This window comes from Kitasatospora sp. NPDC058162 (assembly GCF_042884005.1).
GTDB lineage: Bacteria > Actinomycetota > Actinomycetes > Streptomycetales > Streptomycetaceae > Kitasatospora.
Window position 1 is genome coordinate 171,400 of record NZ_JBHVUS010000007.1, and the last position, 91,738, is coordinate 263,137.

At 72.0% G+C, this 91,738-nt stretch carries 75 protein-coding genes and 1 tRNA gene (1 of these 76 cut by a window edge); 55 read left to right on the forward strand and 21 right to left on the reverse strand.

Going from position 1 to position 91,738, the window contains the following annotated elements:
• The 3 genes from ACFVXG_RS16450 to ACFVXG_RS16460 form a co-directional block, all read left to right on the forward strand.
• Positions 1-5,826, forward strand: the 3' portion of a protein-coding gene (locus tag ACFVXG_RS16450; protein WP_387928096.1) for an amino acid adenylation domain-containing protein. 1,299 nt of this gene lie to the left of the window's left edge; 5,826 of the gene's 7,125 nt are visible here — the last part of the coding sequence; its start codon lies off the left edge, out of view; it ends in the stop codon at positions 5,824-5,826.
• Complete coding sequence (locus tag ACFVXG_RS16455) at positions 5,823-6,593, forward strand: GNAT family N-acetyltransferase (RefSeq protein WP_387928098.1); 771 nt, start codon at positions 5,823-5,825, stop codon at positions 6,591-6,593. The genes ACFVXG_RS16450 and ACFVXG_RS16455 overlap by 4 nt, the downstream gene beginning before the upstream one ends.
• An 81-nt stretch (positions 6,594-6,674) precedes the next feature.
• Positions 6,675-8,126 carry a phytoene desaturase family protein gene (locus ACFVXG_RS16460; RefSeq protein ID WP_387928100.1) on the forward strand — a complete coding sequence of 484 codons (1,452 nt, stop codon included), beginning with the start codon at positions 6,675-6,677 and terminating at the stop codon, positions 8,124-8,126.
• A 30-nt stretch (positions 8,127-8,156) separates the two neighbouring features.
• On the opposite strand, the gene ACFVXG_RS16465 is transcribed toward ACFVXG_RS16460, so the two are convergent.
• The 3 genes from ACFVXG_RS16465 to ACFVXG_RS16475 all read right to left on the reverse strand — a co-directional run bounded on the left by ACFVXG_RS16465 (position 8,157) and on the right by ACFVXG_RS16475 (position 10,602).
• Positions 8,157-9,179 carry a helix-turn-helix domain-containing protein gene (locus ACFVXG_RS16465; protein ID WP_387928102.1) on the reverse strand — a complete coding sequence of 341 codons (1,023 nt, stop codon included), beginning with the start codon at positions 9,177-9,179 and terminating at the stop codon, positions 8,157-8,159.
• Positions 9,180-9,249: 70 nt separating this feature from the next.
• Positions 9,250-9,435 carry a hypothetical protein gene (locus ACFVXG_RS16470; protein WP_387928104.1) on the reverse strand — a complete coding sequence of 62 codons (186 nt, stop codon included), beginning with the start codon at positions 9,433-9,435 and terminating at the stop codon, positions 9,250-9,252.
• A gap of 171 nt (positions 9,436-9,606) precedes the next feature.
• The gene (locus ACFVXG_RS16475) at positions 9,607-10,602 is read right to left on the reverse strand and encodes a LuxR C-terminal-related transcriptional regulator (RefSeq protein WP_387928105.1); all 996 of its coding nucleotides are present in this window, start codon (positions 10,600-10,602) and stop codon (positions 9,607-9,609) included.
• A 194-nt stretch (positions 10,603-10,796) separates the two neighbouring features.
• Between ACFVXG_RS16475 and ACFVXG_RS16480 the strand changes: the two genes are divergently transcribed.
• From ACFVXG_RS16480 to ACFVXG_RS16530, 11 genes are all read left to right on the forward strand, one after another.
• Complete coding sequence (locus tag ACFVXG_RS16480; RefSeq protein WP_387928107.1) at positions 10,797-11,111, forward strand: hypothetical protein; 315 nt, start codon at positions 10,797-10,799, stop codon at positions 11,109-11,111.
• A gap of 177 nt (positions 11,112-11,288) precedes the next feature.
• Entirely contained in the window at positions 11,289-12,254 is a 966-nt protein-coding gene (locus ACFVXG_RS16485; protein ID WP_387928109.1) for a Gfo/Idh/MocA family protein, read from the forward strand.
• A gap of 47 nt (positions 12,255-12,301) precedes the next feature.
• Complete coding sequence (locus ACFVXG_RS16490; protein ID WP_387928111.1) at positions 12,302-13,531, forward strand: PLP-dependent aminotransferase family protein; 1,230 nt, start codon at positions 12,302-12,304, stop codon at positions 13,529-13,531.
• 52 nt (positions 13,532-13,583) lie between these two features.
• The gene (locus tag ACFVXG_RS16495; protein WP_387928112.1) at positions 13,584-15,368 is read left to right on the forward strand and encodes an amino acid adenylation domain-containing protein; all 1,785 of its coding nucleotides are present in this window, start codon (positions 13,584-13,586) and stop codon (positions 15,366-15,368) included.
• Between the two features lie 7 nt (positions 15,369-15,375).
• The gene (locus ACFVXG_RS16500; protein ID WP_387928114.1) at positions 15,376-19,155 is read left to right on the forward strand and encodes a beta-ketoacyl synthase N-terminal-like domain-containing protein; all 3,780 of its coding nucleotides are present in this window, start codon (positions 15,376-15,378) and stop codon (positions 19,153-19,155) included.
• Positions 19,156-19,472: 317 nt separating this feature from the next.
• On the forward strand, positions 19,473-24,212 hold the full coding sequence (locus tag ACFVXG_RS16505) for an amino acid adenylation domain-containing protein (RefSeq protein ID WP_387928421.1): 4,740 nt from the start codon (positions 19,473-19,475) through the stop codon (positions 24,210-24,212).
• Between the two features lie 52 nt (positions 24,213-24,264).
• Positions 24,265-27,393 carry an amino acid adenylation domain-containing protein gene (locus ACFVXG_RS16510; protein ID WP_387928116.1) on the forward strand — a complete coding sequence of 1,043 codons (3,129 nt, stop codon included), beginning with the start codon at positions 24,265-24,267 and terminating at the stop codon, positions 27,391-27,393.
• Between the two features lie 11 nt (positions 27,394-27,404).
• Complete coding sequence (locus ACFVXG_RS16515; protein WP_387928117.1) at positions 27,405-28,634, forward strand: ATP-grasp domain-containing protein; 1,230 nt, start codon at positions 27,405-27,407, stop codon at positions 28,632-28,634.
• A 517-nt stretch (positions 28,635-29,151) separates the two neighbouring features.
• Complete coding sequence (locus ACFVXG_RS16520; protein WP_387928118.1) at positions 29,152-30,669, forward strand: PIN domain-containing protein; 1,518 nt, start codon at positions 29,152-29,154, stop codon at positions 30,667-30,669.
• Positions 30,670-30,848: 179 nt separating this feature from the next.
• Positions 30,849-31,283 carry a GntR family transcriptional regulator gene (locus tag ACFVXG_RS16525; RefSeq protein WP_387928120.1) on the forward strand — a complete coding sequence of 145 codons (435 nt, stop codon included), beginning with the start codon at positions 30,849-30,851 and terminating at the stop codon, positions 31,281-31,283.
• A 28-nt stretch (positions 31,284-31,311) separates the two neighbouring features.
• Positions 31,312-31,857: an HD domain-containing protein gene (locus tag ACFVXG_RS16530; protein ID WP_387928122.1), complete on the forward strand. Its 546-nt coding sequence runs from the start codon at positions 31,312-31,314 to the stop codon at positions 31,855-31,857.
• Here ACFVXG_RS16530 and ACFVXG_RS16535 read toward each other — a convergent pair.
• Complete coding sequence (locus tag ACFVXG_RS16535; RefSeq protein ID WP_387928124.1) at positions 31,854-32,327, reverse strand: NUDIX hydrolase; 474 nt, start codon at positions 32,325-32,327, stop codon at positions 31,854-31,856. The genes ACFVXG_RS16530 and ACFVXG_RS16535 overlap by 4 nt on opposite strands.
• Complete coding sequence (locus ACFVXG_RS16540; protein ID WP_387928126.1) at positions 32,324-33,094, reverse strand: helix-turn-helix domain-containing protein; 771 nt, start codon at positions 33,092-33,094, stop codon at positions 32,324-32,326. The genes ACFVXG_RS16535 and ACFVXG_RS16540 overlap by 4 nt, the downstream gene beginning before the upstream one ends.
• Positions 33,095-33,798: 704 nt before the next feature.
• Between ACFVXG_RS16540 and ACFVXG_RS16545 the strand changes: the two genes are divergently transcribed.
• The 14 genes from ACFVXG_RS16545 (at position 33,799) to ACFVXG_RS16610 (ending at position 43,319) form a co-directional block, all read left to right on the forward strand.
• Entirely contained in the window at positions 33,799-34,047 is a 249-nt protein-coding gene (locus ACFVXG_RS16545) for a hypothetical protein (protein ID WP_387928127.1), read from the forward strand.
• A complete protein-coding gene (locus ACFVXG_RS16550) occupies positions 34,047-34,442 on the forward strand; it encodes a WhiB family transcriptional regulator (RefSeq protein ID WP_387928129.1) in 396 nt (131 codons plus the stop codon). Before ACFVXG_RS16545 ends, ACFVXG_RS16550 begins: the two co-directional genes overlap by 1 nt.
• Positions 34,443-34,543: 101 nt before the next feature.
• A complete protein-coding gene (locus ACFVXG_RS16555) occupies positions 34,544-36,043 on the forward strand; it encodes a DUF2637 domain-containing protein (protein WP_387928131.1) in 1,500 nt (499 codons plus the stop codon).
• Positions 36,044-36,060: 17 nt separating this feature from the next.
• Entirely contained in the window at positions 36,061-36,270 is a 210-nt protein-coding gene (locus ACFVXG_RS16560; RefSeq protein WP_387928132.1) for a hypothetical protein, read from the forward strand.
• Positions 36,271-36,287: 17 nt separating this feature from the next.
• A complete protein-coding gene (locus ACFVXG_RS16565; protein ID WP_387928134.1) occupies positions 36,288-36,716 on the forward strand; it encodes a hypothetical protein in 429 nt (142 codons plus the stop codon).
• An 18-nt stretch (positions 36,717-36,734) separates the two neighbouring features.
• Positions 36,735-37,277, forward strand: coding sequence for a hypothetical protein (locus ACFVXG_RS16570; protein ID WP_387928135.1), 543 nt, complete (start codon positions 36,735-36,737; stop codon positions 37,275-37,277).
• A 22-nt stretch (positions 37,278-37,299) separates the two neighbouring features.
• Positions 37,300-37,935: a plasmid transfer protein TraA gene (gene traA, locus ACFVXG_RS16575; RefSeq protein WP_387928136.1), complete on the forward strand. Its 636-nt coding sequence runs from the start codon at positions 37,300-37,302 to the stop codon at positions 37,933-37,935.
• Positions 37,936-38,068: 133 nt separating this feature from the next.
• Positions 38,069-40,123, forward strand: coding sequence for a plasmid transfer protein TraB (traB, locus tag ACFVXG_RS16580; RefSeq protein ID WP_387928138.1), 2,055 nt, complete (start codon positions 38,069-38,071; stop codon positions 40,121-40,123).
• Positions 40,124-40,325: 202 nt separating this feature from the next.
• Positions 40,326-40,517 (forward strand): hypothetical protein, encoded by a 192-nt coding sequence (locus ACFVXG_RS16585; RefSeq protein ID WP_380550861.1) that lies wholly within the window; start codon positions 40,326-40,328, stop codon positions 40,515-40,517.
• Positions 40,518-40,549: 32 nt separating this feature from the next.
• Complete coding sequence (locus tag ACFVXG_RS16590; RefSeq protein WP_387928140.1) at positions 40,550-40,987, forward strand: hypothetical protein; 438 nt, start codon at positions 40,550-40,552, stop codon at positions 40,985-40,987.
• A 15-nt stretch (positions 40,988-41,002) separates the two neighbouring features.
• Complete coding sequence (locus tag ACFVXG_RS16595) at positions 41,003-41,176, forward strand: hypothetical protein (protein WP_387928142.1); 174 nt, start codon at positions 41,003-41,005, stop codon at positions 41,174-41,176.
• A gap of 119 nt (positions 41,177-41,295) precedes the next feature.
• Entirely contained in the window at positions 41,296-41,781 is a 486-nt protein-coding gene (locus ACFVXG_RS16600) for a single-stranded DNA-binding protein (protein ID WP_387928144.1), read from the forward strand.
• Between the two features lie 117 nt (positions 41,782-41,898).
• Positions 41,899-42,489 (forward strand): hypothetical protein, encoded by a 591-nt coding sequence (locus ACFVXG_RS16605; RefSeq protein ID WP_387928146.1) that lies wholly within the window; start codon positions 41,899-41,901, stop codon positions 42,487-42,489.
• Positions 42,486-43,319 (forward strand): DNA methylase, encoded by an 834-nt coding sequence (locus tag ACFVXG_RS16610; RefSeq protein ID WP_387928147.1) that lies wholly within the window; start codon positions 42,486-42,488, stop codon positions 43,317-43,319. The genes ACFVXG_RS16605 and ACFVXG_RS16610 overlap by 4 nt, the downstream gene beginning before the upstream one ends.
• Here ACFVXG_RS16610 and ACFVXG_RS16615 read toward each other — a convergent pair.
• Complete coding sequence (locus ACFVXG_RS16615) at positions 43,251-44,183, reverse strand: HNH endonuclease (RefSeq protein ID WP_387928149.1); 933 nt, start codon at positions 44,181-44,183, stop codon at positions 43,251-43,253. The two genes, ACFVXG_RS16610 and ACFVXG_RS16615, sit on opposite strands and share 69 nt — an antisense overlap.
• A gap of 134 nt (positions 44,184-44,317) precedes the next feature.
• On the opposite strand from ACFVXG_RS16615, the gene ACFVXG_RS16620 reads away from it, so the two are divergent.
• The 6 genes from ACFVXG_RS16620 to xerC all read left to right on the forward strand — a co-directional run bounded on the left by ACFVXG_RS16620 (position 44,318) and on the right by xerC (position 49,113).
• Positions 44,318-44,959 carry a DNA cytosine methyltransferase gene (locus ACFVXG_RS16620; protein ID WP_387928150.1) on the forward strand — a complete coding sequence of 214 codons (642 nt, stop codon included), beginning with the start codon at positions 44,318-44,320 and terminating at the stop codon, positions 44,957-44,959.
• Positions 44,956-45,312 carry a hypothetical protein gene (locus ACFVXG_RS16625; RefSeq protein ID WP_387928152.1) on the forward strand — a complete coding sequence of 119 codons (357 nt, stop codon included), beginning with the start codon at positions 44,956-44,958 and terminating at the stop codon, positions 45,310-45,312. The genes ACFVXG_RS16620 and ACFVXG_RS16625 overlap by 4 nt, the downstream gene beginning before the upstream one ends.
• Before the next feature lie 68 nt (positions 45,313-45,380).
• Positions 45,381-46,319, forward strand: coding sequence for a bifunctional DNA primase/polymerase (locus tag ACFVXG_RS16630; protein WP_387928154.1), 939 nt, complete (start codon positions 45,381-45,383; stop codon positions 46,317-46,319).
• Positions 46,316-47,587 carry a DUF3631 domain-containing protein gene (locus ACFVXG_RS16635; protein ID WP_387928156.1) on the forward strand — a complete coding sequence of 424 codons (1,272 nt, stop codon included), beginning with the start codon at positions 46,316-46,318 and terminating at the stop codon, positions 47,585-47,587. Before ACFVXG_RS16630 ends, ACFVXG_RS16635 begins: the two co-directional genes overlap by 4 nt.
• 192 nt (positions 47,588-47,779) lie before the next feature.
• Entirely contained in the window at positions 47,780-47,971 is a 192-nt protein-coding gene (locus tag ACFVXG_RS16640; RefSeq protein ID WP_387928158.1) for a helix-turn-helix domain-containing protein, read from the forward strand.
• Positions 47,971-49,113 (forward strand): tyrosine recombinase XerC, encoded by a 1,143-nt coding sequence (xerC, locus tag ACFVXG_RS16645; RefSeq protein WP_387928160.1) that lies wholly within the window; start codon positions 47,971-47,973, stop codon positions 49,111-49,113. The genes ACFVXG_RS16640 and xerC overlap by 1 nt, the downstream gene beginning before the upstream one ends.
• Positions 49,114-49,181: 68 nt before the next feature.
• Here the strand turns inward: xerC and ACFVXG_RS16650 are convergent.
• Positions 49,182-49,256, reverse strand: a tRNA-Val gene (locus ACFVXG_RS16650).
• Between the two features lie 122 nt (positions 49,257-49,378).
• On the opposite strand from ACFVXG_RS16650, the gene ACFVXG_RS16655 reads away from it, so the two are divergent.
• On the forward strand, positions 49,379-50,791 hold the full coding sequence (locus tag ACFVXG_RS16655) for a hypothetical protein (RefSeq protein ID WP_387928161.1): 1,413 nt from the start codon (positions 49,379-49,381) through the stop codon (positions 50,789-50,791).
• 22 nt (positions 50,792-50,813) lie between these two features.
• A complete protein-coding gene (locus tag ACFVXG_RS16660; RefSeq protein ID WP_387928163.1) occupies positions 50,814-51,032 on the forward strand; it encodes a zinc ribbon domain-containing protein in 219 nt (72 codons plus the stop codon).
• A gap of 7 nt (positions 51,033-51,039) precedes the next feature.
• Here the strand turns inward: ACFVXG_RS16660 and ACFVXG_RS16665 are convergent, their stop codons facing one another.
• The 3 genes from ACFVXG_RS16665 to ACFVXG_RS16675 form a co-directional block, all read right to left on the reverse strand.
• A complete protein-coding gene (locus tag ACFVXG_RS16665) occupies positions 51,040-51,951 on the reverse strand; it encodes an HAD family hydrolase (RefSeq protein WP_387928165.1) in 912 nt (303 codons plus the stop codon).
• On the reverse strand, positions 51,951-54,353 hold the full coding sequence (locus ACFVXG_RS16670) for a phosphoribosyltransferase (protein ID WP_387928423.1): 2,403 nt from the start codon (positions 54,351-54,353) through the stop codon (positions 51,951-51,953). The genes ACFVXG_RS16665 and ACFVXG_RS16670 overlap by 1 nt, the downstream gene beginning before the upstream one ends.
• Positions 54,354-54,608: 255 nt before the next feature.
• Positions 54,609-55,802 carry an HpcH/HpaI aldolase/citrate lyase family protein gene (locus ACFVXG_RS16675; protein WP_387928167.1) on the reverse strand — a complete coding sequence of 398 codons (1,194 nt, stop codon included), beginning with the start codon at positions 55,800-55,802 and terminating at the stop codon, positions 54,609-54,611.
• Between the two features lie 375 nt (positions 55,803-56,177).
• Here ACFVXG_RS16675 and ACFVXG_RS16680 point away from each other — a divergent pair, with 375 nt between their 5' ends.
• Positions 56,178-57,374, forward strand: coding sequence for a TerD family protein (locus tag ACFVXG_RS16680; RefSeq protein ID WP_387928168.1), 1,197 nt, complete (start codon positions 56,178-56,180; stop codon positions 57,372-57,374).
• Positions 57,375-57,477: 103 nt separating this feature from the next.
• On the opposite strand, the gene ACFVXG_RS16685 is transcribed toward ACFVXG_RS16680, so the two are convergent.
• Positions 57,478-58,233 (reverse strand): Tellurium resistance, encoded by a 756-nt coding sequence (locus ACFVXG_RS16685; RefSeq protein ID WP_387928170.1) that lies wholly within the window; start codon positions 58,231-58,233, stop codon positions 57,478-57,480.
• 362 nt (positions 58,234-58,595) lie between these two features.
• On the opposite strand from ACFVXG_RS16685, the gene ACFVXG_RS16690 reads away from it, so the two are divergent.
• Positions 58,596-59,783, forward strand: a complete 1,188-nt coding sequence (locus tag ACFVXG_RS16690) for a DUF2637 domain-containing protein (protein ID WP_387928172.1) — start codon at positions 58,596-58,598, stop codon at positions 59,781-59,783.
• Between the two features lie 151 nt (positions 59,784-59,934).
• Here ACFVXG_RS16690 and ACFVXG_RS16695 read toward each other — a convergent pair whose 3' ends face one another.
• The 5 genes from ACFVXG_RS16695 to ACFVXG_RS16715 all read right to left on the reverse strand — a co-directional run bounded on the left by ACFVXG_RS16695 (position 59,935) and on the right by ACFVXG_RS16715 (position 64,071).
• Positions 59,935-61,029, reverse strand: coding sequence for a DUF475 domain-containing protein (locus ACFVXG_RS16695; protein WP_387928173.1), 1,095 nt, complete (start codon positions 61,027-61,029; stop codon positions 59,935-59,937).
• A 176-nt stretch (positions 61,030-61,205) separates the two neighbouring features.
• Complete coding sequence (locus ACFVXG_RS16700; RefSeq protein WP_387928174.1) at positions 61,206-61,784, reverse strand: TerD family protein; 579 nt, start codon at positions 61,782-61,784, stop codon at positions 61,206-61,208.
• A gap of 307 nt (positions 61,785-62,091) precedes the next feature.
• On the reverse strand, positions 62,092-62,667 hold the full coding sequence (locus ACFVXG_RS16705; protein WP_387928175.1) for a TerD family protein: 576 nt from the start codon (positions 62,665-62,667) through the stop codon (positions 62,092-62,094).
• A gap of 246 nt (positions 62,668-62,913) precedes the next feature.
• Positions 62,914-63,372, reverse strand: coding sequence for a peroxiredoxin (locus tag ACFVXG_RS16710; RefSeq protein WP_387928177.1), 459 nt, complete (start codon positions 63,370-63,372; stop codon positions 62,914-62,916).
• 258 nt (positions 63,373-63,630) lie between these two features.
• Positions 63,631-64,071, reverse strand: a complete 441-nt coding sequence (locus ACFVXG_RS16715) for a DUF3052 domain-containing protein (protein WP_387928179.1) — start codon at positions 64,069-64,071, stop codon at positions 63,631-63,633.
• A 518-nt stretch (positions 64,072-64,589) separates the two neighbouring features.
• On the opposite strand from ACFVXG_RS16715, the gene aceE reads away from it, so the two are divergent.
• Positions 64,590-67,340, forward strand: coding sequence for a pyruvate dehydrogenase (acetyl-transferring), homodimeric type (aceE, locus tag ACFVXG_RS16720; RefSeq protein ID WP_350509374.1), 2,751 nt, complete (start codon positions 64,590-64,592; stop codon positions 67,338-67,340).
• A gap of 144 nt (positions 67,341-67,484) precedes the next feature.
• Here the strand turns inward: aceE and ACFVXG_RS16725 are convergent, their stop codons facing one another.
• Positions 67,485-69,089 (reverse strand): MFS transporter, encoded by a 1,605-nt coding sequence (locus ACFVXG_RS16725; protein WP_387928181.1) that lies wholly within the window; start codon positions 69,087-69,089, stop codon positions 67,485-67,487.
• 216 nt (positions 69,090-69,305) lie between these two features.
• Here ACFVXG_RS16725 and ACFVXG_RS16730 point away from each other — a divergent pair, with 216 nt between their 5' ends.
• The 9 genes from ACFVXG_RS16730 (at position 69,306) to ACFVXG_RS16770 (ending at position 81,207) form a co-directional block, all read left to right on the forward strand.
• The gene (locus tag ACFVXG_RS16730) at positions 69,306-69,986 is read left to right on the forward strand and encodes a TetR/AcrR family transcriptional regulator (RefSeq protein ID WP_387928183.1); all 681 of its coding nucleotides are present in this window, start codon (positions 69,306-69,308) and stop codon (positions 69,984-69,986) included.
• A 121-nt stretch (positions 69,987-70,107) separates the two neighbouring features.
• A complete protein-coding gene (locus ACFVXG_RS16735) occupies positions 70,108-71,430 on the forward strand; it encodes a sensor histidine kinase (RefSeq protein ID WP_387928185.1) in 1,323 nt (440 codons plus the stop codon).
• A complete protein-coding gene (locus ACFVXG_RS16740; protein ID WP_350509378.1) occupies positions 71,427-72,101 on the forward strand; it encodes a response regulator transcription factor in 675 nt (224 codons plus the stop codon). Before ACFVXG_RS16735 ends, ACFVXG_RS16740 begins: the two co-directional genes overlap by 4 nt.
• A 152-nt stretch (positions 72,102-72,253) precedes the next feature.
• Positions 72,254-73,381, forward strand: coding sequence for an alpha/beta hydrolase (locus ACFVXG_RS16745; RefSeq protein ID WP_387928187.1), 1,128 nt, complete (start codon positions 72,254-72,256; stop codon positions 73,379-73,381).
• A 34-nt stretch (positions 73,382-73,415) separates the two neighbouring features.
• Positions 73,416-74,645, forward strand: a complete 1,230-nt coding sequence (locus ACFVXG_RS16750; RefSeq protein WP_387928189.1) for an acyltransferase — start codon at positions 73,416-73,418, stop codon at positions 74,643-74,645.
• Positions 74,646-74,877: 232 nt separating this feature from the next.
• Positions 74,878-76,791: a galactose oxidase-like domain-containing protein gene (locus ACFVXG_RS16755; protein WP_387928190.1), complete on the forward strand. Its 1,914-nt coding sequence runs from the start codon at positions 74,878-74,880 to the stop codon at positions 76,789-76,791.
• 31 nt (positions 76,792-76,822) lie between these two features.
• The gene (locus ACFVXG_RS16760; protein ID WP_387928191.1) at positions 76,823-79,231 is read left to right on the forward strand and encodes a Dyp-type peroxidase; all 2,409 of its coding nucleotides are present in this window, start codon (positions 76,823-76,825) and stop codon (positions 79,229-79,231) included.
• Positions 79,232-79,459: 228 nt separating this feature from the next.
• Positions 79,460-79,807 (forward strand): MmcQ/YjbR family DNA-binding protein, encoded by a 348-nt coding sequence (locus tag ACFVXG_RS16765; RefSeq protein ID WP_387928193.1) that lies wholly within the window; start codon positions 79,460-79,462, stop codon positions 79,805-79,807.
• 185 nt (positions 79,808-79,992) lie between these two features.
• Positions 79,993-81,207, forward strand: a complete 1,215-nt coding sequence (locus ACFVXG_RS16770) for an alpha/beta hydrolase (RefSeq protein ID WP_387928195.1) — start codon at positions 79,993-79,995, stop codon at positions 81,205-81,207.
• Between the two features lie 30 nt (positions 81,208-81,237).
• On the opposite strand, the gene ACFVXG_RS16775 is transcribed toward ACFVXG_RS16770, so the two are convergent.
• Entirely contained in the window at positions 81,238-82,221 is a 984-nt protein-coding gene (locus tag ACFVXG_RS16775; protein ID WP_387928196.1) for a helix-turn-helix transcriptional regulator, read from the reverse strand.
• A gap of 133 nt (positions 82,222-82,354) precedes the next feature.
• On the opposite strand from ACFVXG_RS16775, the gene ACFVXG_RS16780 reads away from it, so the two are divergent.
• A complete protein-coding gene (locus tag ACFVXG_RS16780; protein ID WP_387928198.1) occupies positions 82,355-82,933 on the forward strand; it encodes a TIGR03086 family metal-binding protein in 579 nt (192 codons plus the stop codon).
• Positions 82,934-83,049: 116 nt separating this feature from the next.
• On the opposite strand, the gene ACFVXG_RS16785 is transcribed toward ACFVXG_RS16780, so the two are convergent.
• Together ACFVXG_RS16785 and ACFVXG_RS16790 are read right to left on the reverse strand one after the other, a co-directional pair.
• Positions 83,050-84,063: an aldo/keto reductase gene (locus ACFVXG_RS16785; RefSeq protein ID WP_387928199.1), complete on the reverse strand. Its 1,014-nt coding sequence runs from the start codon at positions 84,061-84,063 to the stop codon at positions 83,050-83,052.
• Positions 84,060-84,563, reverse strand: coding sequence for a MerR family transcriptional regulator (locus ACFVXG_RS16790; protein ID WP_387928201.1), 504 nt, complete (start codon positions 84,561-84,563; stop codon positions 84,060-84,062). The genes ACFVXG_RS16785 and ACFVXG_RS16790 overlap by 4 nt, the downstream gene beginning before the upstream one ends.
• A 115-nt stretch (positions 84,564-84,678) precedes the next feature.
• On the opposite strand from ACFVXG_RS16790, the gene ACFVXG_RS16795 reads away from it, so the two are divergent.
• On the forward strand, positions 84,679-85,515 hold the full coding sequence (locus tag ACFVXG_RS16795; protein ID WP_387928202.1) for a serine hydrolase domain-containing protein: 837 nt from the start codon (positions 84,679-84,681) through the stop codon (positions 85,513-85,515).
• A gap of 4 nt (positions 85,516-85,519) precedes the next feature.
• Here the strand turns inward: ACFVXG_RS16795 and ACFVXG_RS16800 are convergent, their stop codons facing one another.
• Positions 85,520-86,296, reverse strand: a complete 777-nt coding sequence (locus ACFVXG_RS16800) for a pirin family protein (RefSeq protein WP_387928204.1) — start codon at positions 86,294-86,296, stop codon at positions 85,520-85,522.
• 253 nt (positions 86,297-86,549) lie between these two features.
• On the opposite strand from ACFVXG_RS16800, the gene ACFVXG_RS16805 reads away from it, so the two are divergent.
• The 5 genes from ACFVXG_RS16805 to fabF all read left to right on the forward strand — a co-directional run bounded on the left by ACFVXG_RS16805 (position 86,550) and on the right by fabF (position 91,612).
• On the forward strand, positions 86,550-87,746 hold the full coding sequence (locus tag ACFVXG_RS16805; RefSeq protein ID WP_387928425.1) for a PucR family transcriptional regulator: 1,197 nt from the start codon (positions 86,550-86,552) through the stop codon (positions 87,744-87,746).
• Positions 87,747-87,837: 91 nt separating this feature from the next.
• Positions 87,838-88,806 carry an ACP S-malonyltransferase gene (locus ACFVXG_RS16810; protein WP_387928206.1) on the forward strand — a complete coding sequence of 323 codons (969 nt, stop codon included), beginning with the start codon at positions 87,838-87,840 and terminating at the stop codon, positions 88,804-88,806.
• On the forward strand, positions 88,803-89,840 hold the full coding sequence (locus tag ACFVXG_RS16815; protein ID WP_387928207.1) for a beta-ketoacyl-ACP synthase III: 1,038 nt from the start codon (positions 88,803-88,805) through the stop codon (positions 89,838-89,840). The genes ACFVXG_RS16810 and ACFVXG_RS16815 overlap by 4 nt, the downstream gene beginning before the upstream one ends.
• Positions 89,841-89,920: 80 nt before the next feature.
• Entirely contained in the window at positions 89,921-90,166 is a 246-nt protein-coding gene (locus ACFVXG_RS16820) for an acyl carrier protein (RefSeq protein WP_350509391.1), read from the forward strand.
• A 183-nt stretch (positions 90,167-90,349) separates the two neighbouring features.
• Positions 90,350-91,612, forward strand: a complete 1,263-nt coding sequence (gene fabF, locus ACFVXG_RS16825; protein ID WP_350509392.1) for a beta-ketoacyl-ACP synthase II — start codon at positions 90,350-90,352, stop codon at positions 91,610-91,612.
• Positions 91,613-91,738 lie beyond the last annotated feature (126 nt).

Sequence of the window (91,738 nt, forward strand, 5' to 3'; positions counted from 1 at the left end):
GCCCCGGCCCGTCCGGCCGCCGAGACCGGCAGCGTCGACGGCCACTGGTTCCCGGTCTCGGCCAAGAGCGCCACCGCCCTCCGGGCGAACCTCGCCGCGCTGCGGCAGTGGATCGCCGAGCGGCCCGAGCTGACGGCCGCGGACGTCCAGGCGACCCTCGTCGCGGGCCGCGGCCACCACCCGCACCGGGCCTGCGTCATCGCTGGCGACCTCACCGAACTGTCCGACGCGCTCGCCGCACCCGCCGTCACCGGGCCCGACACGGCGGGCGCCGTCACCGTCCTGCTGGTGTCCGGCCGGTGCACGGCCGACGCCGCCCTGACGGCCGCCTTCCGCCGCGCCCACCCCCACTTCGAGGAGCTCCACACCCGGGCCGAGCGGGCCGCCGGGGAGGCCGCCGCCGACCCGCGCGCCGCCCGATTCGCCTTCCAGTACGCGCTGTACGGGCTGCTGCGCCACCTCGGCCTGGAGTTCCGCCACGTCGTGGGCGAGGGCGCGGGCAAGCACGTGATCGACGCCGGCGCGGAGCGGATCACCCTGGACGAGGCACTGCGCCGGACCCTCGCCGAGACCCCGGGCGAGGCCACCGACCTCGACGCCCGCGCCGAGCGCCTGCTGGCCAAGCTGTCGGGCGAGGGCCGGGTCCTCTTCGTCGAGGCGGGCCCGCTGTCCACCGTCTCCGGCGCCCTGGCCGCGCGCGGCGGCTCCGGGCACGGTGTGGTGTCCGTCCCCGCCACCGCGGACGCCTACGCGGGCTTCCTGCGCGAGCTCTACCTCGGCGGCGCGCACTGGAGCTGGGAGCACACCGCGGGCGCGGGCCGCCGGATCGAGCTGCCCTCCTACCAGTTCGACCGCGTCCGGTGCTGGCTGGACGAGTCCAACGTGGTGACGGCCCACGACCCGGCGGTCCCGGCCGCCGCGGACGGGGAGACCGCCGCCGACAGCGGCCCGGTCGACGTGTACGACTCCGTCGTCGCGGTCTGGCGGGAGGTGCTGGGCCTGGACGCCCTCGACCCCGACGACTCCTTCTTCGAACTCGGCGGCGACTCGATCAGCGGCCTCCAGGTCCTCAACCGGCTGCAGACCCTGCACGGGGTCGAGCTCGACGACTTCGCGATCTTCGACTACGAGACCCCGCGCACCCTCGCCGACCACGTCGAGGAGACCGTGCGGGAGCAGTACCCGGAGCGGGCCGCGGTCGCCGAGGCTGCCGGAGCCGCCGAGCAGCCGGTACCCGCCGAGCAGCCCGTGCCGACCCAGGAGCCCGTGCCCGCCCAGGAGCCGGCGGCGGCCGAGGAGCCGGCGGCGGAGCCCTTCCCGGCCTCGCCCGCCCAGCTGCACATCTGGCTGGCGTCCCAGTTCGAGGGCGGCTCGGTCGCCTTCAACCTCACGCGCTCCTTCCAGCTGACCGGGGCGGTGGACCGGGCGGCGCTGCAGCGCGCCCTGGACGCGCTGGCGGACCGGCACGACGGCCTGCGGGCCACCTTCGCCTTCGCCGGGGAGCAGCTGACCCAGCGGATCACCCCGCGGGCGGGCTTCACCGTGCCGCTCGAACTCGCCACCGCGGCCGGGGATCCGGCGAACCAGGCCGGCCCGGTCGAGTCGGCGCGGGCGTTCGCCGCCCGGCCCTTCGACCTGGAGAACGGCCCGCTGCTGCGGGCGCAGCTGCTCTCCTTCGACGGGGACCGGCACCTGCTGACCCTGAACACCCACCACATCGTCGCCGACGGCTGGTCCCTGCAACTGCTCGTCCGCGACCTGGGCGCGCTCTACGCCGCGTTCACCCAGGGCACCGCGCCCGGTCTGCCCGAGGTCGGCGCCGACTACCGGACGCACCACGTCGCCGAGGCGCAGAGCACCGCGGCCAAGCGCGAGGAGGCCGCCGCGTACTGGCACACCGCCTTCGCCGGCGAGGTGCCCGTCCTCGACCTGCCGGTGCGCTCCGACGCCGGAGGCACCGCCTTCGGCGGCGCCTACCGCAACTACGAGCTGCCCGAGGCGCTCTGGCAGCGGCTCAAGCGGTTCAGCCAGGCCGAGGGCAGCACCGTGTTCACCTCGGTGCTGAGCGCCTTCGCGGCCGTCCTCGCCCGCTACAGCGAGCGGGGCGAGCTGGTGCTCGGCACCTCCCTGGCCGGCCGCGGCCGCCAGTCCCTGGAGCAGTTCGTCGGCATGCTGGTGCGGACCCTCCCGCTGCGGCTGGCGGTCGACTCCGAGCGCGGTTTCGCCGAGCTGTGCCGGCAGGTGCGCGGGGTCTTCGGCGACGCGGTGCGCCATCTCGACCACCCGTACGAGGAGTTGGCGCAGGAGCTGCACCGCAGCGGCCGGTCGCACGGCCCGGACCTGTTCGACGTGCTGATCGAGTTCGAGCAGTTCGGCGGCTCCGACGAGGCGCCGCTGGGCGCGATGGCGACCCCCGCGCTCCGGGTGGCCCCGGTCGAGCTGACCCTGGAGACCAGCGTCTTCCCGCTCAACATCATGCTGGCCGAGCAGGCCGCCACCCTGGAGGCGGCCGTCCGCTTCGACACCCGGCTCTTCGACGAGCACACCGTCGACCGGCTCTGGGAGGCCTTCGAGGGCCTGCTGGAGGCGGTGCTCGACAGCCCGTCCGCGGCCCTGGACGGACTCCCGCTGCTCTCCGCCGAGGAACAGCGGCGGGTGCGCACCCACGGCCACCACGAGCTCGACTTCGACCGCTCGCTGCAGATCCACCGGGCCGTCGAGCGGTTCGCGCGCACCGCACCGGACCGGGTCTGCCTGTCCTGCGGCCCCGAGCGGCGCACCTACGCCCAGCTCAACGCCCGCGCCAACCAGCTCGCCCGGTACTTCCGCGGTGAACTCGGCGTCCGCCCCGGCGAGGTGGTGGCGCTGGTGATGGACCGGTCCCTGCTGATGGTCGAGTCGATCCTCGCGCTGTGGAAGTGCGGCGCGGCCTACCTGCCGGTCGACCCGGGGTACCCGCCGGCCTTCGTCCGCCGGATGTTCGAGTCCTCCGAGGTCCGGGTCGTCGCCTTCGACCCGGAGCGGGCCACACCGGAGCTGCGGGCTCAGACCGTGGACGGCTGCCGTGCTGTCGACGTCACCGACGCCACCGGCGCCGGGGAGGACACCGCCGACCTCGGCCTGCCCGTCGACGAGTCGGGGCTCTCGTACGTCATCTACACCTCGGGTTCCACCGGCGTGCCCAAGGGTGTGATGGTCGAGCACCTGGGGATGCTCAACCACCTGCACGCCAAGATCGCCGACCTCTCGCTCACCGAGCGCAGCGTGGTGGTGCAGAACGCCTCGAACAGCTTCGACATCTCGCTGTGGCAGATGTTCGCCGCCCCCTACGCCGGCGGGCGCACCGTCATCATCGACGAGGCGCTCCAGCTCGACCCGCTCCGCTTCGCCGACCGGGTCGAGGACGAGCGGGTCACCGTCCTGGAGGTGGTGCCCTCGTACCTGGACGCGATGCTCGACACCTGGCAGCGCTCCGGCCGCCGCGTCGCCCTGGCGGACCTGGAGTACCTCATGGTCACCGGTGAGGCGGTGCTGCCGCGGCAGGTCAACCGGTGGCTCGCCGAGTACCCCGCGATCCCCGTCGTCAACGCCTACGGCCCCACCGAGGCCTCCGACGACGTGACCCACCACCTCATGTCCGAGCCGGTCACCAGCGAGATCGTGCCGTTGGGCCGGCCGATCGCCAACACCCTCGTCTACGTCCTCGACGAGCACCTGAGGGTCTGCCCGCAGGGCGCGCGCGGCGAGATCTACGTGTCCGGCATCTGCGTGAGCCGCGGCTACCTGAACGCGCCCGAGCAGACCGAACGGGCCTTCATGGCCGACCCGTTCGAGCCCGGCCGGCGGATGTACCGGACCGGTGACAACGGCCGCTGGACTGCGGACGGCGCCCTCGAGTACCTGGGGCGCACCGACAGCCAGGTGAAGGTGCGCGGCTTCCGCGTCGACCTCGGCGAGATCGAGCGCCGCGTCGACGAGTGCCCCGAGGTGAAGTCGGCCGCCGTCGTCACCAAGGGCGCGGGCCGGGACAAGCAGCTGTACGCGTACGTCGTCCTGGAGCCCGGTGCCTCGTCGGCCGGGCTGCGCGAGCGCCTCCACCAGGCGCTGCCGCAGCACATGGTGCCCGCCGAGTTCATCGAGGTGGACCGGCTGCCGCTGACCTCCAACGGCAAGGTCGACCGCAAGGCCCTCGCGGCGCGCGAGGTCCTCCGGGCCGGCGGTGACGCGGTGGTGGCGCCCAGGACCGAGGACGAGCGGGTGCTCGCGGAGATCTGGGCGGAGGTGCTCGGCACCGAGGGGATCGGGGTGACCGACCGGTTCTTCGAGGTGGGCGGCAACTCGCTGCGCGCCATCCAGGTGCTCGCCCGGATCCGGGGCCGGATGGGCGTCGAGATCGGCCTGGAGACCCTGTTCGCCCGGCCGACCGTCGCCGGACTGGCCGACGCGGTGGCCACCGCGCAGGCCCCGGTGCTCGACCCGATCACCAGCCTCGGCGGACCGGGTGACCACGCCGCGGCCCCGGCCCAGGAACTGCTGCTCGACATCGAGCGGACCTCCCCGCAGCCGGGCGCCTTCCACCGCAACGACCGGCACGCCCTGCACGGCCCGGTGCGGCCGGCCCTGCTGGAGGAGGCCTTCGCCCTCCTCACGGAGCGGCACGAGAGCCTGCGCACGACGTACGCCGTCGTCGAGGGCCGCGCCGTGCAGACCGTGCACGCGCCCGGCGAACTGCCGCTGCCGTTCCGGGTCCACGACCTGTCGGACCGCACGGAGGAGGAGGTGGACGCGTTCGTCGCGGCCCGGATCCGCGAGCCGTTCGCCATCGACCGCGAGCCGCTGGTCAGGGCGGATCTGATGCGTACCGGCGAGGACAGCCACGTACTCCTGACGTCGATGCACCAGTTGGTGTCCGACGGCACCTCCGCCCTGGTGTTCAAGGAGGACTGGCACGAGCTGTACGAGGCCCTGGTGGCCGGGCGTGCGCCCGCTCTCGCCGAACTCGCCGTCCAGTACAAGGACGTGGCGGCCTGGCGCGCGGCCCGGCTCGCGGGCGAGGAGGGCGCTCGGCACCGGGAGTTCTGGCTGCGCGAGCTGGACGGTGCCTCACCGTTCGTGCCGCTGCCCGCCGATCTGCCCAGGCCCGCGGTCACGGCGCTGGCCGGCGCCCGGCTGCGGCTGCCACTGCCGGGGGACCTCACCGAGGGGTTCGCCGCCCTGGCGAGCCGCCACGCGGTCACCGAGTTCGTGGTCGCGCGGTGCGCGGTGGGCCTGCTGCTGTGCGCGGAGACCGGCCTGACCGACATCACGGTCGGCACCTACACCCAGGGCCGCCGTCGTCTGGATCTGGAGGGCCAGATCGGGTTCCACATCAACACCGTCCCGCTGCGGCTCCGGCTGTGGCCCGACGACGACGTGAGCTCGGTCCTCACCCGGACCCAGGGCGACGTCCTGCGGGCGTTCCAGCACGAGGAGTACCCCTACGGGCGGACCATGCGCGACCTCGGCTGGGAGCGCGGCACCGACCGGAGCCCGCTGTTCGACGTGATGGTCGCGATCGACCAGCTGAGCGCCGTCCCGGCGGAGCGGACCGGCCTCAGCGTCACCTTCGAGGCGAAGGAGTTGCCGCGCCGGTCGAAGGAGGCCGACCTGCAGTTCGTCTTCATCCGGTCTGCCGATAGCCTCGAACTCGCGTTGACGTACAACAGCGAGGTCTTCTCCCCCGAGCGGGCCGAGGCCTACCTCGTCCGCCTGCGTGCGGTCGTCGGGGCCATGGCGGCCGGCCGTCCCATCGTCGAGATCCTCAAGCAGGAGGAATGGACAGCATGAGCGAGACTCAGAACGCCGAGATCCTGGCGGAGCTGGATGCCGCCCGCCGTTCGGCCGGGGTGGCCGCCGAGCACGGCGAGGTCGTGCGCGAGTTCACGGCCGACGGCTCGGAGTGCCGCATCGTCTACTCGCGCCTGGCCGAGGGCGAGGCCGAGGAGGTCGTCCGCGCGGAGCAGGCGCTGGCCCGGGAGGGCGGCTACACCCTGGAGTGGAAGGTCTACGGCCACGACGTGCCGTCCGGCCTGGGCGCGCTCCTGGTGGCCGCGGGCTTCGAGCCCGACGACGAGGAGCAGGTCCTGGTGCTCCCGGTCGACGAGGCCGCCCTGGCCGCGTTCGACACCGACGGGTACGACGTCCGTCGCGTGCAGGACGAGTCGGGGCTCGACGACTACGCCGAGATCGCCCGGGAGATCGGCCGGAAGAACCCGGAGGGGGAGCGGCAGCAGCTGGCGCTCCTCCTGCGGGAGGCACCCGAGGCGATGAGCGTCCACATCGCCTACGTGGACGGCGAACCGGTGTCCTGCGGTCGGGTCTACTTCCAGGACGGCACCCCCTTCGCGGAGCTGGCGGGCGGCCGGACCAAGACGACCCACCGGGAGCGGGGGCTGTTCTCGGCGGTCGTGGGCGCCAGGCTGAAGGAGGCCCGGGAGCGGGGCCGGTCGGTGCTGGTCACCGACGCGCTCCCGACCTCGGAGCCCATCCTCCGCAAGCGCGGCTTCCGGGTGGTCACCTCGACCACTCCGTACGTGTACGAGCCCGAGGCCTGAGCCGGGTCACCCGCGGGCGCGTCGGACGCGCCCGCGGGTGACCCGGCCGGCCGGACAACACCCAGCAGATGAGGAGGCACGGTGGCAGCGGATGTCGTCGTGGTGGGCAGCGGCCCCAATGGCCTTGCCGCCGCGGTCACGATGGCCAGGGCGGGACTCGCCGTCGAGGTGTACGAGGCGGCCGACGACCCGGGCGGCGGAATGCGTTCGAAGCCGCTGTTCCGCCCGGACGTGGTGCACGACATCTGCTCCGCGGTGCAGCCGATGGCGGCCGCGTCCGCGTTCTTCCGGGAGTTCGACCTCGCCGCCCGGGGCGTCGAACTGCTCCACCCGGAGATCAGCTACGCGCACCCGCTGGACGGCGGCCGGGCCGCCCTCGCGTACCGCAGCCTCGCGGCGACCTGCGAGGGTCTGGGCCGGGACGGGCGGGCCTGGCAGGCGCTGATGGGCCCGCTGCTCGACCACAGCCGGGGCCTGGTGGACTTCCTGCTCTCGGGCCAGCGGAGCCTGCCGGACGACCTGGCCGCGCCCTTCCTGCTGGCCCGGCGGATGCTCGGCCACGGCACGCCACTGGCCACCCGGCAGTTCGCCGGGCCCGAGGCGGGTGCGCTGCTCGCGGGGGTCGCGGCCCACGTGGTGGGCGTGATGCCCACCCCCGCCTCGGCCGCGGTGGCCCTGATGCTCGGGCACCTCGCGCACGGCACCGGCTGGCCGGTGCCCCGCGGCGGGAGCGTCCGGATCGCCGAGGCCATGGCCGCCGACCTGACCGCACACGGTGGGAAGCTCTTCACCGGGCACCGGGTCACCGACCTGGCGGAGTTCCGGGGTGCGAAGGCCGTCCTGCTCGACGTCGGTCCCAAGGAGTTCCTGGCGATCGGCGGCCGCCACCTGCCGGCCGGTTACCGCCGGGGGCTGCGGTCCTTCCGGTACGGGCCGGGCGCGGCCAAGGTCGACTTCCTGGTCTCCGAGCCGATCCCCTGGGCCGACCCCGACGTCGGCCGGGCCGGGACCGTGCACCTCGGCGGCACCCAGCGCGAGGTGTTCCGGCAGGAGACGCTGGTGGCGAAGGGCTCGCGCGGCGGTGCGCCGTTCGTCCTGGTGGTCGACCCGTGCGTGGCGGATCCGGGCCGCGCGGCCGGCGGGCAGCGCCCGGTGTGGGCGTACGCCCATGTCCCCAACGGCGACACCACCGATCCGGTGGAGCTGGTGACCGCCCGGATCGAGCAGTACGCACCCGGGTTCGCCGACACCGTGGTGGCGCGGCGCGGAATCAGCGCGGCGGCCCTGGAGCAGTACAACCCGAACTACGTCGGGGGCGACATCGCCGCGGGGGCCATGACGCTGAGGCAGACCCTGTTCCGGCCGACCCCCCGCTGGGACCCGTACCGGACACCGCTGCGGCGGGTCTACCTGTGCTCGGCATCGACCCCGCCCGGGCCCGGCGTGCACGGCATGTCCGGCTACCTGGCGGCGCGCTCGGCGCTGCGACGGGAGTTCGGGGTGCGTGACGCGCCGTCGCTGGCACCGCGCTAGGCGCTCCGTCCGGTAGGACGCTCTGGCCGCTCAGGCCGCGCGGGGCGTGGTCACCGGGTCCGCCAGGCGGCCGCGCCGGTGCAGCTCCAGGGCGGCCTGGAAGCGGGTCTGCACGCCGAGCCGCTCCAGCAGGGCGGAGATCATGCGGCTGAGGGTACGGGTGGAGACCCCCAGGCGCCGGGCGATGGCGTCGTCCTTGACGCCCTCGGCGAGCAGCCGGACCAGGACGTCCTCCACCGGTGACGCGGTGGTGTCGGGCGCCGCGCCGTCGGCCTGCCGGGCGAACGGCGTCGCCAGCGTCCAGCAGTGTTCGTGGATCGCACGCAGGGTGGGAATCAGCTCGGTGCCGTGCACCGCCCAGGCGCCCCGCCCGGGGTCGGCGGGATCGGCGGGCACCAGGGCGAGGTCCTGGTCGACGACGAGCATCTGCTGCGGGAGATGGGTGGCGATCCGGACCTCGGCGCCCGCGTGGACCAGGTCCCGGAGGTACCCCGCCATGACGGGGTCACCGGCATGGCGGTGCAGGAACAGGGCGCGCACGGCGATCCCCGCACCGAGCATCCCGAGGTTCCGCAGCAGCATCTCGTCGAGCGCCTCGACGGACGGGATGCCCCCCGCGTGCATCCACCAGGCCTCCCGGCGGGCCAGGCCGGCCGCGCCGTCCAGGAACTCGGCCACCAGCCCCTCGGTGGGCAGCGGCTCGACCTGCAGGGTCCGGCGCCGGGTCGTGCGCAGGTCCAGGAAGTCCCGCATGACGGAGGTGATGGCCTCCCGGGTCTCCGCCAGCTTCGCCAGCTGCTGGGTGAGCTGGCGCTCTTCCTGGCCGAAGAGCCGGGTGAGCGCCACCTCGGGGGCCACCGCCGCGTAGCCGCCGGGCGCGGCCGGCGCCGGGCGGACCAGACCGACCGAGGCGAGCCGTGCCAGCGCCTCTTCCACGGCCGCCTCGGCCGCACCGAGCTGTTGGCTCATCGAGGCCACCGTCCAGGTGGTGGCCGAGGACGCGATCTCGTAGACGCGCTGGTCAAGCGCGTAGGGGACGCCTCTCCCGCTCATCGTTGCTACTCCGATGTCCAAGTACCGAACCGAGAAGACCGGCGTGGCAGCCCGGGGGCCGCCTGTCCGGTCAGCTCCCCCAGGTGAGGTCGTCCAGGGTGGCGACGGCCTTCGGGCGCACCTGGCCGGCGGCGTCCGAGGCGGCGGCCGGGTCCGCACTCGCGGCGAAGGCGGCGGCGGGGACGGCGAGGGCGGCGGCCAGTACGACGCGGACGGCGAACTTACCGGCGGAGGTACGAAGGAACGAGCGGATCATTGTGCTTCCCCGAAAGTGGTGTCTGCCCGGCTGCCGATTGTTCAGCCGGGTACGCACCACTCTGCGGATGCCGCGGGCCCACGGGAAGGGATCCGGAATGGCCGCAACGGGTCGTGACCTGTTTCGGCCTGCGGCAAATAGGTCATAAGGACGACTTCCGACCGGAGCGTCTCACCGGGAGGACGGCAACCAGTTGTCCTGGACCGCATGCACCCCGGCCTGGAACCGACTACGGGCGTCGAGCCGCTCCATCAGGCCCGCTGTGATCCGCCGGGCGGTGCGCGGGGAGATCCCGAGCCGCTTGGCGATGGCCTCGTCCGTCAGCCCCGCGGCCAGCATCCGCAGCGTCTCCGCCTCCTGTGGCGTCAGACCGTGCTGGTCCAGCGGCGGCGCGTCCCCCAGTGGCGTCGCGTTCGCCCACACGCTCTCGAAGAGCGCGCACAGCGCCGACACCACGCCGGGCCCGGTCAGCACCACCGCACCGGCCTTCGCATCACTGGTGTCCAGCGGCAGCACCGCGAGCCGCCGGTCGATGATGATCATGCGGACCGGCAGGCTGGGCACGGTACGCACCTGTCCGCCTCGGCTGTTCAGCCAGGCCACGTGCTCCAGGGAGGGCCGGTCGTTGCGGATGCTGTCCAGGTACACGGTGCGCATTTCCACACCGCGTTCGAACAGCGCCTCGTTGGGGCCGCGGCTGGCGCGCAGATCGCTCTCGCTGTGCGCACCGCCGGGCGCGAACGTCATCACCACCGACTCCGCGCTCCGGCCGAGCTGGGCGAGCCGCTCCCGGATCGCCTGCTCTCCCACCAGGCATTCCGATTCCTCCGTGGCCTGCGGGCCGCCGTAGATCGAGCACTCGGCGATCAGCTGGGCGGCGGCCGCCCGGGACTCCTCCAGGCGCTGCTGCCGGGCGGCGAGGTCGGCCTGCTGCCGCGCGAGCAGCAGCTCCATCGCGACCTCCGGGCTGACCGTGTGGAACCCCGGCTGCGGGTCGTCCCGGTGCCGCACGAGCGCCAGTTCGCTGAGCCGGTCGAGCGCGGCACGCAGCTGCGGCTCCGGGATGCCCAGGCGGAGCGAGAGCTCGGCGACCCCTTCCGAGGGGCGGGCGAGCATCGCGCGGTAAAGCTGTTCGGACATGGCGTCCAGGCCCAGCGTTTCCAGCACCGGAGCCCCCCCTCGATCCCATACACAAAAAATGACGCCCCCGTGCCCGGGGCCGCCGGGCACGGGGAAACGGCCCTGGTGCGGCCCCCGGTGGGGCGGGCACGGCGATATCGCCATGGCCGCATCCTGCAGTGACATAAACCGTCCGAGTCGGGACTCTATGCATAGATCAGGCCTGCCTCAACCATGGAGCCATGTACCTGGTCCATGCCCGACTCCGGTTGGCCGCCGAAATCCCGCTGTCCGACGCGCTGATCGTTGCGCGCCTGCGCCGGGCAGGCCGGGACCGTGGGCTCGAACACGTCAGCGTGCACCCGGCCACCGGCTTCGGCCCCGTCCTCGGACTGTTCCTGGCGGCGGACTCCCTCGACGCGGCCGAACGGGCCGCCCGCGCCGTCTGTCTCGACGTCCTCGCCACCGCGCCCGAACTCCGCGGCCTCACCCTGGCGAGCTGCGAGGCGGTGGCGCCCCCCGGGTACTACGAGCAGCTGGCCTCCGGGCCCGACTGACCCCGCTCGTCCTGTCCGGATAGTGAGACCGGCAGCGGGTCTGGCGGGCGGCGGCCATGGCTGCCGCCCGCAGCCGTGAGAGCTGGTCACCGCCCCGGACAGACCACAGGATGAAGCCGTCCCGTCACCTCCCCACCAGCGGGAAGGTGACGAAAGCTTCGACACCGCGGAGGAAACATGCGCACGTGGGCAACGAGGCCCGACGTGGGGCGCGTCGGCGTCGCCCTGGTCGGTTTCGGGGCCGCCGGGCGGCAGCACGCGGCAACCCTGGCCGCCATCGACGGCGCCGAACTACGGGGTGTCCTGGACCTCGACCCGGCCGCCCGGATTCCGGCCGGCACGGCCAGGTACGCCTCCTGGGAGCAGCTGCTCGACGACCCCTCGGTGCGCCTCGTCTCCCTGTGCACACCACCGGGCGGTCGCACCGCCGCGGCCCGGGCGGTCCTGGAGAGCGGTCGAGCCGTACTCGTCGAGATGCCGGCTGCCACCACGACCGCCGAGCTCGACTCCCTCGCAGCGGTGTCGCACCGCACCGGACAGCCGGCCGGAGTCATGTTCCAGCACCGCTTCCGGCTACCCGACGACGTCCTCGACTGGACCTGGCAACCCAGCACGACCGCCGTACTCGAAGTCTCCGGTTACCGTCCGGCCGACTACTTCCGGCGCACGGACTGGCGCAAGGACCCGGCCCGCGCACTGGGCGGCGTCACCGCCCACCTCGGCGCCCACTACCTGGACCTCGCCTGCCAGCTCCTCGGCGAACCGGCCGAGATCCACCTCGCCCGTACCCGCGAAGTGGTCCCCGGCATCGAGAGTCGCGCGGCCGGAGTGGTGGGCTTCATGGGCGGCGCCACCCTGAGCTTCGCGGTGACCTCCGAGTCGGCCACCCGTACCGAGCGGCTCACCGTCATGGACGTCAACCAGAGCCTGCTCATCGAAGACGGCCGCATCCGGAGCGACCGCGACGGCGTCCTCACCGACCATCCGGCCGCTCCGGCGGAACGGCTCCACACCGAGGTGTACGAGGAGATGCTCCGGGCCGTCACCACCGGCCGGGCCCTTCGCCGCTGCCATCTGACCGGCGCCCGCGCCGTGACGATGATCCTGGAGTCCGTCAGCGGACGACTGGAACCCGGCCCGTGACACGCCCGCCGTATCCGAAGCCTCGCCGTCCTGAGAAAGCAACCGTCATGTCACTTGCCACATCGCCGTTCTCCGACCTGCTCACCCGGCGCGGCCCGGCCGCGCGGTCGGACGCGATCCGGGACATCCTCGCGGCCGGTGCCGCGCCCGGCGTACTCTCCCTGGCCGGCGGCCTGCCCGCACCGGAGACCTTCCCCACGGCGGAGCTGACTGCCGTGACGGAGCGGGTCCTCGCCGAATCCGCTGCCGCGGCACTCCAGTACGCGCCCACCGAAGGCACGCCGGCCATGCGCGAGGTGCTCGCGAGGCTGGCGACCGCGACGGGTGCCCCCGCCACCGCCGAGCAGCTGCTCGTCACCAGCGGCAGCCAGCAGGGCCTGGACCTGGTGGCCGGCACCCTGCTGCAGGAGGGCGACACCGTCGCGCTCGACGACCCGAGCTACCTCGGCGCCGTGCAGAGCTTCCGCCGGGCGGGAGCCGCACTGCTACCGGTGCCCAGCGACGAGGACGGCATGGACACCGACGCCCTCGAGGCCCGGCTGGCGGCCGGTGCGCGCTGCAAGCTGGTCTACGTGGTACCGCACTTCCACAACCCCTCAGGTGCGGTGCTCTCCGCCGCACGCCGCCGTCATCTCGCGTCGCTGGCCGATGAGTTCGGCTTCGTCGTACTGGAGGACGACCCGTACGCGGACCTGGGCTTCGCCGCAGCGCGACAGCCTTCCATGGATGTGCACACCGAGCGGGTGATCAGGCTCATGAGCCTGTCCAAGACCCTCTGCCCCGGGTTGCGGGTGAGCGGCCTCAAGGCCCCCGCCGAGCTCGTCCACGAACTGGCCGCCGCCAAACAATCCGCGGATCTGCAGACCAACACCCTGGGCCAGCACATCCTGGCCCGACTGCTCGCCGACCCGGAGTTCCTGCCCCGCCACGTCACCCGGCTGCAGACCTTCTACCGGACCAAAGCGGGCGAGCTCTCGGAGCTGATCGAAACCAAGCTGCCCTGGCTGGAGTTCGAGCAGCCGAGTGGCGGGCTCTTCCTCTGGTGCACCATCGCGGACCCGGACGTCACCTCGGACGACCTGTCACGTGCAGCCCTGGCCGAGGGAGTCGCCATCGTCCCCGGCACACCGTTCTGCATCGAACGGGACGGATCCCGCAACGTCCGGATGTCCTTCGCGACCTTGTCCCGCCCCGAACTGGCGACGGCCGTGGAACGCCTGTCGACGGCCTTCGACAAGTGCCGTACAGGGCATTCGTCGAACGTCCACCAGACGTGACGCACCCTCGGCCTCGGACTTCAAGACCACCCACCCCTGACGGGAATACACCATGGGAACCTCGGACAACCGCACAGGTGCCGACCTCTTCGCGGCCGTAGCGGCGAACCACCCGACAGCGCCCGCGGTACGGCACGGATCGCACCTGCTGACCTATGCCGAACTCGCCGGCCGGGCCGGTGCGCTGGCCGAAGAGCTGCGGGCGCGCGGCATCGGGCCCGGCGACGTCGTGGCCACCCTCCTGGAGCGGTCGGTATCCGGACCGGTGGCGATGCTCGGGACGTGGGCGGTCGGCGCCGCCTACGTCCACCTCGATGCCTCGGAGTCGCAGGAACGCGTGGACAGGATGCTGTCCGCGGCGGGCGGCAAGGTGGTGCTGGTGGACTCCCGCACCGAGGAGCGGCTCGCGGGCGGGTCTGTCGAACTGCTGCGCGTGGCCGAGCTCGGCACGGCCGACTTCCGTCTCGCACCCGGTCGGTCCGGCTCCGATCTGGCCTACCTCGTGTTCACCTCCGGGTCGACCGGTCTCCCCAAGGCCGTGGCCGTCGAGCACCGGAACGTACTGGGCTACGCTGCCGCTTTCCGGACGAGAATCGCCCCGTTGACGCCGAACAGCTTCGGGACCGCCACGACGTTCGCCTCGGACCTGGGCAACACCTCGGTGTTCGGGGCCTTGCTCCACGGCGCCCGGCTCGACGTCTACGACCGCGAGGTGGTCCTCGATCCGGCGGCCTTCGCCGCGGAGCTCGGCCGACACCCGGTGGATTGCCTGAAGTCGACGCCGTCGCAGATCGAGGCCCTCGCCCGCATCGGTGAGCTCGGGAAGCTCCTCCCCGGGGAGCTGCTCGTCCTCGGCGGCGAGGCACTCCCGCCGCGGCTGGCTCGGTCCATCGTGGACACCAGGCCCGACCTGACCGTCTTCAACCACTACGGCCCGTCCGAAACCACCGTCGGGGTGCTCATGCACCGGGTGACCCCGGCCACGGCCGTGCGGTCGCGCGTGCCCGTCGGCACTCCGCTCGCGGGGACGACCGTGACGATCCTCGGCGACGACGGCGAACCGGTCACCGACGGCACCCCTGGCCAGCTGCACCTCGCCGGGGCCGGCGTCGGCCGCGGCTACCACGGTGACGCGGCGCTGACCGCCGAGAAGTTCCACCGGCACGCCTGGGGCCGCTGTTACGCCAGCGGTGACCTGGCCGTTCTCAACGCGGACGGGGACATCGAGATCCTCGGCCGGATGGATCGACAGATCAAGATCCGCGGGTACCGCGTGGAGCCGGCCGAAGTCGAGCACGCGCTCAACGCCCATCCCGGTGTGCGGGGCCAGCTCGTCGTCGGCGAGGAGTCGGCCGTCGGCGGGCCGATGGAACTCGTGGCCTACGTGATCGCCTCGGCGGACCCGGCCGACCTCATGCGTCATCTGTCGGCGCGACTTCCCTCCTGGTGCGTCCCCGGCCGGATCCATGTCGTGGACGCCATCCCGGTCACCGTCAACGGCAAGGCCGACCTGGCCGCCCTCCGCGAACTGGCCATCGCGCAGGCGGAGTCCGCCCCGGAAGCACCCGCGGCCGACGGTCCTCGCAATGACGTCGAGCGGTTCATCGCCGAGATCTGGGGCGACGTACTCGGCCGCGAGAGCATCGGCGTCCACGCCAAGTTCCTCGAGCTCGGTGGCAACTCGTTCAAGAGCCTCACCGTCTTCGGCAAGCTGCGGCGCCGCTTTCCGGAACTGACCGTATCCACACTGTTCGCCCATCCGACGGTCGCGGAGCTGGCCCGAGCGCTCACGGACGCGCCGCTCCCCGCCGTCGCGACCACCGCCGTGGAGCTCTGAACCAGCCATGCGAGACAACGATGTAGCCGTCATCGGCCTCTCCTTCCGCCTTCCCCAGGCCACGGATTGGGACTCCCTCATCGACCTGTTGGAGCACGGGAGGGACACGGTCCGCCCGATGCCGCCCGCGCGGGCACGGGTGACGCGGCTGCGCACCGGTCCGGACGACCGGCACGGCGGCTGGCTGGACGACATCGCCGACTTCGACTACCGCTATTTCGGCATCTCCCGTGCCGAGGCGGAGCAGATCGATCCCCGGCAGCGGCTCACGCTTCAGCTGGCGGTCGACGCGGTGGGTAACGCCGGATACTCACCCGAGTCGCTTCGGGGCGCCAGGGCAGCCGTGCTGGTGGCGGCGCACGGTGGGCCTCATCCGGGCCTCTACGACCAGCTCGCACCGTCCGATCAGTGCAACGGCACGGCCTTCACCGGCAGCCTTCACGCCTTCGCGGCCGGTCGCGTCGCCTACCACCTCGACTTGCGCGGGCCTACGTTCACCGTGGACACGGCCTGCTCGTCGTTCCTGGTCGCTCTGCACGAGGCCCGGGCGAAGGTCGCCCGCGGTGAGGTGGACCTGGCCCTCGTCGGCGGCTGCCAGCTGGTTCTGGGCCAACCATCGCGGCGGGTGGACAATCCGGTCGGCCTGGGCGTGGAGTCCGCCACCGATCGCTGCCGTCCCTTCGACATCGCCGCCGACGGCGCCGGCTTCGGCGAGGGCGGCGGATTCGTGGTCCTCAAGCGGCTGTCGGACGCCGTAGCCGACGGCGACAACATCCACGCGGTGCTGCACGGCAGCGCGATCAACTCCGACGGCGGCCGCAGCAACGGAATCACCTCGCCCAGCCCGAGTGCGCAGGCCGAGGTCATCGTGGCGGCGTGGCAGGCGGCCGGAATCAGCGGTGCGGACGTCGACTACGTCGAGGCGCACGGGACGGGGACGCGGATCGGTGATCCGATCGAGATCCAGGGCCTGACCGAGGCCTTCGGGACTGCGTCGCGGACCTCGGCCGCGGTGGTCTCGTCGGTCAAGGGAACCTTCGGCCACCTGAGCGGAATGGCCGGGTTCGCCGGGTTGATGCGGGTGATCGCCCAGTTCCGGGTGGGCAAGGTCTTCCCGACGCCGCACTTCACGGCACCGAACCCCTTGCTGGGACTCGACGGCGAGCTGGTGGAGATCGCCGGCGGGGACCGCTGTTCGGACGATCGGCCCCTGCTTGCCGGGATCAGCGGGTTCGGGCTGAGTGGTACCAACGCACACGTCGTCGTCGGCGCACCCCCCACCGGGCCCGAGGCCGACGAGGTCGCCCGGCCCCGACTGATCGTGCTCTCCGCCCGGGACGAAGCGGGCCTTACCGCCCATCTGCACCGGACGCGAGCCGCCATCGCGGGGACAACCGGCCTGAACTCGATCGCAGACGTGCTCATGTACGGCCGCGAGCAGTTCCGCTACCGATTCAGCTGCGTCGCCGACGATGTCGCCGACCTCTGCGACCGGCTCGACCGGGCCGTCGCCGGGGCCCCGGGCTCGGTCCCAGGAGCGCCGCCGGCCGTGGTACTGGCGCTCGGCGACGTGCGCGATGTCGGTCACGACGCCATCCGACAGCACTGCCGTGACCTTCCCGGCTTCGCCCGGGTCCGGGACGAGGCCGCCGGGCACATCCCGCCGCAGCAGTGGACGGCGGCGCAACGGTACGTGGTCTGGACAGCCGGGCTCTGCACCGTGCTGGCCGACCTCGGCATCGCCGCCCGGCTCGTGCTGTCGCACGGGGCCGGCACCGCCGCGGCCCGCTGGTTGCGAGGGGAGCAGGCCCTGGCCACGTCGCTGGACGAGGCCGACGCGCTCACCGGCGCTCCGGCGCCCGACCCGGCACGGCTCGCTGCCGCGCTGAGCGGAACACAGGAGCGGCTCGTCATCGACCTCGCAGGGGCCGGTGCACTGTCCGAATTGCTACGCGCGACCGGAGCGGCCCCGGTGACCGGCACCTGCCTGGAGCTCGCCCGGACGCTCTTCCAGACCGGTCATCAGCTGAACTGGACCGCCGGCTTCGGCCGGCCGGCCAGTCGTCGGCGGGAACTGCCCGTGGCCCCGCCGGTGTCCGAGACGTGCTGGCCCGCAACCGTGGTGCCGACCGCACACCAGGCCGACGTCGAGGCAGAGCCCGAGGCCGTCGTGACCGCCGCCGCTCCGCGCAGTGTGGCGGAGGTCGTGCTCGTGATAGCCGGGGAAGTGCTCAAGGAGCCCGGGCTGAGCCTTCAGGACGACTTCTTCGACCTCGGCGGCAACTCACTCAACGGATCGCAGCTCATCAACCGGGTCAACCAGCACTTCGGCACCGAGCTGGACGTGTTGGACCTCCTCGACAGCCCCGATCTGGAGGCGTTCGCCCATCTGGTCGAACAGGAGTCTCCGGCCGTGGCGAAGCCGGCTGCGGTGTCGTCACGGGGCGCCGGGCCGCTGTCCGGACAGCAGGCCGCGATCTGGGCGGCCATCGAGCTGGAAGAGGAGTCCGCCGCTTACAACGTTCCGGCGGCCTTCCTCCTGGCTGAGGCGCCCGACCCGGGGTGGCTGGCCGATCGCCTGACCGCCCTGGTGAACCGGCATCCGATGCTCCGGACCTCGCTGGAAGTGAGTGGCGACGGCGTGCGCCAGGTGGTTCACCCGGCGGCTCCGGTCACCGTGACCGAGCTCGACCTCGATCTCTCCGCCCACGACCGGGCAACCGGGCGGGAGCCGTTGCTGGCCGCCCTCGGCCGGCTGAACGGCCGTCCGCTCTCTCCCTACGGTGCCGCTCACGCCCGGTTCGAGCTGGTGCGTGCCCAGTTCCGCGACGGCCCGCAGCATGTGCTGCTGCTGACCTTCCACCATCTCTTCTTCGACGGCTGGTCCTGGCGAATCGTGCTGGACGCCCTCGGCGACGCGCGGCTGCCCGGACCGGATCGGGAGTACCTCGGCTATGTCGCTTCGCAGCAGGGGATGCTCGATTCGCCCCGAGGCGAGGAACTGGTGGGATTCTGGTCCGACTACCTGCGCTCCGCTCCCGACCTCGCCCTGCCCTGGGACCACGGATCGGACGCACCCGGCCTCGTCCATGACGACGGGCATCTGCCGCTGTCACTGCCGGCCGACATCGTGGACGCCTTGCGGGAGATCGCCCGTGAGGCGCGGGTGACCATGCAGATGCTGTTGCTCACGGCCTGGTCGGCATTGTTGTGGCGGATCGGTGCCGCGCGGGACCTGTGCGTCTCGATGCCGGTCGCGGGCCGGCTGCACGAGGACGAGGGAACCGTCGGGTGTTACGTCAACACCGTCCTGGTCAGGGTCGCGGTGAAGCCGGGCGACTCCTTCCGCGACCTGCTCGGCCGGGTCAAGGAATCATCGCTACGGGCGTTGGCGCACGCCGACCTGCCCGCGGACCGGGTGCTGCGGCTCACCGTGCCGGCCGGGGGCAAGCCGATCGTCACCACGATGTTCGACTACCAGAGCGGGTTCGTCCCGATGCGCCGCCTCGGCACGCAGGGCCCGGCCGTCGAACTGCTCGACACCGTCCCGGTCGGTGCGAAGTATCCGCTGAACCTGACGTGCATCGAGTACGGGCATGAGCTCCGGGCCCGGTTGGAGTTCTCCGGTGCGCAGCTGCGGCCCGAGACCGCCGCGAGATGGCTCGACGACTACCGCGAAGCCCTGGTGCGGGTCACCGACCTCGGCATCCACGCCGACCTCTTCGAGATCGTCGGCGCGCAGAGGGACTCTCACAGCCCCATTCCGCTGCCGGACTTCCAGTTCTGACGGGAACAGTAATGTCATCACCCACCCTTTCCGAGCCCACTCTCGCCGATCGGGAGTACTGGCTGTCCGCTCAGGACGATGTCGCCGAGGCGGCCGCCGCCGTGCAGGACGCCCTCGCCGTCCGCCCCGTCGCCGGGACGATGGTCACCGCCTCGTGCGAGCTCGAGGACGCCACCGTCGCCCGACTCGACAGGGTCACCGCCGGCGATCCGGTGCTCCGTTGGACGGCCCTCGCCTCGGCCGGCGTCGTCGTGCTGCGCCGGTTCGGCACCGGGGACAAGGCCGTGGTCCGCACCGCCGCTCCGCTGACCCGCCGGATGCCGGTCGTCGTCGGCTACGCACCGGAGTCGACGTTCCGGGAGCTGCTCGGCACGGTGCGGCAACGAGTGGCCGACGTACTCGCGCACGACTCGGTCGACGACGAGACCCTGTGGTCGGCTGCGGCCGGGTGCCATCCGGTGGTCATCGGCTCCGGGGCCGACCCGGACGCCGGCCTGACCGTCCAGCTGTCGGACGGCCGGATCACGGTCGCGTCGGCGCGCCTCCCCCAGTCCACCGTGGACAGCGTGGCCCGTGGACTCACGGTGGTGCTCCAGCGCGGTCTCCACGACCCGCACCAGCGGCTCCTGGACCTGCCCGTGGTCGACGAGGCCACGGCGTCGCAGTTGCTCGACGAGTTCAACGACACTCCGGAACTGGTGGCCGACAAGCCCTTCCGGGAGCAGTTGCTGGCGTGGGGCGAGGCGACACCGACGGCTGTCGCGGTGCACGACGAGCACGAGGAGATCACCTACGCCGAGCTCGTCCGGTACGCGACCGCGATCGCAGGACGCCTGCGGGCGGGTGGCGTCGGCGCGGACGACATCGTCGCGCTCTGTGCTCCTCGCAGCGCCTGGTTCGTCGTCGCGGCCACCGGCATCCTCTTCTCCGGAGCCGCCTACCTACCCCTCGACCCGGTCATGCCGTCGGTTCGGCAGGCGCACATGCTGCGCTTCGCCAAGGCGGTCGTGGGCGACGTCGATCCGGCCGTCGCACCGGAGTTCGTGCTCGACTTCCCGGCTCTGCGGGCGGAGGCGCGGGCGGCGTCCACGCAGCCGACCGCGGACGCGGTCAGCCGGCTGCTCGGCGCCTCCCCGGCGCCGGGCCACCTTGCCTACGTCATCTTCACCTCGGGTTCGACGGGTACGCCCAAGGGCGCCTGCCTGGAGCACCGCAACCTGCAGAACCTGCTGGCTTTCCGGGCGAGTGACTGCGAACTGCGGCCTGGAGTCGAGATACCGCAAACCGCCCCCGTCACCTTCGACATATCCGTCTGGCAGATGTTCGCGGGTCTGGTGGCCGGGGCCACGGTATGCGTGGTCCCCGACGAGGTCATGCGCGACCCGTCGGCGCTCACCGAGATGATCGCGGCACATCGGTACGAATACGTCGAACTCGTGCCCTCGCTCATCTCGGTGGTACTGGAGGAGCTGGACGACAGGCCACGCTTGGCGGACGAGCTTCGATCCGGTCTGCGCGGTCTGATCTCGACCGGTGAAGTCCTCGGCACCGACCTCGCCCGTGCCTGGAACCGCGAGATGCCCCAGGTCCCCCTGATCAACGCCTACGGTCCGGCCGAGTGCACCGACGACGTGACCCAGGGCGTCGTGACCGGCGAGGATCTCGACGGGCCGTACACGCCGGTGGGCAAGCCGCTGCCGAACACCGTCATCTACGTCCTCGATCAGGACGGCCAGCTGGTACCGCCGACCGTCCCCGGCGAGATCTGCGTCGGTGGACCCAACGTCGGCCGCGGCTATCTGGATGCTCCTGAGCTCACCGCGGCGGCGTTCGTGCCCGACCCGTTCAGCGGGCGAACCGGCGCACGGATGTACCGCACCGGTGACCGCGGCCGCTGGCGTGCCGACGGCGTGCTGGAGTGCTTCGGCCGCAGGGACAACCAGGTCAAGATCCGTGGCCGCCGCATCGAGCTGGGCGAGATCGAAACGGTGCTCCAGGCCCACACCGACGTCGCCATGGGCGCGGTCGAACTGGTGAGGCAGGACGGTCTCGACCGACTCGTCGCCTTCGTCGGCGCCGCCTCCGGCACCGCACCCGGCGCGGACGTTCTGATGTCCCATCTGGCCGAGCGGTTGCCGGACTACATGGTGCCCGGCGAGTACCTGGTGCTGGACGCCCTGCCCTGCAACCGGAACGGCAAGATCGACCGCGGAAGGCTGAGGGAACTGGTCGTCGAGCGGCCGGCCTCGGCAGGTGGCCACGTGCCGCCGAGCAGCGAGACACAACGTGTGCTCTGCGAGCTGTGGGCCAAATACCTCAAACTCCCCCGGGTCGGAATCACCGACGACTTCTTCTCGCTCGGCGGTGATTCCATCACCATCATCCGGCTGACGCACGAGGCGTCACGGCGGGGCATCACCTTGCGCCCCAAGCACTTCTACGATCACCGCACCGTCGAGAGCCTGGCCGCGCTGGCCGAACAGCAGTCGTCGGCGGCGACCGTACCGCTTGGCACCACGGCCGAGCTGACCGGCAATCAGAAACGGTTCTTCGAGCGGTCCTTCGACGAGCGACAGCACTGGAACCAGTCCTACGTACTCGATGCCGTGCGGCCGCTGCGGGCCGAGGTGCTGGAGCGGGCGCTGCACCAGGTCGTGGCCCGACACGAGCAGCTACGGGTGAAGTTCACCGAGGTCGACGGGGTCGTCCGGCAGGTCGTCGGTGCGGTACCGAACGGCCTGCTGTGGACCTGTGCCGCAGACGGCGGAGTGGAAGCCGAGGCCGACCGGGCACACGCCTCGTTGTCCCTCGCCGAAGGACCGCTCCTGCGGGCACTGCTGGTCGGCGACCGCCGGGTGCTGCTGACAGTGCACCGCCTGGTCATCGACGAGGACTCGTGGCCGATCGTCATCGACGATCTGGAGACGGCCTACCGCGCCTGTGAAGCCGGTGAACAACCGGAGTTCCCCGCCCGGACCACGGCGTACGTGCGCTGGGCGGCCGCATCGGTCGACCGGTCCCCGGCGGCACCGGCAGCAGCGGCGGCACCGGCATTCGACGTGGACGGCCTGCTGGTGTTTCCCCCGCGCCGGGCCGAGGTGGCCAACCGTCACGGCGACCGGGTGGTGAGCGAGCTCCGGCTCGACCCGGCGACGACTCGGCGAATGGTCCAACGGGCTGCTCTCCAGACCGACGAAGGTGTCCCCGCGGTGCTGCTCGCCGGCCTGGGACGCGCGGTCGCCGGTACCCGCCGAAAGGGAAAGGTGCTGATCGAGCTGGAGAGCCACGGGCGCCGGCTCCCCGGGAACACCGTGGACGTCAGCCGGACCGTGGGCTGGTTCACCGCCGTCGCCCCGCTGATCCTGCCGGTCGGCCCGGACACTGATCCGGCGACGGTCGCCGCCGAGCTGACGCAGGCCAGACAGGGCTCTGTCAGGTGCCCGCGCACACCGGAGGCCGGTCGGATCGAACCGGAGATCGGATTCAGCTACCTGGGCCGGGCCGAGAGCGGCCGTGCCCCGCAGCGGCTCTTCCAGCCGGGCGACGACCTCGGGCAGTGTCGGGCACCCCGCGGCCACCGCCCCCTGGAGTGGGAGATCACTGCGACCGTGGCCGAGGAGAGCCTCGTGATCGCACTGGAATCCGCCGCCGAGCGCCACGACCACGCCGACGTCGACGAGACCCTGCGCCTCTGGCGGGAGTACCTCGTCGGATTCGCCGACGAGGCGGGCACCGGTCCGGCACTGGGCGACATCGCCCCGCTCACCCCGACCCAGCAAGCATTCTTCGCGCGGGACATCCCGCGGCACGACCACTGGAACCACGGTGTCGGTTACACGCTGGCCGAGCCGATGACGCTCGAAGGTGCCGACCGCCTGGCCCGGGCCATGCTCGACCGGCATCCGGTACTGGCCACCGGATTCGTCGCGACTCCCCGCGGCCGACAGCAGGGCCGGCGGCATGACGCGGTCATCCCGGTGACCGAACTCGACCTGACGACCGTGACGAGCGCGCCTGCCCTGGCCGAGCGGATACAGGCTGCGGCGAGCCAGGAACACCGCCGGCTCGACCTCGCACACGGCCCGATCTCGCGATGGCTGCTGGTCCACCGGCCGGCGGGGATGCCCGACCAGCTGCTGGTGATCGTGCATCACGCGGTGATCGACGCCTACTCGTGGGACGTGTTCACCGACGACCTCGCCGCCGCCCTGTCGGGCACCCTCCCGCGGCAGCCGGAGCCGACGACCTCCTACGGGGACTGGGCCCGGCTCCTGCACGGACTGGTCCAGCAGCAGCCACAGCAGTTCGGCCTCGACCACTGGCTGACGCCTCCCGTCTCCCGTCAGGTGCTCGACGGGACGTCAACCGGCGTCATGGAGAACACGGTTGAGATCCACAGCCGCTTCGACGCCGAGCGGACCTCCCGCTTCGTGCAGGCCGGCGCCGACGACGGCCTGACGATCTACGAACGCTTGCTCACCGCGTTGGCCCACGCGCTGTCGCAGTGGCTGCCGGACGCCGACGGTGCCGTGTCGATCGAGCTCGGCGGGCACGGGCGGGAGGACCTCTTCGACGACGTCGACCTCAGCCGGACCATCGGCTGGTTCAACACGGCCTATCCCTTCGCGCTGCCGCTGCCGGGAGCCCTTTCCGCGGCCGACCACGCACAGCAGGTGGCCGGACGGCTGCGGGCGGTGCCCGGTCGGGGACTGGGGTTCGAAGCACTCAAGCACCTGTCCACCGACACGTCGGTGCGCGAGGCGCTCGACCAGGTGCCCACGCCTCGGTTGATGTTCGACTTCGACGGCGAACAGGCCTTCCTGGACCGTCCCGAAGAGGCGGCCGCCGGACCGATCCTCGAGATCACCACCGAGAACACCGGGGAGTGGAAGCCTGACGGCGCTCCGCGCGCCCATCCGATCGACATGAGCGTCAGCATCCGCCAGGGCCGTCTGGGAATCAGATGGCGGTTCTCCGGCGACGTCGTGCCCCGCGAACGGATGGACAGCCTCGTCGAGGCGTATGTCACCCAGCTCCTGGGAGGAGTTGGCGAATGAGTTCGACGCTGCTGACAGATCGGACACCACCGAGACCAAGGAAGTGCCACAGATGACCGTCAACGCACTGCTGCATGCCCGGTTCGAGGCTTTCGCCACGTCGGATCCCGACCGGACGGCGCTGAACGTGGCCGACCTGGACATCACTTACGGTGAGCTCGGGCAGCTGGCAGATCAGCTGGCTCGTCGGCTGATCGATGCCGGAGCCGGGCCGGAGCAGGTCGTCGCCATCCACCTCGACCGGTCGGCCGAGGCGATCGTCGCCATGCTCGCCGTGCTCAAGGCGGGCAGCGCCTACCTTCCCCTGCCGGTCGGCTATCCGGTGGACCGGCTCACCTTCATGCTCGCCGACTCCGGCGCCCAGCTCATGGTCACTCGGAGCGACCTGGCCGAGACGCTGGCCGCCGACGTGCGGGTGATCTGTGTCGACCGACCCCACCCGGCGCCGCCTGCGGGACCGCCTGCGGGACCGCCGGTGGAGGTCGCGCCGTCGAACACGGCCTACATCATCTACACCTCCGGTACCACCGGCACCCCGAAGGGTGTCGTGGTGACCCACGAGAGCGCGGTCAACCTGGTCAGCCCGGTGCAGGACTACGTCCGCTTCGGACCGGACGAAGTCTTCCTCCAGCTGGCGCCGCTCGCGTTCGACGCGTCCGCGTTCGAGATCTGGGGAGCGCTCACGAACGGTGCCGAGCTGGTCCTGGCAGCACCGTCCTACCAGGCCGTCGAGGAGCTTCCGGCGTCTCTGGTGAAGAAGGGGATCAGCGTCCTTCTGCTGACCCCGGCGGTCTTCCACGTACTGATGGACCGTCAGCCCGAGTGCTTCGACGGCGTGCGCCAGCTCATCGTGGGCGGTGACGCGATGTCGGCCGCCCACGCTCATGCCTACGTCGAACGCAAGCGGTCCCAGGGCCTGCCGGGGCACACGTTGCGCAACGTCTACGGGCCGACCGAAGCGACGACCCTGGTGAGCAGCCACGTGATGGACGATGTGCCCCCCGACGCGGTCGCCCTCCCGCTCGGCCGTCCGATCCACGGCGCCTCGGTGTACCTGCTCGACGCGGATCTGGTTCCCGTCACGCCCGGCGAACGAGGACAGATCTTCATCGGCGGTACGGCCGTGGCGCGCGGCTACCTGCACCGGCCGGAACTCACCCGGGAGCGGTTCGTGCCGGACCCCTTCGCCGCCGACCCGGCGGCCCGGATGTACGCCACCGGCGACGAGGGCCGTCTCGCGCCGTCGGGGCTGATCGAGTTCGTCGGCCGGCTGGACCGCCAGGTCAAGGTACGCGGGTTCCGGATCGAGCTGGGTGAAGTGGAGGCGGCGGTCAGGAGCCACCCGGGTGTCCTCGACGTCTGCGTCGTGGTCCGCCGGTCAGCCGGCGGCACGGAGCAGCTGGTGGCCCACGTGGTGACGGCCGCCGATGCCGACCTCGCCGAGCACGTCCGCACGCGCCTGCCCGAGTACATGTGCCCGCAGCGTTTCGTCGAGCACACCGCGCTGCCCCTCAACGCCAGTGGGAAGGTCGACAGAACGGCGCTGTCCGAAGTGGAGGCCTTCACAGCCGAACGCCCGGGCTCCGCAGACGACCGGCTGTCGCCGGTGGAGTCCGTGATGGCCGAGATCTGGTGCGAGGTGCTCGGGCTCGACCACATCGCACCGGACGCCGACTTCTTCGCGCTCGGGGGCGACTCGCTGCTGGCCATCCGGATCCTCTCCAAGGCCGACGAGCGGGGCCTGTCCCTCCAACTGGTGACCTTCTTCCGCAGTCCCACGCTGCGCGGGGTGTGCGCTGCCCTGACCCTCACCGGGGCGGCCGAGGAGCTGGACCCGGGCCGCGAACGCTTCGCCCTGATCCCGCCGCAGGACATCGCCAGGCTGCCGGAGGGGATCGAGGCGGCCTACCCGGCGACCAGACTCCAACTGGGCATGATCTTCGAGAGCATGCTGAGTGACGACGCGGTCTACATCGACGTGGTCTCTCGGGACGTCAACCTCGAGCTGGTACCGGAGCGGCTGCGTGAGGCGCTCGACGCCGTGGCCCGCAGGCACCCCATTCTGCGGACCCGGTTCGACCTGGCCGACTTCACCGAGCCGCTTCAGCTCGTCGAGGCCACGCCGGCCCTCCCGCTCCAGGTCGAGAGTTACCTCGGTTTCGATGCCGACCGGCTCGCGCACCGGCACGAGGAGGTCATGGCCGAGCTCACGGCCGCCTTCGACCCGGAGGTGGCACCGCTGATGCGGGTCCACGCCGCGCACTTGGACTCCGGCCGGTTCCGCCTGACGTACTCGTTCAACCATGCCGTGCTCGACGGTTGGAGCGAGTCGGTACTCGCCCTGGAACTGCTGCGGACCTACCACGGTCTGCTGACCGGCGACGTTCCGGTGCTCGGCAAGCCGGCCGCACTGGCCGAGTTCGTCAAGCTGGAGCGGGCTGCCCTGGCCGACGAGCGATCGCTGGCCCACTTCGAGCGGTTCCGTGCCGACGTCAAGGACAGCAGTCGTCGCTTTCCCCGTCACGAGAAGGTCTCCCTGGATGTGCCCATGGAGCTGGCCCACTCGCTGACGGCCAACGCGAAGGCCTGGGGCGTACCCCTCAAGAGCCAGTTCTTCGCCGTCTGCTACGCGACGCTGTGCGATCTGTGGGACCAGCCGACTCCCGTGGTGGGCATGTCGGTCAACGGGCGCCCGGAACTGCCCGGTGCCGATCTGACTGTCGGCCTGTTCGTCAACCACGTGCCGATCCGGCTGGCCGAGACGACCACCGCGACCTGGGAATCGCTGGCGCACCAGGCATTCGCGGCGGAGAACGAGGTGCTGGAGTTCCGGCGCTTCCCCTACTCCGAGATCCGGAGTGTCCTCGGCGGGCCGCCGTTCGACGTCGTGTTCAGCTACGTGCACTTCCACGCGCGCGACGAACTGCTGGAACTCGGCCTGGTCACCGCGGACCAGGAGGTGCGCGATCGCACGAACCTGCCGGCCCGGGTCGAGGTCATCAACGATCTGCAGGGCCGCGGCCTGAGCCTGGACATCACGGTCGACGCCGATCGCTACGGCGACGGCTTCGCGTCCCGGCTGGCCGACAGCCTGCTGGACGGCATCAGAAGCCTGGCCGCGCAGGACAACCGGTGTTCGCCGACCAAGTCCCTCGCTTCCCTGACGAAAGGTCGGTCATGACCCTTCCCGTAGTGTTCGTCGTGCTCACCCGGCTCGGTTCGGCCACGCCCCGGGAGATCTGGCAGGCGGCAGAGGATCTGTGTGAGCCCGTCTTCCTCTACCGGGGTACGGAACTGCCCGAAGCGCTGCAGGCGGTGGTCGGCATGCTCGGGCGATCGGTCGACCTCGAACGGTGTCCGGATCTCTCCCGGTTGCCGGGAGCCGCCGAAGCGGTGGGCATCGCGGCGTTCAACGAGACCGCGATCGTGCTGGGCGCCGAAATCGCCGAGCGCTTGGGGCTCGACTTCCACACACCGGCCACCGCCCGACGTCTGACCGACAAGACCGCCCAGCGGGAGGCGTTGCGGAAGGCGCAGGTGGACACGCTGCGCTTCGCTCGGGTCAGCACCGTCGACGAGGTACTGCCGGCGCTGCACGAGGTGGGCTTCCCGGCGGTCGTCAAGCCGGTCAGTGGCTACGGCAGCCGACACACCTACTCCGTGAACGACCTCGCCTCCGCGACCGAGTTGCTGACCCGGCGCCTCCAGGCGGCGGACGCGTCGGCCTACGTGGTCGAGCAACGGCTGATCGGCGACCCGGCGATCGCCGGCCCCCGTTGGGGCGACTACGTCTCGTGCGAAACCCTGTTCCAGGACGGCGTCCCGTACGACATCGCGGTGACCGGGCGGTACCCGCTGGCGGAGCCGTTCCGCGAGACCGGCTTCTTCATGCCGTCCAACCTGCCGGATCCGGTCACGGCCGAGGTCGCCGACGTGGCGCACAGGGCCGCCACCGCGCTCGGGGTGCGCACCGGTATGGTGCACACCGAAATCAAGCTGACGGCCGAGGGCCCTCGCGTCATCGAGGTCAACGGAAGACTCGGCGGCTTCGTCAACGGACTGCTCCAGCGCTCGGCCGGGGTGGACGCAGTACGCCTGTGTCTGGCCGCCGCTATGCCACGGAGCCGAGCGATCCCGGAGATCCGCCACGATCGAGTGGCTTTCACCCAGCTCGTCGTGCCGCCGAAGGGAGCGTCCTCGCTGGTGGCGGTCGACGGGGTGGACCAGGTCGCCGCCTTGCCCGGAATCGACTCGGCCACCGTGTGGGGACGCCCCGGGTCCACCGTGGAGTGGGCGATCGGCTATGACGGCTGTCTGGGCCAGATCTCAGGTGCCGCGGACAGCCACGAGCAGCTCGCTTCCCTCGCCGACTCCGTGGACGACCTGCTGGACCTGCGATTCGAGCTGAATCCTTCGATGTAGCCGTTCACGGTGCGGCTCCGTCACAGCCGCCCAGGCTCGGGTGCGCCAGCGAGTCGACATGTGCTTCGGGCCGTGGTGCCGGCTCTTCCGAGCTGCCACCACGGCCCTCTGCCCCGCATGTTCACTGTGGGCGCGGACGGTTTCGAACCGCCGACATCTGCTTTGTAAGCTCGTTCGACCTTTCGGACAGGCTCAGCGAAGGCGCACGCGCCTCCCGGCAGCCGCTAGCTGACAGCCTCCCTTGCCGTCTCATGTCCGTCGCTGTTGCCGTCAGGACCTGCCGTCAGCATGGCGCCTAGTCCTACATGCAGGCGTTGATGTCAGCGGCTAATGGCGCGGCACGCGTCGGCTTGCACGTCGTACTGCCTCACAGCCGAGATGGGTGCGGTCCTCCGGGGCGCCTCCACCCTGATCCGCAAAAAACCGCCCAGGGGTCAATCGAGCCGGACTACCCTAGGCGCACCAATGACTGAGGCGGGTGCCTGTGGAGAGCACCCCAGCATCTCTGGGGGCGGACATGACAGATAGTTCGGACTTTCTCGGTACATTCAACGGCTACTGGCGCCGACCGCAGAGCGACTACAACGAAGCAATTCGCTCCTACCAAATCGTGCTTGATACAAACGTTCTTCTTCAGCTATATCGCTTCACCCCTCAGGCACGCACCGAGCTACTCGATGTACTCAAGGCGGCCCAAGACAGACTTTGGGTGCCGCACCAGGTCGCCTCAGAGTTCTATTCCCGCCGGATTGACGCCCTAAGAGAACATCTAGACCTTTATTCAAATATTCCACGCAACCTGATCTCCCTAAAGGCGAAGGCCCTTGAGGAGATTCACGCATTTGCCAAACGGAGCTCCATCACGCCAAAGGAAAAGGAGCGTTTGATACAACCTCTAGAGTCGTCATTTTCCACGATTCTCGAACATCTCGAGAATTACCGGAACAGCTTTGACCTCTCACTGGAAATAGTTACACGCCAAGACCCCATCCTGGAGGATCTGTCTCATATCTTCCAAGGTCGCACGGGCGAGGCGTTTACCGAATCCGAGATCGCCGAACATATCAAACGTTTCAGCGAGCGAGCCGCCTCGAAGATTCCACCGGGCTATAAGGATGCGGCAAAATCAGATAACGCCCATGGCGACTACTTTCTATGGGAGCAGACCCTGAGGATGGCGGAGTCTACCGGGAGGCCGATCCTCTTTGTCACCAATGACGAAAAAGAAGATTGGGTAAGGAAAGAAGCTGGATTCACCATCGGCGCTAGGCCCGAGCTGATTGCCGAAATCAAATCTAGAGCCAGTGTCGATTTTCTGATAGTCAACCTCGGCCTGTTCCTGCGCCACGCAAAGGATAGCTTGGGAACGGCAGTCAGTGATACCACGGTGGCACAGGCCCAAATTTCCGCCACTTCACCCGAGCATCTGATCGATATTGCATCGGACCGCTACTATAATCTCGTCTACAGCCTCAAGGAAGAGGCTAACCGACTTTCCGATATGCACAGAGCCGCCACTGAACTTGCATCGGATGCCTACCATATTGAGGACACCCAGGCCACTGTCGAGGCGGAGGATCGGGCAGCTGAAATACTGGATGAAATCAGAGCCGTGCATCTCCTCATCGAAAAGGTGCAGCGCCACACCAAGCGACCGTCTCGCGGTCGAGTACAAATCGATTTTCTGCCATTTCCAGCAGAGGAAATTAACAGGATTTCCCAATTCCTCACAGGATCAGGTCACACTGTCGGTGAGATCTCCGCGAGGACTAAACTCGACCACCCACTCTCGGCTCCGTACAGTAAAATCATCGAGAGTATAGGCGAGCCACCCATTGATCTTAGCTTCGATGGGAAGAGGCTGCGGCTGCTGTTTACCAAGCTGCCGGAAATCGGCGCACAAACTCGCACCCTGGCCAGTGAGGCTGGCTTTGATCTGCACATTCGCGATTCGAATGGCGGGCGTGCGACAGTGCTCGGTTCCCATGGGCATACTCCTCGCCCCAGGCATCCTCGAGCAGATGGCGCAGTGTGAATCTCTGAGAAGGCTGAGCCCGCAAGCCTGACTGTCGTTGACGTTGGGCTCTGCTGCCGCGGTCGGGCGAGGTCATCCCGACGCGCTGGAGGTCAGAGGCATGTGGCTGGCGAGGCTGGCAACTTGCCCCCGGGATCGTCCATCCTGTCTAGGTATCTACCTATGGAAGGAGCGGCCCAGTGCCCGAGCGGAGCCCGCGCGGTACGTACTTGCGGATTGCCGACGCATTGCGCGCCAGGATCAGCGGAGACTCCACCCTGGTATCGCTTCCATCAGAAGCCGACCTGGTGGAGGAGTATGGCGTGGCCCGCACCACGGTGAAGCGCGCCCTCGACGTCCTTGCGGCCGAGGGCTTGATCCGATCGCAGCCCGGCGTGGGGTGGCTCGTTGTCGGAGCCGCGCCCAAGGTTCCGGTGCTCGACCAACTCGCCGCCATGGTTCACAAACTCGGCGTCGACGCCGAGTTCCCGTCCGAGAAGGAACTCACCGAGGCGACCGGCGCCGCGCGGGGCACCGTCCGGCGCGCCCTCGCCCAGTTGGAGGGGGCCGGCGTTCTCGAAGTCCGTCACGGGAAGGGGCGGCGCGTCCGCGCACTTCCTGCCAACCACCTCTGATCACAGCCACCTAGGAGCGGATGCCGTCGTGTGGGCGTACGAGCTTGCCGAATCCCTTCTGTCCGCCGATCTGCCGCGCCGCTGGAACCACTCCAAGGGGGTGGCTAGCAAGGCACGCACCCTGGCCAGCATCCTCGGCCCGGATGCTGAGCTGTTGGAGTCCGCAGCGGTCCTGCACGACGTCGGCTACTCGCCGCGGATCGTCGACACCGGGTTCCACCCGCTCGACGGCGCCCGGTTCCTCCGCGCGGAGAACGTGGACGAGCGCGTCGTGCGCCTGGTCGCCCACCACTCCTGTGCCCTGCTCGAAGCCGAGGAACGGGGCCTTCGCCGGGAGTTGGAGGCGGAGTTCCCGCTGGAGGAACCCCACTTGGTCGACGCGCTGATCTACTGCGACATGACCACCACTCCGGACGGCACGCCGACGACGACGCCCGACCGGATCGCCGAGATCGTGGGCCGGTACGGACCCGACAGCGTCGTCGGCCGGTTCATCCGGCGCGCCGAGCCGGAGATCGATGGGGCAGCGCGGCGGGTCGAGGGCCGGCTGCTCCAGATCGGCACGTCGGCCTAACCGATGTACGGCTCCGTGCGGTCCGATGCCAAGCCGTGCTGGATCCGCAGCCGCATGGACGGGTGAATGTCCAGGTCGTCGAGGTCCGCTGGGTTCACCCAGCGGACCTCTTTCGACTCCGAACTCGTCCGCAGGACGCCACCGACAGGGCGTGCCCGGAAGCAGATGGAGAACTGCTGCCGGACCTCCCCGTCGTCGTAGGCCATGACGTGACCAGGGTCCGTGTAGAGGCCGACGACCGCAGCCACCTCGACGTCGATCCCCGTTTCCTCCCGGACCTCACGAACCACGGTGTCCGCCACGGACTCCCCGATGTCGTGCCCGCCACCGGGGAGGGCCCACAGGTTGTTGTCCGTCTTGTGGATCAGCAGCAGCCGCCCATCGGTGTCCGTCACGACGGCGGTAACGGAGGGCACAACGGAGTTCGCCGTCGGGGCGGCAGGGTCATGGAAGTAGTCGATGCGGCTCATGCGGCCTCACTTTCAAGGTGTGGCGAGGTGATGGCCCGGGAGCTCTCCCAGATCCGTTCGATGCTCGCCGCGTACGTGCTGAACAGCTCTCCGCCGGGCACCTGGGAAAGGTGCATCACCGGCGCCAGATAGGCGCCGACGCCGTAGACGTGTCCGTTGACGAGCAGGTCGTCATCGGCTCGGTAGAGCGAGTTGTAGAGCGTCGTCGAGTGGAGCCGGAACTCGACTCCGGGAACGCCGAACAGCGGCGCGTAGTTGGCGAGCGCGTTGCGAATCTTGCCCGCCATCGCCGGGCCGATCCCCTCATCCTCGCCCCGCTGGGCCACGCCCACGCAGTCGGGGTCGCCCAGCATGAGCCGTACGGGCACGCCGGCCTGCGCCTTCTCCCGAACGAGGCGGAAGAACAGCGGGTCCTCCGAGAGCCAGAATCCGGCGTACACCACCAGGTCGAAGTGCCGCGTGGACCTCGCGTAGAGGGACGTCCACAGCTCTTTCGGCACGACCGCGCGGTGTGGGTATAGCTTCACCAGCTCGGCCCGGCCGGCTTCCGCCGCCGCGCTGCTGGTCTGCTCGTCCGACCAGAGTTCCGACAGGTCTCGCTGCAACAGGTTGGCGAGCGCGTACTGGAAGCGCCTGTACGGCCGGCGCTCGTCCTTGGCCTCCACCCATCGCTCGACGGTTCGCGAGCTCACACCGAGCCGCTCCGCGATCTGCTCAATCGTCAAATTGCTGGCGAGGATTGCCCCTCGCAGCCTCTCATTGGCCATCTCGCCCTCCCCTGGACGATGGTGCGGCGCTTGGACGATCCGGGACGACTTCGACCGTAGCGAAGCCGGGCTGTAGCCGTCCAGACGCGCCGTGTTCCGACAGGGCCGCAGAGCCGAATCTATTGATGCGCGGCCGGGACTCACCGGCCAAACCAAACGAAGGACTTGACGAAGCGTCGGCTTCTCGGCATCGTAAGAGACATGTTCAACATGTCTCGCATCGCGAGGCTGGCGAACTGACAGCCCCTTCTTTGGGCTGCTCTGAACTGCGCAAACGCGCCTGTCGGAGTGGTGCAACAGCCCCTCCAAAGGGGCGTCTGTGAGCTGAGGCGGAGGACGCTGCAATCTCCGCAAAGGCCAGGGGACAGGGGCTTCGGCCCCGACTGGCGAGGTGGCCCGGTGACCGCGAGCAACGGCCGGAGAGTGGGGGCGTGGCCCCCCTTGCAGTGCGTTTCCCTTGCCCGCTCGACCGAAGGAGGTGTCCCGATGAAACGGATCGACCGCAAGAGACATAGGTCGCCTCACCGCGCCACTGGCCGGTGAGGCGTCGACCAGCGATCACGGTTCCCGGCGTCCCGCCGCCTCGGCGGAGGTACGTCGGGTCCGCGCGGACGCTCGTCGATCGTCCGGCCCCAACACGGCTGCGGTCCCGGTGCGGGAACACCGGGACCGCTCAGGGCCGCCCGAGTGAAGGAACACGACCCATGAAGCTGATTGTCGCAGGCCAGGATGCCGCGACGCCGGACGAGTTCGCGGAACTCGCCCTCGGCGTCGGCGTCGACGCCGAGCTGTTCACCGGTAGCGAGGACGAGACCGCCGAGGACCGGCGGGCCCGGCTCGATGCCGCGAGGGAGATCCTGCGGGACCTGGACGGGCCGGCGGCCCGGTTCGCGTCCGCGCTGATGCGCAAGGCGGAGCGCCGCCGGGTGCTGACCTGGAAGGCGGCGGCCTGATGAGCATTCGGCGCCTGCACTTGACGGGCACTCGCGTCCCGCACCGGACCGCCCGCCCGCTGGCCACCCGGCTTGCCGAGTACCGACCGGACCCGGACGGCGCCCTGCCCGGGGCTGCCTGCACCGGCGCCGACTCCGACCTGTTCTACCCGGAGCCCGACGAGGACACCGAGGTCACCGAGGACGCGACCGCGGCGGCCTGGTGGGCCGAGCGCCGCGCCAAGATGATCTGCGCCGGCTGCCCGGTCCGCACGATGTGCCTGGAACTGGCGCTGGAGCGCCACGAGAAGCACGGCATCTTCGGCGGGCTGACCACGGCCGAGCGGGACGCGCTGCACCAGCGTCGGCTCCGGGCTGCCGCCCGTGCGCGCCGCGCCCTCGGGGGTGCTGCGTGACGACGATGGCCGCCCCCACGGGCATTTCAACCCCGGCCGCATCGGCTTCAACCACGCAGCCGACCGCTTCAACCACGCGGCCCACCGGCCGGGGTGCGCTGATGCTGGGGCTGACGGTCCTCGCCGCGCTCGGCGGCGCAGCCCTGGCCGGCATCGGGTTCAGCGGCTCCTACTCGGCGCTACAGCAGCTCGGTTTCAAGCACGGCTTCGGGGATTTCAGCTACGCGTTCCCGGTCGGCGTGGACGCCGGGATCGTGGCCCTGCTCGCGATGGATCTGCACCTGATCCGCAAGGGCACCCCGTGGCCGATGCTCCGGCTGCTGGCCCACGGTTTCACCGCCGCCACGATCTACTTCAACGCCGCCTCCGCCGGTCCGCTGCTGGCCGATCCGACCGGCACGGCGATGCACGCCGCGATCCCGGTGATGTTCGTGGCGGTGGTTGAGGCCGGGCGGCGCCTGGTCATCCGGATCACCCGGATTGAGGCCGGCCACCAGCGCGACGGCGTGCCCGTGCACCGCTGGCTGCTCGCCCCGTGGCCGTCGTTTCGCATGTACCGCAGGATGCGCCTGAACGGCATCTCCAGCTACAACCGGGCGGTCGAGCTGGAGCGCGAACGGCTCGTCTACCGGGTGATGCTGGAGCGCGAGCACGGCGGCGACTGGCACAAGGCCCCCGCTGACCAGCGACTCCCGCTCACCATGGAGCGCTTCGGGCTGAGCGTGGACGAGGCCTTGGCCCTGCCGATAGAGGCCGAGGAGAGCGCCCGACTGCGGGCCGAACGGCAGGCCGCGTTCGAGGCCGAGGTCACCGCCCGCGCCGAGACCCGCACCGCCGAAGCGCAGATCTCCAGCCTGCGCACGGCCGGCCGGATCGAGGCCGCCGGCTACGAGGTCGGCGCCGAGACCGCCACCGCCCGCGCCCAGGCCCAGGCCCGCACCCTGGCCGCCAGCCGCGAGGCCGAAGCCGCCGAACGGCTCGACCAGGCCGAGGAGGAGCTGAAGGCCGCCGCCGCCGAGCAGGACGCCGCCGAAGCCCGCCGGCGCGCCGCTGAAACCGAACGCACCGCCGCTGAAACGGAACAGGCCGCCGCTGAAACGCGGCGCCGCGCCGCTGAAACGGACCGCGAGGCCGCGGCCGTCGAACGGGCCCAAGCCGAGGACGAGCAGGCCGCCCAGGACGCCCGACTGCGCGCCGCTGAAACGGCCAAGGCCGCCGCTGAAATCGAAGAGGCCACCGCTGAAACGGGCAAGCGCACGGCCGAAGCCGAGCGCGACACGGCCGCCGCCCGACGCACCCGCGCGGACGAGGAAGAGGCCGAGCAGAACGCCCGGCTTCGTGCCGCTGAAACCCGCGCACGCGCCGCTGAAACCGAACTGCGCGCGGTCGAAGCGGAAGACGCCGCGAAGCTGACCCCCGCCGCCCGCGCCACCCGCCGCGTCGCCCGGATGATCCTCGCCGCCGGCGGCAACCCCGCCGCCGTCGAACTCAAGGACATCGCCGACGCCCTCGACGTCTCCCCCGCCACCGCCTCGACGCGCCGCACCGAGGCCGCCGAACTGCTCGCCTCCGGCTACACCCCCCACGCCCTCACCGCCTGAACCGGGAGAACCCCGCCATGAACACCGACCACATCCCGGCCCCGCCACCGGAGTTCGAGCAGACCCGGGTCGTGGACGTCTTCCCGCTCCACGGCTTCACCTGCGCCCACACCAGCAACGACGACGGCACCGCCCACTGGTGGCACCTGTTCACCACCGCCGGCCGCTCGCTCGGATCCACCAACCGCCCCGAGCTGATCGGCTCCCTCATCCAGCAGACCCGCTGACCATGAACGGAGCCAACATGACCAGCATCCGCGCGGCCCGCTTCGCCGCCACCTACGCCCTGCTGCGGTCGGCGGCGGACGTGGCGGACCACTGGGTCCAGAGCGACCACCAGGCCACCACCAAGGGCCAGAGCGGGGCGGCCGGCCGCCGGGCCTGCGCCGCCCACGTCGCCTCCTACGCCGCCGTCCAGGCCGCCGCGCTGCTCGGCGGCGCCCGGCTGCTGGGCCTGCGGCTGCGGCCCGCCCCGGTCGCCGCCGCGCTCGCCCTCTCCGCGACCACGCACTACATCGCCGACCGGCGCGAGCCCCTGCGCCAGCTGGCCGACGCCACCGGCAAGGGGCGGTTCGTCCGCCTCGCCGACCACGGCATGAACGGCGCGTACGCGCTGGACCAGGCGTGGCACCACGCCTTCGAGACGGCCGCTGCCCTCATCACTTCCATCTGACCGCCCCGGAGGTCCGCCATGGCCCGCATCCGCACCACCAAGTTGCAGATACCCGCACAGCGCGGCCGGCGGGGAGCGCCCGCCGCGCACGTGGTCAACCTCGACCGGGGCACCGCCCCGGTCGTGCTCGTCGTCCCCCAACAGCCCTCCCTCGCCGGGCGGTTGGCGCTCGCGACCGGCCGCGCGCTGTGGCGCCGGCGGGTCGCGTGGGCGCCCACCTGGTTCGGGATCGGCGTCTTCGCGGCGGCCGGCGTGCTGTCCATCGCCGGGACGCCCATCGCGCTCGTCTTCGCTGTCCCGGCCCTGCTGCTGCCGGGCGGGTGGGCGCTGATCGTCCACCGGCACCCGCGCTCCGCCGTGCGCCGCAAGGCCCGCGCCCGCACCCGGACCGTCTCGGCCTGGTCGCTCGGCCTCGCCTGGTCGGCGCTCGCGGTCTGGTTCGGCCCCGCGAACGGCCTGCTCGCCGCCGCGTGGCTGGCTGGCACCGTGACCGCGCAGACGCTCTGGTGGCGGAGTCGCCGCACGCTCGCCACCACCCCGCTCGACGCCCCGCAGTCCTGAACTCCCCTTGGAGGAAGCACAGATGAGCACCCCTCCCGGCAACCCGAGCAGCCCGTTCCCGCCCCCGCGCCGCTCCGGCAACGGCGGCAACGGCGGCGGCGCGAGCGGTGGCAAGACCCCGCCGCCGAGCGGCGGCAACTCCCGTACCCGCGTCGGGCCGAGCTACCACTTCAACTACACCCGCAACACGGCCGGCGGCGGTGGTGGCGGTGCCGCGTACGGCGGCCGGGGCCCCGGTGGTCCGGGCCCGGCGGCGGGCGGGATCGGCTCCCCGACCGGCGGCGGCCGAGGCTCGGGCACCGGGCCGAACTACTCCCCGCTCGGTGACCCGGAGTTCTTCACCAACGCCGACGTGCGCAACTACTGCGAGCAGGGCCGCTCGGCCATGTCCCGAGTCTCGTTCGACCTGGCCATGGCCTACGAGCTGCTGAGCGCCGTGCTCAAGGAAGTCCCCGACGCCGATGGCCGCCCGTTCGGCTCCCTGACCCGCGCCCGGCGGGTCGCCAAGCACCTGAAGAAGGCCGCCGACGACGCGAAGGACTGCGCCGCCGAGATCGCCCGCACCTACGCCGCGTTCCAGCGTGAGTACGACCCCGAGATCTCCCGCGTGGCCCAGCCCCGCCGACAGCCCCGCCGCAAGTTCGACTTCGGCGGCTGACCCGCCCCTGATCCCCGGCCGGGGCAGGGCGCGCACAGCCCACCACCCCGCCATCGGTCGAGTGAGCTGTGCCGCGCGCTGCCCCAGCCGGGCCCCTCCCCACCCCACGCCCCGCAGCCCAGGGAGGCCGCCCGTGCGCCGCCACCAGCCCCAGACCCTCGCCCACCTCGACACCGGCCAGACCGGCTACCTGCACCTCGACCCCAACCAGCACGCCGGCGGCGTCGGCGAGTACTTGCTCCACCGCATGAAGCCCTACCTGCCGCCGTGGATCGTCGCCGGTGGCACCGGGATCCTGTCGCTGCCCGCGAACGTCATGTGGGGCGAGTCCGCCGCTGCTGCGGTCGGGCTCACTCTCGCCTCGCTCGGCCTCACGGCCGCCACCTGGTGGGCGGGCAAGCCCACCAGCCAGCAGCGCCGCCTGCACTCCGCCATCACCGTTGCGGCCGGGACGTCGTGGTTCACCGCCGCGGCCCTCGCCGGGCCCGCAGCCGGCCCCCTGCCCAGCCTCTACCTGATAGGGGGATCGGCGCTCGCGGCGACGTGGAACATCCGCCAGCTGCTGCGGGTCAACCCCGAGGGCGCAGGCGAGGGCGCCGACAAGGGACTGTTGGAGAAGGTCGGGCTCGCCAAGACCATGGTCACCTCGGCCACGGTGCAGCCGAACAAGGCGACGTTCGGTCTCCAGCTCCCCGGCGGCGAACTGACCCCGGACGACGTGTCCAAGGCCCTGCCCAAGCTGGCCAGCGCGCTGCGGGTCGCCAAGAACGCCGTACGGATGACCCCGGACGCCGACGACTCGTCCAAGGCCGTGCTCACCGTGGTGCCCAACGACCTGCTCAAGGCTGGCGCCCCCTACCCGGGCCCGTCCTACCCGGGCGGCTCCATCGCCGACCCGATCCACGTCGGGATCTACGAGGACGGCGCCGACATGGCGATGTTCTTCCCCGGCGACCCCGACGCCGGCCGCAACGCCATGCACCTGCTGATCATGGGGATGACCGGCTCCGGCAAGTCCGAGGGCGGCCTCACCGCGCTGACCGAGGTCATCACCCGCCGCGACGTCATCGTGTGGGCGTCCGACCCCGCCAAGGCGGAGCAGACCCTCGGCCCGCTGCTGCCCGCGATCGACTGGGCCGCGCTCACCATGGACGACACCAAGGCCCAGATCACGGCGCTCAAGGCCGTGATCCCGGCCCGCACGTCCTGGCTGGCCAAGTACGGCTACAAGCAGTGGGAACCCGCCTGCGCCGAGACGCAGGCGGACGGCTCTCCGGGCATGCCCTACCTGCTCTACTGGGCCGAGGAAGCCGCCAAGACCATCCGCGAGACCGACGACGACGTGTTCACCGGCCCCGCGCAGGAAGCCCGTTCCGCCGGTATCGGCCTCGTCATCTCGCTCCAGCGCGCCTCCGGGACGCAGATCAGCACCGACACGCGCGCCTCCCTCGGCTCCAGTTGGGTGTTCGGCCTGCGTGACGACCGCGACGCCATGTTCGCCCTGCCCGACGAGGCCATGGACGCCGGTGCCTCCCCGCAGGCGTGGAAGGACAAGAAGCCCGGCTACTCCTACCTGACCGCGAACGGCATCCCGGAGACGTTCTGGGCCACCCCGGGCCGCTCCTACCTCACCCCGGTGGACGCCATCGCCCGGGCCGTCGCCGAGTTCGCCAGCATCCGCGCCCAGTGCGACCCGGTCACCGCCAAGGCCGCGGCGAACGCGGTCGGCCCGGCCTTCACCCAGCGCACCCGCTACCCGCTTCCCGCCCTGCCCGCCGCCGCGGGCGAGCAGGACGGCGGCATCTACGAGGAGAACACCCCGGTGGACTACGACTACGACCTCACCGCCGACGAGGACGGCGAGGACGAAGACGGGTGGATCGACCCCGACGCCGAACTCCCGCCCGTCCAGCGGGTGGTGGAGATCGCCCCGCCCGAGGTCCCGCCGCGCACCAAGCTCGGCCAGAACGAGGCCCGGCAGGCCATGGCCGAGATCCTGGCCGAGTTCGAGGCCGCCGGCCACACCGAGATCGGCCCGGTCGACTTCATGGAGCACTGCGACCGCTTCCACCGCTCCCGCCAGTGGGTCTCCTCCCAGGTCTCCGAGATGGTCATCAAGGGCCGTCTGCGCGAGACCGACACCGCCGGCCGCTACGAGATCATCCCGCTCCAGCCGGCCGCCGCCTGAACCCGCCTGTCAGGTGACAGGCGCCAGTCGGTGACTGTCACCTCGGGCCGATTTCCCCAGGTAACGCGTGCGCGCGAGGGGTGACAGTCGGCGACTGTCACCCCTCTGTCACCCCTCCTGGCACCTGATCTTGACCCCCCCTTTCACACCCCGTCGACCGCATCCCGGGAGCCGCCCCGGAGCACCCGGAAGGACCCCCTTCGTGATCGTCACCGTCTCCTCCGCCCTGCTGTTCGCGATCATCACCGTCGTCCTCGTCCGCTCCCAGCGCGTCAGCGCCGGAAGCGCCGTCCTCATCTGGCTGTCCGGCTTCACCATCGCCGGCACCGGCCTCGCCGGACCCGTCAACAGCGCCCTCAACTCCATCGCCCACTACGTCGCCACCCTCCACTGAACCCACCCCAACTCAACGACTGGAGAAGCACCGTGGACCACACCACCGCCCCGCAGCCGTTCGCCGCCCCGGTGCTCTACACCCCGGACGGCACCCCCTACTACGCCACCCAGACCCCGCCCATAGCGGCGCCCCTCGCCCTCTACCACCCGTCCGCACCGCTCCCGGCCCCGATCCACCAGCCCGGGCCCGCCCTCGCCTACCTGCCCGCCCAGCACGCGCCCGCCATCGCGCCGGTCCCGGTACGCGACCCGTGGCCCGCCCGCCTGCTCGCCGGCGGCATCGGCATCGGCGGCGCCGGACTTGGCGTCGGCTTCCTGCTCCAGACCCTCGCCGCCGCCACCACCGGTCTCGGCCTGCTCGTCGCCGCCCTCGGCGTCCTCTACCTCCTCAAGAACGGCGGCGGGGGCGGTAGGGGCGGGCAGGGCGCCGTGAACGTGAGCGTCAACGTCACCAACCGCAACCGCTGACCCCTGGAGATCACCGTGTCCTACTGCGACGAATGCGACGCCTGGGGCTGCCCCGGTCACTACTGCGACGAATGCGCCGACGAGAACTGCCCTGGCCACGAGCTGTGCGAGGACTGCTCCGACGACATCTGCACCGAGTGCGACGGCTGCTCCTGCGAGGACTCGTACTGCGACGGCCCGCACCACTGACCGGCCCGCCCGACCGGCCGTGCCGCCCGGACCACCGCCGCAACCAGCGGCCGGGGCCCGGGCGGTGCGGGGGACGGGCAGACCCGCTCCCGACACCACCGATGCCCTGGGAGGCACCCGTGTCCGTGGGAGAAACCCCGATCACCGTCGTCGGCAACCTCACCGACGACCCCGAACTCCGCTTCACCCCGCAGGGAACCGCGATGGCGCGCTTCACCATCGCCTCCACCCCCCGCACCTACGACAAGGCCAGCGGGCAGTGGAAGGACGGCACCACGCTGTTCCTGCGCGCCACCGCCTGGCGCGAGATGGCCGAGCACATCACCGAGTCCCTGACCAAGGGCATGCGCGTCGTCGTCACCGGCCGCCTCGTGCAGCACAACTGGAAGACCGACCAGGGCGAGAACCGCTCCATGCTCGGCCTCGACATCGACGAGGTCGGCCCCAGCCTGCGCTTCGCCACCGCCAAGGTCACCAAGGCCCAGCGCACCAGCGGCGCCCCGACCGCCCGCCCGGCCGACGAGTGGTCCACCGCGGCGCCGAGCGCGCCCGCCGCCCAGTGGAGCGGCGCCCCGGCCGGCGGTGGCGACGAGCCGCCGTTCTAGCCGAACCACACCCCCGAGCAGCACAAAAGGGCCCCGCAGCAGACGGCCATCCCGGCAAGGTCGTCCGGCTGCTGCGGGGCCCGTCCGATCCCCTCTCAGAGACCAGAGGACTCCAGCATGCCCCAGTTCACCAACGGCACGCTCGCCTTCGTCGACGACGTCCACGACCGCGAGCACGCCTCCAACGGCGACTCCCGCTACGGCTCCTACCTCGCCCGCAACGCGCGCCTGCTGCACGACGACGGACAGCCGCTCACCGCCGCCGAGTTCGCGTGCAGCGCCTGGCAGATCGCCACCAGCCCGGTCATGTCCCCCGGTTACGTGCGCATCCGCCCCGACCTGCACAACATCACCGTCGTCTCCGCCACCGGCGACAACCGCGACGTGGCACTGCGCATCGAGATGCCCCTGCGGCACGCCGCCCTCGCCCACCGGCCCGACCGCCGCCTGAACGACTGGCAGCCCGACCTGTGGAGCACCGACCGCGGCCCATTCCAGCGCCTCTTCGAGCCGGACGCCGACAAAGCCCTGCTCCTGACCACCGCCACCCTGCTCCTCCCCGTGCCCGACCACCTGCTGATCGAACCCGGCTCCGCCAAGCCGGGCCAGATCATGACGATCGAGGCCAAGTCGGTGGTCAAGGAACTGACCATCTGGGCCAACGCCCACGCCCACCTGGTCAACGACCTGCTCGGGGGCGCCCGATGACCGCGCTCGCCCTCGCGCTCCGCCCGGCGGCCGAGTGGCTACCCGCCCGGCCGTGGAACGGCATGACCGTGCTGGACGCCTACTGCAACATCGGCGGCGCCGGCATGGGGTTCTGGCTGGCCGGGTTCGACGTCGTCGGCGTCGACATCCTCGACCAGCCCCGCTACCCCTTCCCGTTCCTGCACGGCGACGCGATCGAGACCATCACCGCCCACGGCGAGCGGTTCGACCTGATCTCCGCCGGACCGCCCTGCCAGTTCGACTGCACCCTGACCGCGGGTACCAACCAGGCTCGCCGCGACCGGTATGCGGACCTGCTGGAACCCACCCGCGAGGCGCTGGAGTCCACCAGCCGCCCGTACGTCATCGAGCAGCCCCCCGGCCGCGCCTCCCGCCGCATGCGGGCCGATCTGAAGCTGTGCGGGGAGATGTTCGGCCTGCGTGTCATCCGGCACCGGATCTTCGAGCTTGGGGGCTGGTTCGCCCTCCAGCCCCCGCACGTCCCGCACCGGGGTCGCACGGCCGGCTACCGGCACGGCGTCCGGTACGAGGGCCGGTACTTCCAGGTCTACGGCAACGGCGGCGGCAAGGGCACCGTGCCTGAGTGGCAGAACGCCATGGGCATCCACTGGACCACCGACCGCCGGGAGTTGGCCGAGGCCATCCCACCAGCCTACACGCGTTTCATCGGCGAGCACGCGCTGCTGCACCTCAGTTCCGAAGCACCTGGTGCGCGACGGGTGCAGGCGCGTCCGCCCGCCTCAGGCGGTGACTTCGCCGCGGTGGGTGCGCCAGTGGGCCTCAAGCCACCGCAGGTGCCCGTCCGCTAGCCCGATCGCGGGTGCGACACCGTGAAGACCCCCATAGGCGGGGTAGGCACGCAGATCCTCCGAGACGTCGATCGTCAGGCGGCCCGGGTGCACGGCGAGATGCCCCAGGTCGAACAGCCGATGGACGTCCCGGCGCAGCAGCAGGCCGCCGTCGTCATGGTGGCGCCCGTCGAGCGCGTAGCTGTACAGGTGGGCGGCTTCCAGTACGGCGGCCGGTGCGGGCCCGGTGAACGAGCACACCTCGCCGTGGTCCGCCAGCAGCCGGCGCCTGAACGCGGCTTGCCCTATGCGGGCGCGCACCGTCGCGCTGCGGTGGCCACCGGCGATGGCGTGGCGTGCGGCGTCGGCGATCCGCACGGTGGTCACCGTGCCGGTCTCGGCGATCGCTGCCCGCAGGCGTTCCCACTGAAGTGAGCGCAGACTGTGCTGCGACTTCGGGGAGTCGCACAGGGCTCGCAGCACGGAGCCGGGAAGCACGCCTGCCATGTCGACCCAGGCGGAACCGTGCCGCGACCGATAGGTCGTCACGTCCTTGTGGTGCGTTTTCGGCTCGTCGAACTGTGCCTCGCACTTGCGGCAGGAGTACCGAAGTTCCTGCTTCTTGCGGGGATAGAAGTCCGCCTTGCCGCACACCGGGCAGCTGTGGACGGGTTTGACGGCCTGTCCGATGTCGATCCGTTCGATCACCGAGATGCCGAGCAACACCTTGGCGTCCCAGAGCGCGATCACGTCACCGACCGCAAGGCGCCCGTGGTTGGGCACCGTGCTGTCCCAGCTGTAGTGCTCGGACGGGCTGTCGTCGTAGCCGTCGTTGCCCCCGTGCAGCCGGTCCTCGCCCACCGACAACGCCAGCCACGCACCCATATCGTCCCCTCCCTGCCGTCCACGGCCATTGCCGCGCTCACCCCGCGGCCCTCGGTCCAACCTAGCCAGCCCCACCGACACAGAGGGGGCCGCGCTCGGAACCACACGACGTGAGCCTCCCTCATGGAGAAGCCATGGGCCCCTTCCTCCCTCGACCGACCGTCCTCGGTGCCCGGCCACGCGTTCTCGACGCGTGCTGCGGCGCCGGCGGTGCCGCGATGGGCTACCACCTGGCCGGTTTCGACGTCGTCGGCGTCGACATCGCGCCCCAGCCCAACTACCCCTTCGAGTTCGTCCAGGCCGATGCCTTGGAGTTCGTCGCCGAACACGGCCACGAGTTCGACCTCATCCACGGCTCCTGGCCGTGCGAGCACTACGCCACCGTCACCAGGTGGCGCGGCACCCCCACCGACCACCCCGACCTGGTGCCGGACGGGCGCCGCATCATGGAGGCCACCGGCCGCCCGTGGGTGATCGAGAACGTCCCCGAAGCCCCGATCCGCCACGACTACCTGCTGTGCGGAACCCAGTTCGGCCTCAAGGTCCGCCGGCACCGCGCGTTCGAGACCTCGTGGGGCGCCACCGCTGACCTGGTACCGCCGTGCTGGCACCCGCGCGGCCTGCTCGCCTTCGACCACAGCCAGGAACGCGCCTACGCCGACGCCATGGGTTGCACCTGGATGACCAACCAGGAAGCCCGTAAGGCCATCCCGCCTGCCTACACCCGCCACATCGCCGACCAGTACCTCCGCCTCACCGCCTTGGAAGCCGCATGACCACCCGCACCCCACCGCTCGGTGATACCGAAGGTCTGTGGCAGGCCGTCATCGCCGCCTCCGCAGGCCGCTGCCAGTGCCGCGGCACCTGCGGCACCAGCCACGAGAAGGACGGCGGACGCTGCAAGACCGTCCACGGCGGCTACGGCCGCCGCCACGGCACCGGCCCCGTTCGCCTGCTCGCCGCCCCGGCTGAGCCAGCCGACCTGCTGCTGCCCGCGCACAAGGCCGCCGCTCTGCCGAAGACCGCGCTTGTCGCGTGGTGCCCGGAGTGCCACGACGCCACCCGCCGCGCCGCCGCAAAGGCCCAGCAGGCGAGCGCCCCGGCTGCTGAGCCGGACTCCCTGTTCTAGCCCGAACTGCTCGCCTGGGGCCGACCAATCGCATCGGCCTCGGGCTCAACCCGCCGAAGGGATTCGCCGTGACCGGCAACCCCCTGCTCACCGCCGCCCTCGCCGCCGTCGAACGCGGCTGGCACATCTTCCCCCTGCTGCCCCGCAGCAAGAAGCCCGCCCTGCACGCCTCCACCGCCTGCCCCCGCACCGGCCCCTGCGCTACCGGCCACCAGGGCTGGGAGCAGCGCGCCACCCTCGACCCCGACACCGTGCGCCGCACCTGGTCGCACGGGCCGTACGGGATCGGCCTCGCGACCGGGCCCTCCGGGCTAGTCGTGATCGACCTCGACACCCCCAAGCCTGGTGCCACCCCGCCGCCGGAGTGCGCCGAGCAGTGGGCGACGGACGGGTACGACGTGCTGCTCGCGCTGTGCGAGCGCAACGGTCGGCCGTTCCCGGGTGGCACCTACACCGTCGCCACCCCGAGCGGTGGCCGGCACCTGTACTTCACCGCCCCCGCCGGGGTAACCCTGCGCAACACCGCTGGACACCACGGGTCCGGGCTGGGCTGGCTGATCGACACCCGAGCGGGCGGCGGCTACGTCGTTGCCGCGGGCAGCAACGTCGCCGGGCGCTACTACGACGTCGCCATCGACACTGACCCGGCGCCGCTGCCCGACTGGATCGCCCGCCTGCTCACCCCGCCGCCGCGGCCGGTCGCCCCGCTCGTCCGGCTCGACCGCCGCGCCACGGGCAACCGTCCCGCGTACGTCGACGCCGCCCTGCGCAACGAGACGGCGAACGTCGCCGACGCCAGGGAGGGCATCCGCAACTGGACCCTCACCCGGGCCGCCCGCGCGCTGGGTCGCTTCGTCGCCAACGGCAAGCTCAGCCGGGCCGAGGTCGAAAACGCTCTTAAGGGAGCGGCGGAGAAGGCTGGCCTCACCGCGCGCGAGGCCGACGCGACCATCACCAACGCCCTGAACTGGTCTATCGCCCACAACCCGGCCGGAGACGCCGCATGACCCTCCCGAACTCCCCCCTTAAGAGCAACAAGACCCCGGACCGGCCGGGCCCCGAGGACGGCGCCGTCGTGCTCGACGCTGTCGAGGCGTTCCACCGGCGCTTCAACGTGTTTCCCAGCGAGGCCGCGTACACGGCGGTCGTGCTGTGGGACGCCCACACCCACCTGCTCGACTGCTTCGAGTCCACCCCGCGCATCGCGTTCCTCTCCCCGGAGCCCGGATCCGGCAAGACCCGGGCGCTGGAGATCATGGAGACGGTCGCCCCGCGCCCGGTGCTGACCACCGACGTCAGCCCCGCCGCGCTGTTCCGCACCGTCTCCGACGCCGACGCCCGCCCGACCGTGCTGTACGACGAGGTCGACACCGTCTTCGGCCCCAAGGCCGCCGGCAACGAAGACCTGCGCGGCCTCATCAACTCCGGCCACCGCCGCTCCGGCGTCGTCCTGCGCTGCGTCGGCGAGGGCGGCACCCAGACCGTGCAGCCCTTCCCCGTCTACGCCGCGCTCGCCATGGGCGGCCTGGGCGACCTGCCCGACACCATCATGAGCCGCTCCGTCATCATCCGGATGCGCCGCCGGGCCCCCAACGAGACGGTGGAGCCCTACCGCGAGCGCACCCACAAGCCCCAGGGCAATGCCCTGCGCGAGCGCCTCGCTGCCTGGGCCGACAGCGTCCGCGACCAGCTCCACGACGTGTGGCCGGAGCTGCCCGAGGGCATCAGCGACCGGCCCGCCGACGTGTGGGAGCCCCTGATCGCCGTTGCCGACGCCGCCGGCGGGCACTGGCCCGAGCGCGCCCGAACCGCCTGCGTCCAGCTCGTCACCGCCTCCAAGGCCAACGACAAGGGCAGCGTCGGCATCCGCCTCCTCACCGACCTGCGGGACATCTTCGACGGCGCCGAACGGATGCTCAGCGCCGAACTGCTCAGCAAGCTCGCCGAGCTGGACGACGCCCCGTGGGCCGACCTCGACGGCAAGCCCATCACCGCCCGCGCCCTCGCCAAGATGCTCGGCGACTACGTCACCGCCGACAACGACCCCATCAAGCCCCGAAACATCAAGACCGGCCCCAAGAGCAGCGCCAAGGGCTACTACGCCTCGGACCTGGCCGACGCGTGGCTGCGGTACTGCCCGCCCCGTTCCCAGGAATCCGCTACCGCCGCTACTGCCGCTACCGCGCAGGTCAGGACCCTGTATCCGGTAGCGGATGCACCGGAGGTAGCGGATACCGATCCGCTACCTGACTCCCCGGCCGCCGCCGCGCCGTAGGCCGACCGCCGCTCCCACCCACCCCGGCGGGAGCGGCACCAATCCGCTACCGCTACCAAATCCGCTACCACAAACATGCCCCTGACCAGGGAGGTAGCGGCAGTAGCGGCGGTAGCGGATCCCAGAGAAGGAAGGGGCGGAGCCAACCGGCTCCGTCCCCTTTTTGCTGCCTCGACCCCCGGGAGCCGCCCAATGGCCACCGCCATCCCCGAAGCCCTGACCGTGCCCGAGGTCATGGCCGCACTCCGGATGAGCCGCAGCAAGGTCTACGACCTCATCCGCGCCAAGACGCTCGTCAGCTTCACCGAAGGCCGCTGCCGACGGATCGCCGTCGACAGCCTCGCCGACTACATCCGCGCCAAGACCGAGGAGAACTGTCCCTGATGGCCCGAAAGAACCCGAATGGTGCCGGCAGCATCTGGCAGCGCAAGGACGGCCGTTACGAGGGGCGCGTATACGTGCCGCAGCCCGACGGCACCCGCAAGCGCAAGACCGTCTACGGCGACACCTGGGAGGAGTGCGACGCCAAGCGGCAGGACCTCGTGAAGCGCGCCCGGGACGGCGTCCCGACCCCGACGCGCTCGCAGAAGCTGTCCGAGTGGCTCCCCTACTGGCTGGAGGAGTTCATCCGGCCGCAGCGCAAGAAGACGACGTACGCCAAGTACGAGACGCACGTCCGGCGTTACTTGATCCCGCACATCGGGACCAAGCGCCTGGAGTCGCTGAGTGTCCCCGACGTGCGCCGCCTCGTCAGCACCGTGACGCGGGAGGCATCCGCCGCCACGGCGAAGGAGTCGCACCGCGTGTTGCGCACGGCCCTGACGGCGGCCTGCCGCGAAGAACTGATCAGCCGAAACGTGGCCACCCTGGTCCCGGCCCCGCGCGTGGAGGTGCGCGAGATGAAGACGTGGACGCTGGACGAAACGGTCACCTTCCTGGAGGCCGCGCGCCCGGACCCGCTGTACACGGCGTTCGTGCTGGCCATCACGCTGGGCCTGCGGCGCGGCGAGATCCTGGGCCTGCGCTGGAGTGACATCGACCTGGACGGCCGCAAGCTCACCGTTCGCACCCAGCTCCAGCGCGTGCAGAAGGAGCTGTACGCCGACAGCACGAAGAACCGCCGGACGCGGGCGATCCCGCTGCCGGCAATGTGCATCGCTCCCCTGCGGTGGCGGCGGTTCCAGCAGGCGAAGCAGCGGGAGGAGGCCGGCCGGGATTGGGAGGACACCGAGTACGTGTTCACCACGCGGACCGGTCGGCCGATCGAGCCCCGGAACCTCAGCCGCTCCTTCGAGCGGATCGGCGCCGAAGCCGGTCTGCCGCGCATCCGCCTCCACGACACGCGGCACGGCTGCGCGACGATCCTGTTCGCCGCCGGCGTCGCGCCGCGGGTGGTGATGGAGATCCTCGGCCACTCGCAGATCGCAGTGACCATGAACGTGTACACCCACGTCTCGGAGGAGACACGACGCGAGGCCCTCGGGCACATGGACCGGTTGCTCAAGAGGCGCCGCAAGACCGGCTGACATCAGCGGTTGCCGTCAATCGGTGCAGTCAAAAGGCCCGCAGCATGATCGCTGCGGGCCTTTTGTGCTGGTGGGCGCGGACGGTTTCGAACCGCCGACATCTGCTTTGTAAGAGCAGCGCTCTACCACTGAGCTACGCGCCCCCGGTCGTGGCCCTTCGGGCGTACGACGAGTGCCTAGGGTACCTGGTCCGGAGGGGTGGTGTGGTGTGGGCGGTGGTGGGCGGGAGGGAGGGGGCTCCCCGGGTGTGGGGGGATCGGGGAGAATGGGGCGCGGATCAGCGGGTCGGAGCAGGGAGCGCGCAGTGGCGGTGGCCGGCGGGAGCGGGCGGCGGGGGTCGCGTCGGGCGGGGAGTGCGCTGGGCGACGCGCTGGTGTTGCCGGTGGTGCTGGCGGGTGCGTTGGGGGCGGTCGGGCTGGCCTCGGCGGGCAGTGGCGGCTGGTGGGGCCGGCGGGGTGCCGGGGACGGGGTGCGGGCGGAGGCCAGGGAGGCGCGGGCCGCGGCGCAGGAGGCGTTCTACGAGCTGGACGAGACGCAGCGCGAGCTGCAGTTGGCGGTGGAGACCGTCCGGGCGGCCGAGGAGGGGGTGGCGGCGCAGCGGGCGTTGGCCGAGCTGCCGGCGATCTCCGGCCGGGTCGAGCAGGTCACGGTGAACTACCTGGCCGCGCTCGACGCCCATGACCTGGACAACGAGGCCCTGGACGCCGGTTCGGCGGCCCAGGCCCGGAGGCTGCTGACGGACGTGCAGGGCCAGCTCCGCTCGGCCCGCGCCGAGCTGACCGACTTCCTGCGCCGCCTCCAGCCGACCCTGCTCCACGCCGAGCAGCAGCTGATGCGGGTCACGCCGGCCGTCGAGCAGGCCAAGCGCGCGCTGCTGGAGGCGACCACCACGCTGGACGAGGTGCGCGGCGCCGGGCTGCGGGCGGACGACCTGGCGGCCCGGCTGGCCGAGCTGGCGCCGGAGCTGGGGCGGCTGAACGAGGGGGCGGCCCGGCACGGCGTGGCGGCCACCCTGCACCGGGCCGACGAGGTGCGGCGGCGCGCGGAGGCGATCACCGCCGACGCCGCCCAGCTGCCCGAGCGGGCCCGGGAGCTGGACCGTCGGGTGTCCAGTCTGCGGACCCGGATCCAGGCGCTGGAGACCAAGGCGGCGACGGTCGATCCGGCGCTGAGCGAGCTGCGCCGCCGGTTCAGCACGGCCTGCTGGCAGGACCTCCAGCGGGTGCCCGAGCAGGTCGCCGAGTCGGGCCGGGCCGCCGGGCGCAAGCTCGCCGAGGCCGCCCGGGCCCGGGACGAGCAGCGGTGGGCGGACGCCACGGCCGCGATCGGCACGGTCCGCGCGCTGCTGGACACCGCGGACGGCTCGGTGCTGGCCGTGAACGACCGGCTGCGGCAGCTGAACGAGGTGCAGCACGACCCGAACCGGGAGGTGGAGCGCGCCCGCTTCGCCGTCCGGGACGCCCAGCGCCTGGCGATGGCGGGCCGCACCGCGCCGGACCCGCGGCACGCCGCCCCGCTGGACGAGGCGGTGGCCCGGCTGGACCGCGCGGTGGAGACCCTCCAGGCGGCGGGCCGGCACCCCGACTACTGGTACTTCCTGACCGAGCTGGCGGCGGTGCGGGAGACGGCGGCGCGGGTGATCGGCATGATCCGCGGCGATCTGGGCCAGCACCGCTGAGCGCGGTCGGTACCCTGCCGGTATGCCACGCTACGACTTCCGCTGCCGCTCCTGCGGAGCCACCTTCGAGCTCCGCCGCACGATGGCGCAGGCCAACGACCCCGCCGTCTGCCCGCAGGGCCACCCGGACACCGTGAAGCTGCTGTCCACCGTCGCCGTCACCGGTTCGGCCGGCGGCGCGCCGCAGCAGGCCCCGGGCGGTGGCGGGGGCGGCTGCTGCGGCGGCGGGTGCTGCGGCTGACCGGCAGCTAGCCGGCGACCACGGCACCGACGGGGGCGGCGGTCACCACCGCCAGGAACCGGCGGACGATCTCCTCCCCCGCCGCCACCCCCACCTCCGCCAGGGCGGTGACGCCGGGGGCCGTCCAGCCGCCGTCGGCCAGTTCGCCGTGCCCGGGCCGCCACCCGGCGTCGGCGGCGAGCAGCAGGTCGGCGTCCAGCAGGGAGTCGCCGGCCGCCAGGACGGTGCCCGCGCCGCTGCGCCGCACGGCCTCGGCGAGCGCGGCGCTCTTGGTGAGCGGCCGCGGCACGGCGTACACCTTGCGGCCCTGCAGCGAGACCCGCCAGCCGCGTTCGGCGCACCAGCCGGTCAGCTCGGGCAGCCAGCCGGCGGGCAGCCGGTCGCGGTCGACCACCAGGTAGGCGAACTGCTCGTCGGCGACCCGCCGTTTGCGCGTCCACTCCGGGTCGGCGCTCAGGGCGAGCCGGCTCACCACCTCGTCCAGCGGGGCGGCGTCGGCGGCGATCCGCGCGGTGATCTCGCGGCGCCAGTCGCGGTCCGGTTCGCCGTCCACCAGCAGCTGCCCGCCGTTCGCGCAGATGGCGTAAGTCGGTTGCGGGCCGGGCAGGTTGACCCGCCGGTACTGCTCGACGGTCCGCGTGGTGGCGGGTACGAAGCGGGCCCGGCGGCCCAGTTCGGCCAGCAGCGCGGCGGCCCGCTCGGTCAGGAAGGACAGCGGTCGCCCGTCCAGCACCTCGACGCAGAGCAGCCGGGGCGCGAGCCGGTCGGGGCCGTCCAGCGCCAGGGCCCGCTCGGAGTAGATGAGCGTACGGTCCAGGTCGCTGGCGACCAGCACGCCGCCCGCGTCGCCCGGGTCGTCCACGCCGCCCACGCCGCCCACGTCTCCCAAGCCGACGTCCGAACCGTCGACAGCACCCATCAGGACTCCCTCCCCCGCACGGCCCGTCCGCTCTCCCCCGTCGCGCCCCGACTGTAGCGGGGGTGGATGAGGCCCACGCAGCTGTACGGCAGCCCGTCCACCTCCTCGACCGGAACGCCGCGCTGGGCGGCGAGCAGTCGCACGTGGTCGAGGTCGGCCCCGGCGCCGCGCCGGGCCAGCACCCGCCAGGGCACCCGGCGCAGCAGCACCCGGGTGGTCTCGCCGACCCCGGGCTTCACCAGGTTGATGTTGTCGATGCCGTACTCCGCACTGATCCGCTCGACGGCGGCCCAGCCGGCCCAGTCGGGCGTGCGGTCCGGGGCGGCGGCCAGCCGGTCGGCCTCCTCGACCGCCAGGGCGCGGACCTCGTCGAAGCGGGCGGCGACCGCGGCCAGGAAGGCCTCCGAGACGTCCCCGCCCGCGAGTTCGGCGTAGTGCTTGGCGCCGTGGAAGTCCCCGGGGCCGATCAGCCCGGCCCGCAGCACGGTACGCGAAACCAGCCCGGACACCGTGGAGTTGAGGCAGGCGGAGGGGATCAGGAAGTCGTCCCGGGTGCCGTACGTCCGGACGCAGCGGCCCGGGTCGGCGAGCACCGCGAGGTCCGGGTCGAAGCCGGTGCCGGCCAGCGCGTCGGTGAGTTCGCGGGTGATCGCGCCCTTGCCGGTCCAGCCGTCCACGAACACCACGTCGGAGGCCCGGTGGTGGGCCGCCAGGTAGCGCAGGGCGACCTGGTCGATGCCGCGGCCGCGGACGATCGACACCGCGTAGTGCGGGACGGACAGGCCGTGGGCGAAGGCCAGCCAGCGGCGGACCAGGATGCCGACCGGCGTCCCGGCCCTGGCCAGCGAGGCGAGCACCAGGCCGGGCCCGCGCTCACGCAGCAGGGTCTCGGCGACGGTGCCGACGGCGAGCGCCATCCGGCGGGCCGAGCCGCGCAGCGCCTGGTGGAACAGCTCCTGGTACTCGGGGCTGGGCCGGTACTCGACCGGCAGCGACTCGGCGTAGTGCGCGCCGCCCTGCTGGACGGCCTCCTCACGCTCCTCGGTGGGGGCCTCCAGCGGCACGTCGGAGAGGTCCTTGAGCAGCCAGGCGACCTCCTCCGGACGGTAGGAGGAGAACTCCGGCCCGTACAACGGGGAGGGCAGCGCCGGGCGGTGCGAGGGGAGTACGGCGAGGACCACCCGGTCGGTGACCTGCCGCAGCTGGCGCAGCAGCGCGTACTCCCCCTGGTGCAGGGCCGGGGTGTCGGCCACGTCGTCCACCACCAGCACCACGGCGTCGAAGCGGCGGGCCCCGTCGGCGCCGGGGGCGACGTTGTAGACGTAGCGGTCCCGCGAGCCGTCGTCCTGCGGGTCGTCGTGGGCCGGGAAGACCAGCCGGGTGCGGATGGCGTAGCCGGGGTCGTCGACGGCGAGGACGGGCGAGCGGGTGGTGGTGGAGTAGCGGACGCGGTCGCCGCCGAGCCGCTGGGCGAGCGCCTCGGCCAGCCGCAGCGGCGCGTACATCAGCTCCTCGAAGCCGAGCACCAGGACCCGCTCCGCGGCACCCCCAGCGCCCCCGGCGCCCGCACCCGTACCCGCCAGCGCCTCCGCCAACTGCCCGGCCAGCGAAGGAAGTACGGCGTCGAGCCGCTCGCGGTCCTGCGCCGTGAAGCCGTGCCGGCCGCCGTCCGGCAGCCCGGCGGGCCAGTCCAGCTCGACCCGGACCAGCGGGGCGGGGTCGACGGCCGGCGGCAGGGCGACCGGGGGGACGGCGGCGATCAGCCGCTCGGCCCGCGCCACGATGTCCTCGGGCAGGTCGACGCCGCCGCTCGCGGTGGCCACCACGTCCAGCCGGGCACCGAGTTCGGTGGCCGCCGCGGCGAGCCGGCGCCGGTCCTCGGCCGAGCGCAGGTCGACCAGGGCGACCGCCACGTAGTGGTCGCGCGGGTGGCGGCGATGCAGTTCGCGGATGGTGTTGAGGACGGTCCGGCCGGTCGACAGTTCGTCGTCCACCAGCACCAACGGCCCGTTGCCCGCGAGGAGTTCGGGGTCGGCGGGGAGCAGCAGGTGCCCGGTGGCGTGGGAGTGCTCCTCCTCGAAGCCGCCGAGCGGGGGTATCCCGGGGACGGGGCGGCGGGTGGAGTGCAGACACGGGGCGTCGAGGCCGTCGGCAACGCTGTGGCCCAGGCCGGTGGCCGTCTCCGCGTAGCCGAGCACGACGGCCCGGGCGGCCGCCGCGGGGCCGAGCAGTTCCCGGACCCGGCGGCCGAGTTCGAGCCCGGCGCCGTGCACGACGGCGGGCCGCTGCGGGACGTGCTTGCCGAGCACGCTGGAGACCAGCAGGTGGGCGCGCTTGGGGTTGCCGGACCGCAGGGCCAGGCCGACGAGTTCGGGCAGCCGCTCCGACCCGGTCAGCGCGATCCCGGCCCGCTCGGCGACCCAGCGCCCGGTCCACCCGCCCTCCGATGCGCCGGCCCGTCCCCGACCCCGCCCCGCGGCCGAACCCGCCTTGGCCAAAACCGAAGCTGAAGCCGAACCCGAAGCCGACGCCGCCAACGCAGCCGCCGCCAAACCCACCGTTCCCGCTCCCGCCCCGGCCGTCGTCTCTGCTCTCTTCACTGCTGGTCCCGCTTTCGGTGGTGCTGGTCGTTCGGATCACGCGTGTCGGTCAGGGCGTCAGCCGCACAGGCAGGCCGACAGCAGCTCCGCGAAGCTCACGTCCTCCCGGGCCACCCCGAAGACCTCCGCCCGCAGGAGCACCCGCTCCGCCCAGGCCCGGTGCGGCCGGGCCTCGTTCATCTTGTTCGTGTACGCCGAGCGGAGTACCCCGCCGCCGTCCTGCTCCTGCCGGAGGATGTCGCGGGCGTCGCAGTACTCCTCGTGCGTGACCACGGAGAGCGCGTGCACGGCCGGGACGTGGCTGGGGTGGATGCAGGTCTTGCCCAACAGGCCGTTGGCACGGTCGAGTTCGACCTCGCGGATGAGCCCGTCCAGGTCGTGCTCGATGATCCGGCGGCGGACCTCCTCGCCGGAGGCCCGGGCGGTGCCCGCCGTCGCGGCGAACGGGGTGCGGCGCAGCTGGGGCTTGAACATCCGCTCCTGCACCGGGAAGTACTCCCAGACCGGCCCGGTCACGGTGTACCCGGTGCCGTCGGCCCGACCGAGCACGTTGACCACGTCGCCGATCACGGCCGCGACCAGGGCCACGTCGTACGCGGTGAGGTCGGCCGAGCGCCGCAGCCCGTAGGCGGAGCACAGGTCGGTGACGCCGAGCCGGACGGCGAGCACCCGTTCGCGGTGCTCGGCGAGCAGTTCGGCGATGCCGAAGAGCTGCTCGCGCCTGGTCTCCAGGTGGGCGAGTTCGGGCGTCTCCAGGACGGGCATGGCGAACAGCCGCCGTCCGGTGGCGGCCTCGGCGGCGGCGAGCGCGGCCAGGTAGGCGCCGCCGTTCCGCGGGGTGAACTTGGGCAGGACGAAGCCGCTCAGCAGCCCGGCGGCCGGGCCGAGCCGTTCGGCCAGGTCGAGGATCTGCTCGGCCGTGCGAACCCTGATGAAGAGAAGTGGATGGTCCTGTGTGCAGTCGGTGAAATCATTGACCAGGTCTGTCACCTGCTCGACCAGGTTCCGCTCGCCCGCGTCCACCTCGTGGTCGGCGATCGCGTCCTCCAGGCAGAGCACCATCGACACCACGCCCCGCGCCGCCTGCTTCCGGATGTCGGCGGCCAGTGCGGGCCTGGTGGCGGGGCTGTAGAGGGTGCCGCCGAGGGCGGTGGCGAGCACCGCGGGTTCGCTCCGCGCGGTGAACGTCCGCGGCTGCTCGACGAACAGCCGGGCACGGACGTCGTCGGCGAGGTGGCCGAAATGGCGCATGGTGCCCTCCTCGGGGCTGGACGGCGGGCTGGCCGGCCGGACGGACGGCCTCCGGCCCGCGGTTCCGCCTGCACGCACCGCCGGCGGACTCCCCTCCGCCGACCCCCGGGGGCCTGTTCGAAGGCCCATCGTACGGACGGATTCCGGCCGATTCCGGCGCCGGGGCACTGAACTCCCGGAACATCCGGCGGCCGCCCGGCCCACTCGGAACGATCATCCGCCGGGCGACGACCCGGCGCGAACGGACCACCCGCCGGTCACGGAGGGGCCCGCCGCAAACCTCGATCCAACGCAAGTCTTGGCAAAGTCCGCTCCCACGCCGACGGTCCCGGTCACGTTGTCCGAAGGGGTGGCGAACGGGCAGGATGGTCCGCTATGACGCACGTGATGGCCAAGGGCGCCAACATCGCACTGCCGGCGGCGGCGGTCCGCGCCGTGCTGCGCTGGAGCGCCACGCCCGGTGCGCCGGACGTGGACGCGTCCGCGCTGCTGCTCGGCGCCAACGGCAAGGTCCGTTCGGACGCCGACTTCGTCTTCTACAACCAGCCGCGCCACCCCTCCGGCCTGGTGCGCCACCTGCCCAAGCAGCACACCGCCGGCGGCACCGAGATCATCGACACGGTCGAGGTGGAACTCGCCAAGCTGCCCGCCGGGGTGGACCGGGTGGTGCTGGCCGGCTCCTCCGAGGGCGGACCGTTCCGCGCCGTCCCGGGGCTGCGGCTGCTGCTCTTCGACGCCGCGACCGGTGACGGCGCCGCGCCGCTGGCCGAGTTCCCGATCGTGGACGCCGAGAACGTGTCCGCCCTGGTCGCGGGCGAGCTGTACCGGCGCAACGGCACCTGGAAGTTCCGGGCCATCGGCCAGGGCTACACCTCGGGGCTGATCGGCCTGGCCACCGACTTCGGCATCACCGTCGACGACGAGGCCGAGGACCCGGCGGCGCCCCAGGCCGCGCCGACCCCGGCGCCCGCCTCCACCGCCACCCCCACCGGCGCGGTCGACCCCCGCGCCACCCCGCCGACCGGCCCGCGCGCCGAGGCCCGGCCCGAGCCCGGCACCTTCACCCTGAGCCCGGCCGTCCCGCAGCCCCAGGCCCCGGCCCAGCCCACGACCGCCCCGGCCGCCGCGAACGCTCCGGCGACCCCGCCCCCGCCGGTGGCCCCGCCCACCATGCCCCCGAACCTCCCGCCGGCCCCGCCCGCACCGCCGACCCACCACCCGGGCACCCAGCAGCCGGGCACCCAGGCGGGCGGCTACGGCTACCCCCAGCACCAGCCCGGCACCGGGTACGGCTACCCGCAGCAGCCCCCGCCCACGACCGGCTACGGCTACCCCCAGCCCAACCAGCCGTACCCGCCGCAGCCCCAGCCCCAGCCCCAGCCGGGCACCGGCTACGGCTACCCGCAGCAGCCGCCGCAGGCCGTCCCCCCGCAGCAGCACCCGGGCGGTTACGGCTACCCGCAGCAACAGCCGGGCACCGGCCAGCAGCCGCCCGTCCCGCCGCAGCCCCCGGCCCCGGCCGCCGAGGAGTTCGCGCTGCCCCCGCAGGGCCCGCAGTTCCAGCCGCACTGAGCCGACCCGGCGGGGCCGCCGCCGAAGCACCACGGCCCCGCCGAGCGCCCGGACCCGCCAAGCCCCGCCGCAAGCCGCGCCCCCGCGCCAAGCGCCCCCGGACTCAGCCCCCACCGCTCGACTGCTGCCCCTTGTACCCCCGCTGCCACTGCATCCCGAAGCCGTACAGCCGGTCGATGTCCGCCTGGAACCCGTTGACGTACCGCACCTCGCGGCGCACCGTCAGCTGGTTGTCCCCGCCGTTCTCGATCAGCACCACCGCGCAGGAGCGCGCCGCCCGGGCCCGTTCGTCCAGCTTGATCTCGATCCGCGGCCCGGTCTGCGGCACGATCGTTATCACCGCGTGGGTCTGCTCGAAGGCCGGGGTGCCGTCGTAGATGTAGACGAAGATCAGCAGCCGTTTGAACTTGTCCTTCTTCTCCAGGTTGACGTACATCGTCTCGCCGGAGGGCGCCCCGTACTGGTCGTCGCCGCTGAGCTTGATGTACGGCGGTTCGCGCAGGTCGCCGAAGAGTTCGCCGAGCGGCTGCACCACGCCCCGGGTGCCGTCGGAGAGTTCGTACATGCAGGCCAGGTCGAGGTCGACGTTCAGCTGCTCGTTGCTCCCCGGCGAGTCGGGGTCCTGCGGGCTGAGGATCCGCGGGCTGAAGAACCGCTTGAGGGTGTCCCGGGTGCTCGGCCGGACGGCGCCCGAGCGCATGGTCCAGTGCAGGTTGACGTAGAGGTAGCCGGTGGTGGCGGCGGAGCCGGTGATGGCGTGCTGCGGCGCCGACTTGGTGAGCGTGACCTTGTGCTGCGCGCCCGGGTTGTCGAAGGTGTAGCTCTTGTCCCCGCGCAGGTACTCCCAGATCGAGACCATCCCGTCCTCTCCCCCTGCCTCCGTGCGGCGGTCTGACGATCCGCCGGTCCATGATCGGGCATCGACCCGGCCGACGGATACCCGGACTTCCCCTTTCCCTACCCCGCCCGGCCGTTCACGCCCACCCGTGACGCGAACCGGTGGGTCGATTGGCCCGGGGAAGCCGCCCTCCCGTAACATGCCGCCCCTTCGGACGCGATATCGTCTAGCCGCACAGGTGTCCCGTCCGCCCCTGCGCGGGCGCGGTGGACACGTCGTGCGGCGACGAACGAACCGTCAGGCGGCACCCGCCCCGCGGGACCTGACCACCTGTGTCGCGTTGTGAACCTTGTCCCCTGCGGAAACCCGAGGCCCGACCCGCAATGAACCTGACCTCCATACAGCTGGTCTGGACCGTCATCGGCGGCGCAGCCCTGCTGTTCGTCGCCATCCTGATGGCGACGCTGCGATTCAAGAGTTCGAAGAACGAAGAGGCCGGCGACTCCTGGGAGCGCAGCGAGGAGCGGCGCCGCCGCAAGGAGATGATCTACGGCATCTCCTCGTACACCCTGCTGTTCTGCTGCGCCGGCGTCGCGGCCGCGCTCTCCTTCCACGGCCTGGTGGGCTTCGGCATCGAGAACCTGGGCCTGTCCAACGGCTGGGAGTACCTCGTCCCGTTCGGCCTGGACGGCGCCGCGATGTTCTGCTCGGTGCTCGCCGTCCGCGAGGCCAGCCACGGTGACGCCGCGCTCGGTTCCCGCCTGCTGGTCTGGGTGTTCGCGATCGCCTCGGCCTGGTTCAACTGGGTGCACGCCCCGCGCGGCCTGGGCCACGCCGGCGCCCCGCAGTTCTTCTCCGGCATGTCGATCTCGGCGGCGATCCTGTTCGACCGGGCGCTCAAGCAGACCCGCAAGGCCGCGCTGCGCGAGCAGGGCCTGGTGCCGCGTCCGCTGCCGCAGATCCGCATCGTCCGCTGGCTGCGTGCCCCGCGCGAGACCTACGCGGCCTGGTCGCTGATGCTGCTGGAGAACGTCCGCAGCCTGGACGAGGCGGTCGAGGAGGTGCGCGAGGAGCGTCAGGCGAAGCTGGACGCCAAGGTGCGCGCCCGGTCCGCCGACCGCCGCGAGCGGGCCGAGCTGAAGGCCATCTCCCGCCAGGGCGGCATGCTCGCCCGGGCCCGCGGCGGGCGTCAGGTGCCCGCGCTCACGGCTGCCGGAGACGGCCCGAGCGCTACGGAGCCTGCCCTAGCCGCCGAGAGCGACCACGCCACCTCGACCGCGCAGGACCCGTACACCTCCTCCGCCACCGCCCTGGACGCCGGCCGCCGCCCGCGTGCCGCCGTCGGTTCGTCCTACTCCGCCACGTCCTCGACGAGCGACTCCTACCTGTCCTCCTCCTCGTCCTCGTCGAGCAGCTCCTACTCCTCCTCGACGACCGGCTCGACGAGCAGCTCGTCCTCGTCCTACCGCAGCTCGACCATCGACCTGACGGCCGACGACGACACCCTGGCGATGCCGAAGCTGGACTCGCTGGAGCGCAAGCTGCGCGCGATCGAGCAGCAGCTGGGCTGACCCGGAAGCGCCGACCGGCCATACCGATCAGCAGCACCGCAGGAGCAACGCGAACGGCCGCCCCCGGGATCCCCGGAGGCGGCCGTTGCGTTCGACCCGCCGAAACCCGCCGTGACCCACCGAGCGTCGGCGGGCGGCGGCGGGCGGCGGACTACCGCCCGCTGCCCACGAGTTGCTCCCCCTCCTCCGCCGCCTCGCGCCGGTTGCGCAGCATCGAGGAGCCGAGGGCCAGTCCGATGAAGGCGACGCCGATCAGGCCGGTGACGATCTCCGGGATGTGGTACTTGATCCCGGCCAGCAGGATCACCGCCAGCGCGCCGATCGCGTAGTGGGCGCCGTGCTCCAGGTAGACGTAGTCGTCCAGGGTGCCCTTGCGGACCAGGAACACGGTCAGCGAGCGGATGTACATCGCGCCGATGCCGAGGCCCAGGGTGATCTGGAAGATGTCGTTGGAGACCGCGAAGGCGCCGACGACGCCGTCGAAGGAGAACGACGCGTCCAGCACCTCCAGGTAGAGGAAGAGGAAGAAGGCGGCCTTGCCGGCCACCTGGACGATCGACTTGCCGGACTTCTCGGCCTCCTCCTCGCGTTCGGCCTCCTCCTCCAGCCCCGATTCGAAGATCGAGGAGAGGCCGCCGACGACGAGGTAGCTGATCAGGCCGAGCACACCGGCCAGCAGAACGGTTTCGGCGTGCTCCGCCGCGAAGAAGCGCGAGGCCAGCACCAGCGCGACCAGGGCGACGACACTGGAGAGGGCGTCCACCTTGCCGACCTTCTCCAGCGGGCGCTCCAGCCAGCCCAGCCAGTTGTGCTCCTTCTCGTCGAACAGGAAGTCGAGGAAGATCATGAGCAGGAACACGCCGCCGAAGGCCGCGATGGCGGGGTTGGCCGCCTCCAGGTACTGGCCGTAGGTGAGGCCGTTGTGGGTGCTGCTGGTGTGCAGCGCGAGGTCGATCACCGTCGCCGGGTTGAGCTTCGCGGTGAGACCGACGACCAGCAGCGGGAACACCAGGCGCATCCCGAAGACGGCGATCAGCACACCGACCGTCAGGAAGATCTTCTGCCAGTACGGGTTCATCCGCTTCAACACCGTGGCGTTGACCACCGCGTTGTCGAAGGACAGGGAGATCTCCAGGATGGAGAGGATCAGCACGATGCCGAAGCCTTGGGCTCCCCAGAGCAGTCCGGCCGCGATCAGGCCCAGGGCGGTGATCGCGAACGACCAGCCGAATGTGCGGAGGAACACGGGAGTTGGCTACCTTTCGGGTTCTGGCCGTGTCGGGGGCGGCCTGGTCCCGAGACGCCTGACCGGGCCGGGCCCGGTCAGGTCACCCCCGCACTGCCCTCTGTTCTCATGATCGTTTGATCGTCGATCATTGATCGCTGATCGTTGACTAAGTGCGATAAGTCCGTTTTACGTCCTTACTGTACGTTGACGCCGAAGTCGAGCGCGATCCCGCGCAGGCCGGAGGCGTACCCCTGGCCCACCGCGCGGAACTTCCACTCGCCCGCGTACCGGTACAGCTCGCCGAAGATCATCGCGGTCTCGCTGGACGCGTCCTCGGACAGGTCGTAACGTGCGATCTCCTGGCCGTCGACGGAGTTGACGACCCGGATGTAGGCGTTGCGCACCTGTCCGAAGTTCTGCAGCCGGGCCTCCGCCTCGTAGATCGAGACCGCGAAGACCACCTTGTCCGCCTGGGCCGGGACCAGCTCCAGGTTGACCAGGATCAGCTCGTCGTCACCCGTGTCGTCGCCGCCCACGAGGTTGTCGCCCTGGTGCTCCACCGAGCCCTCGGGGCTCTTGAGGTTGTTGTAGAAGACGAAGTACTCGTCGCCGAGCACTCGTCCGCCACCACAGAGCAGTGCGCTCGCATCGAGGTCGAACGGTGCGCCCGTGGTCGAACGGGCGGACCAGCCGAGGCCGATCTGGACCTGCGTCAGGTTCGGCGCGGCCTTGGTGAGCGAGACGTTCCCGCCCTTGGCGAGCGTGACCACCATGGTGTTCTTCCTCCCTTGCTTCTCCCGGGGCGCCTTACAGGTGTAGTCCCCCGTAGCCCCGGCCGGCCCGCTTCGGCCGGCTGAACTTCCTGAACTCACATCCTCGCAGCGCGCCCGACCCCGGCGAAGCCGGGACGGCGCCGGAGCACGACGAGGCCCGCCGGAGCACGACGAAACCGGGGCGGCCCCGGACCTCGAAGGTCCGGGGCCGCCCCGGTGAGCCGCGCAAGACCCTTGCGCGGCAGGAGGGATCAGACGCCAGGGTTCAGACGCCTGGGATCAGACGTCGGCGATCAGACGTCAGGGATCAGACGTTGACGCCGAAGTCCTGGGCGATGCCGCGCAGGCCGGAGGCGTAACCCTGGCCGATGGCGCGGAACTTCCACTCGCCGCCGTTGCGGTACAGCTCGCCGAACACCATCGCGGTCTCGGTGGAGGCGTCCTCGGAGAGGTCGTAGCGCGCCAGCTCGGCGTTGTTCGCCTGGTTCACCACGCGGATGAACGCGTTGCGCACCTGGCCGAAGTTCTGGCTGCGGTTCTCCGCGTCGTAGATCGACACCGGGAAGACGATCTTCTGCACGTCGGCCGGGACGGCGGCCAGGTTGACCTTGATCGCCTCGTCGTCGCCCTCGCCCTCACCGGTCAGGTTGTCGCCGGTGTGCTCGACCGAGCCGTCCGGGCTCTTCAGGTTGTTGAAGAACACGAAGTTCCCGTCCGAACCGACCTTGCCCTGCTCGTTGCAGAGCAGCGCGCTGGCGTCCAGGTCGAAGTCCGTCCCGGTGGTGGTCCGGACGTCCCAGCCCAGGCCGACCACGACGGCCTGGAGACCCGGCGCCTCCTTGGTGAGCGAGACGTTGCCGCCCTTGCTGAGGCTGACTCCCACGTGTCCTCCAAGAATCGGGAGGCACGGGTGGTGCCCCCGGGTGGTGCGGTTCACGGCGCCGACCGACGAAAAACGGACGTACGCCGCACTCCGCCAACGGCCCGAGCGTAGTACCGGGTTCCCGCACGCACGCCCGAACGGACGGGACCGGAGCGTCGCACGGGCCCTGCGGGACCGGCGGCCGGCCTCCGGGCACCCCGGGCGCCCCGGCCGCCCCGCCGGCGCCCCCTGGTGCCTCCGGGGCCCTCAGAGGCCGGCCAGCACCCTCAGGTACTCCTGCTCGTCCCGGGCGTCCGGGAGGCCGTTGACGACGCTCCAGCGCACCGTGCCGGCCTTGTCGATCACGAAGGTGCCGCGCAGCGGGCAGCCCTTCCGCTCGTCCAGCACGCCGTAGGCGCGGGCGACCTCGCCGTGCGGCCAGAAGTCGGCCAGCAGCGGGAACTCCAGCCCCTCCCGGTCGGCGAGGACGCGCTGGGAGAACTGCGAGTCGCAGGAGACGCCGAGCACCTGGACGTCGTCGTTCTGCAGCCCGGGCAGCTCGCGCTGGATCGCGCCCAGCTCGCCGGTGCAGACCCCGGTGAAGGCGAACGGGTAGAAGACCAGGACGACGTGCTTGCGGCCGCGGAAGTCGGCCAGCCGGACCGTCTCCCCGTGCTGGGTGCTGAGCTCGAAGTCCGGGGCCTGGGTGCCGACCTCGATGGCCATGAACGGGACCTTTCTGACGCGACCGGGCCGCGCGGCGGGCACGGCAGGCGACATCCTCGCATCCGTTGACCGACGTTCGGCCGAACGGATGACCCGGCCCACCGGGCCGTCCGGCCCTTCCGCTCTGAGCGAACAGCTGCCACACCCGCGTCCCCGGCCGCCTGCCGCACCAACCGCACAGGCCCCCGCACGCAAAAGCGCCGGGCCCCGCCGGAGGAGATCCTCCGACGGGGCCCGGCGCGAGGCCCGGGGGCCCGTTCAGCGCTGCTTGGGCTGCTTCGCCGTGGACTTGGTCGCCAGGCGGGTCGCCGCCCAGTCCTTGGCCACCGCGATCGAGCTGGTCTGGGACAGGCCTGCGGTCTTGGCCGCGTCCGCGATCTCGGACGCCTCGATGTGGCCGTCCCGGCCGGTCTTGGGCGTCAGCAGCCAGATCAGCCCGCCCTCGGCCAGGTACTCCAGCGCGTCGACGAGGGAGTCGGTGAGGTCCCCGTCGTCGTCGCGGTGCCAGAGCAGGACGGCGTCCGCGACGTCGTCGTAGTCCTCGTCGACGAGCTCCGTCCCGGTGATCTCCTCGATGCCCTCGCGGAGATCCTGGTCAGTGTCTTCGTCGTACCCCAGCTCCTGGACGATCTGGCCCTCTTCGAAGCCGAGACGGGTCGCCGGGTTGGACTTGTCCGCGGGGTCCGCGGTCGCGCTCACGGGAATAACCTCCAGTATTCGGCCCGGCATCCATGCCGAGGCTGTGGCCGTAGTCCACACGGGCGCGGCGGTTCGCGCAAGTACCCGACCCCCGATCCCCCCCAAAGGTTGACGTGTCGCACGGGGACACGCCGGGCGAGGTGTCGGGAATCACACCGATTTGCCCTTCTCTGCGTGGGACAAGGATGCTTCGGGTGGTCCCGGCCCACAGGCCGTACGCGTGCCCGAGATGCGAACGGCATTCGGGGTCCGCGCGTGCGCGGGCGTAGAGTCTCCTGTTGGCCCTCACCCCGGCCGCCCGCCATCGGGCGGACGGGACACCAGGTCGGACCACCTCTTTTCGTAACACCCGGGGGTGTACGGAGCGGACGAAGAAGCCCGCGACGCGCACCACCAGACCGTTCCGCCCAGTGGGCGGCATGGTTACCGATCGGTAGAGATGACGGATCTCCGAGCGCGGTAGCACGATGGAGGCGGCGCGACACACCTCTAGTTTCGACCGACAGTGAAGGAACAGCGTGGCTTCCGGATCCGATCGCAACCCGATCATCATTGGCGGCCTTCCGAGTCAGGTCCCGGACTTCGATCCCGAGGAGACCGCGGAATGGCTGGAGTCGCTCGATGCGGCCATCGACGAGCGGGGGCGTGAGCGTGCCCGTTACCTGATGCTGCGCCTGATCGAGCGCGCCCGCGAGAAGCGTGTCGCCGTGCCCGAGATGCGCAGCACGGACTACGTCAACACCATCGCGACCAAGGACGAGCCGTTCTTCCCCGGCAACGAGGAGATCGAGCGCAAGATCCTCAACGCGACCCGCTGGAACGCGGCCGTCATGGTCTCCCGGGCGCAGCGCCCGGGCATCGGCGTCGGTGGCCACATCGCCACCTTCGCCTCCTCCGCGTCGCTGTACGACGTCGGCTTCAACTACTTCTTCCGCGGCAAGGACGCCGAGGGCGAGTCGGGCGACCAGATCTTCTTCCAGGGTCACGCCTCCCCCGGCATCTACGCCCGCGCCTTCCTGCTGGACCGACTCACCGAGCAGCAGCTCGACGCGTTCCGCCAGGAGAAGTCGAAGGCGCCGTACGGCCTGTCCAGCTACCCGCACCCGCGGCTGATGCCGGACTTCTGGGAGTTCCCGACCGTCTCGATGGGCCTCGGCCCGCTCGGCGCGATCTACCAGGCGCGGATGAACCGCTACCTGGAGCACCGGGGCATCAAGGACACCTCGGACTCGCAGGTCTACGCCTTCCTCGGCGACGGCGAGATGGACGAGCCCGAGTCGCTCGGCCAGCTGTCGCTGGCCGCCCGCGAGGGCCTGGACAACCTGACCTTCGTGGTCAACTGCAACCTGCAGCGTCTGGACGGCCCGGTCCGCGGCAACGGCAAGATCATCCAGGAGCTGGAGTCCCAGTTCCGGGGCGCCGGCTGGAACGTGATCAAGCTGGTCTGGGACCGCAGCTGGGACCCGCTGCTCGCGCAGGACCGCGACGGCGTCCTGGTCAACAAGCTGAACACCACGGTGGACGGCCAGTTCCAGACCTACGCCACCGAGACCGGCCAGTACATCCGCGAGCACTTCTTCGGCGGCGACCTGCGCCTGCGCGCCATGGTCGAGAACATGACCGACCAGCAGATCCAGCACCTGGGTCGCGGCGGCCACGACCACAAGAAGATCTACGCGGCGTTCAAGGCTGCCCGCGAGCACAAGGGCCAGCCGACGGTCATCCTGGCCCAGACGGTCAAGGGCTGGACGCTCGGCCCCAACTTCGAGGGCCGCAACGCCACCCACCAGATGAAGAAGCTGACGGTCGAGGACCTGAAGCGCTTCCGCGACCGGCTGCACCTGCCGATCACCGACAAGCAGCTGGACGAGGGCTACCCGCCCTACTACCACCCGGGTCGCGACTCGGAAGAGATCCAGTACATGCACGACCGCCGCAGCGAGCTGGGCGGCTACGTGCCGACCCGCAAGGTGCGCCCGCGCAAGCTGGAACTGCCCGGCGACGACGCGTACAAGTCGGTCAAGAAGGGCTCCGGCAACCAGACCATCGCCACCACCATGGCGTTCGTCCGGGTGCTCAAGGACCTCATGCGGGACAAGGGCATCGGCAACCGCTTCGTGCCGATCGCGCCGGACGAGTACCGCACCTTCGGCATGGACTCGCTCTTCCCGTCGGCGAAGATCTACAACCCGCTGGGCCAGACCTACGAGTCGGTCGACCGCGACCTGCTGCTGGCCTACAAGGAGTCGCCGACCGGCCAGATGCTGCACGACGGCATCTCCGAGGCCGGCTGCACCGCCTCGCTGATCGCCGCCGGGTCGTCCTACGCGACCCACGGCGAGCCGCTGATCCCGGTGTACGTCTTCTACTCGATGTTCGGGTTCCAGCGCACCGGCGACCAGTTCTGGCAGATGGCCGACCAGCTCGCCCGCGGCTTCGTGATCGGCGCCACCGCCGGCCGCACCACGCTGACCGGTGAGGGCCTGCAGCACGCCGACGGCCACTCGCACCTGCTGGCCTCGACCAACCCCGGCGTCGTCGCGTACGACCCGGCGTACGGCTTCGAGATCGCGCACATCGTCCAGGACGGTCTGCGGCGGATGTACGGCTCCAGCGCCGAACACCCGCACGGCGAGGACGTGTTCTACTACCTCACCGTCTACAACGAGCCGATCAAGATGCCGGCCGAGCCCGAGAACGTGGACGTCGAGGGCATCCTCAAGGGTCTGCACCGGTACGCGCCGGCCACCGCCGGCCAGATCCCGGCCCAGATCCTCGCCTCCGGCGTGGCCGTGCCGTGGGCCCTGGAGGCCCAGCGCATCCTCGCCGAGGAGTGGAACGTCAAGGCCGACGTCTGGTCCGCGACCTCCTGGAACGAGCTGCGCCGCGACGCGGTGGAGGCCGAGGAGTTCAACCTGCTGCACCCCGAGGAGCAGCAGCGGGTGCCGTACGTCACCCAGAAGCTCCAGGGCGCCGAGGGCCCGTTCGTCGCCGTGTCCGACTGGATGCGCGCCGTTCCGGACCAGATCTCGCGCTGGGTGCCGGGCCAGTGGCAGTCGCTGGGCGCCGACGGCTTCGGCTTCGCCGACACCCGTGGCGCAGCCCGTCGCTTCTTCCACATCGACGCGCAGTCGGTCGTCCTGGGCGTGCTCACCGAGCTCGCCAAGCAGGGCAAGATCGACCGCTCGGCGCTGAAGGACGCGATCGACCGCTACCAGCTGCTGGACGTGGCCGCGGCCGACCCGGGTGCCGCCGGCGGCGACGCCTGATCACCCGCTAGTGCCTGAGAGGGCCGGACTCCCGTACGGGGGTCCGGCCCTTCGGCGTTCCCCACACCCGACGCCCCGGGTCCGAGCAGCACGGCGGCCCCGGACTCCCCCACGGAGTCCGGGGCCGCGCGTACGAGTACGGGCTCAGATGTGCACGGCCGGGCCCGCGTCGGTCTCGCCGCGGCGGGTCAGCAGGGCGAGCAGGGCGGCGCCGAAGGCCACCACCGCGGCCACCGCGAAGGCCAGCGACATCCCGCTGACGAAGGACTGGTGCACGGCGCCGGCCATCGCGTCCACCGCCTGCTGCGGGGTACCGGGCGGGGCCGGCGGGGTGATGCCCAGCTGGGCGGCCTGCTTGAGGCCCTCGGCCTGCGGCCCCTCGACCGGCTGCAGCCCCGCCTCGGCCCAGTTGCCGGGCAGCACGTCGCCGACCTTGGCGGCCATCAGGGCGCCCAGCACGGCGGTGCCGAGGCTGCCGCCGACCTGCATGGCGGCCTGCTGGAGGCCGCCGGCCACGCCGGACAGCTCCAGCGGGGCGTTGCCGACGATGACCTCGGTGGCGCCGACGATGACCGGGCTGATGCCGAGGCCCATCAGGACGAACCAGAGCGACATCACGCCGGTGCCGGAGCCGGTGTCCAGGGTGGACATGCCGATCATCGCGCCGGTGGTGAGCAGCATCCCGACCATGATCGGGATCCGCGGGCCGAGCTTGCCGATCGCGATGCCCGCCAGGGGCGAGCCGACGATCATCATGCCGGTCATCGGCAGCAGGTGGACGCCGGCGTCGACCGGCTTCATCCCGTGCACGTTCTGGAGGTAGAAGGTCACGAAGAAGATCGCGCCGAAGAACGCGAAGGCCATCAGCACCATCAGCAGCACGCCCGCCGACAGCGGCACCGAGCGGAACAGGCTGAGCGGGATCAGCGGCTCCTTCGCCCGGCCCTGCCAGAACGCGAAGAGCACCATCAGCACCACCGCGCCGCCCAGGAACAGCAGCGTCCGGGCGTCGCCCCAGCCCCACTCGGGGGCCTTGATGATGCCGAAGACCAGCGCGAACATCCCGACCGAGAGCAGCGCGATGCCGGGCACGTCGAAGGACTTGGCGGCGTTCTCGGCCCGCACGTCCTTGAGGATCCACAGACCGAGGGCCACCGCGATCAGGCCGACCGGGATGTTGATGAAGAACACCGACTCCCAGCTGACGTGCTCGACCAGCAGGCCGCCGACGATCGGGCCGGCCGCGGTGGAGGCGCCGATCACCCCGCCCCAGATGCCGATCGCCATGTTCAGCCTGTCGGCCGGGAAGGCCCCGCGCAGCAGGCCGAGCGCGGCCGGCTGGAGCAGCGCCCCGAACAGGCCCTGGAGGACGCGGAAGGCGATCACGGTCTGGATGTTGCCGGCGAAGCCGATCGCGGCCGAGGTGGCGGCGAAGCCGACCGCGCCGACCAGGAAGGTGCTCTTGTGGCCGAAGCGGTCACCGATCTTGCCGGCGGTGATCAGGAAGACCGCGAGCGCCAGCAGGTAGCCGCTGGTGACCCACTGGATCTCGGAGGGCGCGGCCCCGAGCTTCTCCTGGATCACCGGGTTGGCGATCGCGACGATGGTGCCGTCCAGGGCGACCATCATCACGCCGACGGCGACGGTCAGCAGGGTCAGCCAGGGGTGCCCCTTGAGCCCTCCCCCGGCCGACGGCTTCGACGGCGGCGCCGCGTCCGCCTCGGAGTTCTTGACGACGGACTGACTCATCTGGGGCCCTCCGTGGGCGTGGCAGAGACCGGACGTGATGGTGGCGCTGCGACGACCCACCCGTCCCCACGAGTGCCCGGTCGACGAGCGCCACTCGGCAGATTATGTCAGCTACTGACATTCGGCAAACACTGACTTCTGACCTGCACTGACATTTGTCAGGCCGCTAAGGTTGTGCTCCCACCCGCCCCACCCGCGCCCCGGAAGGCCCCCGCCATGGCCGCTCGCACCCCCCACCCCGTCGGCACCCCCGAGGACCTCGGCCGGGCCCCCGGCCTGCGGGAGCGCAAGAAGCAGCAGACCCGGGACGCCCTGGTGCAGGCCGCCCACGAGCTCTTCCTCGGCCAGGGCTTCGCCCGGACCACCGTCGACGAGATCGCCTCCGCCGTCGACGTCTCCCAGCGCACCTTCTTCCGCTACTTCGCCAACAAGGACGAGGTCGCCCTCGCCGTCCTGGCCGACGCCGAGGACCACTTCATCCACTGCCTGCGCCACCGCCCGGCCGAGGAGACCCCGCTGGAGGCCCTGCGCGCCTCGATCGTCAAGGCCTGGCGCGACCTCGGGAACGCCCGGACCCCCGGCCCCGGCTCGATCAGCAGCGCCCTCGAACTGCTGCGGATCATCGAGGACACCCCCGCCCTGCTCGCCGCCCACCTGCGCCGGGTCACCGAGCAGGAGCGGCTGGTGGCCCAGGTGCTCGCCGAACGCGAAGGACTCGACCCGGTCGAGGACCTGCGCCCGGTCGTGCTCGCCGCCGTCTTCGGCAGCCTGCTGCGCGCCGCCCACCTGTCCTGGACCGCCGAACAGGAACCGGCCGGCCCCGAGGGCATGGTCGCGGTGATCGAGCGCCACTTCGACCAGCTCGGCCCCGCCCTGGCCGGCCACTGGCGCCCCTGAGGACCCCTCCCGCGGCAGCCGCCCGTCATACCCGGGTATCACCCCGTACCCGGGTAGCCCCCGGAAGTTCGCGCTCCAGTCCGACGCGGGGAGCGGGCCCGCCCTCCTAGGCTGGCCCGCGATGAAGACGCTCACCGCCGCCGACGCCCGCAGGTTCGCCGCCCGTCAACTGCGCACCCTGCGGCAGCACCTGACCAGCCCCAGCGAGGACGACACCCCGCTGCTCGGGAACTCCCGCCGACGCTGGGTGCGCAGGATCCCGTACGCCGTCGCGATCATCCTCCAGGCCTCGCTGATCCCCACCGGGATCACCACCCTGGTCGGCTTCTACGACGTGGTGCTGCCGGTCGCCGCCGCGCTCACCGTCGCCCTGACCATCCCGCTGTTCCTCGCCATCACCCGGCCGCTGGCCGCCTGGTGGATCAGCGCCCCCACCCTGGTCCTCACCGCCACCATCACCGCCCGCCACCACCAGCTGACGGGCAGTTGGCCGTGGACGGCGCCGATGATCATCTCGTACCTCTTCCTGCTGCTCGCCCTCGGGCTGCGCGAACGCCGGGCCACCCTGATCGCGGTCTGGGTCGCCACCCTCCTGCTCACCGTCCTCACCACCACCCTCGGCCTGCCCCGGGCCGGCGACGGCACCACCGTGCTGCTGATCGCGCTCAGCGGCGCCGTCCTGCTGCTCGGCTGGGCCGTGCGGGACCGCGCGGTCGCCCGCCGGCTGCTCACCGAGCAGGAGCAGATCAGCGAGGTGGAACGCGAACGGCGCACCCTGCTGGAGGAACGCGCCCGGATCGCCAGGGAGTTGCACGACGTGGTGGCCCACCACATGTCGGTGATCGCGGTCCAGGCCGCCAGCGCGCCCTACCGGATCGAGGGCGTCCCGGCCGACGCCGCCGAGGAGTTCACCGCGATCGCCGGCACCGCGCGCGAGTCGCTGGCCGAGATGCGCCGACTGCTCGGGGTGCTGCGCAGCGAGGAGACCGCCGGGGAGCGGGCCCCGCAGCCGGGGGTCGACCGTCTCGACCAGCTGGTCGAGACGGTCGGACGGGCCGGGGTGCCCGTCGAACTGAGCGTGGACGAGGGGCTGGCCGAGCTGGTGCCGCAGGCCGTCGGGCTCTCCGTCTACCGGATCGTGCAGGAGGCGCTGGCCAACGTGGTCCGGCACGCCCCCGGCGCCCGGACCTGGGTGTCGCTGTCGGCCGACGGCCCGGAACTGCGGCTCACCGTGGTCAACGCGCCCCCGCCGCACCGCACCGAGTCGCTGGAGGCCTCGGCCGAGGGCACCGGGCACGGCCTGGTCGGGATGCGTGAACGCGTCCGGCTGGTCGATGGCAGTCTGGACACCGGTCCGCTGGCGGACGGCGGCTTCAAGGTGGCCGCCGTCCTGCCGCTCGACCGGCCCGAACGCCCAGACACCCCCGGGGAGCAACCCGTATGACCATCCGCGTGATCATCGTCGACGACCAGGCCATGGTGCGGGCCGGCTTCGCCGCCCTGCTCAACGCCCAGAGCGACATCGACGTGGTGGGGGACGCGGCGGACGGCGCCCAGGCCCTCGAAGTCACCGGCCGCACCCACCCGGACCTGGTGCTGATGGACGTCCGGATGCCCGTCATGGACGGCCTGGAGGCCGCCCGGCGACTGCTCGACCCCGAAGTCCCCGGCGCCCACCGCCCCAAGGTGCTGATGCTGACCACCTTCGACGTGGACGACTACGTGTACGAGGCGCTGCGCGCCGGGGCCAGCGGCTTCCTGCTCAAGGACGCCCCGCCGGCCGACCTGATCGCCGCCGTCCGGGTGGTCGCGGCCGGCGAGGCGCTGCTCGCCCCCTCCGTCACCCGGCGGCTGATCGCCGACTTCGCCCGCAACCGGCCCGCCAAGCGCCGCGACCCCAAACTGCGGCTCAACGGCCTGACCCCGCGCGAGACCGAGGTGCTGGAACTGATCGCCCGCGGCCTCTCCAACCAGGAGATCGCCGCACAACTGGTGCTCGCCGAACAGACCGTCAAGACCCACATCGGGCGCATCCTCGCCAAGCTCGACCTGCGCGACCGCGCCCAAGCGGTGGTGCTGGCCTACGAATCCGGGCTGGTGACCCCCGGCGAGTAAGGGGGGTTATCCCCCTCATACCCCGGTAGCACCGGGTAGTTGGCCCCGCGGTGTGACGTCCGCGGGGCCGTCGTGTTCCTACCTTCCTCCTCGTCGAAAGCCGCAACCGGCAGCCGAAGCCGGCGGCCGAACGGACGAGGGAGTACAGGGACATGCGGAAGCTCCGGACCAAGCGGGCCATCATCGCCACCGCGCTGGCACTGGCGGCCGTGCTCGGCGCGGGCGGCTGGGCCGCCGACACCCAGACCGCCCTCACCGGCCCGCCGCCCGGCAGCGCCGCCTGGACCGCCGACACCGCGATCGGCCTCCGCCTCCCCGACCCGGCCACCACCACCCCCGCCCAAGTGGCCGCCTTCTTCGCCGGGTTGACGCCCACCCAGCAGGAGGCCCTGGCCGCCCGGCACCCCCTGGTGGTCGGCAACCTGGACGGTGCCCCGGTCCGACTCCGGTACCACGCCAACACCCTGGCCCTCACCGCCGAACGCGACCGCGAACTCGCCCGGACCACCGGCCCGGCCCTCACCCCGCAGGACCACCAGGCCGCCCGCACCCGCGTCGAGCGCTACCGCACCCTGCTGGACGGCGGCCGGCAGATCCTCGCCTTCGACCCGCGCGGCCGCGGCGAGGTCGCCGAGGTCTTCGGCGACCTCGCCACCGCCCCCCGCACCGCCGTGATCGTCCCCGGCTCGGACATCGACCTGCTCACCTTCGACCGCGCCACCGAGCCGTACGGCACCCCCGCCGGCATGGCCCGCGCCCTCCGCCAGGCCACCGACGGACGGACCGCCGTGATCGCCTGGGCCGGCTACACCACCCCGGTCGGCGTCGGCGTCGACGCCGCCACCGAGGACCTCGCCCGGGCCGGCGCCGACCGGCTCACCCGCCTGCTGGACGGACTCGCCGTCAGCACCTCCCCGCAGGCCCCGGCCACGGTGTTCTGCCACAGCTACGGCTCGGTGGTCTGCGGCCTGGCCCGCCCGACCCCCGCCCGCGCCTCCGCCCTGGTGGTGCTCGGCTCGCCCGGCATGGGCATCGGCTCGGCCGCCGACCTCGACCCCGGCGTCCCGCTCTGGGCCACCGCCCGCAACGACTCGGACTGGATCGGCGACGTGCCCAACGTCCGGTTCCTCGGCCTCGGCCACGGCGCCGACCCGACCGACCCCGGCTTCGGCGCCCGCCCGCTGCCCTCCACCGGATCCCACGGCCACACCGGCTACTTCGCCCCCGGCACCGCCTCGCTCGCCGCCTACGCCGCCATCGCCCTCGGCCTCGGCCGCTGAGCCGCTGACTCCCCGCCAAGGAAGGAGCACCACCATGGCCCACCCCCTCACCACCCTGCGCCGCGCCGCCGAGAAGGTCGACGCGAAGACCCCCGCCAGCCGCGACCGCGCCCTGGACGGCCTGCGCGCCCTCGCCCTGCTGTCCGTCCCGATCGGCCACTGGATGCTCGGCGGCCTCACCCGCTCCTCCGACGGCGCCCTGCACAACGCCAGCCCGCTCTCCTCGCTCGGCGGCTTCGCCCCGGCCAGCTGGTTCCTCCAGATGCTCGGGGTGTTCTTCCTGGTCGGCGGCTACTCCTCGGTCCGCTCGCTGGAGCGGGCCCGGGAGAAGGGGCTGACGTACGGGGGTTGGCTGCGGGCCCGGACGGTCCGGCTGCTGCGCCCGGTGCTCGGGGTGACGGCGGTGTGGGCGGTGCTGATCCCGCTGCTGCCCCGGCTCGGCGTGCCGACGGACACCCTGCGGACCGGCGCGACGCTGGTGGTGCAGCCGCTCTGGTACATCGGGGTGTACCTGGCGCTGACCGCGCTCACCCCGCTCTGCGCGGCCTTCGGGCGCCGGCTCGGCCCGTGGTCGGCGGGCCTGCTGGTGGCCTCGGTCGCGGCCGTGGACCTGCTGCGGTACGGGCCGTGGGCCGAGGCGGTGCCGTCCTGGGTGGGGCTGCTGAACCTGCTGCCGGGCTGGATGTTCGGCTACCAGCTGGGCGTGCTGTGGGCGCAGGGCCGGCTCGGCCGGTCGGCGGCCCGGGTGCTGCTGTTCGGCGGCGGCGTGCTGTTCGCGGTCCTGCTGGTGGTGTTCCACTACCCGGCGAGCATGGTCGGGGTGCCGGGCGTCGAGCGGACCAACTCGCACCCGCCGTCCCTGCTGGTGCTGGCGCTGGCGGCGGTGCAGTGCGGCGCGGCGGTGCTGCTGCGGGAGCGGCTGGGCCGGCTGCTGACCCGCCGCCCGCTGCTGTGGCTGCCGGTGGTGGCGGTCAACCTGTCGGCGATGACGATCTTCTGCTGGCACCAGAGCGCGATGCTCGCGGTGGCCGTGCCCGGCGCGGCGGGCCTCGGCGCCGTCCCGGGGCTGACCACCGCACCGGACTCGCTCGCCTGGGTGGCCGCCCGGCTGGCCCTGCTGCCGCTGTTCGCAGTCGCCCTGGTGGCGATCGGGTGGTTCACCCGGCGCTTCGACGGGCCGTGGACGGCCTTCTCCCGGGCCGGCAAGGCGCTGGCGGGCGCGGCGGCGGCGCTGTTCGCCGCGTACGCGCTGGGCGTGGTGTGACCCACCCCGGAGATCACAGCGTCGAAGGGGCGCGGACCGAACGGTCCGCGCCCCTTCGGCCGTTCAAGCGCTCCCCCGGGAGGGGACCGCTCCAAGGGGTGCACGGCGCATGCGGACCACCACACGCCGTGATGTTCTGTGACGGTCGGCGACCACCGCTGGACCGCGCCCGCCCACGGCCCGTCCGTCCGCATTCGCCCCCTCCCCGCACGCCCCCTCCCCTAGGAGACCCATGTCCCCGTCCCCTCCACGCCCGCAGGCCCGGGCCGGCCGCCGGCTCCCGGCCGCCGCCGTGGTCCTGGCGGTCACCGCCGGATCCCTGCTGGGCGCCGCCGCCCCGGCACTCGCCCACGGCGGGGACGACCTCGCCCCGCACGTCGACTCCCGCCGGGTCGCCGAGGAGGTGCGGCAGGACGAGGTCGCGGCCCTCGGCCAGGAGCACGCCGAGGAGCACGCCCGGATGCGCGCGGCCGTCCGCGGCATCGGCGACTACCCGCAGACCACCCGGACCAACCGGTACAACGCCCTGACGGCCTCCCAGGCCGACCGCAACAAGGCCTTCGCACCGGAGACCTGGGGCGCGTTCAAGGAGTACTTCCCGTCCCCGGACTTCGGCGACCACGTCGCCCTGCTGCCGACCGGCAAGGTGCTGCTGTTCTCCTTCGAGCGGATCGAGACCAACCCCGAGAAGGAACCCGCCCCCACCCAGACCACCGGCAAGGAGAACGCCGGCCGGGCCTTCCTCTGGGACCCTGCCAAGGGCACCGGCAAGGAGGCCTTCAAGCAGGTCAACCCGCCCACCGCCGACATGCCGGACGGCCTCGACCAGCCCCGCCCGGTGCCGTTCTTCTGCTCCGGCCACTCCTTCCTGCCCAACGGCATGCTCGGCGTCTTCGGCGGCAACCTGGGCGGCAACGGCGGCACCGGCGCCAAGCTCTCGCTGGTCTTCGACCCGTGGACGGAGACCTGGACCCGCAACCCCGACATGTCGGTGGGCCGTTGGTACCCCTCGGTGGTGACCGGGGCCGACGGGCGGCAGCTGATCATGTCCGGCCAGTCCGAACTCGGCTACGGCACCCCGACCCCGGTGGTCGAACGCTTCCCCGCCAAGGCCTTCCCGGTGCCGGTGAAGAAGACCGACACCCCCGCCAACACGCCGGTCGAACGGTTCAAGGCGGACGCGCCGTTCAGCTTCGACTACCCGCACCTGTTCTCGCTCAACGACGGCAACGTCTACGGCTTCGGCCGGGCCGCGAACGAGCAGTGGCGGTTCGACCCGGTCGCCGAGACCCGCGCCGACCTCACCGCCCGCCCCGACGGCCGCAAGCGCAACTACGGCTCCGCCGTGATGCTGCCCGCCGGCGCCAACGGCCCGGACTCGGCGCTGATCCTCGGCGGCGACCGGGACAACCCGGGCACCCTGCGCTTCTCCAACGGCAGTTGGACCGCCGAGAAGTCCCGCGCCTTCGGCCGCACCCAGGACGACACCCTGCTGCTGCCCGACGGCCGGCTGATGACGGTCAACGGCGCCTACGACATCCGCGACTACGGCAACGGCCCGTACAACCCGAACGCGGACCTCAAGTACCGCCAGGTCGAACTCCGCGACGACCAGGGCAACTGGCAGCTCGGCCCGGTCCAGCGGCTGCCGCGCGGCTACCACTCCAACGCGGTGGTGCTGCCGGACGGCCGGATCATGGTGACCGGCGACGAGCTCCAGGAGCTGGCCAACAACCCGGACGTCAACGGCACGGTGAGCGGCGTCCCGGGGACCGCCGGCCCGATCACCATGAACGGCACCATCGAGATCTACGAGCCGCCCTACCTCCACCAGGGCGACCGGCCCGCGCTCGCCAACGCGCCCACCGCGCCGGTCGGTTACGACAAGAAGTTCACCGTCACCAGCACCACCCCCGGCCTCGCCGCCAGGGCCGTCCTGCTGGCGCCGACCACCTCCACCCACTCGGTCAACACCAGCCAGCGCCACATCGACCTGCGGCTGACCAGCCGGGCCGGCAACCGACTGGAGTTCCAGGCCCCGCCGGACGCCAAGGCCGCCCCGCCCGGCTGGTACCTGCTCTTCCTGCTCAGCGACAAGGGCGTGCCCAGCGTCGCGCAGTGGGTGCAGCTCAGTCCCTCCGCCTGAAACCCCACCCCGAAAGGAACCCGCGAGAACCATGACGACGGAACCGAGCCTGCGCGAGAGCGAGGAGATCCAGGGTGACGTCCTGGCCGGATTCAAGAAGGACAACGTCAGCGTGCTGTTCCTCAAGTTCGAGGACGCCGCCCGGGCCCGCGACTGGCTGCGCCGGCTGACCCCGCAGATCTCCACCACCCGGCAGGTCGCCGCGTTCAACGCGGCGTTCAGTGCGGCCAGGCAGGCCTCCGGCGGCGACGACCCCAAGTCGCTGACCGCCACCTGGCTGGGCATCAGCTTCACCTACGAGGGCCTGCGGATGCTGGCCTCCACCGACCCGTTCCCCACGCCCCCGCCGGTCGGCGGCGGCCTGGAGGCCTTCAAGGAGGGCTCGGCCCAGCGGGCCGGCGCGCTCGGCGACACCGGTGACAACTCCCCGGAGAACTGGCTGTTCGGCAACGGGAAGAACCAGCCGATCCACGCCCTGCTGAAGGTCTCCGCGGACACCGAGCGGGACCTCCAGTCGGCGATCGAAGCCCAGCGGATCGCCGCCGCCGAATGCCGGGTCCTGATCGTCTACCAGCAGAACGCCCAGACCCTGCTTGGCAGTCGGCGCGGCAAGGAGCACTTCGGCTTCAAGGACGGCATCAGCGAGCCCGGCGTCAAGGGCTTCGACCGGCCGAACCCGGGCAAGCCGGAAGAGGAGGACGGCCACCCCGGCACCCGGCTGATCCCGGCCGGCGAGTTCGTCTGCGGCCTGGAGAACGACCCGTTCAGCGGCCCGCCGTCGCAGTACCCCGAGTGGGCGCGCAACGGCTCCTTCCAGGTGGTCCGCCGGCTCGCCCAGGACGTCCCCGGCTGGTGGTCGCAGGTCTCGGTCAAGCTGCGGGAGCTCAAGCAGGCCAAGGCCGTCCCGGAGAGCGCCACCGCCGAGTGGCTGGCCGCCCGGATGGTCGGCCGCTGGCGCTCCGGCGCGCCGGTCTGCAAGCACCAGGACCGGGACGTCCCGAACAGCCCGAGCGCCGCCAACGACAACGACTTCGACTTCCGGGACGACCTGGAGGGCCTGGTCACGCCGCTCTGGTCGCACCTGCGCAAGACCAGCCCGCGGGCCGGGCTCCAGGAGGCCCCGGACAAGCCCGCACTGGACCCCGGGGTCCTGGACGGCCGGCGGATCATCCGCCGGGGCACCCCGTACGGCGCCCCGTTCGACCCGGCCTCCGAGGGCCCGGGCGGCCCGGACGACCCGCGCGGGCTGCTGTTCATCTGCTACCAGGCCGACATCCAGCGGCAGTTCGAGTTCATCCAGGCCGACTGGATGGACCAGCCGAACTTCCCGCCGAACCGGGACAGCGGCGGCGTCGTCCCGCCCGGCCACGCCGACCCCAGGCCGGTGCCCGGCAAGGACCCGGTGACCCAGGAGGCCCCGGACGTCGACTTCGAGAGCCGGGGGCCGGACGGCCTGATCCACCACACCCCGGTGAGCTTCCAGCAGTTCGTCCAGACCACCGGCTCGGTGTACGCCTTCATGCCGTCCCTGAGCATCCTGCGCGGGCTCTGCGAGGGCCGGCTCACCCCGGTCGGGCAGAACGGCACCCAGACCGGCGGGACCGGCACCCAGCCGGGCGGCCAGACCGGCGGGCAGACGGGCGGCCAGACGGGCGGGCAGACCGGCGGCCAGCCCGAGCCGCAGCCCGTGAAGGCCTACCCGTGCGATGAGTTCGTCGGCGTCCCCGACCAGTACCGCAAGGGCGGCCAGAGCCAGTACTGGGCCTTCCACGGCGACCGCTGCCGGCTGATCTCGGTCGCCGACGGTTCCGCCCACACCGACCGCAAGATCAAGGACGACACCTGGCTGACCAGCTGGTCCTGCCTCCAGGGAGTCGGCCGGGTGGACTGCGTGCTGCCCGTCCCGGACCAGCAGGACCCGGGCGGCAAGAGCTGGTACTGGGTGTTCCACAGCACCAGCGGCCGCCAGCAGTACCGGCTGGTCTCGATCACCAGCGGCGGCGGCCGGTACACCACCGCGCTGGAGCGCTCGGACCGCGACCTCACCTACTGGGGCTCGCTGAGCGGGGTCGGCCAGGTCGACTGCTGGCTGCCGGTGCCGGACCAGCAGCGGGTCGGCGGCAAGAGCTGGTACTGGTGCTTCCACACCACCAGCGGCCGCCAGCAGTACCGGCTGATCTCGATCGCCGACGGCTCCGCCCACACCGACGTGCGCGAGCGCACCGACCGCGAGCTCTCCCAGTGGAGCTCGCTGAACGGGCTGACCCGGGTGGACTGCTTCCTGCCCGTCCCGGACCGCCAACGGGTCGGCGGGAACAGCGAGTTCTGGGTGTTCTGCGGCCAGAGCTACCGCCGGATCTCGGTCGCCGACGGCAGCGGCCACCCGGACCGGCTGGTCGACGGCGACCGCACCTGCGACAACTGGGCCTCGCTCGGCTGAGGCCCAGACGGGCTTTGCGCCCCCGGTGCGCCATCGCGCACGCCGGGGGCGCACTGTCCGCGCGGTGCTCTAACCTGCGGTCGTGACTCCTCCCCCGACTGAAGCCGGGGGCTTCTCACTTGGGCCCGTAGACCCTCATGACGGCCAAGCCCTGACCGCTGTCCGAGGACAGGTCACTGATTGTACTGTCATTCCGTGACACTCCGGCAGAAAGGGGCAAGGCCAGGGATGGTGACGTTCGACGAGTTCCGCGCGATGGCCCTGGCCCTGCCGGAGGCCGCCCAGGAACCGACCTGGGGCATCCAGACGCTGCGGGTCCGCGGCAAGGTCTTCGCGATGGGCGCCCCCGACGGCGACAGCGTCACGGTCAAGGCCTCCCGCGAGGACCAGGCCGAGCTGATCGCCGCCGAGCCCGAGGTGTTCTCCTTCGCCCGGTACGTCGGACGGCACGGCTGGGTGAGCGTCCGACTGGACCTGGTCGACCCGGAGGAGCTGCGGGACGTGGTCACCGAGGCCTGGCGGCGGACCGCACCCAAGCGGGTGGCCCACGAATACGACGCCCGGCATTCCGCTTAGCACCGCCGGAACGGCCACACAAGGACGTCGGATGGACACTCCCGGTTCATGTGATCCATCCCACAGTTTGGGCGTGTCCGTCACCCTCCTGTGACCTCTACGCTTTCCCAGGGAAGTCAGCAGTCCATTCGCACCCTCCGGGCACCGCCCGAGAAACGGTGACGGGCCCCAAGGGAGTTGGTGCGGTGCGCAACCGTCGACGCTGGAAGCGGGTACTGATCGGGGCGTTCGCGGGTTGTGCCGTGCTCGCCGACGCCGGTGCCTCGGCAGCCGCGGCCGCGGTCTCCTCGGAGCAGCTGGCGATCTCCACGCCCCCGGCCGGCAGCGCCGCCTGGATCCAGGACCACACCTTCGGCCGCGTCCTGCCCGACCCGGCCACCACCAGCCCGGCCGAGGCCGCCGCGTTCTTCGCCTCGCTCGCCCCCACCGAGCTGGACCGGCTGATCAAGGACTACCCGCTGGTCGTCGGCAACTACGACGGCGCCCCGCTGGACCTGCGCTACCGCGCCAACCGGATCGCCCTGGCGAACGAGCGCGACGCCGCCACGGCCCGCGCGGCCGACAAGAAGCTGGACTCGGACACCCGGGCACTGGCCGTCTCCCGCGCCAACGACGTCGAGCACCTGCTCAGCCCCGGACGGCAGATCCTCGCCTTCGACCCGCGCGGCCGCGGCCTGGTCACCGAGGTCTGGGGCGACCTCGCCGACGCCGAGCACGTCTCCGTGATCGTGCCCGGCTCCGACGCCGACCTCGGCCACTTCGACCAGAGCGCCGAACCGCTGCGCGGAGCGGCCGGCATGGCCCGCGCCCTGTACGCCGAGGAGCAGCGCCAGGCCCCGGGCACCCGTACCGCCGTGATCGCCTGGACGGGGTACGTCACCCCCTCCGGCCTCGGCCCGGACGCGGCCACCTCCCGGCTCGCCGACGTCGCCGCGCCCCGGCTGGAGCGGCTGCTGGCCGGCCTCCGGGAGACCACCCGCCCGGACGCGCCCCCGGCGCTGCTCTGCCACTCGTACGGCTCGGTGGTCTGCGGCACCGCCGCCCCGAAGATCCCGCGCGCGGCGGCCTCGCCGTCCGACACCTCCGGCATCACCGACATGATGGTGTTCGGCAGCCCCGGCATGGGCGTGCAGTCCACCGGCGAACTGGGCAGCGGCGTCCACGTGTGGGCCACCCGCAACCCCAGCGACTGGATCGGCAACGTCCCGTTCCTGGAGGTCGGCAAGCTCGGCCACGGCGCCGACCCGACCGGCAGCGGCTTCGGTGCCGAGCAGATCTCCTCCGCCCGGGCCGCCGGCCACAACGGCTACTTCACCGACGGCACCGACAGCCTGCACAACTTCGCGGCGATCTCGCTCGGGGACTACCGCGACGTCGTCCGGCCGCAGCCCAACTCCTGAGGCGCCCAGGGCTGTTACTGCTCCTGGCTGTCACTGCTCCTGGTAGAGCCGCAGGGCCTCCGCCGCCGCCCGCGCCAGCTCGCGCCGGGCGGCCGGCGGGCCCAGCACCTCGACCTCCGCGCCGAAGGCGAGCAGCGAGCGGACGGCCGCCACGGCCGGGAAGGCCATCGCCAGCTCGACCCACTCCTCGGCCGGTCCGGTGCCCGCGTCCGGCGGCGGCGCCGTGACCCGGCCGCCGTGGATGCGCAGGAACATGTCCAGCCGCCCGCGCCGGACCCGCGCCCGCACCGGCAGGTCCTTCGGCACCCGCTCCACCTGCTCGCGCAGCGCCGCCCACACCTCGCCCAGCGCCACCCCGGCCCGGCGGCGCACCGCCTCCTCGGCGGTCTCGGCGGCGAGCACCCGGTCGGCCCGGAACAGCCGCGGCTCGCCGTGCAGGTCGGCCACCAGGTACCAGACCGCGGCCTTGTTCACCAGGCCGTACGGGTCGACGGTGTACTCCACCGGCGCGGGCGTGCCGCTGTGCCGGTAGCGCAGCCGCAGCCGCCGATCGGCGAACACCGCGTACTGCAGCTCGCCCAGGTCCGGCGGGCCGCCCGCGCCCGGCTGGGAGTTCTGCATCCAGCGGGCCGGGTCGACCAGGATGCGCTCACTGACCCGCTCGGCGGCCGGGCGGTGCGGGGCGGGCAGCGCGGCCATCACCTTGCGCAGCGCCGAGCCCAGTGCGCCGTCCAGCCCGAGGTCGCTGTGGGCGCCCTGGGCGGAGAGCACGAACAGCGCCCGGGCCTCGTCGGCGGTCAGCCCGGTGACGTCGGTGCGGTAGCCGGGCAGCAGGTTGATGCCGCCGTGCCGGCCGCGTTCGGTGAACACCGGCACCCCGGCGGCGGAGAGCGACTCGACGTCCCGGTAGATGGTGCGGACGGACACCTCCAGCCGTTCGGCCAGTTCGGTGGCGGGCACCCGGCCGCGGGTCTGGAGCAGCAGCAGGATCGAGAGCAGGCGGTCGGCCTTCATGACTCCAGAATCCCAAGAATCCTGACGGCACTTGTCAGGTTTTACTGGGAGATTGCGTTCCGAGCCCGCCGGAACGGTCCGAGCAAGGGCCGCACCTCGCAAGGGCCGCATCACACAAAGGAATTGAACGCAGATGAACGCCGTCCAGGACGCCCGCCCGCAGTACCTCGCCGCCCTCGGCCAGTTGGAGAAGCTGTTCGCCGCCGTCACCCCCGCCGACCTCGACCGGCCCACCCCCTGCGACGACTACACGCTGCGTCAGCTGCTGAACCACGTGGTCGGCGGCATCCACCGGTTCGCCTTCATGGGCGAGGGCGGCCTGGCCGCGGACATCCTGCCCGGCATCGAGGACCCGTCGGACGACGGCTGGCCGGCCGCGCTCGCCCGGGCCGCCGCCCGCGCCACCGCCGCTTGGGCGGACGACGCCAAGCTGGGCCGTCCGACCTCCGCGCCCTGGGGCGAGGTGCCCGGCGGGATGGTGGTCGGCGGCTACGTGATGGAGGCGGTGACCCACTCCTGGGACATCGCCACCGCCCTCGACAACGGCTTCGCCCTGGACGAGGGGCTCGCGCACACCGCGCTGGCCATCGCCCAGCTGGTGCTGCCGTCCGAGGGCCGGGTCGAGGGGGTCCCGTTCGCCGCGGTGCGGCCGGTCGCCGAGGACGCCGACGTGCACGCCCGGCTGGCGGCCTGGATGGGCCGCAAGGCCTGAGGCCGCGGAACGCCCTACGGGCCCGGGAGGTCGTCGACCTCCCGGGCCCGTGGGGCGAACGGGCTCCGGCCCGACTGCTCGGACCCGACTGCTCCGGCCCGGCTACTCCCGCCCGGCTACTCCCGCCCGACCGAGGTGTTGCTCATGTCCGCGTAGCGGTCGCCCGCCACCCGGCCGGCCAGCGGCTCCAGCAGCGCCAGCTCCTCCGCGCTCAGCCGCAGGGCGACCGCGCCGGTGTTCTCGGCGAGCCGGCTGCGCTTGCGGGTGCCGGGGATCGGCACCACGGTCAGCTCGTGCACCTGGGCCCGCTGCTGCACCCAGGCCAGCGCGACCTGGGCGAGCGTCGCGTCGTGGGCCGCGGCGATCTCCCGCAGCGGGGCGAGCAGTTCGCCGTTGGCGGCGGCGTTCTCGCCGGTGTAGCGGGGGTGGGTGCGGCGGAAGTCGTCCGCCGCGAGCGTCCCGGCGTCCTGGAACGCGCCGGTCAGGAAGCCGCGCCCGAGCGGCGAGTACGGCACGAAGGCGACGCCCAGCTCGGCGGCGGTCGGCACCGCGGAGCGCTCGACGTCCCGGGCGAACACCGACCACTCGGACTGCAGCGCGGCGATCGGGTGGACGGCGTGCGCCTCGCGCAGCTCGGCCCCGGTCACCTCGGACAGGCCCAGCTGCCGGACCTTGCCGGCCTGCACCAACTCGGCCATGGCGCCGACCGACTCGGCCAGCGGCACGGCCGGGTCGCGGCGGTGCATGTAGTACAGGTCGATCACGTCCACGCCGAGGCGGCGCAGCGAGCCCTCCACCGCGGTGCGGATGTACGCCGGGTCGTTGCGGATGGCGCGGCGGCTCGGGTCCTCCTCGCTGCGGTCGATGGCGAACTTGGTGGCGATGACCACCCGGTCGCGGTTGGCGCGGAAGAAGGGGGCGAGGAACTCCTCGTTGCGGCCGTAGCCGTACATGTCCGCGGTGTCGAACAGCGTGACGCCGGCCTCCAGCGCGGCGTCCAGCGTGGCGAGCGCCTCGTCGGAGTCGGTCGGGCCGTAGAACTCGCTCATGCCCATGCAGCCGAGGCCCTGGACGCCCACCAGCGGGCCGTCGGTGCCGAGGGGGGCGGTGGGAAGGACGGGGTGAGTCATGCGCTCTGCTCTTCCTCTACTCGGTAGTACTGGCATCGGAGGGGGGCGCCGGTGCTGTCGGCGATCTTCCCGGCATAGAGATCGATCTTGTGGTCGAGGACGGCCAGGGTGGCCTGGAGGTCGACGATCCGCTGCCGGACCTCCTCGCGCTGGGTCTCCAGCAGCTCCCGGCGCTCGACGTAGGTCTCCTCGCCGCGACGGGCCATGTCGACGTACCTGAGCATGTCCGCCACGGACATCCCGGTCAGCCGCAACCGGCCCAGGAAGGCCAGCCGGTGCAGGTCGCCGTCGCAGTAGCGGCGCTGGCCGCCGACCGCGCGGTCGACCGGGTCGAGCAGGCCGATCCGCTCGTACCAGCGGAGGGTGTGGGCGGTCAGCCCACTGGCCGCGGCGACCTCGCTGATGGTGTGCCGCGGGGTCCGGTCCGGCTCGCCGGCCGGGCCGTTGAAGACCTCGGCGCAGCTGCGCAGACCGGTCCGGGCGGGTGCGGGTGTGGCCATGATCGATTCCCCCTGTCCTGTACCGACGACGCTACCGAGTTGGAGTGCACTCCAAGCAAGCCGCCCTGCCGGGTGCCCCCACCACCCGGCTGGGCCGCCCATTAGAGTCGACCGCATGGAGAGCTTGCGGATGATCGACAACTGGCCCGTGCCCCACGCCGCCGCCGCGGTGGTCCGGGGGTCGGACGGCGCGGTGCTGGGCGCCCACGGCCCGCAGCAGCACCTCTTCCCGCTGGCCTCGGTGACCAAGCTGCTCACCTCCTACGCGGCGCTGGTCGCCCTGGAGGAGGGCGTGTTCGAGCTGGACGACCCGGCCGGTCCGCCCGGCTCCACCGTCCGCCACCTGCTCGCCCACACCTCGGGCCTCGGCTTCGACGAGGACCGGCTGTTCGCCGAGCCCGGCAAGCGCCGGCTCTACTCCAACGCCGGTTTCGACGTGCTGGCCGCCACCCTGGCCGAGGCCGCCGGGATCGCGTTCCACCAGTACGTCGCCGAGGCGGTGTTCGAGCCGCTGGGCATGCACAACACCCTGCTGAACACCGCGAGCAAGTCCCCGGCCGGCGCCGGCGGCCTGTCCACGGTGGCCGACCTCACCCGGTTCGCCGCCGAGCTCCAGTCCCCGAAGCTGCTGGACCCGTCCACCCTCCGCCGGGCCACCCGCGAGGTCGCCTTCCCCGGCACCAGCGGCGTGCTGCCCGGCTACGGCCACCGCCGCCCGAACGACTGGGGCCTCGGCTTCGAGATCCGCGACGGCAAGAGCCCGCACTGGACCGGCACCGCCAACTCCCCCGAGACCTTCGGCCACTTCGGCCAGTCCGGCACCTTCCTCTGGGTCGACCCGCGGGCCGGCGTGGCCTGCGTCGCGCTCACCGACCGGGACTTCGGCCCCTGGGCCGTCGAGGCCTGGCCGCCGCTGTCCGACGCCGTCCTCACGGAACTGGACGGGCGGTAGCGCCTCAGCCGTACGAGACCGGCGAGTGCATCTCCCAGAGCAGGAGTTCGGCGCCGGTCTCCCCGGCCGCCGGGTCGGCGAAGGCCTCGTCGGTGATCCGCACGCTGTCGCCGGGCACCATCGACCGGCCGGCGCCCTTGGGCCCGGGGACGGTCCGGTAGCCCAGCGAGCCGGCCGTCAGGTGGGCGTACCGCCAGGGCGCCGCCGGCAGCGGGGGCAGCGGCTGCCAGGGGCCGGCGGTGGCCAGCCAGAGCGCGGCGTCCCGGCGCCGCAGCCGCAGGGCGTCGGTGCCGGCGTCGCGCTCCAGCCCGGAGGCCAGCAGCGTCAACCCGCCGTCCGCCGGTTCCACCTTGCGCAGCCCGTACCCGGGGGCGGCGTCGAACTCGTCGGGCTGCAGCCACATCTGGACGAAGCGCACCGGCCCGGTGGCGCCGCCGACGTTGCGCTCGGTGTGGGTGACCCCGGAGCCGGCGCTGAGGTGCTGGATCATGCCCGGGCGCACCACCCCGCTGTGGCCGTGCGAGTCCCGGTGGGCCAGCGCGCCCTCCAGCACCCAGGTGAGGATCTCGGTGTCCCGGTGCTTGTGCTCCTCGAACCCGGCGCCGGGCGCCAGGAGTTCCTCGTTGCACGCGAGCAGCGCGCCGAAGTGGGTGTTCTTCGGGTCGTAGTGGCCGGAGAAGGAGAACGCGTGTCGGGTCTCGACGCCCTCGGCGGGGGCGGAGCGGTAGCGCTCGGCGGTGCGGCGCAGGTCGGCACGGGGGCGGGCGGCGGCGTCGGTCACGCCCTCACCGTACTGCGCCGGACGGCGCGCACCCGGGCGCGGACGCGCCCCGCGCCCCGGGGGGTGTGACCGGCACCACCGTGCCGCTCCGCCGGGGGGTGTGCACGAGCAGTCACCCGCGTGAGGCAGTCTTGTCCTTGTGCCAGCCGCTTCCGCGAACTCCAAGAGCGACCCCAGTCCCGCAGCCGAACCCACCGGGAAGAGCCCGGCTCCCCGGACCGCCCGCGACCGCCCCGGCCGCCCCGCCCCCCGTCTGACGGCCCAGGAGCGCCGGAACGCCGCCGAGCGGGCCGAGCGCCGGGCCGCGACGCTCAAGCGCCTGGAGAAGTCCTCGGGGAAGCTGGCCACCGCCGCGATCTCGCGGATGGACGACCAGCTCGGCTGGTACCGGCGGATGCCCCCGGAGCACCGCTCCTGGATCGGCCTGGTCGCCCAGGCCGGCATCGCCGCCTTCACCGAGTGGTACCGCCACCCGGAGGCCGCTCGGGCGATCTCCACCGACGTCTTCGGCACCGCCCCGCGCGAGCTGACCCGGGCGATCACGCTGCGCCAGACCGTGGAGCTGATCCGCACCACGATCGAGGTGATGGAGGAGGCCATCGAGGAGGTGGCCGCCCCCGGCGACGAGGCGGACATGCGCGAGTCCGTGCTGGTCTACGCCCGGGAGATCGCCTTCGCCACCGCCCAGGTGTACGCCCAGGCGGCCGAGGCGCGCGGCGCCTGGGACGCCCGGCTGGAGGCCCTGGTGGTCAACTCCCTGCTGTCCGGCGACGCCGACGAGGGGGTGCTCTCGCGCGCCGCCGCCCTGGGCTGGGGCCAGCCCAGCCAGGTCCGGGTGGTGATGGGCAGCGCCCCGGACGGTGACAGCGAGCTGGTGGTCGAGGCGATCCGCCGGGCCGCCCGGTACGCCAAGCTGAACGTGCTGACCGGGGTGCTGGGCAAGCGCCTGGTGGTCGTGGTCGGCGGCGACAAGGAGCCGGTGCACGCCGCCCGGGCGCTGATCGGCCAGTTCGCGCCGGGCCCGGTGGTGATCGGCCCGACCGTGCCGGACCTGCTCTCGGCGACCCGCTCGGCGCACGCCGCCGCGGCCGGCCTGCGGGCCTGCGCCGCCTGGCCGGACGCCCCGCGCCCGGTGCTCGCCGACGACCTGCTGCCCGAGCGGGCACTGGCCGGGGACGGGGCCGCCCGCCGCCAGCTGGTGGAGGAGATCTACACACCGCTGGACGAGGCCGGCTCCGCCCTGCTGGAGACGCTGAGCGTCTACCTGGAGCAGGCGTCCTCGCTGGAGGGCGCGGCCCGGATGCTCTTCGTGCACCCCAACACGGTGCGCTACCGGCTACGACGTGTGACCGACGTCACGGGGTACGCCCCCTCCGACGTACGTTCGGCGTTCACCCTGCGGATCGCACTGGCCCTCGGCCGCCTCACCGCCGCCGGGGAGCCCGGCTGAGCCGGAGTGTAGGGACCATACAATCCCGGATGGTTTTCTTCGTTACCGTCGCCTACCCGCCCCCGGGCGCCTGGCGAGAGAGGGTTGAACCGTGCTCGTAATCGTCGCCCCTGGACAGGGTGCCCAGTCCCCCGGTTTCCTCAGCCCCTGGTTGGAGCTCGACGGTGTCGCCGACCGCCTGCAGCGCTGGTCGGAGCCCGCCGGGCTCGACCTGGTGCACGCCGGGACCGAGGCCTCCGCCGAGGAGATCAAGGACACCGCCGTCGCCCAGCCGCTGCTGGTCGCGGCCGGCCTGGTGACCGCCCGTGCGCTGTTCCCGGACGAGGACGCCGCCCGCAAGCTGACCGGCGCCGTCGCCGGCCACAGCGTCGGTGAGATCACCGCCGCCGCCCTCGCCGGGGTGTTCGGCGCCCATGAGGCGCTGACCTTCGTCCGGGAGCGCGGCCGGGCCATGGCCGAGGCCGCCACCGTCACCGAGACCGGCATGCTCGCCGTGCTCGGCGGCGACCCGGAGGTCGTCGCGGCGAAGCTGGCCGAGCACGGCCTGACCGCGGCCAACAACAACGGCGGCGGCCAGATCGTCGCGGCCGGCACGCTGGTCCAGCTGGAGGCGCTGAGGGCGGACCCGCCGGCCGGCGCCAAGCTGATCGCGCTCAAGGTCGCCGGTGCGTTCCACACCGAGCACATGGCCCCGGGTGTCGAGCGGCTCGCCGCGCTGGCCCCGAGCCTGGCCGTGGCCGACCCGCAGGTCAGCTACGTGTCCAACAAGGACGGCGGAGTCGTCGACTCCGGCGCCGAGGTGCTGGCCCGCCTGGTGTCGCAGGTCTCCAACCCGGTCCGCTGGGACCTCTGCATGGAGGCCCTCGGCCGACTGGGCGCGACCGCCGTCATCGAGCTGTCCCCCGCGGGCACGCTCACGGGGCTGCTCAAGCGCAACCTCAAGGGTGTGGCCACCCTCGCCCTGAAGACCCCGGCCGACCTGGACAAGGCCCGTGCGCTCATCGAGGAGCACGGCGGCCAGGACCGGCAGGACCCGCAGGACCAGGAGGACCAGGCATGACCAAGCCGCAGATCCGCCCCGCCACCGGCGCGCAGTTCTCCCGCATCCACGGGGTCGGCGGCTACCGTCCGGTCCGGGTCATCCCCAACTCCGAGGTCCTGGAGTGGATCGACTCCTCGGACGAGTGGATCCGCACCCGCAGCGGGATCGCCGAGCGCCGCTGGGCGGGCCCGGACGAGAGCGTCTCCGAGATGTCGGTGCAGGCGGCCGGCAAGGCCATCGCGCAGGCCGGCATCTCCGCCGAGCAGATCGGCGGCGTGATCGTCGCGACCGTCTCGCACCTCAAGCAGACCCCCGCGATCGCCACCGAGATCGCCGAGCGGCTCGGCTGCGGCACCGCACCGGCCTTCGACATCTCGGCCGCCTGCGCCGGCTTCGGCTACGGCCTGGGCCTGGCCGACGGCATGATCCGCGGCGGCAACGCCGAGTACGTGCTGGTGATCGGCGTCGAGCGGCTCAGCGACCTGACCGACCAGTCGGACCGCTCGACCGCGTTCATCTTCGGCGACGGCGCCGGCGCCGCGATCGTCGGCCCGTCCGACACGCCGGGCATCGGCAAGCTGATCTGGGGCTCGGACGGCTCGCAGGCCGACGTCATCACCCAGACCCAGGCCTGGGACACCGCCTTCGCCAAGCCCGACGCCATCAACGGCCCGGGCGAGGAGCAGGACCACAAGTGGCCGGCCCTGCGGATGGACGGCCAGCCGGTGTTCCGCTGGGCGGTCTGGGAGATGGCCAAGGTGGCCCAGCAGGCGCTGGACGCCGCCGGGATCACCGCCGACCAGCTCGGTGCCTTCATCCCGCACCAGGCCAACATGCGGATCACCGACGCCATGATCAAGGCGCTCAAGCTGCCCGCGTCGGTGCCGGTCGCCCGGGACATCGCCGAGACCGGCAACACCTCCGCCGCCTCCATCCCGCTGGCGATGGAGCGCATGCTGGAGTCCGGCGAGGCCCACAGCGGTGACCTCGCGCTGATCATCGGGTTCGGGGCGGGTCTCGTGTACGCCGCGGCAGTCGTTACGCTCCCCTAGGCGCGTTTCGCCCCATCCATCCACAAGCCCGTGTTCGGCCGACGGTCGGACGCGTTCAACACCGAAGAGGAGCAGCCAGTATGGCTACCAAGGACGAGGTCCTGGAAGGTCTCGCCGAGATCGTCAACGAGATCGCCGGCATCCCGGCGGAGGACGTCCAGGAGGACAAGTCCTTCACCGACGACCTGGACGTCGACTCGCTGTCCATGGTCGAGGTCGTCGTGGCCGCCGAGGAGCGCTTCGACGTCAAGATCCCGGACGACGAGGTCAAGAACCTGAAGACCGTCGGCGACGCGGTGAACTACATCCTCACCAACGCCGCCTGAGCGATCGACTCGTACGAGTCGCCCAGTCCGTCCGGCGTGACGCACGCCCAGGACGGCTGACCCGCCGGCCCGGCTCCGAGAGCCTGGCCGACCCGCCGGCCGGGACGCCCCACCGGGCGCCCGGCCGGGCCCTTCTTCGGCTCCGCCGCCGACCCCGCACGAACCGTGAAAGAAGAGAAACCAGTGACCGCTGAAAACCGTACCGTGGTCGTCACGGGTATCGGCGCCTTCACGCCGCTGGGCGGCGACGCCGCCACCACCTGGGAGAACCTGATCGCCGGGCGCTCCGGAGTGGCGGCCCTGACCGAGGAGTGGGCCCAGGACCTGCCGGTCCGGATCGCCGCGCGCACCGCGATCGAGCCGGGCGAGATCCTGCCCCGCCCGCTGGCCCGCAAGCTCGACCGGTCCGCCCAGTTCGCGCTGATCGCCGCCCGCGAGGCCTGGGCCGACGCCGGCTTCGAGACCCCGGCCACCGACGAGTCCTCCAAGCTCGCCCCCGAGCGCCTGGGCGCCGTGATCGCCTCCGGCATCGGCGGCGTGACCACCCTGCTCGACCAGTACGACGTGCTGAAGGAGAAGGGTTCCCGCAAGGTCTCCCCGCACACCGTCCCGATGCTGATGCCCAACTCCCCGGCGGCCAACGTCGGTCTGGAGGTCGGCGCCCGCGCGGGTGTGCACACCCCCGTCTCCGCCTGCGCCTCCGGCGCCGAGGCGATCGGCTACGCGATCGAGATGATCCGCAGCGGCCGCGCCGACGTCGTGGTGGCCGGCGGCACCGAGGCGGCGATCCACCCGCTGCCGATCGCCGCGTTCGCCAACATGATGGCGATGTCCAAGAACAACGACGAGCCCGAACGCGCCTCGCGTCCGTACGACAAGGGCCGCGACGGCTTCGTGCTGGGCGAGGGCGCCGGCGTGGTCGTGCTGGAGTCGCTGGAGCACGCCGAGGCCCGCAACGCCCGGATCTACTGCGAGGCCGTCGGCCAGGGCCTGTCCTCGGACGCCCACCACATCGCCCAGCCCGAGCCGACCGGCGCCGGCGTGGCCCGCGCGCTGGCCGACCTGTTCGACCGCAACGACCTGGACAAGGCCGAGATCGTGCACGTCAACGCGCACGCCACCTCGACCCCGCAGGGCGACACCGCCGAGCTCAAGGCGCTGCGCAAGGAGCTGGGCGAGGACCTCGACCACATCCTGGTCTCGGCCACCAAGTCGATGACCGGTCACCTGCTGGGCGGTGCCGGCGGCATCGAGACCGTCGCCACCGTGCAGGCGCTGTACCACCGGATCGCCCCGCCGACCATCAACGTCGAGGAGCTGGACGACGACGTGGACGCGAAGATCGTGACCGAGGCGACCCCGCTGCCCGAGGGCCGGATCGCCGCGCTGAACAACTCGTTCGGCTTCGGCGGCCACAACGTGGTGCTGGCCTTCCGCACCCGCTGACAGCCGTGACGGAGGGGCCGGCGCCGTACGGCGCCGGCCCCCCCCGGCAGGAGGTCCCCGGGGGGCCCGCCCCCGGGGGCGGCCGCGCCCCCGGGGGCCCCCCCCCCCCCGGGCGCACCGCGGCCC

Coding starts and splice junctions, on each gene's coding strand:
- ACFVXG_RS16495 (WP_387928112.1), top strand. CDS start 13,584: ATGGGAACCTCGGACAACCGCACAGGTGCCGACCTCTTCGCGGCCGTA.
- ACFVXG_RS16735 (WP_387928185.1), top strand. CDS start 70,108: ATGAAGACGCTCACCGCCGCCGACGCCCGCAGGTTCGCCGCCCGTCAA.
- ACFVXG_RS16480 (WP_387928107.1), top strand. CDS start 10,797: ATGTACCTGGTCCATGCCCGACTCCGGTTGGCCGCCGAAATCCCGCTG.
- ACFVXG_RS16550 (WP_387928129.1), top strand. CDS start 34,047: ATGAGCATTCGGCGCCTGCACTTGACGGGCACTCGCGTCCCGCACCGG.
- ACFVXG_RS16755 (WP_387928190.1), top strand. CDS start 74,878: ATGTCCCCGTCCCCTCCACGCCCGCAGGCCCGGGCCGGCCGCCGGCTC.
- ACFVXG_RS16785 (WP_387928199.1), bottom strand. CDS start 84,063: ATGACTCACCCCGTCCTTCCCACCGCCCCCCTCGGCACCGACGGCCCG.
- ACFVXG_RS16655 (WP_387928161.1), top strand. CDS start 49,379: ATGGGGCGCGGATCAGCGGGTCGGAGCAGGGAGCGCGCAGTGGCGGTG.
- ACFVXG_RS16760 (WP_387928191.1), top strand. CDS start 76,823: ATGACGACGGAACCGAGCCTGCGCGAGAGCGAGGAGATCCAGGGTGAC.
- ACFVXG_RS16775 (WP_387928196.1), bottom strand. CDS start 82,221: ATGAAGGCCGACCGCCTGCTCTCGATCCTGCTGCTGCTCCAGACCCGC.
- ACFVXG_RS16555 (WP_387928131.1), top strand. CDS start 34,544: ATGCTGGGGCTGACGGTCCTCGCCGCGCTCGGCGGCGCAGCCCTGGCC.
- ACFVXG_RS16625 (WP_387928152.1), top strand. CDS start 44,956: ATGACCACCCGCACCCCACCGCTCGGTGATACCGAAGGTCTGTGGCAG.
- ACFVXG_RS16685 (WP_387928170.1), bottom strand. CDS start 58,233: ATGGTCTCGATCTGGGAGTACCTGCGCGGGGACAAGAGCTACACCTTC.
- ACFVXG_RS16605 (WP_387928146.1), top strand. CDS start 41,899: ATGCCCCAGTTCACCAACGGCACGCTCGCCTTCGTCGACGACGTCCAC.
- ACFVXG_RS16750 (WP_387928189.1), top strand. CDS start 73,416: ATGGCCCACCCCCTCACCACCCTGCGCCGCGCCGCCGAGAAGGTCGAC.
- ACFVXG_RS16500 (WP_387928114.1), top strand. CDS start 15,376: ATGCGAGACAACGATGTAGCCGTCATCGGCCTCTCCTTCCGCCTTCCC.
- ACFVXG_RS16740 (WP_350509378.1), top strand. CDS start 71,427: ATGACCATCCGCGTGATCATCGTCGACGACCAGGCCATGGTGCGGGCC.
- ACFVXG_RS16520 (WP_387928118.1), top strand. CDS start 29,152: ATGACAGATAGTTCGGACTTTCTCGGTACATTCAACGGCTACTGGCGC.
- traA (WP_387928136.1), top strand. CDS start 37,300: ATGAGCACCCCTCCCGGCAACCCGAGCAGCCCGTTCCCGCCCCCGCGC.
- ACFVXG_RS16490 (WP_387928111.1), top strand. CDS start 12,302: ATGTCACTTGCCACATCGCCGTTCTCCGACCTGCTCACCCGGCGCGGC.
- ACFVXG_RS16565 (WP_387928134.1), top strand. CDS start 36,288: ATGACCAGCATCCGCGCGGCCCGCTTCGCCGCCACCTACGCCCTGCTG.
- ACFVXG_RS16470 (WP_387928104.1), bottom strand. CDS start 9,435: ATGATCCGCTCGTTCCTTCGTACCTCCGCCGGTAAGTTCGCCGTCCGC.
- ACFVXG_RS16640 (WP_387928158.1), top strand. CDS start 47,780: ATGGCCACCGCCATCCCCGAAGCCCTGACCGTGCCCGAGGTCATGGCC.
- ACFVXG_RS16780 (WP_387928198.1), top strand. CDS start 82,355: ATGAACGCCGTCCAGGACGCCCGCCCGCAGTACCTCGCCGCCCTCGGC.
- ACFVXG_RS16795 (WP_387928202.1), top strand. CDS start 84,679: ATGGAGAGCTTGCGGATGATCGACAACTGGCCCGTGCCCCACGCCGCC.
- ACFVXG_RS16610 (WP_387928147.1), top strand. CDS start 42,486: ATGACCGCGCTCGCCCTCGCGCTCCGCCCGGCGGCCGAGTGGCTACCC.
- ACFVXG_RS16660 (WP_387928163.1), top strand. CDS start 50,814: ATGCCACGCTACGACTTCCGCTGCCGCTCCTGCGGAGCCACCTTCGAG.
- ACFVXG_RS16730 (WP_387928183.1), top strand. CDS start 69,306: ATGGCCGCTCGCACCCCCCACCCCGTCGGCACCCCCGAGGACCTCGGC.
- ACFVXG_RS16535 (WP_387928124.1), bottom strand. CDS start 32,327: ATGAGCCGCATCGACTACTTCCATGACCCTGCCGCCCCGACGGCGAAC.
- ACFVXG_RS16710 (WP_387928177.1), bottom strand. CDS start 63,372: ATGGCCATCGAGGTCGGCACCCAGGCCCCGGACTTCGAGCTCAGCACC.
- ACFVXG_RS16680 (WP_387928168.1), top strand. CDS start 56,178: ATGACGCACGTGATGGCCAAGGGCGCCAACATCGCACTGCCGGCGGCG.
- ACFVXG_RS16615 (WP_387928149.1), bottom strand. CDS start 44,183: ATGGGTGCGTGGCTGGCGTTGTCGGTGGGCGAGGACCGGCTGCACGGG.
- ACFVXG_RS16700 (WP_387928174.1), bottom strand. CDS start 61,784: ATGGTGGTCACGCTCGCCAAGGGCGGGAACGTCTCGCTCACCAAGGCC.
- ACFVXG_RS16690 (WP_387928172.1), top strand. CDS start 58,596: ATGAACCTGACCTCCATACAGCTGGTCTGGACCGTCATCGGCGGCGCA.
- ACFVXG_RS16485 (WP_387928109.1), top strand. CDS start 11,289: ATGCGCACGTGGGCAACGAGGCCCGACGTGGGGCGCGTCGGCGTCGCC.
- ACFVXG_RS16635 (WP_387928156.1), top strand. CDS start 46,316: ATGACCCTCCCGAACTCCCCCCTTAAGAGCAACAAGACCCCGGACCGG.
- ACFVXG_RS16820 (WP_350509391.1), top strand. CDS start 89,921: ATGGCTACCAAGGACGAGGTCCTGGAAGGTCTCGCCGAGATCGTCAAC.
- ACFVXG_RS16455 (WP_387928098.1), top strand. CDS start 5,823: ATGAGCGAGACTCAGAACGCCGAGATCCTGGCGGAGCTGGATGCCGCC.
- ACFVXG_RS16570 (WP_387928135.1), top strand. CDS start 36,735: ATGGCCCGCATCCGCACCACCAAGTTGCAGATACCCGCACAGCGCGGC.
- ACFVXG_RS16465 (WP_387928102.1), bottom strand. CDS start 9,179: ATGAGCGGGAGAGGCGTCCCCTACGCGCTTGACCAGCGCGTCTACGAG.
- ACFVXG_RS16545 (WP_387928127.1), top strand. CDS start 33,799: ATGAAGCTGATTGTCGCAGGCCAGGATGCCGCGACGCCGGACGAGTTC.
- ACFVXG_RS16505 (WP_387928421.1), top strand. CDS start 19,473: ATGCCGGTCGTCGTCGGCTACGCACCGGAGTCGACGTTCCGGGAGCTG.
- ACFVXG_RS16560 (WP_387928132.1), top strand. CDS start 36,061: ATGAACACCGACCACATCCCGGCCCCGCCACCGGAGTTCGAGCAGACC.
- ACFVXG_RS16815 (WP_387928207.1), top strand. CDS start 88,803: ATGACCAAGCCGCAGATCCGCCCCGCCACCGGCGCGCAGTTCTCCCGC.
- ACFVXG_RS16665 (WP_387928165.1), bottom strand. CDS start 51,951: ATGGGTGCTGTCGACGGTTCGGACGTCGGCTTGGGAGACGTGGGCGGC.
- ACFVXG_RS16790 (WP_387928201.1), bottom strand. CDS start 84,563: ATGGCCACACCCGCACCCGCCCGGACCGGTCTGCGCAGCTGCGCCGAG.
- ACFVXG_RS16540 (WP_387928126.1), bottom strand. CDS start 33,094: ATGGCCAATGAGAGGCTGCGAGGGGCAATCCTCGCCAGCAATTTGACG.
- xerC (WP_387928160.1), top strand. CDS start 47,971: ATGGCCCGAAAGAACCCGAATGGTGCCGGCAGCATCTGGCAGCGCAAG.
- ACFVXG_RS16675 (WP_387928167.1), bottom strand. CDS start 55,802: ATGCGCCATTTCGGCCACCTCGCCGACGACGTCCGTGCCCGGCTGTTC.
- ACFVXG_RS16765 (WP_387928193.1), top strand. CDS start 79,460: ATGGTGACGTTCGACGAGTTCCGCGCGATGGCCCTGGCCCTGCCGGAG.
- ACFVXG_RS16620 (WP_387928150.1), top strand. CDS start 44,318: ATGGGCCCCTTCCTCCCTCGACCGACCGTCCTCGGTGCCCGGCCACGC.
- ACFVXG_RS16745 (WP_387928187.1), top strand. CDS start 72,254: ATGCGGAAGCTCCGGACCAAGCGGGCCATCATCGCCACCGCGCTGGCA.
- ACFVXG_RS16725 (WP_387928181.1), bottom strand. CDS start 69,089: ATGAGTCAGTCCGTCGTCAAGAACTCCGAGGCGGACGCGGCGCCGCCG.
- ACFVXG_RS16510 (WP_387928116.1), top strand. CDS start 24,265: ATGACCGTCAACGCACTGCTGCATGCCCGGTTCGAGGCTTTCGCCACG.